This window comes from Lentzea sp. NPDC020367 (assembly GCF_044387305.1).
GTDB lineage: Bacteria > Actinomycetota > Actinomycetes > Mycobacteriales > Pseudonocardiaceae > Lentzea.
This window is the reverse complement of record NZ_JBIRVV010000001.1, coordinates 397699-513041: the sequence shown is the minus strand read 5'-3', so window position 1 is coordinate 513041 and position 115343 is coordinate 397699. Positions and strand designations below refer to the sequence as shown.

Annotated in this window: 101 protein-coding genes and 2 pseudogenes (2 of these 103 only partly in view); 55 read left to right on the top strand and 48 right to left on the bottom strand. The window is 69.8% G+C overall.

Annotated features, from left to right (window positions below; translation table 11 throughout):
- A protein-coding gene (locus ACH413_RS02250; protein WP_360029803.1) for a phospholipid carrier-dependent glycosyltransferase crosses the window boundary here: on the bottom strand, positions 1-1109 show its 5' portion. Its footprint begins 457 nt before the window's first position; 1109 of the gene's 1566 nt are visible here — the first part of the coding sequence; its start codon is at positions 1107-1109; its stop codon lies off the left edge, out of view.
- A 166-nt stretch (positions 1110-1275) separates the two neighbouring features.
- On the opposite strand from ACH413_RS02250, the gene ACH413_RS02245 reads away from it, so the two are divergent.
- Genes ACH413_RS02245 through dinB form a run of 3 tightly spaced genes read left to right on the top strand, consistent with a single transcriptional unit; the run spans position 1276 to position 4811 of the window.
- The gene (locus tag ACH413_RS02245; RefSeq protein WP_360029802.1) at positions 1276-2610 is read left to right on the top strand and encodes an MFS transporter; all 1335 of its coding nucleotides are present in this window, start codon (positions 1276-1278) and stop codon (positions 2608-2610) included.
- Positions 2611-2619: 9 nt separating this feature from the next.
- Complete coding sequence (locus tag ACH413_RS02240) at positions 2620-3585, top strand: serine hydrolase domain-containing protein (protein WP_360029801.1); 966 nt, start codon at positions 2620-2622, stop codon at positions 3583-3585.
- Positions 3586-3620: 35 nt separating this feature from the next.
- Positions 3621-4811 carry a DNA polymerase IV gene (gene dinB / locus ACH413_RS02235; protein WP_360029800.1) on the top strand — a complete coding sequence of 397 codons (1191 nt, stop codon included), beginning with the start codon at positions 3621-3623 and terminating at the stop codon, positions 4809-4811.
- Between the two features lie 58 nt (positions 4812-4869).
- Here dinB and ACH413_RS02230 read toward each other — a convergent pair whose 3' ends face one another.
- Positions 4870-5073, bottom strand: a complete 204-nt coding sequence (locus ACH413_RS02230; protein ID WP_360029799.1) for a cold-shock protein — start codon at positions 5071-5073, stop codon at positions 4870-4872.
- A gap of 10 nt (positions 5074-5083) precedes the next feature.
- Positions 5084-5311 carry a hypothetical protein gene (locus ACH413_RS02225; RefSeq protein WP_360029798.1) on the bottom strand — a complete coding sequence of 76 codons (228 nt, stop codon included), beginning with the start codon at positions 5309-5311 and terminating at the stop codon, positions 5084-5086.
- A 150-nt stretch (positions 5312-5461) separates the two neighbouring features.
- Between ACH413_RS02225 and ACH413_RS02220 the strand changes: the two genes are divergently transcribed.
- Positions 5462-5692 carry a hypothetical protein gene (locus tag ACH413_RS02220; protein WP_360029797.1) on the top strand — a complete coding sequence of 77 codons (231 nt, stop codon included), beginning with the start codon at positions 5462-5464 and terminating at the stop codon, positions 5690-5692.
- A 2-nt stretch (positions 5693-5694) separates the two neighbouring features.
- Here the strand turns inward: ACH413_RS02220 and ACH413_RS02215 are convergent, their stop codons facing one another.
- Positions 5695-9717 (bottom strand): glycoside hydrolase family 3 C-terminal domain-containing protein, encoded by a 4023-nt coding sequence (locus ACH413_RS02215; RefSeq protein WP_360029796.1) that lies wholly within the window; start codon positions 9715-9717, stop codon positions 5695-5697.
- A gap of 198 nt (positions 9718-9915) precedes the next feature.
- On the opposite strand from ACH413_RS02215, the gene ACH413_RS02210 reads away from it, so the two are divergent.
- The 3 genes from ACH413_RS02210 (at position 9916) to ACH413_RS02200 (ending at position 13198) form a co-directional block, all read left to right on the top strand.
- Entirely contained in the window at positions 9916-11574 is a 1659-nt protein-coding gene (locus ACH413_RS02210) for a discoidin domain-containing protein (protein ID WP_360029795.1), read from the top strand.
- Positions 11575-11642: 68 nt separating this feature from the next.
- Entirely contained in the window at positions 11643-12722 is a 1080-nt protein-coding gene (locus ACH413_RS02205) for a dihydrodipicolinate reductase (RefSeq protein WP_360029794.1), read from the top strand.
- On the top strand, positions 12719-13198 hold the full coding sequence (locus tag ACH413_RS02200; protein WP_319979634.1) for a carboxymuconolactone decarboxylase family protein: 480 nt from the start codon (positions 12719-12721) through the stop codon (positions 13196-13198). Before ACH413_RS02205 ends, ACH413_RS02200 begins: the two co-directional genes overlap by 4 nt.
- Positions 13199-13217: 19 nt before the next feature.
- Here ACH413_RS02200 and ACH413_RS02195 read toward each other — a convergent pair whose 3' ends face one another.
- The gene (locus ACH413_RS02195) at positions 13218-14786 is read right to left on the bottom strand and encodes a GMC oxidoreductase (RefSeq protein WP_360029793.1); all 1569 of its coding nucleotides are present in this window, start codon (positions 14784-14786) and stop codon (positions 13218-13220) included.
- Between the two features lie 268 nt (positions 14787-15054).
- On the opposite strand from ACH413_RS02195, the gene ACH413_RS02190 reads away from it, so the two are divergent.
- Both ACH413_RS02190 and ACH413_RS02185 read left to right on the top strand, forming a co-directional pair.
- Positions 15055-16986 (top strand): FAD-dependent oxidoreductase, encoded by a 1932-nt coding sequence (locus tag ACH413_RS02190; protein WP_360029792.1) that lies wholly within the window; start codon positions 15055-15057, stop codon positions 16984-16986.
- A gap of 130 nt (positions 16987-17116) precedes the next feature.
- Positions 17117-17665: a DUF1062 domain-containing protein gene (locus ACH413_RS02185; RefSeq protein WP_360029791.1), complete on the top strand. Its 549-nt coding sequence runs from the start codon at positions 17117-17119 to the stop codon at positions 17663-17665.
- Here ACH413_RS02185 and ACH413_RS02180 read toward each other — a convergent pair.
- Complete coding sequence (locus ACH413_RS02180; protein WP_360029790.1) at positions 17655-18518, bottom strand: LysR family transcriptional regulator; 864 nt, start codon at positions 18516-18518, stop codon at positions 17655-17657. The genes ACH413_RS02185 and ACH413_RS02180 overlap by 11 nt on opposite strands.
- 74 nt (positions 18519-18592) lie before the next feature.
- Between ACH413_RS02180 and ACH413_RS02175 the strand changes: the two genes are divergently transcribed.
- Both ACH413_RS02175 and ACH413_RS02170 read left to right on the top strand, forming a co-directional pair.
- A complete protein-coding gene (locus tag ACH413_RS02175; RefSeq protein ID WP_360029789.1) occupies positions 18593-19198 on the top strand; it encodes a dihydrofolate reductase family protein in 606 nt (201 codons plus the stop codon).
- Positions 19199-19294: 96 nt separating this feature from the next.
- Positions 19295-22276, top strand: coding sequence for a TIM-barrel domain-containing protein (locus tag ACH413_RS02170; RefSeq protein ID WP_360029788.1), 2982 nt, complete (start codon positions 19295-19297; stop codon positions 22274-22276).
- On the opposite strand, the gene ACH413_RS02165 is transcribed toward ACH413_RS02170, so the two are convergent.
- Entirely contained in the window at positions 22254-22955 is a 702-nt protein-coding gene (locus ACH413_RS02165) for a FadR/GntR family transcriptional regulator (RefSeq protein ID WP_360029787.1), read from the bottom strand. The genes ACH413_RS02170 and ACH413_RS02165 overlap by 23 nt on opposite strands.
- Positions 22956-23095: 140 nt before the next feature.
- On the opposite strand from ACH413_RS02165, the gene ACH413_RS02160 reads away from it, so the two are divergent.
- Genes ACH413_RS02160 through ACH413_RS02150 form a run of 3 tightly spaced genes read left to right on the top strand, consistent with a single transcriptional unit; the run spans position 23096 to position 27144 of the window.
- Positions 23096-24403: an SLC13 family permease gene (locus ACH413_RS02160; protein WP_360029786.1), complete on the top strand. Its 1308-nt coding sequence runs from the start codon at positions 23096-23098 to the stop codon at positions 24401-24403.
- Between the two features lie 4 nt (positions 24404-24407).
- The gene (locus ACH413_RS02155) at positions 24408-25814 is read left to right on the top strand and encodes an acyl-CoA synthetase (protein ID WP_360029785.1); all 1407 of its coding nucleotides are present in this window, start codon (positions 24408-24410) and stop codon (positions 25812-25814) included.
- Entirely contained in the window at positions 25798-27144 is a 1347-nt protein-coding gene (locus ACH413_RS02150; RefSeq protein ID WP_360029784.1) for a carboxyl transferase domain-containing protein, read from the top strand. Before ACH413_RS02155 ends, ACH413_RS02150 begins: the two co-directional genes overlap by 17 nt.
- On the opposite strand, the gene ACH413_RS02145 is transcribed toward ACH413_RS02150, so the two are convergent.
- The 6 genes from ACH413_RS02145 to ACH413_RS02120 are packed head-to-tail and all read right to left on the bottom strand — an operon-like array spanning position 27126 to position 30895.
- A complete protein-coding gene (locus ACH413_RS02145; RefSeq protein WP_360029783.1) occupies positions 27126-27290 on the bottom strand; it encodes a hypothetical protein in 165 nt (54 codons plus the stop codon). The genes ACH413_RS02150 and ACH413_RS02145 overlap by 19 nt on opposite strands.
- 16 nt (positions 27291-27306) lie before the next feature.
- Entirely contained in the window at positions 27307-27609 is a 303-nt protein-coding gene (locus ACH413_RS02140; RefSeq protein WP_360029782.1) for a hypothetical protein, read from the bottom strand.
- Positions 27606-28781, bottom strand: a complete 1176-nt coding sequence (locus ACH413_RS02135; protein WP_360029781.1) for a cation:proton antiporter — start codon at positions 28779-28781, stop codon at positions 27606-27608. Before ACH413_RS02135 ends, ACH413_RS02140 begins: the two co-directional genes overlap by 4 nt.
- Before the next feature lie 4 nt (positions 28782-28785).
- Positions 28786-29259 carry a TrkA C-terminal domain-containing protein gene (locus ACH413_RS02130; protein WP_360029780.1) on the bottom strand — a complete coding sequence of 158 codons (474 nt, stop codon included), beginning with the start codon at positions 29257-29259 and terminating at the stop codon, positions 28786-28788.
- Between the two features lie 8 nt (positions 29260-29267).
- The gene (locus tag ACH413_RS02125; RefSeq protein ID WP_360029779.1) at positions 29268-29915 is read right to left on the bottom strand and encodes a response regulator transcription factor; all 648 of its coding nucleotides are present in this window, start codon (positions 29913-29915) and stop codon (positions 29268-29270) included.
- Positions 29912-30895, bottom strand: coding sequence for a HAMP domain-containing sensor histidine kinase (locus ACH413_RS02120; RefSeq protein ID WP_360029778.1), 984 nt, complete (start codon positions 30893-30895; stop codon positions 29912-29914). Before ACH413_RS02120 ends, ACH413_RS02125 begins: the two co-directional genes overlap by 4 nt.
- A 527-nt stretch (positions 30896-31422) precedes the next feature.
- On the opposite strand from ACH413_RS02120, the gene ACH413_RS02115 reads away from it, so the two are divergent.
- Complete coding sequence (locus ACH413_RS02115; protein WP_360029777.1) at positions 31423-31569, top strand: hypothetical protein; 147 nt, start codon at positions 31423-31425, stop codon at positions 31567-31569.
- Here the strand turns inward: ACH413_RS02115 and ACH413_RS02110 are convergent.
- On the bottom strand, positions 31547-32200 hold the full coding sequence (locus ACH413_RS02110; protein ID WP_360029776.1) for a helix-turn-helix domain-containing protein: 654 nt from the start codon (positions 32198-32200) through the stop codon (positions 31547-31549). The two genes, ACH413_RS02115 and ACH413_RS02110, sit on opposite strands and share 23 nt — an antisense overlap.
- A gap of 121 nt (positions 32201-32321) precedes the next feature.
- On the opposite strand from ACH413_RS02110, the gene ACH413_RS02105 reads away from it, so the two are divergent.
- Positions 32322-33539, top strand: coding sequence for an MFS transporter (locus tag ACH413_RS02105; protein WP_360029775.1), 1218 nt, complete (start codon positions 32322-32324; stop codon positions 33537-33539).
- Here the strand turns inward: ACH413_RS02105 and ACH413_RS02100 are convergent.
- Positions 33526-34113, bottom strand: coding sequence for a helix-turn-helix transcriptional regulator (locus ACH413_RS02100; RefSeq protein ID WP_360029774.1), 588 nt, complete (start codon positions 34111-34113; stop codon positions 33526-33528). The two genes, ACH413_RS02105 and ACH413_RS02100, sit on opposite strands and share 14 nt — an antisense overlap.
- Before the next feature lie 67 nt (positions 34114-34180).
- Between ACH413_RS02100 and ACH413_RS02095 the strand changes: the two genes are divergently transcribed.
- Positions 34181-35134, top strand: a complete 954-nt coding sequence (locus tag ACH413_RS02095) for an alpha/beta hydrolase (protein ID WP_360029773.1) — start codon at positions 34181-34183, stop codon at positions 35132-35134.
- Here the strand turns inward: ACH413_RS02095 and ACH413_RS02090 are convergent.
- The 6 genes from ACH413_RS02090 to ACH413_RS02065 all read right to left on the bottom strand — a co-directional run bounded on the left by ACH413_RS02090 (position 35124) and on the right by ACH413_RS02065 (position 40977).
- Positions 35124-36596 (bottom strand): amidase, encoded by a 1473-nt coding sequence (locus ACH413_RS02090; RefSeq protein ID WP_360029772.1) that lies wholly within the window; start codon positions 36594-36596, stop codon positions 35124-35126. The genes ACH413_RS02095 and ACH413_RS02090 overlap by 11 nt on opposite strands.
- Positions 36597-36600: 4 nt before the next feature.
- Entirely contained in the window at positions 36601-37467 is an 867-nt protein-coding gene (locus ACH413_RS02085; RefSeq protein WP_360029771.1) for an alpha/beta hydrolase, read from the bottom strand.
- Positions 37464-38861: an amidase gene (locus tag ACH413_RS02080; protein ID WP_360029770.1), complete on the bottom strand. Its 1398-nt coding sequence runs from the start codon at positions 38859-38861 to the stop codon at positions 37464-37466. The genes ACH413_RS02085 and ACH413_RS02080 overlap by 4 nt, the downstream gene beginning before the upstream one ends.
- Positions 38858-39433, bottom strand: coding sequence for a TetR/AcrR family transcriptional regulator (locus ACH413_RS02075; protein WP_360029769.1), 576 nt, complete (start codon positions 39431-39433; stop codon positions 38858-38860). The genes ACH413_RS02080 and ACH413_RS02075 overlap by 4 nt, the downstream gene beginning before the upstream one ends.
- 67 nt (positions 39434-39500) lie before the next feature.
- Positions 39501-40427 carry a patatin-like phospholipase family protein gene (locus ACH413_RS02070; RefSeq protein ID WP_360029768.1) on the bottom strand — a complete coding sequence of 309 codons (927 nt, stop codon included), beginning with the start codon at positions 40425-40427 and terminating at the stop codon, positions 39501-39503.
- 13 nt (positions 40428-40440) lie between these two features.
- Positions 40441-40977, bottom strand: a complete 537-nt coding sequence (locus ACH413_RS02065; RefSeq protein ID WP_360029767.1) for a DUF4265 domain-containing protein — start codon at positions 40975-40977, stop codon at positions 40441-40443.
- Positions 40978-41217: 240 nt separating this feature from the next.
- Between ACH413_RS02065 and ACH413_RS02060 the strand changes: the two genes are divergently transcribed.
- The 4 genes from ACH413_RS02060 (at position 41218) to ACH413_RS02045 (ending at position 46103) form a co-directional block, all read left to right on the top strand.
- On the top strand, positions 41218-42828 hold the full coding sequence (locus ACH413_RS02060; protein ID WP_360029766.1) for an ABC-F family ATP-binding cassette domain-containing protein: 1611 nt from the start codon (positions 41218-41220) through the stop codon (positions 42826-42828).
- Entirely contained in the window at positions 42821-44392 is a 1572-nt protein-coding gene (locus ACH413_RS02055; RefSeq protein WP_360029765.1) for an ABC-F family ATP-binding cassette domain-containing protein, read from the top strand. Before ACH413_RS02060 ends, ACH413_RS02055 begins: the two co-directional genes overlap by 8 nt.
- 43 nt (positions 44393-44435) lie before the next feature.
- On the top strand, positions 44436-45023 hold the full coding sequence (locus ACH413_RS02050; protein ID WP_360029764.1) for a hypothetical protein: 588 nt from the start codon (positions 44436-44438) through the stop codon (positions 45021-45023).
- Between the two features lie 330 nt (positions 45024-45353).
- A complete protein-coding gene (locus ACH413_RS02045; RefSeq protein ID WP_360029763.1) occupies positions 45354-46103 on the top strand; it encodes a DUF899 family protein in 750 nt (249 codons plus the stop codon).
- On the opposite strand, the gene ACH413_RS02040 is transcribed toward ACH413_RS02045, so the two are convergent.
- Positions 46104-46838, bottom strand: coding sequence for a class I SAM-dependent methyltransferase (locus ACH413_RS02040; RefSeq protein ID WP_360029762.1), 735 nt, complete (start codon positions 46836-46838; stop codon positions 46104-46106).
- A 61-nt stretch (positions 46839-46899) separates the two neighbouring features.
- Between ACH413_RS02040 and ACH413_RS02035 the strand changes: the two genes are divergently transcribed.
- Together ACH413_RS02035 and ACH413_RS02030 are read left to right on the top strand one after the other, a co-directional pair.
- The gene (locus ACH413_RS02035) at positions 46900-48084 is read left to right on the top strand and encodes a GNAT family N-acetyltransferase (protein WP_360029761.1); all 1185 of its coding nucleotides are present in this window, start codon (positions 46900-46902) and stop codon (positions 48082-48084) included.
- Between the two features lie 132 nt (positions 48085-48216).
- Positions 48217-49533 carry a cytochrome P450 gene (locus ACH413_RS02030; protein WP_360029759.1) on the top strand — a complete coding sequence of 439 codons (1317 nt, stop codon included), beginning with the start codon at positions 48217-48219 and terminating at the stop codon, positions 49531-49533.
- A 39-nt stretch (positions 49534-49572) separates the two neighbouring features.
- Here the strand turns inward: ACH413_RS02030 and ACH413_RS02025 are convergent, their stop codons facing one another.
- Entirely contained in the window at positions 49573-52053 is a 2481-nt protein-coding gene (locus ACH413_RS02025; protein WP_360029758.1) for an ABC transporter permease, read from the bottom strand.
- On the bottom strand, positions 52050-52781 hold the full coding sequence (locus ACH413_RS02020; RefSeq protein ID WP_360029757.1) for an ABC transporter ATP-binding protein: 732 nt from the start codon (positions 52779-52781) through the stop codon (positions 52050-52052). Before ACH413_RS02020 ends, ACH413_RS02025 begins: the two co-directional genes overlap by 4 nt.
- Before the next feature lie 236 nt (positions 52782-53017).
- On the opposite strand from ACH413_RS02020, the gene ACH413_RS02015 reads away from it, so the two are divergent.
- The 16 genes and pseudogenes from ACH413_RS02015 to ACH413_RS01940 all read left to right on the top strand — a co-directional run bounded on the left by ACH413_RS02015 (position 53018) and on the right by ACH413_RS01940 (position 70488).
- Positions 53018-54394 (top strand): serine hydrolase domain-containing protein, encoded by a 1377-nt coding sequence (locus ACH413_RS02015; RefSeq protein WP_360029756.1) that lies wholly within the window; start codon positions 53018-53020, stop codon positions 54392-54394.
- Entirely contained in the window at positions 54391-55257 is an 867-nt protein-coding gene (locus ACH413_RS02010; RefSeq protein WP_360029755.1) for a serine hydrolase, read from the top strand. The genes ACH413_RS02015 and ACH413_RS02010 overlap by 4 nt, the downstream gene beginning before the upstream one ends.
- Complete coding sequence (locus ACH413_RS02005; protein ID WP_360029754.1) at positions 55254-56822, top strand: ABC transporter substrate-binding protein; 1569 nt, start codon at positions 55254-55256, stop codon at positions 56820-56822. The genes ACH413_RS02010 and ACH413_RS02005 overlap by 4 nt, the downstream gene beginning before the upstream one ends.
- Positions 56819-57772 carry an ABC transporter permease gene (locus ACH413_RS02000; protein WP_360029753.1) on the top strand — a complete coding sequence of 318 codons (954 nt, stop codon included), beginning with the start codon at positions 56819-56821 and terminating at the stop codon, positions 57770-57772. The genes ACH413_RS02005 and ACH413_RS02000 overlap by 4 nt, the downstream gene beginning before the upstream one ends.
- 106 nt (positions 57773-57878) lie before the next feature.
- Positions 57879-59708 (top strand): dipeptide/oligopeptide/nickel ABC transporter permease/ATP-binding protein, encoded by a 1830-nt coding sequence (locus ACH413_RS01995; RefSeq protein ID WP_360029752.1) that lies wholly within the window; start codon positions 57879-57881, stop codon positions 59706-59708.
- Positions 59705-60400, top strand: a pseudogene (locus ACH413_RS01990) (ABC transporter ATP-binding protein); the annotation flags it as partial. The gene ACH413_RS01995 and the pseudogene ACH413_RS01990, both read left to right, overlap by 4 nt.
- Positions 60401-60408: 8 nt before the next feature.
- The gene (locus ACH413_RS01985) at positions 60409-61440 is read left to right on the top strand and encodes a membrane dipeptidase (protein ID WP_360029751.1); all 1032 of its coding nucleotides are present in this window, start codon (positions 60409-60411) and stop codon (positions 61438-61440) included.
- Complete coding sequence (locus ACH413_RS01980; protein ID WP_360029750.1) at positions 61437-64658, top strand: serine hydrolase; 3222 nt, start codon at positions 61437-61439, stop codon at positions 64656-64658. Before ACH413_RS01985 ends, ACH413_RS01980 begins: the two co-directional genes overlap by 4 nt.
- Entirely contained in the window at positions 64658-65722 is a 1065-nt protein-coding gene (locus ACH413_RS01975) for a M20 family metallopeptidase (RefSeq protein ID WP_360029749.1), read from the top strand. Before ACH413_RS01980 ends, ACH413_RS01975 begins: the two co-directional genes overlap by 1 nt.
- Positions 65719-66528, top strand: a complete 810-nt coding sequence (locus tag ACH413_RS01970) for a GNAT family N-acetyltransferase (RefSeq protein ID WP_360029748.1) — start codon at positions 65719-65721, stop codon at positions 66526-66528. Before ACH413_RS01975 ends, ACH413_RS01970 begins: the two co-directional genes overlap by 4 nt.
- Positions 66525-67625 (top strand): o-succinylbenzoate synthase, encoded by a 1101-nt coding sequence (gene menC / locus ACH413_RS01965; RefSeq protein ID WP_360029747.1) that lies wholly within the window; start codon positions 66525-66527, stop codon positions 67623-67625. Before ACH413_RS01970 ends, menC begins: the two co-directional genes overlap by 4 nt.
- A 260-nt stretch (positions 67626-67885) precedes the next feature.
- A complete protein-coding gene (locus tag ACH413_RS01960; RefSeq protein WP_360029746.1) occupies positions 67886-68719 on the top strand; it encodes a hypothetical protein in 834 nt (277 codons plus the stop codon).
- 12 nt (positions 68720-68731) lie between these two features.
- Positions 68732-69055, top strand: coding sequence for a hypothetical protein (locus ACH413_RS01955; protein WP_360029745.1), 324 nt, complete (start codon positions 68732-68734; stop codon positions 69053-69055).
- Entirely contained in the window at positions 69052-69552 is a 501-nt protein-coding gene (locus tag ACH413_RS01950; RefSeq protein ID WP_360029744.1) for a hypothetical protein, read from the top strand. The genes ACH413_RS01955 and ACH413_RS01950 overlap by 4 nt, the downstream gene beginning before the upstream one ends.
- Positions 69545-70045, top strand: coding sequence for a hypothetical protein (locus tag ACH413_RS01945; protein ID WP_360029743.1), 501 nt, complete (start codon positions 69545-69547; stop codon positions 70043-70045). The genes ACH413_RS01950 and ACH413_RS01945 overlap by 8 nt, the downstream gene beginning before the upstream one ends.
- Complete coding sequence (locus ACH413_RS01940) at positions 70042-70488, top strand: hypothetical protein (RefSeq protein ID WP_360029742.1); 447 nt, start codon at positions 70042-70044, stop codon at positions 70486-70488. Before ACH413_RS01945 ends, ACH413_RS01940 begins: the two co-directional genes overlap by 4 nt.
- A gap of 59 nt (positions 70489-70547) precedes the next feature.
- Here ACH413_RS01940 and ACH413_RS01935 read toward each other — a convergent pair whose 3' ends face one another.
- Positions 70548-71483: a hypothetical protein gene (locus tag ACH413_RS01935; protein ID WP_360029741.1), complete on the bottom strand. Its 936-nt coding sequence runs from the start codon at positions 71481-71483 to the stop codon at positions 70548-70550.
- Positions 71484-71686: 203 nt separating this feature from the next.
- On the opposite strand from ACH413_RS01935, the gene ACH413_RS01930 reads away from it, so the two are divergent.
- A complete protein-coding gene (locus ACH413_RS01930; protein WP_360029740.1) occupies positions 71687-73342 on the top strand; it encodes a helix-turn-helix domain-containing protein in 1656 nt (551 codons plus the stop codon).
- Here ACH413_RS01930 and ACH413_RS01925 read toward each other — a convergent pair.
- A pseudogene (locus tag ACH413_RS01925) lies at positions 73323-74102 on the bottom strand (LysR family transcriptional regulator); the annotation flags it as partial. The gene ACH413_RS01930 and the pseudogene ACH413_RS01925 overlap by 20 nt on opposite strands.
- A gap of 69 nt (positions 74103-74171) precedes the next feature.
- On the opposite strand from ACH413_RS01925, the gene ACH413_RS01920 reads away from it, so the two are divergent.
- A complete protein-coding gene (locus ACH413_RS01920) occupies positions 74172-74762 on the top strand; it encodes a short chain dehydrogenase (protein ID WP_360029739.1) in 591 nt (196 codons plus the stop codon).
- Here the strand turns inward: ACH413_RS01920 and ACH413_RS01915 are convergent.
- Positions 74750-75331 (bottom strand): helix-turn-helix domain-containing protein, encoded by a 582-nt coding sequence (locus ACH413_RS01915; protein WP_360029738.1) that lies wholly within the window; start codon positions 75329-75331, stop codon positions 74750-74752. The two genes, ACH413_RS01920 and ACH413_RS01915, sit on opposite strands and share 13 nt — an antisense overlap.
- Positions 75332-75434: 103 nt before the next feature.
- On the opposite strand from ACH413_RS01915, the gene ACH413_RS01910 reads away from it, so the two are divergent.
- From ACH413_RS01910 to ACH413_RS01880, 7 genes are all read left to right on the top strand, one after another.
- Entirely contained in the window at positions 75435-76958 is a 1524-nt protein-coding gene (locus ACH413_RS01910; RefSeq protein WP_360030362.1) for an MDR family MFS transporter, read from the top strand.
- Positions 76959-76971: 13 nt separating this feature from the next.
- The gene (locus ACH413_RS01905; RefSeq protein WP_360029736.1) at positions 76972-77457 is read left to right on the top strand and encodes a universal stress protein; all 486 of its coding nucleotides are present in this window, start codon (positions 76972-76974) and stop codon (positions 77455-77457) included.
- A gap of 95 nt (positions 77458-77552) precedes the next feature.
- The gene (locus ACH413_RS01900; protein WP_360029735.1) at positions 77553-77984 is read left to right on the top strand and encodes a hypothetical protein; all 432 of its coding nucleotides are present in this window, start codon (positions 77553-77555) and stop codon (positions 77982-77984) included.
- 51 nt (positions 77985-78035) lie between these two features.
- A complete protein-coding gene (locus ACH413_RS01895) occupies positions 78036-80729 on the top strand; it encodes a BTAD domain-containing putative transcriptional regulator (protein WP_360029734.1) in 2694 nt (897 codons plus the stop codon).
- A gap of 208 nt (positions 80730-80937) precedes the next feature.
- Positions 80938-83067 (top strand): hypothetical protein, encoded by a 2130-nt coding sequence (locus tag ACH413_RS01890; protein ID WP_360029733.1) that lies wholly within the window; start codon positions 80938-80940, stop codon positions 83065-83067.
- Between the two features lie 24 nt (positions 83068-83091).
- A complete protein-coding gene (locus tag ACH413_RS01885; RefSeq protein ID WP_360029732.1) occupies positions 83092-85392 on the top strand; it encodes a glycoside hydrolase family 95 protein in 2301 nt (766 codons plus the stop codon).
- 40 nt (positions 85393-85432) lie between these two features.
- Positions 85433-85873, top strand: coding sequence for a hypothetical protein (locus tag ACH413_RS01880; RefSeq protein WP_360029731.1), 441 nt, complete (start codon positions 85433-85435; stop codon positions 85871-85873).
- On the opposite strand, the gene ACH413_RS01875 is transcribed toward ACH413_RS01880, so the two are convergent.
- Positions 85867-86877, bottom strand: a complete 1011-nt coding sequence (locus ACH413_RS01875; protein WP_360029730.1) for a LacI family DNA-binding transcriptional regulator — start codon at positions 86875-86877, stop codon at positions 85867-85869. The two genes, ACH413_RS01880 and ACH413_RS01875, sit on opposite strands and share 7 nt — an antisense overlap.
- A gap of 99 nt (positions 86878-86976) precedes the next feature.
- Here ACH413_RS01875 and ACH413_RS01870 point away from each other — a divergent pair, with 99 nt between their 5' ends.
- Genes ACH413_RS01870 through ACH413_RS01860 form a run of 3 tightly spaced genes read left to right on the top strand, consistent with a single transcriptional unit; the run spans position 86977 to position 90858 of the window.
- Positions 86977-88833, top strand: coding sequence for a discoidin domain-containing protein (locus ACH413_RS01870; protein WP_360029728.1), 1857 nt, complete (start codon positions 86977-86979; stop codon positions 88831-88833).
- Positions 88834-88875: 42 nt separating this feature from the next.
- A complete protein-coding gene (locus ACH413_RS01865) occupies positions 88876-90690 on the top strand; it encodes a ricin-type beta-trefoil lectin domain protein (protein ID WP_360029727.1) in 1815 nt (604 codons plus the stop codon).
- Positions 90691-90732: 42 nt separating this feature from the next.
- Positions 90733-90858: a hypothetical protein gene (locus tag ACH413_RS01860; protein WP_360029726.1), complete on the top strand. Its 126-nt coding sequence runs from the start codon at positions 90733-90735 to the stop codon at positions 90856-90858.
- Between the two features lies 1 nt (position 90859).
- Here the strand turns inward: ACH413_RS01860 and ACH413_RS01855 are convergent, their stop codons facing one another.
- The 3 genes from ACH413_RS01855 to ACH413_RS01845 all read right to left on the bottom strand — a co-directional run bounded on the left by ACH413_RS01855 (position 90860) and on the right by ACH413_RS01845 (position 93119).
- Complete coding sequence (locus ACH413_RS01855) at positions 90860-91135, bottom strand: hypothetical protein (protein ID WP_360029725.1); 276 nt, start codon at positions 91133-91135, stop codon at positions 90860-90862.
- Between the two features lie 101 nt (positions 91136-91236).
- Positions 91237-91638, bottom strand: coding sequence for a DUF6292 family protein (locus ACH413_RS01850; protein ID WP_360029724.1), 402 nt, complete (start codon positions 91636-91638; stop codon positions 91237-91239).
- A 155-nt stretch (positions 91639-91793) separates the two neighbouring features.
- Complete coding sequence (locus ACH413_RS01845) at positions 91794-93119, bottom strand: M14 family zinc carboxypeptidase (protein ID WP_360029723.1); 1326 nt, start codon at positions 93117-93119, stop codon at positions 91794-91796.
- Between the two features lie 179 nt (positions 93120-93298).
- On the opposite strand from ACH413_RS01845, the gene ACH413_RS01840 reads away from it, so the two are divergent.
- A complete protein-coding gene (locus ACH413_RS01840; protein ID WP_360029722.1) occupies positions 93299-94033 on the top strand; it encodes a fused MFS/spermidine synthase in 735 nt (244 codons plus the stop codon).
- A gap of 10 nt (positions 94034-94043) precedes the next feature.
- Here ACH413_RS01840 and ACH413_RS01835 read toward each other — a convergent pair whose 3' ends face one another.
- On the bottom strand, positions 94044-95888 hold the full coding sequence (locus ACH413_RS01835) for a protein-arginine deiminase family protein (protein ID WP_360029721.1): 1845 nt from the start codon (positions 95886-95888) through the stop codon (positions 94044-94046).
- A 146-nt stretch (positions 95889-96034) separates the two neighbouring features.
- Here ACH413_RS01835 and ACH413_RS01830 point away from each other — a divergent pair, with 146 nt between their 5' ends.
- Positions 96035-98665 (top strand): AAA family ATPase, encoded by a 2631-nt coding sequence (locus tag ACH413_RS01830; protein ID WP_360029720.1) that lies wholly within the window; start codon positions 96035-96037, stop codon positions 98663-98665.
- On the opposite strand, the gene ACH413_RS01825 is transcribed toward ACH413_RS01830, so the two are convergent.
- The 13 genes from ACH413_RS01825 to ACH413_RS01765 all read right to left on the bottom strand — a co-directional run bounded on the left by ACH413_RS01825 (position 98646) and on the right by ACH413_RS01765 (position 112308).
- Positions 98646-99026 carry a nuclear transport factor 2 family protein gene (locus tag ACH413_RS01825; protein WP_360029719.1) on the bottom strand — a complete coding sequence of 127 codons (381 nt, stop codon included), beginning with the start codon at positions 99024-99026 and terminating at the stop codon, positions 98646-98648. The two genes, ACH413_RS01830 and ACH413_RS01825, sit on opposite strands and share 20 nt — an antisense overlap.
- Positions 99026-99445 carry a Dabb family protein gene (locus ACH413_RS01820; protein ID WP_360029718.1) on the bottom strand — a complete coding sequence of 140 codons (420 nt, stop codon included), beginning with the start codon at positions 99443-99445 and terminating at the stop codon, positions 99026-99028. Before ACH413_RS01820 ends, ACH413_RS01825 begins: the two co-directional genes overlap by 1 nt.
- Positions 99445-100503, bottom strand: a complete 1059-nt coding sequence (locus ACH413_RS01815) for an MFS transporter (protein WP_396424839.1) — start codon at positions 100501-100503, stop codon at positions 99445-99447. Before ACH413_RS01815 ends, ACH413_RS01820 begins: the two co-directional genes overlap by 1 nt.
- 139 nt (positions 100504-100642) lie before the next feature.
- Positions 100643-101293, bottom strand: a complete 651-nt coding sequence (locus ACH413_RS01810) for a GntR family transcriptional regulator (protein WP_360029717.1) — start codon at positions 101291-101293, stop codon at positions 100643-100645.
- A 20-nt stretch (positions 101294-101313) separates the two neighbouring features.
- A complete protein-coding gene (locus ACH413_RS01805; protein ID WP_360029715.1) occupies positions 101314-102657 on the bottom strand; it encodes a sugar ABC transporter substrate-binding protein in 1344 nt (447 codons plus the stop codon).
- Positions 102654-103559: an acetylxylan esterase gene (locus tag ACH413_RS01800; RefSeq protein ID WP_360029714.1), complete on the bottom strand. Its 906-nt coding sequence runs from the start codon at positions 103557-103559 to the stop codon at positions 102654-102656. The genes ACH413_RS01805 and ACH413_RS01800 overlap by 4 nt, the downstream gene beginning before the upstream one ends.
- Positions 103553-105712: a glycosyl hydrolase family 95 catalytic domain-containing protein gene (locus tag ACH413_RS01795; protein WP_360029713.1), complete on the bottom strand. Its 2160-nt coding sequence runs from the start codon at positions 105710-105712 to the stop codon at positions 103553-103555. The genes ACH413_RS01800 and ACH413_RS01795 overlap by 7 nt, the downstream gene beginning before the upstream one ends.
- Complete coding sequence (locus ACH413_RS01790) at positions 105709-106590, bottom strand: carbohydrate ABC transporter permease (RefSeq protein WP_360029712.1); 882 nt, start codon at positions 106588-106590, stop codon at positions 105709-105711. Before ACH413_RS01790 ends, ACH413_RS01795 begins: the two co-directional genes overlap by 4 nt.
- Before the next feature lie 9 nt (positions 106591-106599).
- Entirely contained in the window at positions 106600-107550 is a 951-nt protein-coding gene (locus ACH413_RS01785; protein ID WP_360029711.1) for a sugar ABC transporter permease, read from the bottom strand.
- A 26-nt stretch (positions 107551-107576) separates the two neighbouring features.
- Positions 107577-109535 (bottom strand): fibronectin type III domain-containing protein, encoded by a 1959-nt coding sequence (locus ACH413_RS01780; protein ID WP_360029709.1) that lies wholly within the window; start codon positions 109533-109535, stop codon positions 107577-107579.
- A 32-nt stretch (positions 109536-109567) separates the two neighbouring features.
- Positions 109568-110656 carry a mandelate racemase/muconate lactonizing enzyme family protein gene (locus ACH413_RS01775; RefSeq protein ID WP_360029708.1) on the bottom strand — a complete coding sequence of 363 codons (1089 nt, stop codon included), beginning with the start codon at positions 110654-110656 and terminating at the stop codon, positions 109568-109570.
- A 232-nt stretch (positions 110657-110888) separates the two neighbouring features.
- A complete protein-coding gene (locus ACH413_RS01770) occupies positions 110889-111344 on the bottom strand; it encodes an SRPBCC family protein (RefSeq protein WP_360029707.1) in 456 nt (151 codons plus the stop codon).
- A gap of 34 nt (positions 111345-111378) precedes the next feature.
- Complete coding sequence (locus ACH413_RS01765) at positions 111379-112308, bottom strand: D-2-hydroxyacid dehydrogenase family protein (protein WP_360029706.1); 930 nt, start codon at positions 112306-112308, stop codon at positions 111379-111381.
- A 25-nt stretch (positions 112309-112333) separates the two neighbouring features.
- Here ACH413_RS01765 and ACH413_RS01760 point away from each other — a divergent pair, with 25 nt between their 5' ends.
- The gene (locus tag ACH413_RS01760) at positions 112334-112792 is read left to right on the top strand and encodes a DUF3291 domain-containing protein (RefSeq protein WP_360029705.1); all 459 of its coding nucleotides are present in this window, start codon (positions 112334-112336) and stop codon (positions 112790-112792) included.
- Here ACH413_RS01760 and ACH413_RS01755 read toward each other — a convergent pair.
- Positions 112749-113306 carry a TetR family transcriptional regulator C-terminal domain-containing protein gene (locus ACH413_RS01755; protein WP_360029704.1) on the bottom strand — a complete coding sequence of 186 codons (558 nt, stop codon included), beginning with the start codon at positions 113304-113306 and terminating at the stop codon, positions 112749-112751. The genes ACH413_RS01760 and ACH413_RS01755 overlap by 44 nt on opposite strands.
- Positions 113307-113362: 56 nt before the next feature.
- Here ACH413_RS01755 and ACH413_RS01750 point away from each other — a divergent pair, with 56 nt between their 5' ends.
- Positions 113363-113755, top strand: a complete 393-nt coding sequence (locus ACH413_RS01750) for a hypothetical protein (RefSeq protein WP_360029703.1) — start codon at positions 113363-113365, stop codon at positions 113753-113755.
- On the opposite strand, the gene ACH413_RS01745 is transcribed toward ACH413_RS01750, so the two are convergent.
- Together ACH413_RS01745 and ACH413_RS01740 are read right to left on the bottom strand one after the other, a co-directional pair.
- Positions 113745-114875, bottom strand: a complete 1131-nt coding sequence (locus ACH413_RS01745) for a lipase family protein (protein WP_360029702.1) — start codon at positions 114873-114875, stop codon at positions 113745-113747. The genes ACH413_RS01750 and ACH413_RS01745 overlap by 11 nt on opposite strands.
- Positions 114876-114961: 86 nt before the next feature.
- Positions 114962-115343, bottom strand: partial view of an FAD-binding oxidoreductase gene (locus tag ACH413_RS01740; RefSeq protein ID WP_360029701.1) — the end only. The gene runs 1025 nt beyond the window's last position; only the last 382 of its 1407 coding nucleotides appear in the window; the start codon falls outside the window, past its right edge — the gene reads right to left on this strand; it ends in the stop codon at positions 114962-114964.

Below are 115343 nucleotides of genomic sequence, written 5' to 3'. Positions count from 1 at the left end.
GCGTACCGGACGCCGAGGTCGCGACTGCCGGTCATGGCGACGGCCAGCAGCACGGCCGCGGGGGCGAGAACGTAGGCCGCCGCGGGGCGTTTGATCATCGCGACGGCTCCGGCCGCCCACAGGAGCAGCGCGCCCAGCGGTGTCTTCACCAGCAACGCGGCCGGCAGGTAGTACCAGTGCGAACCCTCGTAGTGCGTGCCGAACAGGTAGCCGCCCCAGACCCGGTTCTCGAAGCCGGCCTGGACGCGCATCCCGTCGAGGTAGGGCTCGGGGAACGGCAGCCAGCCGACCGGTGCGGACGGCAGGTCCGGCGGGGACTCCCAGTGCAGCAACGGATCCACGGCGAGGTAGGACACCCACACCACCGCGAGCGCGATCAGCGCCACGGCGAGCGCGGCCTTGGCACGGGCCTGCCAGAACACCAGGGCCAGCACCACCGGGACGGCGGCCAGCGTGTTCATCTTCGTCGCCAGCGCCGCACCCAGGGCCAGTGCCGCGAGCGGCAGGTAGAGCGCGGGGTGGGCGCGCGCCCGCCACACCAGCCAGACCGACGTGAGCACGAACCCCGCCGCCGGGACGTCCAGCGTGGCCAGCGATCCGTGCGCGATGAGGTCGGGCGAGAACGCGTAGAGGGCCAGCGCGACGAGCCCGCCGGATCGGTTCGTGATGTCCGAGGCGAACAGGAACACGACCAGGCCGAACAGCAGCGTGAGGACGATCATCGGGAGTCTGGCTGCCAGCAACAGCTTCGCCGGGTCGTTGCCCGACTCGTAGAGCAGGTGCCTGCCGAGTTCCGTCTGGTCGCCCTGGAAGCCCGGGTCGAGGCGTGCGTCGGCGAACGCGAGCCCGGTCGCCATGATCAGCTTGCCCAGCGGCGGGTGCTCCGGGTTGTACCGGAGGCTGTGCTCCTCCAGGTAGACGACCGCGGTGCCGAGGTAGACCGGCTCGTCGATGGTCGGCGTCTGCCGCACCGCCGTGGTGGTCATCGCGATGGCCATCTGAGCCAGAAGCACGGCCGCGGCCAGCCAGAACAGCCACCGCCGCGGTGCTGTCACCCGCACAGGCGGCAGGGGCACCTCGGCAGGGCGCTGGATCGTGGCGAGCGACAAGACCGTGCGGTCCCTTCACGTGGGTGAACAACCCGACACTCTCCGAAACGGGGCGCCCGCCGTTTAGGTTGCTCGGCCACTTCCGCTACAGATTGTTGCGAAAGACTCTGTCGGATTTCAGCTACACCTTGTAGCTTTACTGGCCCCCGGACGAGGGAGACCAGCCGTGACCACGCTCAGATCCACCCGCCCCGCGATGGCCGTTCTGGCGGCGTTGGCCGTCACGATCGGCGCCCTGGAAAGCATCCCGTTCCCCGCACTTCCGCTGCTGCAACGCGAACTCGGCCTCGACCCCGCCCAGGCCGGTCTGCTGTCCACGACGTTGATCATCACGTCGGCCATCACCATGCCGATCGTCGCGAAGATCGCCGACGACCGCGGCGGGCGCCGCACCCTGCTCGTGCTGACCTGGTGCATCGTGGCCGGGGCGGTGCTGTCGGCGTTCGCGACGTCGTTCCCGGTGATCCTGCTCGGACAGTTCCTCCAGGGCCTGGGCGGTGGCGTCCTGCCGGTGTCGTTCGTCTTGGCACGGCAGCTCTTCAAGGAGACGCCGGTCGCGGTCGGCGTGCTCACCGGCCTGTTCACCGTCGGCAGTGGACTGGGCGTGCTCGCCGCCGGGCCGCTCGCCGACGCCTTCTCGCGGCAGTGGATGTTCCTGCTGCCGGCGTTGGTCGTGGCAGCGGTGGCGATCTTCGCGCCGTTCGCGTTGCCAGGGCCCGTGCAGGTGAGGCGAACCCGGCTGGACTGGCTCGGCGGAGTGCTGCTCGCGCTGGCCCTGGCCACGCTCATGCTCGCGCTCTTCCTGGCGCCGCAAGGACTTGCGGCCGCCGCCGTGCTGCTCGTGCTGACGGCCGCGTTCGGTGCCGCGTGGGTGGTGGTCGAACGGCGTGCCGACCACCCGCTGGTCGATCTCGGTGTCCTGCGGTCGGTGTGGCGGGCGGGTCTCACGGCCGGGGCACTCGGGGCGAGCTACTCGGCGACGTACTTCCTGGTGCCGCAACTGCTCTCCGGGTTCGGCGCGACGGCCAGCGAGATCAGCCTGTACCTCTTCCCCACCGTTCTGGTCGCCGTCGTGGTCGGTCCGTTGTCCGGACTGTTCGCGCGGCGAGCGGGAACCAGGACCGCCATGGCCGCCGGACTGACGCTCACGGCCGCGGGCACGTTGTTCGTCGCCGGATGGCACGACGTGCCGTGGCAGATCGCGGTGGGAATGCTGGTGACGCTCGGGCTCGGCGTCGGAACCGCGTCCACGGCCACCTACACCGCCGCGATCTCGTCGGTCGATGAGCAGGACACCGGTGTCGCGGCGGCCACGTGCGGGATCGCGCGGGCGATCGGTGCCGCGCTGGGCGTCCAGGTCGCGGCGGCGCTGCTCACGGGAGGAGCGTCCTACCGGCTCGGCTTCGTGCTGGCCGCGGTCGTGGCGTTGGCTCCACTGGCGTTGCTGCGCGGGATCCGGTCACCGGAAAACCGTTTCGGCGCGGCGTTGACGCGGGGCTAGCCTGCGCGGATGCCGTTGGGAGACATCGACAAGATCGCCGAAGAGACCGGTTTCTCCGGCGTGGTGCAGATCGACCACGCCGGAGAGATCGAGTTCGCGAAGGCCTACGGGCTCGCGAACCGCGCCTACGGCGTGCCCAACACCGTGGACACGAGGTTCGGCATCGCCAGCGGCGGCAAGGGATTCACCGCGCTGACCGTGCTCTCCCTCATCCGCGAAGGAGCGCTCGCCCTCGACACCACCGCCCGTTCGTTGCTGGGCGACGACCTCCCGCTCATCGCCGACGACGTGACGGTCGAGCACCTGCTCACCCACACGTCCGGCATCGGCGACTACCTCGACGAGGAAGGCGACTGGCAGGTCGACGACTACGTGATGGGCGCGGCCCACCTGCTCACCACGACCGAGGCCTTCCTGCCGTTGCTCGACGGGCATCCCACGAAGTTCAAGGCCGGTGAGCGGTTCAGCTACTGCAACGGCGGCTACGCGGTGCTCGCGCTGCTGGCCGAACGGGCCGGCGGGCAGGGCTACCACGATCTCGTCCGCTCCCGTGTGCTCGGCCCGGCGGGCATGACCAGGACCGATTTCCTGCGCTCCGACGAACTCCCCGGCGACGCCGCCGTGGGCTACCTGGAGGGCTCCGACCGTTCCAACGTCTTCCACCTGCCCGTACTGGCGACCGGTGACGGCGGCATCCACACCACCGCCGGTGACATGTCGAAGTTCTGGCGCACGCTGCTGGCCGGCGAGTTCGCCGAGGAAGCGACCAGGCCGCGCCACCACGTTCCCGAGGAGTCCCTGCGCTACGGCCTCGGGTTCTGGCTGCACGAGACCAGCGACACCGTGATCCTCGCCGGGTACGACGCCGGTGAGTCCTTCAAGTCCACCCACGACCCGCACACCGGCACGACCATCACGGTCCTGTCGAACACCTCGCCTGGTGCGTGGCCCATCGCCCGTGCGCTCATGTCCTAACGACACTGTTCTGAACGGGTGACGGATGCGAACATGTGTTCGTGAGCACCCCGATCCTGCACGCCGACCTGGACGCTTTCTACGCGTCCGTCGAGCAACGGGACGATCCGAGCCTGCGCGGCCGTCCGGTGATCGTGGGCGGCGGGGTGGTGCTGGCCGCGAGCTACGAGGCCAAAGCGTTCGGCGTGCGCACGGCGATGGGCGGGGCGGCGGCGCGGAGACTGTGCCCGCACGCGATCGTCGTGCCGCCGCGGATGTCGGCCTACTCGGCCGCGAGCAAGGCGGTGTTCGAGGTGTTCCGCGACACGACACCGCTGGTCGAGGGCCTGTCGATCGACGAGGCGTTCCTCGACGTCGGCGGCCTGCACCGGATCGCGGGACCGCCCGAGGTGGTCGCCGCACGACTGCGGGCGGCCGTGCTGGAGCAGGTCGGCCTGCCGATCACGGTCGGGGTGGCGCGCACGAAGTTCCTCGCCAAGGTGGCGAGCGGGGTCGCGAAGCCGGACGGGCTGCTGGTCGTGCCCGCCGAGCACGAACTGGAGTTCCTGCACCCGCTGCCGGTCGAACGGCTGTGGGGCGTCGGCGAGGTGACGGCGGCCAAGCTGCACGGCCTGGGACTGCGCACGGTCGGCGAGGTCGCCGCCCTGGGCGAGGTGGCACTGGTCTCGATGATCGGCCGCGCGGCGGGCAGGCACCTGTTCGCGTTGGCGCACAACCACGATCCACGTCCGGTCCACACAGGACAGCGGCGCCGGTCGATCGGTTCGCAACGAGCTCTGGGCCGCCGGGAACGCACGCGTGACGACCTCGACGCCGTCCTCGCCTCGCTGATCGACGGCATCTCACGACGGCTGCGCACGGCCCACCGCGCGTGCCGGACGGTGGTGCTGCGTCTGCGGTTCGGCGACTTCACCCGTGCGACCCGGTCGCACACCCTGCGGCATCCGACGACGGAGACCGAGGTGCTGCTGGCGTCGGCGCGGGAACTGCTCGGCACCGCGATGCCGTTGATCGACAGCCGCGGCATCACGCTGCTGGGCGTGTCGCTCACGAACCTCCAGAACGACGCGCCGATGCAGATGGCGCTGCCGTTCGAGGAGCAGAAGCCGGCCGCCCTGGACGCCGCACTGGACGACGTGCGCGACCGCTTCGGGTCCCGGTCGGTGACGCGGGCGGCGCTGCTGGGAAGGGATCCGGGCATCTCGGTGCCGCTGCTGCCGGACTGACACCCGTGGAGTGAGCGGCCGGGGCCTGCTCACTCCACAGTGGACTTGCCGAGCCCGGTCAGACGAGGCGCACGGAGCGGGCCTGCGGGCCCTTCTGGCCTTCGCCGATCTCGAACTCCACGGCCTGGTTGTCGGGAATGCCGTGGTGGTCGTAGCCCTGCACCTCGGACTGGTGCACGAACAGGTCCGGCCCGCCGCCCTCAGGCGCGATGAAGCCGAAGCCCTTGCTGCCGTTGAACCACTTGACGGTTCCTAGAGTCACTGCGTACCCCTTATGCGTGAAGTGCGGTGGACGCCGGCAGGTTCGCCAGGCCGAGCATGGACAGCAGTTCACGGCAATCGCCCACGTCGAGGGAGTGTTCCGCCACTCGTTTGGCGGCCTGACGCTGGTGGAGGACCCCGGTGTTCTCGGCGTTCAGGCGCGCCTGCTCGAAGTCCTGAGCCGCGTGCCGCTTGCCGAAACGGGAAGAAGAGGGTGAGGCCTGGAAATCCGGCTGCAAGCCGGTGCTCCTGTCTCCGGCCGGAAACGCCGGACCGGACGGGGATCGGGGACCGCAGCGGCTGGTTGCCGTCGGCTGGTACCCCAACAGGCCCCACACTAGCCCAATGACCTGGGGCGAGCACCACGCGCACCGCGTAGGGTCGCCTCCATGCCCGAAGACGAAGGTGGCCCGGCGCTGGCCCCCACGCTGGCCGAATGGCTCAAAGCCCGCGAGGAGACAGCCCGCCACCTGGACGCCGGAGCCAGGCGAACGGTCGACGAGGCCTGGGTGCAGCGGCTCGCCGACCTGCTCGCGACCGAGCGGTCGTGGCAGGACCAGTACACCGAACTGGTCGCCCTCGGCAGCCTCGACGGCCGGTTCCCGCCCTCGAACCGCTGACGTCAGATCAGGTGGATCGGCACCACGTCGCCCCCTCCCACCACGAACCGCACCTGCCCGATCGCCTGCCCGCCCGTGCCGATCTGCAGTCTCAGGTCGGAGTGGTTGTTCTGCCGGCTGCGGAAAGCCGCCTCCGGCAACGGGATCACCGCCGTCTTCCACGTCTCCGTGCCGGTGTTGGTGACGGAGGCCGAGTCGCGGTAGGCGTTGTTGCCCACGCTGCCGAACGAGTCGTACTGGACGTTCCAGGTCGCGGTGCCACGATCGAAGTACGTCACGTGTGCACTGGCCTGGTAGGTGCCGCCCGGGACGATGCTGTCGTCGAGGTCGAAGTACATGAACGGTGACGCGGAGCCCGTTGTGGTGCGCCCGGTCCTGCCGCCCAGGGTGACCGGGACCGTGCGGCCGTCGTCGCCGTCCTTGATCCACGCGCCGCGCGGCGTGTCGGGGTCGCCGAGGTCCGCGCCGACGATCGCGTCGGTCGACTGACCGATGCCGACGGCGAACAGGTGCATCGCCGGGTTGTTCGGCACCTGAGTCGGCGCGATGTCCGGCAGGACCACGTACCTCACCGTCTTGGCCGGGTCGAGCGGCGCCCACGCCAGGTAGACGTGCACGCGCTGGTCCTGGCGCGTGCTGTTCGGGCCGACGTTGAGGTACGGGGTGGCGGCGGCGATCGACGTGCCGGGCAGGGCGTTGCCCGACCACCAGTCCGCGAACGAGAGCGAGTAGCTCTGCGTGCTGCCGTCGCTGTACACGATCGTGCCGGGGGCCGAGGTGCTGCCGAACGCGCTGGAGCCCAGGAACCCGAGCAGCCTGCCGGAGCCGTTGACCGGCACCACCTGGCCGCCCGCCACGACGTTGTCCGGCGCGTTGGCGGCGGGCCAGGTGAAGCCGATGCCGCCGACGTTCACCGGTCCGGCCGGGAGTCCCGCCGCGGCCAGTGCCTGGGCCGAGTAGTTCAGGCCGCTGCCGTCGAACGCGCCGGAGACCGGCTGGTTGTCGTTGCTGATGCCGGTGTTGTTGAAGGCGGCCTGGACCGAGCCGTACGGGACCTTCACCGTGCCGTCCGAGGTGAACGTGCCGAACGCGGAGGTCGCGGTGAAAGCGAGTGGGTACGAACCTGGCGCGGCGGTTCCGGTGACGTTCCAGCGCACGGTGACCGAGGAACGCGCGGGGACGCGGTCGAAGGTGGTCGGGGTCGTCGGGGTCGCGGACCAGCCGTTCGGCGTGGTGATCGTGACGGTCAGGCCGCGCACGTCCTCCGCGCCGCCGTTGGTGAAGGTCGTCGACGCGACTCCGGTCGTGCCGGAGGCCAGGATCGACGGCACGGTGCTGGTCAGCGTTCCGGTGACGAGGATCGGGGCCGAGCCGGAGACGCCGTTGACGGTCGTGGTGATCGTCGCGGCGCCGTCCTTGATCGCCCGCACCACGCCGTTCCCGTCGACCGAGGCGACGGCCGGATCGCTGCTGCGGTGGGTGATCTGGGCGCCGGCGAGGTCCACAAAGGTCTGATCGTCGTTCACCGCCTCGACCACGCGGTCCGCGGTCACGTTCGTGTCCGTTGCCAGCCAGCGGTTCCTGCCGCGCAGGTCGAAGCTCTCCCCCGGCCGGTACACCACGGCTTCCGGCTGGACGGTCACGTGCTTCACGCGCGGAGTCAGGGTTCCGCTCACCTGGACGTCCTGGCGGGCCGAGATCGTGGCGGCGTCCGTGCCCACGCGGAACTGGTAGGTGCCCGCCGGGACCGACTCGCGCTTGGCCGCGGTGTCCCACTGGGCGAGGTCGCGGACCTTGACCGGCAGCACGACGCGCTGGGTCTGGCCGGGGCCGAGCAGCCGGGTCTTCTGGAAGGCGGCCAGTCGTTGCCGCGGCACGTCACCGGTGCCGGCGCCCGGAGTGGCCGCGTAGAGCTGGGCCACGGTGGTTCCGGCGCGTGAGCCGGTGTTCGTGACGTCGAGGCTGACGTTCACGGTGTCGTTGGGAGAGGCCGAGGTCCGGTCCGCGGTCGCGTTCGAGAGGCGGAACGTGCTGTAGCTCAGGCCGTGGCCGAACGGATAGGCGGGCGTGCCGGTGAAGTACTGGTAGGTGCGGCCGAGCCCGCCCGTGCCCGCCGCGGTGAGCCGGTAGTTCTGCATCGGCGGCAGCTGCGAGTCGTCGCGGTACCAGGTGAAGTTGAGGTGCCCGTCGGGATTCTGCCTGCCGAACAACACGTTCGCGAGCGCGGTCCCCTGGCTCTGGCCGTTGTAGCCGCTGAACAGGACCGCCGGCACCTTCGACTGGTCGAACGTCACCGGGCCCATCGCCTGCAACGCCAGGACCGTGCGGGAATTGCCCAGCGCGGAGACCTGGTCGATCAGGGAGGTGTAGTTGCCGGGCATGGCGATGTTCGGCCGGTCCTTGCCCTCCCGCGCCACCTCCATGTCAGTGCCCGCGAAGACCACGACCAGGTCGGCCGCGCGGATCGCGGACCTCGTCGCCTCGCTGAGCACCGCCGGACCGGTCGCGGACGTCGAGGTGCCGGCCGCGTCGAAGAGCACCGACGCGTTCGGGAGCGCGGCCTGGATGCCCTGCACGGCGTTGACGGTGTGGGTCGGTTTGCCGCTGTACCCGCCGAGCGTGACCTTGCCCGCGAGGTCGCCGAGCACCACCACGCGCGAGGTCCGCGCCGGGTCGGCCGGCAGCACGTTGTTCTGGTTCTTCAGCAGTACCAGCGAGTTGTCGGCGACCTTCGTGGCGAGCGCCTGGTTCGCCGGGCTCTCCAGCACGGACTTGGTGATCTTCGTGTACGCGACCTGGTCCGCCGGGTCGAACTCGCCGGTCGCCATCCGCACCGTGAACACCCGGACGAGCGAGGCGTCGAGCACGCCCTCGGAGAGGATGCCGGCGTCGATCGACGCCTGGACGTTGGTGAGGGTCGCGTTGGCGCCCTCGCAGTTCAGCTGCGTGCCGGCCCGCAGGCCCCACGCCAGCGCGCCCGCCGCGGCCGGGATCTTGCGGCCGGTGGCCACGTTCGTCCACACGACCTGTGCGCCCTCGATCGCCGAACGCCAGCCCGGTGCCGCCCAGAGGTGACCGCCGGGCGGCGGCTGCCAGACGGTCGCGATGGCGTCGCAGTCGGAGACCGAGTAGCCGTCGAAGCCGTAGGTGCGGTTGGCCAGCTGGTTGACCAGGTAGCCGTGGACCGCGCCGGGCGTGCCGTTGATCGAGTTGTACGAGGTCATCAGGCCGCTGGCGTGGTCGTGCTCGATCAGGTTCTGGAACTGCTTGAGGTAGTACTGGCGCAGGTCGGCCTCGGTGGTGGCGGAGTCGCCGGAGAGCCGGTCGTTCTCGACGTTGTTGAGCGCGTAGTGCTTCAGGGTCGCGGAGACCTTGAGGTACGGGGTCATCGCGGCGCCGTCGATCGTGTTGCCCTGGTAACCGTTGACGAACGCGCCCGCCATCTTCGCGACGAGGTGCGGGTCCTCGCCGAAGCCCTCGTCGGTGCGGCCCCAGCGCGGGTCGCGGTCCATGTTCACGGTCGGCGCCCAGTAGGTCAGGTCGCCGTACTCGTTGACGTCCGGCCCGATGTTGTTCTGGGCGTTGCCGAACAACGACTTGTCGAGGAATCCCCTTGCCTCGTCGGAGATCGCGGTCGTCTCGGCGTACATCAGGCTCGGGTCCCACGACATCGCGGCGGCGAAGTTCACCGGGAAGCTCGTCGCCTTCACGTTGTCCACGGAACCCTGGCCACCGCCGCCCGCGTCGCCGCCGAGCCGGTTGACGCCGTGCTGCCCCTCGCTCCAGTACGTGTACTGCTGCACGCCCAGTCGCGGGATGGCCGGGGCGTTGTTGGTGTGCAGCTGGCGCACCTTCTCCGGCAACGTCATGCGCGCCACCAGGTCCGCCGCTCTCTCCGCGAACGTGTAGCGGGTGTCGCGGTAGATCGGTGTCGCCGCGGCGGCGACGGCCGGGCTCGACGCCGCCACGACAGTGCTGGCGAAGGTCAGCGCGACCACGGCGAGAGCAGGGAAACGACGGGACATGAGGAACCTCCGCCAGGACCGAAGGTGAGGCTGTGTAACGCTGACGGTTCTCCTGGTTACAGACCGAAGTCAATAATTTGCGTTGTTCCCGGTCCAAAATTGCACCCAACACTCGCGAAGTTCCGGTCCGTCAAATTCTTGCGTGATCCTGTTCACATCTTGCACTCTGGAGTCGAGTCGCCGACAAAGGAGTTCGCGATGTCCCTGTCACGCCGAACACTGCTCAGCACCGCGCTCGCCGCCCCCGCGCTGGGGCTCCTGCCCGCCCCCGCGCACGCGGCCAGCCCTCCCGGCGACGTCGTCGGGAAGATCACCGTCGGATACCAGGGCTGGTTCGCCTGCCGGGGAGACAGCTCCCCCCTCGACGGCTGGTGGCACTGGAACGACAACTGGAGCCAGCCGCCCGCGCCGCCCACCAGTTCGATCGTCGCGTGGCCGGACGTCCGCGACTACGCCCGCACCTACCAGACCGCGTTCGCGAACCTCGGTGACGGCCGGCCCGCCACGCTCTTCTCCAACTACGACCGGCAGACCGTCGACGTCCACTTCCAGTGGATGCGCGACAACAACATCGACACGGCGGCGTTGCAGCGCTTCAACCCGACCGGCGGCGAGGGCCCGATCCGCGACGCCGTGACCGCGCACGTCCGGCCCGCCGCGGAGGCCACCGGGCGGAAGTTCTACATCATGTACGACGTCACGAACTGGACGAACATGCAGTCGGAGATCAAGACCGACTGGCTGAACAAGATGTCCGCGTACACGTCCTCCCCCGCCTACGCGCGACAGAACGGCAAACCCGTCGTGTGCATCTGGGGTTTCGGGTTCAACGACCCCGGCCGTCCGTTCGGGCCGGAGGCCTGCCAGGACGTCGTCAACTGGTTCAAGGCGCGCGGCTGTTACGTGATCGGCGGCGTCCCGACCCACTGGCGGCTGGAGATCGAGGACTCGCGGCAGGGCTTCGCGAACGTCTACCGGAGCTTCGACATGCTCTCGCCGTGGATGGTCGGCCGGATCGGCACCCCGGCGGACACGGATCGCTTCTACACCAACGTGAACAGCCCCGACCAGGCCGAGTGCAACGCGCGCGGGATCGACTACCAGCCGTGCGTGCTGCCGGGCGATGTGGGCTCGCGCCAACGACTGCACGGCGACTTCATGTGGCGCCAGTTCTACAACATGGTCCGCCTTGGCGCACAAGGCATCTACATCTCGATGTTCGACGAGTTCAACGAGGGCAACCAGATCTGCAAGACCGCCGAGACGCTGGCCGACGTGCCCGCCGGGTCCGGGTACCTCGCTCTGGACGAGGACGGCACGCGCTGCTCGGCCGACTACTACATGAGGCTCACCGGCGACGGCGGCAGGATGCTCAAGGGCCAGATCGCGCTGACCGCCACCCGGCCCACCCAGCCGTGGCTCGGCGGGCCGCCCACCCCGGACGTGGACCTGGCCGCCGGACGCCCGACGACCCAGAGCTCGCAGACCCAGCACTACGGCAGCGGGTTCGCGGTCGACAACGACCCGCACTCCTACTGGGAGAGCGCGAACAACGCCTTCCCGCAGTGGATCCAGGTCGACCTCGGGGCCACCCAGGCGTTGCGGCGCGCCGTGCTCACGCTCCCACCGAACCCGGCCTGGGGACGGCGGACCCAGACCGTGACGATCGAAGGCAGTACCAACGGTCAGACGTTCAGCCCGCTCGCGCCGTCGGCCGGGTACGTGTTCGACCCCGCGACCGGGAACTCGGCCACTGCCACCCTGCCCGGCGCGCAGGTCCGGTACGTCCGGCTCACCTTCACCGGGAACACGGGCTGGCCTGCGGGGCAGCTGTCGGGGGTGAAGCTCCACACCTGATCACGCCCGCAGGTTCTCGCCGGATGGGCACTGTACAACTAGAACGTGTTCTAGGTAATCTGCACCACATGATCGCCACAGTGGTGTGGGGTACGGGAAACGTCGGCCGTGCCGCCATTCGCGCCGTCGATGCCCATCCGGCGCTGAAACTGACGGCCGTGGTCGTCCACAACCCCGAGAAGGTCGGCCGCGACGCGGGCGATCTCGCCGGGATGGACACCGAACTCGGGATCGCGGCAACGAACGACATCGACGCGGTGCTCGCCGCGAGTCCGCGCGCGGTGGTGTACGCGGCGTCCGGCGACATCCGTCCCGACGACGCGCTCGCCGACATCACCAAGGCGATCCGGGCGGGCGCGGTGGTCGTCACGCCGTCCCTCTACGCGCTCTACGACCCGCGCAGCGCCCCTCCGGAGCTTCGAGAACCTGTTCTCAAAGCGATCGAGGAGGGCGGCGGCTCGCTGTTCGTCTCCGGCGTCGACCCCGGCTGGGGCAACGACGTGCTGCCGTTGATGATCAGCGGTCTCGGCAGCACCGTCGACGCGGTCCGCTGCCAGGAGATCTTCGACTACTCCACCTACGACCAGCCCGACGCGGTGCGGTGGCTGATCGGGTTCGGGCAGCCGCTCGACTACCAGGCACCGATGCTGATGCCCACGGTGCCGACCATGGTGTGGGGCGGGCAGATCCGGTTGCTGGCCAGGGCTTTGGGCGTCGAGCTCGACGAGATCCGCGAGACCGTCGACCGGCGCGCGCTCGACGAGACCGTGACGACGCGGACGATGGGCGAGTTCGAGGCGGGCACGCAGGGCGCGATCCGGTTCGAGGTGCAGGGCATCGTCGGCGGCGAACCGCTGATCGTCATCGAACACGTCACGCGCATCCACAACTCGTGCGCCACGGACTGGCCGATGCCACCGTCCGGCGACGGCGCGCACAAGGTGATCATCGAGGGCCGGCCGCGCATCGAGGTGTCGGTCGAGGCCGTCGACGAGGGCGAGAACCGGTCCGCCGGCGGCAACGCCACGGCGGTCGGCCGCATCGTCAACGCCATCGACTGGCTGGCGGCCGCGGAGCCCGGCCTCTACGACGCGCTCGACGTCCCGTTGCGTCCCGTCGCGGGCAAGCTCGGAAGGAGCAAGCCGTGAACATCGACATCCCCGAGGGCAAGGACCCCATCGGGTACGTGTGGGGCGAACTGGTGCCCGGCATCGGCATCTCCGCCGCGAACCTCTCCCTCGCCGTCTACCAGCACACCACGCTGGGGCTGCGCGAGTTCGAGGCGGCGCGGCTGCGGATCGCGCAGATCAACGGCTGCATGTTCTGCCTCGACTGGCGGACCGAACGCGACGGCGTGAAGGTCGAGGACGACTTCATCGACGCGGTGACCCAGTGGCGCACCACCGACGCCTTCGACGACCGGGCGAGGCTGGCCGCGGAGTACGCCGAGCGGTACGCACTGGATCACCACGGTCTCGACGACGAGTTCTGGTCTCGGATGACCGCGCACTACAGCCAGGTGGAGATCGTGGAACTCACGATGAGCATCGGGGCCTGGCTCGTGTTCGGCAGGCTGAACCGGGTGTTCGGCCTCGACGCCATGTGCGTGCTACCGAAGTTCTGAACAGTCCACTCGCGACCGGTCAGAGATCGGTCGCGATGATCTTCTCGATGTTCCTCTCGGCCAGCGCCGTGATCGTGACGAACGGGTTCACCACGGTGCTGCCGGGAATCAACGACCCGTCGATGACGTACAGCCCCGGATAACCTTGCAGGCGACCGTAGTTGTCGGTGGCCTTGCCGAGGATCGCGCCGCCGAGCGGGTGGTACGTCAGGTGGTCGCCCCAGACCTTGTACACGCCGAAGAGGTCGGTCCGGTAGATCGTCCCCTCCTTTGAGTTGATCTTGTCGAAGATGGACTTCGCGGCGTTGATCGAGACCTCCTTCCACGCCGTCTGCCAGTTCAGGTCGACCTTGCCCGCGGAGGCGTTCCAGGTGAACTGCCCGCGGTTCGGGGTCTTCGTGATCGACAGGTAGAACGACGCGTAGGTCTCGATACCGGTCGGCAGTGGTGCCACCTCGGCGAACGCGCCGCCGGCCGCCCAGTTGTCGATGCCCAGCGTCGGGATGGACGACTGCAGCGCGCCGGTCGCGTCCCACATGTGGTTCGCGCGGCCGCACATCACGTTGCCGTTGTCGCCCCAGCCCTTGCCGACCTCGCCGTTCAGGTTCGGCAACGCGCCCGTGGCCTTCAGCTTGACCAGGAGCTTGCTCGTTCCGACGCTGCCCGCCGCGAAGAACACCTTCGCCGCCGTGATCTCCTTGACGGCGATCGGGTCGCCGTTGGTGTTGAGCTGCTCGATGGTGACCTTGTAGCCGCCCGTCGCGGGCATGACGTTGACGACCCGGTGCAGCGGCGAGATGGTGACCCGGCCGGTCGCCCTGACCTTGGTGAGATAGGTCTTCTGCAACGACTTCTTGCCGTAGTTGTTGCCGAACAGGATCTCGCCGGCCAGCGCCGACTTCGGCACGGTGCCGGCCGCCTCCTGTTCCATGTAGTTCCAGTCGTACACGGTGGGCACGAAGACGTACGGGAAGTTCGACCGCTGAGCGTGCTTCCGGCCGACCCGCGCGTACTGGTAGGCCTCGGTCGAGTCGAACCAGGCCGCCCTGATCAGGTTGACGCCGAGTTCCGCGTTGGCGCGCGGGTAGTAGGTGTTGTACATCTCGTCGGCGTTCACCGTCGGCAGGACGTCGCCGAAGTTCTCGCGCTTGGGCGTCACGGCCATGCCGCCGTTGACGAGCGAACCGCCACCGACGCCGCGTCCCTGGTAGACGGTGATGCCGGCGAACTCCTCGGCGTCGAGGATGCCCGTGTAGCGCGGGATCGTCTTGTCGATGGGGATGCCCAGGAAGTGGCTCAGCGGCTGTTTCGTCTTGGTGCGCAGCCAGAAGGACCGCTGATCCGGGGTCGTCGTGTTGGCGAAGATCTTCCCGTCGGCGCCGGGGGTGTCCCACGCCATGCCCATCTCGACCATGTGGACGTCGACACCGGCCTGGGCGAGACGCAGGGCCGCCACGCTTCCGCCGTAGCCCGTGCCGATCACCAGCGCGGGTATGACGGCCGCGTCGGCGATCGAGGCCGCCGCCTGGGCCACCGGAGCGACGCCTCCGAGGGCGACAGCTCCAAGAATAGAACCTGTTCCAGCCATGAACGAACGTCGTGAAGGACCCTTGAAACCGTTGTCACACGTCATTGTGTGGGTCATGTGATCTTCCTCACTGTGGGCGCATGAGAACAAGTTATACCGGCGGTTGTAGATCAAGTCACTACCTGGTAGTCCCGGTTCGCCCAGGTGCGCGGCGCAGGTGAGCGTCTTGACGACGAGATCCGGGTGTCCCGCGGACAACCCGTACGGCCCAGTACGACCACACGATCCGGGAATGTCCGGCCACGCATGGCCGCCCGACAATCGAGCGATGCCCTCGGTATCTGATGGTGGTGAGGACGCGAGAGCGAGCGTCCTGGTGGTCGGCGCGGGAGTGTCCGGCCTGGCAGCGGCGCGCGCGTTGCACGAACTCGGCCATCCGGTGACCGTGCTGGAGGCGCGGGACCGGGTCGGCGGCCGGATCTGGACCGACGAGCACGGGGTCGACCTGGGCGCGCACTGGATCCACGGCACGGACGGCAACCCGATCACCGAACTGGTCGAGGACCTGGGGATCCCGTACAGCTACGTGGGCGGGGACAGCGCCTACACCGGCGGGTTCGACAGCCTCGACCTGTTCGGGGCTGACCGGCGGGCGGTGAACCACCGCTACAAGAGCCGCACCCTCGAACTGGCCGACGAGGTGCTGCACGAACTCGAACGCCGTGCCGCGGTGGCACGCAAGGGAGATCATCCGGACGTCCCGCTGGGCGAGGCGATGCGGCAGATCCTCGCCGAGCGCCGGCTGTCCCCCGAGGACGAACAGGCCGTGCGGTACCACCTGAACGTCATCCTGCGCGAGGACGCGGCGGAAGATCCCGACAAGCTCTCGTTGAAGCACTGGGAAGACGGCTACCTCGTCTACGGCTACGGCGACAGCACGTTGCACCAGGGCTACCAGTCCGTTGTGGACGCTCTGGCCGACGGGCTCGACGTCCGGCTGGGACACGTGGTCACGCACGTCGAGGAAGGGCAGGTGTTCACGGACCAGGGCATGTTCGCGGCGGACAAGGTGCTCGTGACGTTGCCGCTCGGCGTGCTGAAGGCCGGCGCCGTGGAGTTCTGGCCACCGCTGCCCGAGGCCAAGCGGTCCGCGATCGCCCGGCTCGGCTTCGGCACGCTGAACAAGATCGCGCTGCACTACTCCGCACCGTTCTGGCCCACGGATCAGTACGTCTTCGGCTATCTGTGCCGGGACACGGACCGCTACCCCACCGTCGTCATCAGCATGTGGAAGTCGCACGGCAAAGCGATCCTGGTGATGCTGCTCGGCGCCTCGCTCGGCCGCGAGATGGAGACCTGGTCCGCGGAGGACGTCTCGGCGTACGCGACCGAGGTCGTCCAGGACCTCTTCGGCACGGACGCCCCCGCTCCTGACTCCGTCTCGCGCACCACGTGGTCGTCAGATCCGTACGCGCTGGGTTCGTACACCTGCATCGGTGTCGGCTCGTCGTCCAAGGACATCGCGACCCTCGCGGAACCGGTCGGCAACAGACTGTTCTTCGCCGGTGAGGGCACGAATCCCTACCACTGGGGCTGTGTGCACAGCGCCTACGAGTCCGGCCGCCGCGAGGCCGCGCGGATCAGCGGCGACTCGACCCTCTACACCCCGCCCAGCGCCGGGAAGTCGCGCGCCCAGTCGCGCAACACCGACCGGATGCTGCGGTTCGTGCGGATGCGGATGAACCACATCACGTCGTCCGAACTCACCGAACGGGTGGCGTGCCTGCGGGAGAGCGTCGATCCCCACGGGGTGCGGTTGTTCGACGCGCTCGCGGACTCCGAACTGGAGACGCTCGCGTCGATGTTCGACGAGATCCCCTACACCGCAGGCGATGTGCTCTTCCACGAGGACGACGAGGCGCACGGGGTGTTCCTGGTCGCGGCCGGGCGGATCGAGATCGACTTCGGCGGCATCTACGAACGCGCGGTGCTCGGCCGTGGCGCGCTGCTCGGCCACTACGACATGTTCTTCAACGCCCGCACCACCTCGGTGACGGCGCTGACCGACGACGTCGTGGTGTTCTACCTGGACCACTACCGCTATCAGAGCTTCCTGTACGCCTTCCCCGACGTGATGATGCTGATGCTCTCGGACCTCGTGACGAGGTGGGAGCAGTTGGAGAGCGTGCTCGGCGCCGCGACCCTGCCGAAATTGAATGGAGCGGCACCGGCCAGGGACGCTACCTTCCTGCCTGACTGAATCTTCGAGGCTGGGACGTGCCGTTGTACACCGTGTGAGACCTCCCCAAGCACTTGGTTTTCGTTGCGCGACGCGTTCTTGAGCGCCGCGCTCCTCTTGCTGCGGTCTTCTCACCGATCGGTGTACTGCTGTGCTCATCACCTGGGCCGTCGTGCCCACCCGTCTTCCCCTGGTCCGCCGTCGTTGTCACGTGTGCGCGGCCGATCGCTTCCGGGCGAGCGGCAAGTTCCGCGTCAACGCCAACCACAAGGTCCTCGACGCCTGGCTCCTCGTCCTCTGCACGGGCTGCGGGGACACGGCCAAACTCACGATCTTCGAGCGGGCGCACGTCCGTTCGGTCCGGCCCGCGTTGCTGGACCGGCTGCACTGCAACGACCTCACCCTCGTGCCCGAACTGCTGCAGGATCCCGTTCTGCAGCACCGCAACCGCGTCTCCCTCGACTGGGAGGGCGCGTGGCGGCTCGACACCGGCGGGTCCGATCACCTGGAACAGGAGGTGATCGACGTGGCGGTGCGGTTCGGGGCGCGGATTCCACTCAGGCCGGTGCGGCTGATCGCCGACGCCTGCGGTCTGTCGCGGGCCGAGGTCGAGCGGCTGATCGTCGAGGGGAAGGTGGTGTCGGCGATCCGGTTGACCGGCAAGGTCTCCGGCGACTTCACCTTCACGCTCAAACGCTGACAGTTCCCGTCAGCGCGGCCAGTACGGCGGCCACGCCCGGAGGATCGGGCGGGTCGCCGTACGTGGCGGCGTGGATCTGGCGGTGGAAGCCCTTCAGCTCGGTGGCGTGCACGTCCGGCCGTCGGTGAGCCTGCAAACCCAGGCCCGGCAGGATCGCGACGCCCGCGCCCGCCGCGACGAGGGCCTGCACGACCACCATGTCGTCGCTGTGCGAGGAGACGCGGGGCGTGAAGCCCTCGCTGCGGCACACCGTCTCCAGCTCCTCCTGGCACGCGTCGCAGCCGCCGATCCACGCGGACTGCCGGTGGTTCGCCAGGCTGTCGTCCGGCTGCCGGCTGATCAGGTGGATCGGGTCGTCACCGAGGTGCACGAACCGGAAGCCCTCCTCGACCGGGGTGTCCGGGTGCCGGAAGACGAGGGCGATCTCGATCTCGCCGTGCCGCAGCATCCGCAACGCCTCGACCGGATGCCGTTCGACCAGGCTGAGCTCCAGCCCCGGATGCTTCTCGGCCAGGGCCGCGGCCACCTTCGGGACGATCGTCGCGGCGACGGAGGCGTTGGCGGCCAGCCTGACCCGTCCCGACTGCAGACCGACCTGCGCGGCCAGTTCGGTGGTAGCGGCGTCGACGCGGCCCATGATCTCGGCCGCGCGGGCCGCCAGCAGTTGTCCTTCGGGTGTCAGGCGGATGCCGCGGCCGACGCGTTGCACGAGCTTCACGCCCGTCTCCGCCTCCAGCCTCGCGAGGTGATGGCTCACCGACGGCTGGGAGTAGTGCAGCTGCTTGGCCGCCTCGGTCACCGAGCCGTGCCGGGCCACCGCCGCCAGCACCTTGAGGTGCACCAGGCTGAGCATTCATCAAGGCTATCAATGAGAGCCCGGCGTTTTTGGCATTGGACGTCATGGATCGGCCGGGCCAGGCTGGGTGCATGACCAAGGTGACCTGCGATCTCTCGATCTCCCTCGACGGCTACGCGGCGGGGCTCGGCCAGACCGAGGACCGGCCGTTCGGGGACGACGGCGGCGACGGCTGGGGCAGCGAGCTCCACGCGTGGATGGAGGACCCCGCCGAGCAGCGGTGGCAGCTGGACCGTCTCGCCGAGACGAAGGCATTCATCATGGGGCGCAACATGTTCGGCCCGGTCCGCGGCTCGTGGGACCGCCCGTGGAACGGCTGGTGGGGCGACAACCCTCCCTATCACGGGCCGGTCTTCGTGCTCACCCACCACGCGCGCGAGCCGCAGCCGATGGAGGGCGGCACGACGTTCCACTTCGTGACCGAGGGCATCGCGGCGGCGTTCAAACTCGCCCGCGAGACGGCCGGGAACGGCAACATCTCCATCCACGGCGGCGCGTCCACGATCAACCAGTACCTGACCGCGGGCCTGATCGACGAGCTGCGGCTGCGGATCGTGCCGATCACGCTCGGCGCCGGCACGCGGTTGTTCGACGGCGTTCCCGGACTGAACCTGGAGCAGGTCGACTCCCGCGCGGGTACGGCGTTCACGCATGTGACGTATCGGGTCGTGCGCTGATTGGCGTCTTGATCGCTCCACAACGTCACGCCAAGGTGAGGAAGGTTCAGCTACCTGAACACCTCGGAAGCCGACGGCGTCAGACGAGGAGCACGAATGCGGAAACGCAAGATCGTCGCTTTGCTAGCCCTGCTGCCTCTGGCCCTGCCCACGCCCGCGACCGCCCAGCCGAACGGCACGGTCGTCTCCGGGCAGGCCAGGTTCCAGATCCTCTCCCCCACCCTCATCCGGTCCGAGTTCGCCGGGAACGGCACCTTTGAGAACCAGGCCACTTACAACGTTGTAAACCGCACGATCCCGCGCACGGCCTACACGTCACGCGTGCAGGACGGGTGGCTGACCATCACCACCGCGGCTCTGACCCTGCGCTACCGCGTGGACTCCGGGCCGTTCCGCGCGGACAACGTGGAGATCAAGACGGCCGGCACGACCGCGTCCCCGTGGCGGCGGGTGGTCTGTGCGACCGGGCAGCTGTGCGAGGCCGAGGACGCGCAGCGCGAGGGCCTGCTGGTGGCGGCGGATCACGCCGGGAGCACCGGCGCCGGCTTCGCCGCCGGGTTCTCGTACACCAACAACGGGATCACGGCGACGGTGCGCGCTTCGGCCGCGGGCCGGCACCGGGTCGTCGTGAAGTACGCGAACGGTCAGGGCGGCGACGGCAAGCACGAGAACCGCACGCTCCGGCTCGGCGTGGATGGGCAGGCTCCTCGCCAGATCACGCTGCCGGCGACCGCGAACTGGGACACCTGGCAGCAGGTATCCACGGACGTCGACCTGTCGGCGGGCGAGCACCGCGTCTCGCTGACGCGGGGCGCGGCCGATTCGGGCAACGTCAACGTCGACAGCCTCGCTCTGCTCACTCCTGATCAGGCCTATCCGAGCGTCAGGGCCGTCGACGACTGCCGGTTCGGCACGAGCTGTGAAGCCGAGAACGGCGTGCTGAGCGGCGCGGCCAAGATCGCGGTCGAGCACGCCGGGTTCGCCGGCACGGGGTTCGTCGCCGAACTGGTCGGCGGCACGCGGCTGAGCCAGCGCGTCTCCAGCGTGCCGGCGGCGGGCACGTATCCGGTGACCCTGCGCTATGCCAACGGTGTCGGTGGCGACGGCAAGCACGAACCGCGGACCGTGCTGCTCAACGGGCAGGCGATCACGCTGCCCACGACGGCGAACTGGGCGACGTGGGGCACGGCGACGGCGCAGGTTTCGTTGCCCGCGGGCACTTCCGACCTCGCGGTCACGTGCCCGGCCACCGGCTGCCACGTCAACCTGGACACCCTCGGGATCAACACGTCGACGCAGCACCTCGCGCTGGGCGGGTACCGGCGTTCGCTCGACGGCTACAACGGCGACAACGGCGCCCCGCAGCTCACTCCGGGCCTGATGTACCGCGACGGCTGGTACCTGCTGGACGACACGACTTCCGCTCTGCGCAACGGAACCTCACGAGCGGACCGGGGCGCGCTGCCGTACCAGGACGGGTACGTGTTCGGGTACGGCCAGGACTACAAGGCGGCGCTCGGTGACCTCGCGACGCTGACCGGCGGCCCGAAGCTGTTGCCGAGCTGGGCCTACGGCGTCTGGTACTCGGAGTACATCGACCGGACGGCCGCGGACTTCCGCGACCGGATCCTGCCCGCGTTCCGGCAGCACGGTGTGCCGCTGGACGTCCTGGTGGTGGACACCGACTTCAAGGCCGGCAACACCTGGAACGGCTGGCAGATGGACCGGGCCAAGTTCCCCGACCCGCAGGGGTTCCTGGACTGGGCGCACTCCGAAGGCCTGCACAGCACGTTGAACATCCACCCGAGCATCCAGGGCAGCGACCCGGACTTCGCGCGCGCCCAGGCGACCGCGAAGGGCAAGCTGGCCAAGGGTTCCTGCGCGGACTGCTACCTGTTCGACTGGGCCGATCCCGACCAGCTGCGCGCCTACCTGGACCTGCACAAGTCCATGCCCACCGACTTCTGGTGGCTCGACTGGTGCTGCGACGGCTCGGGTTCGTCGTTGCGCGGCGTCACGCCGGACACGTGGATCAACGAGCAGTACTCGAAGATCGGCTCGTTCGCGTTCTCGCGCGGCTTCGGGTCGTTGCAGGCCGGTGGCTACAGCGGGTCCGGTCCGTTGCCGACCGGGCCGTGGGCGGAGAAGCGCACGACGTTGCACTTCACCGGTGACACGTCGTCCACGTGGGGCACGTTGAAGGGGACGATCGGCTACACCTCGGCCGAGGGCGTGGCTACCGGGATGTCCAACATCAGCCACGACATCGGTGGTCACAACGACACCACCGGCCTGCGCGGCTCGGAGCAGTACCTGGACAACGGCCAGCTCCGCTACACCACGAAGATGCCGGACGACATGTACGCGCGATGGGTGCAGCTGGGCGCGTTCCAGCCGATCACGCGGCTGCACAGCAACCACAGCGACCGGTTGCCGTGGCAGTACGGCCAGGCCGCGCAGGCGTCGGCGACGAAGTTCCTGAACCTGCGGGAACGACTGGTGCCGTACATCTACTCGGTGGCCGAGCAGGCGTCGCGAACCGGTGTGCCGCTGGTGCGTCCGGCCTGGCTGGAGTACCCGGGCAGCCCGGAGGCGTACTCCACGGTGGACAGCCAGTTCCTGCTCGGGCCGGATCTGCTGGTCGCCCCGATCACCACGCCCGGTTCCGTCGGTGAGACGCGGGTCTGGTTCCCGCCCGGCCAGTGGACCGACTACTTCACCGGGAAGGTCTACCAGGGCAACACCTGGGCGACGGTGAGCGCGGGCCTGGACACCATGCCGGTGTTCCTGCGCGCGGGCGGAATGCTGGTCGAGCGCAGCAACGACGTCGCCAACGACGCCAAGAACACGGCCTCCGCGCTGACCGTGCACGTCACGGCCGGGGCGAAGGGCGAGTTCACGCTGTACGAGGACGGCGGGCGCACGCGGATCATCCAGCGCGGCGACACGATCGTCGTGTTGTCCGGCAAGGTGTCCAAACGGGACTGGAAGTTCGTCGTGCACAAGGCGGACGGGACCAGCCACGTGGTGCAGGCGCGCAACTCGCCCGCGGTGGTCAGTCTTCGGGCACCCAGGTGAGCAGTCTGACCTTCGCGACGGTGCGCACGTGCTTGCGCATCGCCGCGGCGGCCTTCTTCGCGTCCCCCGCGGCGATGGCCTCGTAGATCGCGGTGTGCTGCGCCAGTGACCGGGACGGGCGCCCCGGCTGGCGCAGCGACTCGGTGCGGCTCTCGGTGATCTGCTCGGCGATGGTCTTCATGAACTCGGCGAGCAGCGAGCTGTGCGCGGCGGCGGTGACGGCGGCGTGGAAGCGGCGATCCCCTTCCACGCCGTTGTCGCCGGCGGCGATCTCGTCGCGCATGTAGTCCAGCGCCGCGCTGATCGTCTCCAGCTCCGCGTCGGTGCGGCGTTCGGCGGCGAGTTCGGCGAGCTTGGTCTCCAGGGCCTCGCGGGCCTCCAGCACCTCGGGGAGGCGCTTGCGGCGTTCGACGAGCTGCTCGACCGGTTCGACGTCGAGGGTGTCGCGCACCAGGTACGTGCCGCCGCCGTGCCGTGCCTCGACCAGGCCCTGGACCTCCAGGACCACGATCGCCTGCTTGACCGACGCGCGGCTCACACCGAGGCTCGCCGCGAGGTCGCGTTCGGCGGGCAGCCTGTCCCCCGCGCTCAGCCCGGCCTCGACCACGTGCGCGCGCAGGCGTTCGAGCACCTGCTCGTACAGGCGGGACTTGACCATGGGCCGCAGTGCCTCGGACATCATCCCAGGATAACCGGTCAAGTGGCTCAGCCACTAGGCCACCTCTTGACAGCTGCTGGACAGTGGGCGGAAAGTGGCTGAACCACTTGGCCACTGAGCCAGGCCATCCACCCGGACAGCCCCAACGACGGGAGCCCTGCATGTCCGCCGAACTGATCTCGATACTCGTGCTGGTCGTGGTGTTCGTCATCGCCACGACCAGGTCGATCAACATGGGTGCGCTCGCCTTCGCCGCGGCCTTCGGGGTCGGCACGCTGGTGGCGGACATGAAGACCGACGACATCTTCAAAGGCTTCCCCGGCTCGTTGTTCGTCGTGCTGGTCGGGGTGACGTTCCTGTTCGCCATCGCCCGCGCCAACGGCACCACGGACTGGCTGGTGCACATGGCGATCCGCCTGGTCGGCGGGCGGATCGCGTTGATGCCGTGGGTGATGTTCGCGATCACCGGCGTGCTGACGGCGATCGGCGCGGTGAGCCCGGCCGCGGTCGCCATCGTGGCGCCGATCGCGATGGGGTTCGCCGCCAAGTACAAGATCAGCCCGCTGCTGATGGGCGTGATGGTCGTGCACGGCGCGCAGGCCGGCGGCTTCTCCCCCATCAGCATCTACGGCACGATCGTCAACGGCATCGTGGCCAAGGAGGGCCTGCCGGGCAACGAGATCGTGCTGTTCCTGGCCAGCCTCGTGGTGAACCTGCTGATCGCCGTCGTGGTGTTCGTGGTGCTGGGCGGCATGAAACTGGCACGGCAGCCGCTGGACGCGCCCGCATTGGCCCGCACCGGCGGTGGCGACGACAGCCTCGGTGGCGGAGTCGGCGACGGCAACGAGGACGAGGCGGACGAGCGCGTCACCCTGACCGCGCCCCGCATCGCCACCCTGCTCGGACTGGCCGCGCTCGTCGTGGCGGCGCTGGTGTTCGACCTCGACGTCGGCCTCGCCGCGATCACGGTCGCCGTGCTGCTCAGCGTGGTGTGGCCGGAGACGTCCAAGGAGGCGATCACCCAGATCACGTGGCCGACCGTGCTGCTGATCTGCGGCATCCTCACCTACGTCGCCGTCCTGCAGACCATGGGCACGATCAAGTGGGCGGGCGACTCCGTCGCGGGTGTCGGCGCTCCCCTGCTCGCGGCCCTGCTGATCTGCTACATCGGTGCGATCGTGTCCGCGTTCGCGTCGTCGGTCGGCATCATGGGCGCGCTGATCCCGCTGGCCGTGCCGTTCCTGTTGCAGGGCGAGGTCAGCGCGATCGGCCTGATCGCGGCGCTGGCGGTGTCGGCGACCGTGGTCGACGTGAGTCCGTTCTCCACCAACGGCGCCCTGGTTCTGGCCGGCGCGCAGGACGTCGACCGCGACAAGTTCTTCAAGCAGCTGATGGTCTACGGCGGGATCATGGTCGCGGCAGCGCCGCCGCTGGTCTGGCTCGCCCTCGTCGTCCCGGGAATCTGGTGAGTCGATGTTCGCCCTGAAGTCAGACCGCGTCGCCCTCCGCTTCGGCGACCGCACCCTCACCCACGCCGAACTGGCCGCCTGCGCCGGACCGTTGGCACAGCAGCTGTCCGGCCTGCCTCGGGTGGCCGTGTGGGCGACGCCCTCGATGGAGACGTGTGTCGCGGTGGTCGCGGCCCTGCTCGCCGGGGTGCCCGCCGTGCCGCTCAACCCGAAGGTCGGCGAACGCGAACTCGCCCACATCGTGGCCGACAGCGCGCCCGCCCTGGTGCTGGCGGCTCCCGGCACGGGGCTTCCCGCCGGGCTGGACTCGGTGCCGCGCCGCGACGTCACGCTCGACGGCGGCTCGTTCGAGCCGTTCGCCGAGCCCGGCGACGAGGCTCCGGCGTTGATCGTCTACACCTCGGGCACCACCGGCTCACCCAAGGGCGTCGTGCTGCCGCGCCGGGCCATCGTGTCCACTTTGGACGCGGTGGCGGAGGCCTGGGAGTGGACTTCTGCCGACGTGCTGGTGCACGCCCTGCCGTTGTTCCACGTGCACGGGCTGATCCTCGGCGTGCTCGGCCCGTTGCGACGCGGTGGCACGCTGCACCACCTCGGCAAGTTCTCCACCGACGGCGTGGTGGCGGCGTTGGACGGCGACGGCACGATGATGTTCGGCGTTCCGACGATGTACCACCGCATCGCGGAAGAGGTCGGCGGTGATCTGTTGCTCGCCAACGCGTTGAGCGGCGCGCGGTTGCTGGTGTCGGGTTCGGCGGCGTTGCCCGTGCGCGACCACGAGCGGATCGCCGCCGCGACCGGGCAACGGGTGGTCGAGCGGTACGGCATGACCGAGACACTGATGAACACCAGCGTGCGTGCGGACGGCGACCGCAGGCCGGGTGCCGTCGGGGTGCCGTTGCCGGGCGTCGAGGTGCGGCTGGTCGACGACGCCGGACTGACGCTGGACGACGTCGGTGCGATCGGCGAGATCCAGGTGCGCGGCCCGAACCTGTTCACCGAGTACCTGAACCGCCCCGACGCGACCGCCGAGGCGTTCGCGGACGGCTGGTTCCGCACCGGCGACGTGGGCACGCGCGACGAGGACGGCTACTTCCGCATCGTCGGGCGCAAGGCCACGGACATCATCAAGAGCGGCGGCTACAAGATCGGCGCGGGCGAGATCGAGAACGCCCTGCTGGAACACCCCGGCGTGAAGGAGGTCGCGGTGACGGGCGAGCCCGACGACGACCTGGGCGAGCGGATCGTCGCCTGGGTCGTGCCCGCCGGGGCCGAGCCCTCCCCCGGCGATCTCGCCGACCACGTGGCGCGCCTGCTCACGCCGCACAAACGGCCTCGGGTGGTGCGGTTCGTGGAGTCGTTGCCGCGCAACGACATGGGCAAGGTGATGAAACGTGCTCTGCGGACGTGAACGCGCCCGGGACGTGATCGGCCGGGTGGCGTCGTCGTTCGCCGAACTGCCGGACGACCTGGGTCTGTCCGAAGTGGATGGACCCCTGGGCTGGCCCGGCTACGGGAATCAGCTCTCGCGAGCGGCCGCCTCCACCGGTGAGCGCGAGTCCGTCGTCTGCGGGGTCGCCGAGATCGGTGGCGTCACGGCCGTGGTGGTGGCGTTCGAGTTCGGCTTCCTCGGCGGCTCGCTGGGCACCCGCACCGGTGCCCGCATCGAGCAGGCCTTCACGCACGCCCGTGAGCGCCGTCTTCCGGTCGTGTCGCTGGTCGCGACCGGGGGCAGCCGCATGCAGGAGGGCACGCTCGCGTTGCTGCAGCTGTCCCGGATCGCCCGGCAGATCACGCTGACCCGCGAGGCCGGGCTGCCGCACGTCGCCGTCCTGCGCGATCCCACGACCGGCGGCGGCTGGGCCACGCTCGGGGCGGGCGCGGACGTCGTGCTGGGGCTGCGGGGCGCGCAGGTCGGGTTCGCCGGGTCGCGGGTGCGGCCGCCGGGGTACTCGGTGACGCAGCAGTTCGCGGCCGGGCTGGTCGACCAGCTCATGCCGGCCGAGGAGTTGCCCGGCCGGCTGGAACGCTGGCTGCGGCTGCTCACCATGTCCGGAGGCGGGCCTGCTCCCGTGCCCCCGGCGCTGGGCCAGGAAACGTTGCCGAAGACCGGCTGGGACGCGGTGGTGCGCGCTCGCACAATGGGACGTCCGCGTGCCAAGCAGTACCTCGCGGCCTACTTCGACTGGCACGAGCCCATCAACGGTGATCGCAGCGGTGGCGTGGATCCCGGGGTGTTGTGCGGGTTCGGGCATCGTGACGGCGAGACGATCGCGTACGCGGCGCAGTGCGGCACGGCGACACGGCCGTCCGGGTTCCGCACGGCCGCGCGGCTGGTGCGGCTGGCGGACCGGCTCGGCATCCCGGTGCTGACGCTCGTGGACACCCCCGGCGCGGCCAACGACGCCGGCGCAGAGAAGGCCGGGGTGGGGGCCGCGATCGCCGACATGTTCACCGCGGTCGCGGCGGCGCGGGTGCCGGTGACGACGCTGGTGATCGGCGAGGGCGGGTCCGGTGGCGCGCTGGCGTTCGCCGCGCCGGACCGGATGTGGGTGACACCGGACAGCTACTTCGCGGTGATCTCACCCGAGCTGGCCACCGCGATCCTGAAGCGGGACCCGGCGCAGGCCCGGCAGACGGCGGACCAGTTGCGGTTGCGGCCGCAGGACCTGGTCGAGCTGGGCGTGGCGCAGGGGATCGCCCAGCTCGACCAGACCACTGATCAGGCCACGGCCAGATAGAGGAACGCCAGAAGCGAACTCGGGACGCAGATCGTCACGAGTCCGACCACGCCGTAGAACGGCTCCTTCTTCTGCACCATCGCGCCCATCGCACCTACACCGACGAGCACGGACGCGACCAGCAACACCAACACGACATAAGACATGCGAGATCCTCAGGAGTCAGGGGTACGGAGAGCCGAGAGCAGCCGCAGAAGGCGGTGCCCGGCTCGACCGCTGACCCGAGGTCGTCGCCTCGACGCTCACCCCGCGCGCGACGACCACCCGTGCCCGGACCTGGGGCGGATGTGGTTCGGTCGCTGCCCCGAGCAGTGCCCAGCAGGCGTCGGGGGACGCCGTCGTCAGCACCTGGACGGCCGAGACCGGAGCGTTCAGCCCCGATCCCGGCTGGTCGGAGGAGACTTCGCGCGTGCTCGTGCCGACGAACGCCAGCAGCAGGGCCAGCAGGAGGGCCGGCCACCTCACTGAGCCGCTGCCCGCCTGCGGAGGAAGAACTCGCCGACCGGTTCCACGAACCGCGCCGCGATCGGGCCGATGATCGCCATCAGCAGCACGTACGCGGTGGCGAGCGCGGCTAACTGGTCGCTCACGTGGCCGGACGCGACGGCCAGTCCGGCGATGACGATCGAGAACTCGCCGCGTGCCACCAGTGCGGCACCGGTGCGGGCGCGACCCATCGGCCCGATGCCCTGCCTTCGTGCCGCCCACCAGCCGGTCGCGACCTTCGTCAGGGTGGTGATCACCGCCAGCAGCACCGCCATGCCGAGCACCGGCGGGATCGTGCGCGGGTCGGTGTTGAGGCCGAACACCACGAAGAACATCGCGGCGAACAGGTCGCGCAGCGGTTCCAGCAGGCGGGTGGCGTTCTCGGCGGTGGAGCCGGAGATCGCGATGCCGAGCAGGAACGCGCCGACCGCGGCGGACACCTGCAGTTCCGACGCGATGCCGGCGACGAGCAGCGCGGAGCCGAGGAGCTTGAGCAGGAACACCTCGTGGTCCGGACTGTCCACAATGGCCGAGATGACACGGCCGTACTTCAACGCCACCACCAGGACCACGGTGATCGCGAGCAACGAGATGCCGACGGACGTGAGCCCGCCGACGAAGCTGACGCCCGCGAGCACGGCGGTGAGCACCGGCAGGTAGACGGCCATCGCCAGGTCCTCGAACACCAGCACCGACAGGATCACCGGCGTCTCGCGGTTGCCGAGCCGGCCGAGATCGCCGAGGACCTTGGCGATGATGCCGGACGACGAGATGTAGGTGACGCCCGCCATCGCCAGCGCCCCGACCGGACCCCAGCCGAGCATCAGCGCGACGATCGCGCCGGGGGCGGCGTTGAGCACGATGTCGAGCAGGCCCGCCATCCACGACTTCTTCAAGCCGGTGGTCAGTTCGGACGCCGAGTACTCCAGGCCCAGCAACAACAGCAGCAGCACCACGCCGATCTCGCTGGCGAGGTGCGTGAACTCCTCGATGCCGTGCAACGGGATCAGCCCACCGGACCCGAACGCGAGACCGCCGACGAGGTAGAGCGGGATCGGCGAGATGCCGAATCTCCAGGCGAGGCGGCCGAGCAGGCCCAGTCCGAAGAAGACCGCACCCAGTTGGATCAGGGCGATCGTGGTGTCGTGCACTGGTTCAGCCGCCCGTCAGGATGTCCGCGGCGGTGTCGAGACCGTCCGCGGTGCCGACGACGACCGCGAGATCGCCGTTCTCGAACAGGAAGTCGGGGCCCGGCGACGGATGCGCGTTGCCGGACCGCACGACGGCCACGATCGACGCGCCGGTGCGGGTGCGCAGCGCGGTGTCGCCGAGCGTGCGGGACGAGAACGCGGTGACCGGCAGCTGGCGGGTGGTGATCCCGGTGATGTCGGCGTGCTGCCTGGCCAGTTTCGAGACGAGCTGCGGCGCCCCGAGCAGACCGGCGAGCGTGCCCGCCTCCTCTGGCGTGAGCGGGATCGACGCCGCGGTCGTGTCCGGGTCGTCCTGTTTGGACATGATGAGCTCGAACTTGCCGTCGCGGTAGGAGATCACGCCGATCCGGCGGCCGGAGCGGATGGAGAAGTCCTGCCTGACCCCTATGCCGGGCAGGGGCGTCACTTCGACGTTCACTCGAGTTCCTAGGGTTCGATGAGCCCGGCGCGGATCGCGTACCGGGTGAGTTCGAGGCGGTCCCTGAGCCCGAGTTTCTGCAGCAGGTTGGCCCGGTGCCGCTCGACGGTCTTGACGCTGATCACGAGCATGTCCGCGATCTCCTTGGAGGAGTGGCCCTCCGCGACCAGCTTGAGGATCTCCTCCTCGCGATCGGTGATCGCCTTGGCCGGGAAGCCGCCGCCCTCCTTGGCGCGGTCCAGGTAGTTGCGGATCAGCGAGTTCACCGCGCCGGGGTAGAGGAACGGCTCGCCGCGCATCGCGGAACGGCACGCCTCGACCAGGTCGCGGTCGGCGACGGACTTGAGCACGTACCCCGACGCGCCCGCCTTGAGCGCCTCGAAGAAGTACTGCTCGTTGTCGTACATGGTGAGGATCAGAATCCGCAGGTCCGGGAGGATTCTCGACAGTTCGCGCGCGGCCTGCAGCCCGGTCAGCCGCGGCATGGCGATGTCGAGGATCGCCAGGTCCGGCCGCTCGTTCTTCGCTTTGCTGATCGCCTCGGCACCGTCACCGGCCTCGCCGACGACCTCGAGGTCCGGTTCGTTGTCCAGGATCAGCCGGACGCCGCGCCGGACGAGCGCGTGGTCGTCCGCGAGCAGGATGCGCACGGTCATTCGCTCTCCCCCTTCGCCTTGACGACCAGCCTGACCTCGGTGCCCTGCTTCGCCGGACCGACCGTGAGCTCGGCGCCGACCAGCAGCGCGCGTTCCCGCATGCCCCGGATTCCGGCTCCTTCCTGACTGCTGCCGATCCCCCGGCCGTCGTCGCGCAGGCGCAGCTCCACTTCGGACGGACGGGCGGTGAGGCTCAGCTCGATCTCCTGGGCGTTCGCGTGCCGGACGGTGTTGGTGAGGCCTTCCTGCGCGACGCGGTAGACGACCAGTTCGGTCTCGGCGTCCAGCACGGGCAGGTTCTTGTCGAACGACCGCCGGATCGTGAGTCCCGCCGGGTCGCCGACCTCCCGCGTCAGGGCCTTGAGCGCGCTGACCAGCCCAAGCTCCTCCAGCACCCCGGGGCGCAACCTTCTCGCAATTCGGCGGATCTCGTCGAGCGTGCTGCGGGTCGTCTCCTGCACCTGCAGCAACTCCTCGCGGGTCTCCCGCGGCGACTGGTCCGCGACCCGCTTGAGGTTCAGCAGCACCGCCGTCAACGACTGCCCGACCTCGTCGTGCAGTTCCTGCGCCACCCGGCGGCGTTCGGACTCCTGCGCGGACAGGGCGATCGCCGAGCTGTACCCGCGCTCGGCCTCCAGCCGGTCGATCATGGTGTTGAAGGTGGTGATCAGCTCGGCGATCTCGCCGTGCCCCGTCGCCTGCAGCCGCGGCCCGGGCTTGAGCAGGTCGATCGTGGTCATCGCGCGGGTGAGCCGCCCCAGCGGCGCCAGTCCCACCCGGATCAGCACGGCGTTCGCGATAAGCATCACGACCAGCCCGGCCGCCAGCACCACCACCTCGCGCAACGGCGCCGGCGTCGACACCGTGGCGGGCCCGAACACCAGCAGGGCGGCCGCCATCACCAGGACCAGGGCGTTGAGCAGGAAGATCCGCCCGAACAACGACACGCGCGCCGCCTCTCCGTGATCACTCCCCGCCACGCCTGCGAGGCTGACTGGCGAGGGCGCCACGTGTCCATCCGTGGCAACACCCATGTTCGCGGGGCGGCAGCAGGTGCGCCGGTCGGCGAGGTGGGGGCGGGGCGGAGGTGGGGATGGTCACGCCGGGCGAAGTGACGCGGGCCGCACGCAGCGGGTGCGGGCGTGCGCGGGAGCGTGGGGTGGCCGGGTGGTGCGGGCGGAGGGCGGGCGACGCAGGCAAACGCGGAAGGCGATGGCAGGGCGGAGGCGAAGGGCGGAGGCGAAGGGCGTGGCTGAGTGGTGCGGGCGGAACGCGAGAGCGCAGGCGGAACGCGAGAGCGCAGGCGGAACGCGAGAGCGCAGGCGGAACGCGAGAGCGCAGGCGGCACTCCGCGACCGTCACCTGGAGCGGGTAGCGACACCCACGCCCAGCGCCCACCACCGCCCTGGGCCACCGCCAGGTTGAGTGCCGTGACGGATCGCCAGCCCCCAGGTCACTGACGCATCGTGGAACCCGACGCCCTCAACCCCCAGCTGGGAGGCGCCCGATGACCACTCGCCAGAAGACCTGGCCGCTGCACCTCGTCGCACTCGCGCTGATCGCCGCGGGCCTGCTGATGCCACACGCGCTGCCAGTCGCCGCCGGACTGCTCCTGACGGGCTCGGTCGCGCTCAGGCCGCCAGCGGAACCGTGAACACCCGCAGGAACGTGTCGAGCAGCTTGCGGTCGCCCCGCAGCTCCACCAGACCGTCCCGCATCACCGCGATGATCACCCGGTAGGCCGCGAGCTGGTCGTCCGCGAGTTGGGGGACCATGACCAGATCGGGCTCGACCGGGGCCGGGCCGAGGCCGGTCACCAGTTCACCGTCGGTGATGACCGCGTGCACCACGGCGCCCCGGACGTGGATCTCCCAGGACGCGGTCAGGCCGGCCGCCTTCGCGGGCTGGAACGCGGTGCGCAGGCTCAGCACCGCGCCTTCGGGCGTGACGACGTCGCCCGGCTGCGGGTCGCCGAGCTGGGTCGCGCCCCAGCGGGCCAGGGACAGCAGCGCCGGTTCCAGCGACCTTCCAACCTCGGTGAGCGCGTAGACGACGCCGCGCGCAGGTGCCGGGGCGACCTGACGCTCCACGATGCCCGCCTGTTCCAGCTCCTTGAGCCGGGTGGCCAGCACGTTCGTCGGGATGCCCGCCAGGCCGGTCTGCAGCTCCGAGTAGCGACGCGGCCGGACGATCAGGTTGCGCACGATCAGCAGCGCCCACCGCTCGCCCACCAGCTCCAGCGCGCGGGCGAGGCCGCAGTACTGGCCGAAATCACGTCGCTTCACGCACTCACCGTAGCAAGCTTGCATCAGAGTAGCCAACTGCGTGATTCAAAGCTCACTTGCAAAAAGCAAGCGACCGCGTTTACTGTCGTCCGCACTACTCCCCGAACCTGAAGGAAGTGCGATGACCGCACTGCTCGATCGCACAGACACGGCCACGCGCCGGCCCTACCTGTCACGCGGCGCAGGCTTCGCGGGCATCTCGGCCGCGATGGTCGCGATCCTGGTGGCGGCTGGTGCGCCGACCCCGTTGCTGCCGGTCTACCAGCACCAATGGGGGTTCGCGCCGTGGGTGCTCACCCTCGCGTTCGGCGTTTACGCGTTCTCGCTGCTCGTCGCGATCCTGGTGATCGGGTCGCTGTCGGACCACATCGGACGGCGGCCGCTCATGATCGCCGCGCTGGGCATCGACCTGGTCGCGATGCTGATGTTCCTGGTCGCACCGAGCATCGGCTGGGTGATCGCCGCACGGGTCGTGCAGGGTGTCGCGACCGGAGCCGCTTCCAGTGCGCTCAGCGCGGCTGTCGTCGAACTCGCGCCTGAGCGGTTCAAGAAGCTGGGCGCGCAGATGACCAGCATGGCGCCGCTCGGCGGGCTCGCGATCGGCGCGCTCTTCGCGGGTGTGCTGGCCGAGTTCTCCTCGAACGCGGCCTTCGACGTGTGGTTCGTGCTCGCCGTGGTGATGGCGGCCGGAACGATCTTCGCGGTGTTCACGCCCGAGACCGCGACGCGCAAGCCCGGCGCGATCGCCTCGCTCAACCCCCGCATCTCCCTGCCCGTGCAGGTGCGCAGGCTCTACTGGACCTCGGTGCCGGGCATCGTCGGCGGGTTCATGACGATGACGGCGTTCATGGGGCTCGTGCCCGCGCTGCTGGTCGCGGTGTTCGCCGTGAAGAGCCCGATCATCGGTTCGCTGCTGGCCTTCGTCGCGCTCGGAGCGTCCACTGTGGCCTCCGCGTTCAGCAGCGGGGTGAAGGCTCCCCGGCTGCGGCTCGGCGGCACGATCGCGATGGTGGCCGGTGCCGTCCTGTTCGTCGGCAGCATCGGAGCCGTCTCGCTGCCCCTGCTCTGGGCGGCCGCGATCGTGGGTGGGGCCGGGATCGGCGCCTCGTTCGCCGGGACGACCCGCGGGCTCGTGCCCGAGGTCGCGCCGCACGAGCGGGCCGGGCTGTTCACCGCGATCTTCTTCGTCGGCTACCTCGCGATGGGCAGCTCGGCGATCGTCGCGGGACTGCTCATCGGTGTCGTCGGCGCGGCGCCCATGGCGGTCGGCTACGGGGTCGTCGTCGCGATCGTGGCGCTGGTCAGCGTGGTCGCGATGGTGCGCCTCAACCGGACGTGATCTTGTCCGCGTGGACGTGCGTGCGCACCCCCTGGGGGTCGAACAGGATCAGCAGTTCGACCGCGCCGCCGTCCGCGCTTCCCAGCCAGTGCGGCTTCGAGGTGTCGAACTCGGCGGCCTCACCGGGCGGCAACGTCAGGTCGAGGTCGTCGAGCACCAGCCGCAACCGTCCGTTCAGGACGTAGAGCCACTCGAACCCGTCGTGCGTCTGCACAGTCGGGTCGAGTGGTTTCGGCACCGCGGGGATGAGCATCTTGAACGACTGCACCCCGCCCGGCCGTCGCGACAACGGCACGAACGTCATGCCGTACTTGTTGATCGGCTTGAGGTGGATGCGCGGGTCACCGGTGCGCGGGGCGCCGACGAGGTCGTCCAGCGGCACGTCGTAGACGCGCGAGAGCGGTAGCAGCAGTTCCAGGGTCGCCCGGCGCTGCCCGCTCTCCAGCCGCGACAGGGTGCTCTCCGAGATGCCGGTGGTCGTCGCGAGGTCGGCGAGCGTGATGCCGCGGTGCCGGCGCAGCGTCCGCAGCCGCGCGCCCACACCGTCGAGAACGTCTTCGGTTTCGCGGTTCACGACCGCCATCTTGCCATCACGGCAAGTTTTCGTGCCAGATCCAGCAACCTCGACCCAAGCTGGGCGCATGAAACGGCTCTTCCTCGCACTTCTGCTCCTGATCACGGCCTGTTCCACGCCGCCGGAAACCCAGCCCCACGCTCAAATCACTCAGAACGACCCGGTGTTCCAGAAGACGTTCCGGCACGAGTTCGCCGACGTCGACGGCCTCAAGATCCACTACGTCAAGGGCGGCAGCGGCACCCCGGTCGTGCTGATCCACGGCTGGCCCCAGACCTGGTACGGCTGGTGGCCGATCATGCCCGCGCTCGCCGAACGCCACACCGTCTACGCGCTCGACCTGCCCGGTCTCGGGGACAGCACCGGCACGCCGAAGGGTTACGACAAGGCGACGCTCGCGCGGTACGTCCACGCGCTGACCAGCGAGCTCGGTCTCAAGAACGCCTCCGTCGTCGGCCACGACCTCGGCGCCGCCGTCGCGTTCCAGTACGCCAGCCAGTTCCCCGAGGACACCGCCCGTCTCGGCTACCTCGACCTGCCGCTGCCGGGCCCGGCGATCGACGCCCGCACCTACCGGAACCTGAGCTGGCACATCGCGTTCCACTCGCAGCGCCAGGTCCCCGAGGCGGTCGTCCAGAACGACGTCCGCGACTACCTCGCGCTCTTCTACCCGCAGGTCGCGTACCAGGGCAGCGCCTTCGGTGGCACGTCGACGAAATCCCCGTTCGCGGACAACGAGATCGACGAGTACGCGCGGACCTACGGCAAGAGCCTGTCGAACGGCTTCGAGCTGTACCGCGCACTGGACCAAGACGTCCGCGACACCGAAGCCGCCCGGCCGGCCCAGGCCCCGACCCTGGTGATGGCCGCGGAGGGCCAGGCCAAGGCGATCGCGGGCACGGCGGCCCCGCGGATGACGAACATCGTGCGAGCGCTGGACGTTCCGCACGCCGGCCACTGGCTGGTCGAGGAGAACCCCGAGTTCGTCACCGCGGAACTGCTGCGGTTCCTCAGTTCATGACCGGAACGCGATCAGCCCACGGCAGCGCCTCTTCCAGCTGTGCCGCGAGCTTGATCAGCACCGACTCCCCCGCGAGCGGCGCCACGAACTGGACGCCCAGCGGCAGCCCGTCCGCCGTCCAGTGCAGCGGCAACGACAGCGCGGGCCTGCCGGTGATGTTCGCGAGCTGCGTGTAGGGCACCCAGCCGAGGTTGTCTTTGATCATGTCCTCGACGATCGGAGTGTGCTTCAGGAACCGGGCCGTGCCGGTCTTGAGCAGCACGTCGGTGGCCCGCTGCAACGACGCCGGCAGGTCGAACTGGCCGATCTTGGGCGGCGGAGTGGCCAGAGTCGGCGTCAGCAGGAGGTCGTAGGACTCGAAGTACGTGCTCAGGCGGCGGGTGTGCTCGTGCCGCCGCTGCACCGCGTCCACGTAGTCGACGCTGCTCGTGGCCCGTCCCAGCGCGGCCATGAGCAGCGTGTCGCGTTCGAACGCGCTGTCGGGCGCACCGGTCAGGCGTTTCGCGTCGGCGACCTTCCAGGCGAGGTTCACGAACCACGTCAGCAGGAAGTCCTTCGCGAGCGCGGCGTCGTCGAACGGCGCCTGCGGCAGTTCCTCGACGTGGTGACCGAGTTCGGTGAGCACCTGGACGGCCGACGCGACGGCCGCGACCGCCTCGGGGTGCGGGTCGGGATTGATCGCCGACGGCACCCGGACGCCGATCCGCAGCTTCCCCGGCGCCTGGCCGACGAAGGAGGCGAACGACTCCGCGGGCAGCGCGGGCGAGTAGGGCCCGGCGGGCTCACCGCCGCAGATGACGTCGAGCATCGCGGCCGTGTCGCGGACCGTGCGCGAGACGACGCCCTGCACCGCCGCGCCGTGCATCATCTCGGCGGTCTCCGGGCCGAACGGCGTGAGCCCGCGTCCCGGCTTCAGCCCGACGAGCCCGCAGCACGCCGCCGGGATCCGGGTCGAGCCGCCGCCGTCGTTCGCGCCCGCGCACGGCACGATCCCGGCGGCGACCGCGGCGGCCGAGCCACCCGACGACCCACCGGGAGTCCGTTCCAGATCCCACGGGTTGCGCGCGGGACCCCAGACGGTCGACTCGCTGATCGCCTTCGCGCCGAACTCCGGCAGGTTGGTCTTGCCGAAGATCACCAGGCCGGCGTCGATCCAGCGCTGGACGACGGTCGAGTGCGCGGCGACCCTGTGCGCCGTCAGCGAGCGCGACCCGTTCGAGGTCGGCATGCCCGCGTAGTCCTGGCCGAGGTCCTTGATCAGGAACGGCACCCCGGCGAACGGGCCGGTGAGGTCGTCGGAGGGTTCGGCGGGGACGTCCCGCACGATCGCGTTGAGCCGCGGGTTCACCGCAGTGGCGCGTTCCCGTGCCACCGCGAGGAGTTCGGTCGCGGAGACCTGCTTGTCCGCGACGAGCCGGGCCAGCCCGGTCGCGTCGTACTTCCGGTACTCGTCGAAGTCCACGCGCTCAAGGTAGCTGTTCGGCCACGCCGAAGATGGTCTCCCGCACGATCGCGGGGGTCTCCTGCGGGATGAGGTGCCCCGCCTCCTCGACGACGATCATCTTGCCGCGCGGGGCGGCGTCCATCAGATCGGCCGCGTGCTGGTTGAACACCGGGCGCCACTTCGCCATCCCGCGCTCGACCAGTCCCGCCTGCAGGCAGACCGTCGGGACGTCCGGCGTGCCCGTCGCCTGCACCCGGCGCATCACCGGCAGCGCGGACACGATCTGGGCCGCCTCCCTGCTGCCCGCCTTCATCGCCCGCGCGGTCGCGTAGTCGCGCGTCATGACCTCCACGTCGGCCGCGGAGATCTCCGGCGAGACGCCGTTGCGGAACGTCTGCCGCTTGATCAGCCCCTTGCCGCCCAGGCGCGCCACGACCGCCATCAGGCTGAAGAACCTCGCCGCGACCTTGGCGTTGCGGGTGGACATGACCTCGGCGAGGGTCGCGTCCACGAACACCATGCCGGCCACGCGTCGCGGGTACCGGTCGGCGAACACGCGGATGATCGGGCCGCCCCAGCTGTGTCCGACGAGCACCACCGGCTCGGTCTCGCCGAGCGCGTCGAGCAACGCGGTCAGGTCGTCCACGATCCGGTCGAGCGTGCGGTCGTGCGGGTCGGCGTCACTGCCGCCGTAGCCCGCGCGGTCGTAGGAAAGCGTGCGGTAGCGGGCACTCACCTCGCGCTGGGTGTGGATCCACGACGAACCGGGCGCGCTCATGCCCGCCTCGAAGACGATCAACGGCCCCGGGCCCTCCCCCGCCGTGACGGCGCGGATCGCCCGGCCGTCCGGCAGGGTCACGATCTTCTCCGGCATCGCGGGGCCTTTCACTCGTGCCAGCTCGGCGGGTGGAGTTCGTCCCACAGCGCCGCGCTTTCCAGCTGTGCGGCGAGGGCGAGCAGTTCGGAGTCACGGCGGTTGCGGCCCACGAGGTGCACGCCGTGCGGCAGTCCGCCGGCGTCCACGTGCGACGGGAGCGAGATCGCCGGCACTCCGGCGAGGTTGGCCCAGGGCGTGTGGCAGGACCACTTCAGCATCAGGTCGGCCTCGTCGCCGGCGTAGTAGCCGATCGGGACCGGCGGGCCGTTCGTCGTGGGCGTCAGCACGACGTCGTAGTCGTCCACCGCGGCCAGGAACGTGCTGGCATAGCGGGCGAGCAGCGCCTGCGCCATGACGACGTCGTTGGCGGACAACGTGTCGTTGATGGCGAGCAGGTGACGGGCGTACGGCCGCAACAGATGGGTTCGGTTCAGCGGCACCATCATCTGGGCGACGGTGCCCACCTGGTAGGCGAACCAGGCCAGGATCGCGCGCCCCACGGGTTCGTCCCAGCGGGCGGGCAGCGGGATCTCGCGGACGTCGTGGCCGAGTTCCTCGAGCACGCTCGCCGTGCGCCGCACCGCGAGTTCCGCCTGCGGATCGGCGTCCTCGCCCGTGCCGGTGTCCGTCCACATCGCGATTCTGAGGCGGCGCCGGAGCTTCAGCGCCGAGGCGAAGCTGCCCTCGTTGCGCCATCCGTAGAGGTCGCCAGGTGCCGGCGAGGCCATCACGTCCAGCAGCAGTGCCGCGTCCTCGACGGTGCGCGCCATCGGTCCCTCGGTGCTGGCGAGGAGGAACGAGGCGGCGGGCGCCGGGCTCACCAGGCCGCGGCTGGGCTTGAACCCGACCAGGTGGCAGGTCGCCGCGGGCGTGCGGATCGAACCGGCGCCGTCGCTGGCGTGCGCGACGGGAAGCAGTCCCGCCGCGACGGCCGTGGCCGCGCCGCCGCTGGAGCCACTCGAGTACCGCGTTGGCGCGTAAGGGGTCACGGCCGGGCTCGGCGTGACGTCGTTCTCGGTGTAGCAGCTCGCGCCGAACTCCGACGTGTTCGTCTTGCCCAGCACGACCGCGCCCGCCTGCCGCAGCAGTCCGACCGTCCAGGAGTCCTGCTGCGGCACGAACTCGGCCAGCGCCGCCGATCCGAACGTCGTGCGGAGGCCGGCCGTCGCCGCGAGATCCTTGATGCCCAAGGGCAGTCCGAGCAGCGCTGCCTGCTCTCCCCTCGCCAGCCGATCATCCGCGCGTGCGGCGTCGTCGAGCGCACTCTCGTTGACCGTCACGAACGCGCCGAGTCCGGCGTGCCGCTCGATGCGCTCCAGGTAGTGCGCGGTCAGTTCGCGCGAGCTGATCTCCTTGGCGTGCAGCGCTTTCAGCTGCTGCGCGGCGGTGAGCTCGTGCGGGCTCATGGCTTCACCGGGGTTCCGGTGAGCAGGCGGTGCACCGACCACGTCACCACGTCGAGCTCCTCGGACGTCATCGGCTCTCCGCCGAACATCCGCCGGTGCATCAGCGGGCCTTCGAGCAGGTTGCCGACGAACGGCAGTTCCGGCACCTCGGCGATCTCACCGCGCCGCACCGCCCGTGCGATGGCGTCGACCAGCGGCTGCGACCGGCGCCCGACCAGCGCGCGGAACGTCCGCTCGGCCTCGGCGTCCCCGCGCAGGTCGGCCAGGAAGCCGACCAGGCCGTCGTTCCACGGCTCGTTCCAGGCCCCGGCCAGGTCGTCCGCGAACGCCCTGAGGTCACCGTGCAGCGTGCCGGTGTCGGGGTCCGGCACCGGGGGCAGGTAGGCGTCGAGCACGTCCGCCACCAGCCGCACCTTGCTGCGCCAGCGCCGGTAGACATCGGTCCTGTGCGCCCCGGACTGCGCCGCGACCTGCGTCAGCGTCAGCGCGTCGTAGCCGTTCGAGGTCAGCAGCGACCACGCCGTCGCCAGCAACCGCTGTTCGAGATCGGGATCCCGCGGACGCCCTGCCACCGGCAGCCCTCCAATTCGCAACAAGTTGTAGCGATACCGTAGGCCGCCCGGTGCACGTCCACAAGGGTCAGCCCACGACGCACCCGGCGAACTCGGCCATCGCCGCCGCCACACCGACGTCGAGGGCGTCCTGCATGACGCGCGGACGCCGTTCGGTCCGCCCGATGGCCGCACTCCCGAGCGGCGGCCGGATCTGCAGGCAGGCGGGATGGGACGCGAGCAGTTCCTCGTCCTCGGCCCTGATCTCCTCACGGCGCAACCAGGAGGGCACGACACCCGGCGCGTGTCGGGCGAACCAGCGTGACAACACGAAGCGTTCACCACGGGAGGGCGGCGTCCCCAGGAACTCGTCCTCCCGGCGCGTGCGCAGAGCGACGACGTGCGTGGCCCCCTGCGCGAGCGCGCTGCGAATCGGCACCGTCTCGCTCAGGCCCGCGTCGACGTACGGGCGGCCGTCGATCATCACCGGGTCGCCGGCGAGGAACGGCATCGCGGCCGACGCCCGCAGCGCGGTCTGCAGGCTCAGCGTGTCCCGGACGTGCTCGTGCAGGTCGGCGGCCGCGCCGGTGAGGCCGTCCGTGGCCATCGGGTGGAACTCGACGGGGTTGTCGAGGATCTCCTGGAAGCCCATCCGGTGGACCTGCGTGTAGATCGTGTGGACGAGGTGATGGGTGTCCACCACCGGCCTGCGGCTGAACGCGCGCCGCAGGTTGATGGTCGTGCGCATGACGGCCGGGTCCCACCAGGCGTGTTTGCTCTGATCCGCCCGGCCGCAGAGCAACCAGGCCGCGTTCAGCGACCCCGCCGAACTGCCGTAGACGGCGTCGAACGCCGGCAGGATCCCCAGCCGTTCGATCGCGACGGTCATCCCGCTGGAGTAGACACCGCGCGAGCTCCCGCCCTCGATCAGCAGCACCAGGCGCGCGTCGTCGTTCCGTTGTCCTGGAACGCTTTGCTGCCGCGTGCGTTCGCGCAGCAACTCGAGAACCGTCACGACTGCTCCACCTTCAGACGAGGGGCCAGGGCCAGGGGCTGACGGGCGGCTCGAACGGAAGGGTCTCCGACCACTCCCAGAACGCGAGGCCCCGGTCCACGTAGCCGCCGATGAACTCGATCACCGCCGCGATCTCGGAGTCCGACGTGCCCGCGGGCACGTCGATGGCCACGTTGCCCCATCCGTTCCATTCGTACAGGAGCCCCAGCGCGGACGCCCTGCGGTCCACCTCGGCCCGGAACGTCTCGGCCGGCGCGTCGTCCTCCATCGACGGCACGAGCAGCGCGCGCAGGGTGCGGTTGCCCTTCCTGCTGACGACGCGCTCCACGAACATCTCGCTGTTGAGCGCGACCTCGTCGCCGAGTGAGAAGCCGTACGCACAAAACGGGATGCACCGAACCTCGAACGCGTTGGGGCTGCTCTGTGCCAGTACCAGATGTTCGAAGAACCCCGGCATGCCGAACGGCGCCAGATCCACCAGCGCCGTGCCGTTCTTCTCGGAGTGACGTACTGGACTCCTGTGCCCGATGCTGATCGGTTCTGCCGTCACCTGAGCCACACTCCGTTCCCCAGAAGTCGAACAAATGTTGCCAGAACGCGAAGCGCTGCTACCGTGGAGTAGGAGATCAACCGCCCTCGATGAGGAGCTCGACGTGCTGGTGGGTGAAGACGACATCTCAGGGTGAGCCCTGGATGTGACAGGCCATCGACACCCGATGGCCGTTCAGTCGTCCCCTTTTCCACACGCGCGGCCGTTCCGCGCGCGGCACAGTCCTGAGGTCTCACACCCATGTCCGACGCATTCATCGTCGTGTCGTCCCTGTCCTTCTCCTGGCCGGACGACACCCCCGTGTTCGACGGCCTGTCCGTCTCGGTGCCCGGCGGGCGCACCGGTCTCGTCGCCCCCAACGGTGCCGGGAAGTCGACGCTGCTCAAGCTCATCGCGGGCACTTTGACGCCATCCGAGGGAAGCGTGTCCGTCGAGGGCGTGCTCGGCTACCTCCCGCAGGACCTGCCGCTCACCGCCGGGCTGACCGTGGCCGAGGTGCTCGGTGTCGCGGACGTGCTGCGCGCCATCGCGGCCGTCGAGTCCGGTGACGTCGGCGAGGAGCACTTCACCACCATCGGCACCGACTGGGACCTGGAGGAACGCACCCGCGCCCAGCTCGACCGGCTCGGGCTCGGGGACCTGGCACTCGACCGGGTGCTGGGCACGTTGAGCGGTGGGCAGGTCATCTCGCTCGGGCTCGCGGCGCAGTTGCTCAGGCAGCCGGACGTGCTGCTGCTCGACGAACCCACCAACAACCTCGACCTGGACGCCCGGCACCGGCTCTACGACGTGCTGGACGACTGGCGCGGGTGTCTGCTCGTGGTGAGCCACGACCGGGCGTTGCTCGACCGGATGGACCGGATCGCCGAGCTCGACGGCGGCGAGGTCCGGTTCTACGGCGGCAACTTCAGCGCCTACGAGGAGGCGGTCACCGCCGAGCGCGAGGTGGCCGAGAAGAACATCCGCAGCGCCGAGCAGGAGGTCAAGCGCGAGAAGCGGGAGATGCAGCAGGCCCGTGAACGTGCCGCGCGCCGTGCGTCCAACGCTCAGCGCAACCTCGGCAACGCGGGACTGCCGAGGATCTTCGCGGGCAACATGAAGCGCAACGCGGAGGTGTCGGCGGCCAAGGCCGATGGCACGCACGCGGCCCGTCTCGGTGCCGCCCGCTCCAAGCTCGACCAGGCCGAACGGGCGTTGAAGGACGAGCAGAAGATCAGCCTGGAGCTGCCGCAGACCGCGGTGCCGGCCGGGCGCACGCTCTTCCTCGGCTCGGACCTCCGGGTGCGGGACCTGTTCTCCGGCCTGGACTTCGCGATCCGGGGGCCTGAGCGGATCGCTTTGGCCGCACCGAACGGCGCCGGCAAGTCGACGCTGCTGCGGGTGGTCCACGGTTCGCTCGAGCCGGACAGCGGTGAGGTGAAACGGGCCGACGGCCGGGTCGCGTACCTGTCGCAGCGGCTGGACCTGCTCGACGACTCCCGCACGGTGGCGGAGAACCTGGCCGCGTTCGCCCCCGCCATGCCGCCGGCGGAACGCATGAACCTGTTGGCGCGCTTCCTGTTCCGCGGCACCCGCGCGCATCTGCCGGTCGGGGTGCTGTCCGGCGGCGAACGGCTGCGGGCGACTCTGGCGTGCGTCCTGTTCGCCGAACCGGCGCCGCAGCTGCTGTTGCTCGACGAGCCGACGAACAACCTCGACCTGGTCAGCGCCGGGCAGCTGGAGAGCGCGCTGAACGCGTACCGCGGCGCGTTCGTCGTCGTCAGCCACGACGAGCGGTTCCTGAGCGAGGTGAAGATCGACCGCTGGCTGCGCCTCGACGGCGGCAAGCTGACGGAGGCCGCACATGGCTGAGGCACTGGTCGCCACGGAGTTGGTGCGCGGGTTCGGTGGCAGGCGGGTGCTCGACGGGGTGTCGCTGACCGCGGCACCCGGCCGGCGCATCGGGCTGATCGGCGAGAACGGCGCGGGCAAGTCGACGTTGCTGCGGCTGCTCGCGGGCGTCGACCAGCCCGACGGCGGTGTCGTGCACCGGCCACCGGACCTGGGTCTCCTGCACCAGGAGATGCCGTTCCCGGACTCGGCCGCGGTGGCCGAGGTCCTGGACGACGCGCTGGCCGAGGCCCGCGAGGACCTGGCCGAACTGGAACGACTGGGCGCGCTGCTCGGCAGCGAGGACGTCGAGGCGGAGTACGCGGAACGGCTGGAACTGGCGCAGCGGCACGAAGCCTGGGACGCGGACCGGCGGGCCGACATCGTCCTCACCGGACTCGGACTCGGTGACGTGGGCCGGGAGCGGACGCTCGGATCGTTGTCCGGTGGGCAGCGGCGGCGCCTCGACCTGGCCGCGCTGGTCATCCGGCGGCCGACCGCGTTGCTGCTGGACGAGCCCACGAACCACCTCGACGACGACGCGGCGGCGTTCCTGGAGGAGCAACTGCGAGCGCTGCCCGGCATCGTGGTGCTCGCGAGCCACGACAGGGCGTTCCTCGACGCGGTGTGCACGGACCTGATCGACCTCGACCCCGCGGTGGACGGCCCCGTCCGGTTCGGCGGCACCTACACCGAGTACCTGCACCAGAAACGCGCCGACCGCGACCGCTGGGAACGTCGTTACGCCGAGGAACAGGAGGAAATGGCGGCGGTGCGCGACTCGCTCGGCCTGATCGCCGGCCGCGTCGCACCGAACCGGGCCATGCGCGACAGCGACAAGATGGGCTACGGCGTGCGGGCGAACCGCGTGCAGAGCCAGATCTCCCGCCGCGTCCGCAACGCCACCCGCCGCCTCGAGGACCTGGAACGCGACGCCGTGCCCGCTCCCCCGCGCCCGCTGCGGTTCGAGCCCGACGCCGTGGCGTCACCGGCGGAGGAACTGGTGTCACTGCGCGAGATCCGGGTGCCCGGACGGCTCACGCTCGACTTCCTGGACGTGCGCGACGGCGACCGGCTGCTCGTGACCGGCCGCAACGGCGCGGGCAAGTCGACGCTGCTTCTCGTGCTGGCCGGGAAGCTGGACGTCCAGGGCGTGCGGCGACATCCGGATGTTCGCGTCGGGCTGCTCGACCAGGACACGGCGTTCGCGAACCCGCGCCTCACCGCACGCGGCACCTACGGCCGTGCGCTCGGCGCCGAGCGGGTCGAGCAGGTGCCGCTGGAATCGTTGGGGCTGCTGCACGAGTGGGATCTCGGCAAGGCCGTCGGCACGTTGTCGGTGGGCCAGCAACGCCGCCTCGCACTCGCGCTGCTCGTCGCGAACCCGCCGCACCTGCTGCTGCTCGACGAGCCGACCAACCACCTGTCGCCGACCTTGTGCGACGAGCTGGAGGACGCGCTGGGGCCGGGTCCGGGCGCGATCGTGCTCGCGAGCCACGACCGCTGGCTGCGCAACCGGTGGCAGGGAGCCGAAATCGGGCTGTGAAACTCGGTGGACGACCCCCGGATGATGTTTCCGGGGGTTTCCGATGGTGGTGTTCGAGTGCGTGGCGTGCGGTGCCGCGCTGACCGTTCCGCTGACGCAGGTCGACGGGCCTGACCACGAGGTGGTTCATCAGTGGGGCAACGGCATCCGGTACATGCCGAGCCTGGTGCCCACCGGCACCTACGCCGGACGGGACCGGATCGTCATCGCGCCCGGTGACGTGCGCGGTGTGTCGTGGATCGAGGACAGGCTCGTCGGCTACTGCTGCGGGATCGACGGCCACGCTGGTCCCAACCTCGCCTGCGCGTGCGGGCGGGCGGTCGCGACGCGGGTCGACGACTGCTCGCTGTGGCAGGTGGTGCGATTCGAACCTGACGCCGTGCGGCCCGCGGGCGATCCGGAGCCGGTGCGCGAGTGGGAGTCGTTCGACTGGGACACCACGCCGTTGACCGACGCGGACGAGTGGTGGCAGGCACGTGCGGAGATCTCGGCGGCGGTGGCGGTCGTCCGGGTGCTGAAGGCCGCCGAAGGTGCGCCCGTGACCGTTCCGGACGGACCGCTCGCGGACACGTTCCGGCGTGAACTCGACGCACAGCGGCCGTCAGGAACGCCTGCCCTGACCTGGGACTGACCGGACCGGGTACCACCGCGGAGGCGGACGTCCTGCTCGTCCCCCGGCATCCGCAGACGGGCGATGCCTGGCCCGCGGACGGAACGGTCGTTCCGATCTCCGCTGAGCTGTGGGTCTGGCTCGCCCGCACCGACGAGCAGCCGGTGCGCCCCAGAACCGGTGGTCAGTGGGCGCCGTTCCTCAGCGACGATCCGCTGCCCCGGCGGCCGAGGACCGTCGAGCCGTGTCTCTGGGCCGTCCGCAGATGGCTTCCCTGAGCCATGTCGAGAGGGCGGGATCAGCTTCGACGTGGTTGTGGAAGGACACCGCACAACCCACGGAGGACTGATCATGACCGGACGCCCGCCCGTCACCGACCTCGCCACCTGGCAGAAGGCCCGCGACGAGCTCCTGCTCCGCGAGAAGGCCCACACCCGCGAGGGCGACGCGATCGCGGCCGAACGCCGGAGGCTGCCGATGGTGGAGTTCGACGGCACCGTCGAGGTGGTCGGCGCCGACGGACCCGTGCCGTTCGTGGAGCTGTTCCAAGGCCGCGAGGAGCTCGTGGTCTACAAGCACATGTGGTGGGACGGCGCGCCGCACCAGGGGCAGTGCGAGGGCTGCACCCACATTCCGTGGCACTTCGACGACGCCGCCTACCTCAACGCGCGCGGGGTCTCGTTCGCGATGCTGACCACGGGCGCGTGGGACGAGGTGGCCGCGTTCGTGGAGTTCATGGGCTACCGGCAGCCGTGGTACTCGGTGCGCGGTGTGGACGAACCCGTCGGCGGCGAGATGGGCTACCTGACCAGCTATCTGCGCGATGGCGACCGCGCGTTCCTCACGTACTCCACGACGGGGCGCGGCACCGAGCGGGTCAACGGGTCGCTGGGGTTGCTCGACATGACCGCGCACGGGCGCGGCGAGGCCTGGGAGCAGCACCCGGAGGGCTGGCCGGAGGCACGGCAGGCCGGCTGGTTCTGGCGCACGGACGCGGACGGGAACTCCAGCTGGGGCGAGGACAGCAGGCCCGTTCCGCAGTGGACCCGGCCGGGCGCGACGCCGGTGACGACCCTGGGGCGGCAGGGTCACTGCCACTGATCAGCGCGGTTTGACCGCGGTGGCGAGGAGGCGGCGCCTTCTGTCGAAGTTCGACAGGATGTGCCGCGCCTCCTCCTGCATCGACACCATCGCGGGGTCGGGTGCCTCGACGGTGAGAGCTTCCTCCCACATCCGTCTCTCGGTCACCCTCCACTCCGGCCTGTCCTCCACCTCCACGTCGGCGAACCCTGCCTCGGGAAGCTGCACGGCCAGGTCCAGCTCGCGGGTCCGCCGCGTGACCCGCTCGTCGCCGGGATCGACCGCCTGCCAGCAGGTGACGACCAGCCGTCCTCCTGGCCGCAGCACGCGCAGGCACTCCCGCAGCGCGTCCGGCTTGGACTCCGCGAACTGCAGGGCGTCGACGATCAGCACCGCGTCGACCGAGGACGACCACAACCCGGTGGCGGTCAGCGTTCCCACCCGGAAGTCGCCGCCGCCGCTGCGCTCTCTGGCCTGCTCGATCGCCACGGCCGAGAAGTCCACGCCGACCAGGCGGCACCCGGTGCGCCGCGCGATCTCCAGCCCGTACCCGCCCCGGCCGCACGCCAGGTCCAGCAGCACCTGGCCGGTCCCCAGACCGAGGGCGGTCACGACCTCGTCGAGGCCTGCCCCGCTCAGCACGCTCGTCGACTCCAGGCCCGGTGGGAGGGCGAGCGTCCGCCGCACCAGTTCGTCGGCCAGTGGCGACGCGGCACGGTCGGCGTACCAGCGGTCGAAGTCCTCAGCGCTCGTCACCACACCGACACTGCCAGAAAAGTCGTTTGTGCTCACCGGCTTTCCACCGGTCCACTGTGGCGTGCAGATCCGTTCCACGACAGCCGAGGACCTCGACGTCTTCCTCGGGACCGTCCACACCGCGTTCGGGCGCTTCCCCGAGACCCCGGGCCCGGACGGTGGTGGCCTCTGGTGGTCGGCGCTCGAGATCGACCGGACCCTGCTGGCCGAGTCGGAGGGCAAGGCCGTCGGAACGGCCACCGCGTACTCGTTCGAGCTGACGCTGCCCGGCGACGTCGTCGTGCCCGTCGCCGGGATCACCGCGGTCGGCGTGCTCCCCACGCACCGCCGCCAGGGCGTTCTCACCGAGATGATGCGGCACCAGCTGCACGGGCTGCGCGAACGCGGCGAGTTCCTGTCCGTGCTGCTGGCGAGCGAGGGCGAGATCTACGGCAGGTTCGGCTACGGCCCGGCGACCTACACGCGCCGCATGACGATCCAGCGCGGCCAGAGCGCGTTCAGGACCTGGGTGCGCACGGGCTCGATCGAGGTCCTCCCGCGATCCGAAGCCACCGGCGTCATGGAACAGGTCTACGACCACTACCGCCGCACCCAGCCCGGCGCGCTGGGAAGGCCACACCGCTGGTGGGCGCTGGGCGCGGGCATGCCGCCGATGACACGGGCGCCGCGCTACGTCGCCGTCCACCGCGATGGCGACCGGCCGGACGGGTACGCCACCTACGCGCTCGACAACGGCACGCTGACGGTCGACGAGATCATCACCGCCGACGACGCCGTGTTCGCGGCGTTGGCCCGGTTCGCGCTCGACCACGACCTGGTCACCGAGGTGGTGTTCAAGCACGTTCCCACCGACCACCCGCTGCGCTGGATGCTCGCGGACTTCAACGCGGGCCAGGTGAGCGGCGAGATGGACTGGCTCTGGGTGCGGCTGCTGGACGTGCCGCGGGCGCTGACCGCGCGTGGCTGGCTCACCGACGGCGAGATCGTGCTCGACGTCGACGACCCGTTCCTCCAGGAACACCACCGCTATCTGCTGACCGTCGAGGACGGGAAGGCCGAATGCGTGGAGACCACCCGCGATCCGGACCTGGAACTGGACGTGCGCGACCTGGGTTCGCTCTATCTGGGCGGGACAACGCCGAGCACGCTCGTTCGCGCGGGGCACGTCCAAGCGCACGGATCCACCGCAAAGGCTGACGCTCTGTTCCGTTCCGAACGCACTCCGCACTGTCTGCACTGGTTCTGATCGACATCTGGACAAAAGTATGACGGCGCGTTAGGCCCAGGTATGACGCGTGCCCGTGGCAGCGTCGTTATTGTCCGTTCCGATGGACATCATCAACCCGTAACCCCCTTTCCGCCGAAGGGCAGCCGCGTCATGTGGGAAGTTCTGCAGTCAGCGACCGACGTCCGGTCGCGCGTGACCGAGTGGATGGGGAAGCGGTTCCTCGCACACCTCAGCAAGACCGGGTTCGACCTCGAGTCGTCCTGGTTCGTGCCCTCGCGCGTGCTCGCCCCGCTGCGGCGCAACGGGGTGGACCCGGTGCCGGAGCTGGCGCGGATGCAGGCCCACGGACCGATCACGCGGCTGCCGCTGCCGGTCACGGTGTGGCTGGTGACGGGCTACGAGGCGTCCAAGCAGGTGCTGGTGGACTCCGAGGCGTTCAGCAACGACTTCGGCCACCTGCGGGAACTGGGGCTCTTCTCGGACGAGGCGCCGGGCGGGCTCGGGTTCAGCGACCCGCCGGAGCACACGCGGCTGCGCAAGGTGCTGACGCCGGAGTTCACCATGCGGCGGCTCTCCCGGCTCGTGCCGCGGATCGAGCAGATCGTCGCGGACCAGCTCGACCTGATGTCCATGAAGGACGGTGCCGTCGACCTCGTCGAGCACTTCGCGATGACGGTGCCCGCGCTCACGATCTGCGAGCTGCTGGGCGTGCCCGCGAGTGAGCGCGAGGAGTTCCAGCGGCGCAGCGTCTCGCGGTTCGACCTCGGCGGCGCGGCCACGACGTCGCTGTCGGCGGTGTCCGAGTCGATCGTGTACTTCCGGGAGCTGGTGCGCGCCCAGCGCCTGGCCCCGACCGACGGGCTGCTCGGCGAGCTCGTCCGCAAGCACGGCGACGACCTGGGCGACGACGAGCTGGCGGGGCTCGCGGACGGGCTGCTCACCGGCGGGTTCGAGACGACCGCGAGCATGATCTCGCTCGGCGCGCTCGCGATGATGCGCGACCCCGCACTCCGCGAGAAGGCCCTCGGCGACGACAAGACGGTGAACGGGCTGGTCGACGAGCTGCTGCGGCACCTCAGCGTCGTGTCGGTGGCGTTCCTGCGGATCGCCCGCCACGACATCGAGATCGCCGGGACGAAGATCAAGGCCGGCGACATCGTGGCGTGCTCGCTGTCGCAGGCCAACCGCGACCCGAGCGTCTACGCCACCCCGGACGTGATCATGGCGGACCGTCCGGCGAGCCAGCACCTCGCGTTCGGCTACGGCGCGCACCGCTGCATCGGCGCCGAGCTCGCGAAGATGGAACTGCGGATCGCCTACCCGGCGCTCGTCCGCCGGTTCCCGGAGATGCGCCTCGCGGCCGACCCCGGCGCGCTGTCGTTCCGCAAGCTCTCGATCGTCTACGGGCTGCACTCGCTGCCGATCCACCTCGGCGCGCAGCCCAGCCCGATCCAGCAGGTCCTGTGAAAAACGGGGGAAGGCCACCTCAGTGGCCTTCCCCCGTTCTCACTCGCGGGTTCCGATGGCGTCGATGGGTTTGGCGCGCAACGACATCCGCGTCGACACGCCGATCGACACCACGCCGAGCAGCACCGCCCCGGCGAGCGCCCCCAGGTACACCGTGATCGAGCCGGCGGGCAGCGGGCTCCCGGTCAGGCTGATCGCGAGGACGCCCAGCGGCACCGCCGCGACCAGCGATCCCAGCACCGCGGCCAGTCCGACGGTCAGCAACGCCTCGGCGCGCATCATCCGCACGATCTGCCGGCGTCCGGTGCCGACCAGGCGCAGCAGGGCGAACTCGCGGCGCCGCGCGGCCGTGGACATGACCAGCGTGTTCGACACGGAGATCGCGACGTAACCGAGGATCACGCCGACCGCGACGAGGTTGAGCAGGAACTGGGTCCGTTCCTGGCTGCGGTCCTGCGCCGCCACGCGTTCGGTCACCTGCAGGCCCGGATAGCGGCTGGTCAGCGCGTTGAGTGCGGAGGGGTCGGCCGTCTTCACGAGCACGGCGCTGTCCAGGCCGGACCTGGTGTGGGCGCGGGCGTCGGCGGCGGAGAGCACGTAGTCGCCGAACGCGAGGTCGTGCTCGTAGGTCGCGACGACCTTCAACTTCGCCTGCTGGCCGTCGGCGAACCAGAACTCGACGTCGTCGCCGACCTCCTTGTTCTCCCAGGAGGCGTGCGCGGCGCCCAGCGCCACCGTGCCGGGCCGGAGGTCGTCGACGCTGCCGGACACGACGCCGAGGTCGACCAGGCCGCTCGCCGTGGAGTCGAGCCCGTTGGCGGGCCGGCTCTGCACGTCGACGCTGTCGCCGGTCTTGCTGGCCGTGATCACCTGCGTGCGCACCAGCGACGTGGCCGTGCCGCCCTCGATCTGCTTCACGACCTCGGCGGGCACGCCGGTCACCCCGGTGATCACGTGGTCGGCGGTGATCGAGCGCTCGGTCTGCTGCTGCACGGCGGCGGTGAACGTCGTCTGGCTGTAGAAGTTCACCACCGCGAACCCGACGGCCAGCATCAGCGGCGTCACGGCCGCCGCGAGCCTGCGCGAGTTCTTCAGCACGTTCGCCGACGCCAGGTACCCGCTCACCCCGGACCTGGCCAGCACCGGCGCGATCACCCGCACCGCTCCGCCCACGACCCGCGGCCCGGTCAGCGTCAGGCCGATGATCAGCACGAGCGCGGCCATGACGGACATCGCCGCGCCGATCTGCCCGCCGATGAACAGCGGCACAGCGGTCGCGCCGAGCCCGAGCGCGACCAGGACCCAGCCGATGGCCAGCCGGACCTTGCCGACGTCCCGCTTCTGCACGGCGGCCTCGCCCAGCGCCTCGACCGGGTTGATCGACGACGGCCTGCGCGACGCGCTCCACGCGGCGAGCCGCGCCGCGCCGACGCCGATCAGCAGTGCCGCGACCAGCGGAATCGGGCTGATCGAGAGCGCGAAGTCGTCCGGCACCACGCCGATCTTCGCGAACGCGGCCCGCAGGCCCAGGCTCACGCCGATCCCGGCCAGGCTGCCGATCACGCCCGCGATCACCGAGACGACGGTGGTCTCGACACCGATCAGCCTGCGGATCTGCCGTGGCGTCGCGCCGACGGCCCGCAGCAGCGCGAACTCGCGGCGGCGTTGCTCGACGGTCAGCGCGAGGGTGCTGGCCACCACGAAGATCGCCACCAGCACCGCGTAGCCGCCGAACGAGCCGGCCAGGATCGCGAGGATCGACTTGGTCTGGCTGACGTCGTCGAACTCGGCGGCACTGCGGTCGGCGCCGGACGACACCGTGACGTGGTCGCCGGCGAGAGCGTTCTCGACCTGCTGGGCGTCGGCGCCCAGCACACCGATGGCGCTCACCCGGTCCGGACTCCCGGCCAGCTCGGTCGCCCTGGCCTCGTCGAAGAAGACCGATGCCTGGCGTGCTCCTCCGGCCTCGGCGACACCGGCGACCCGATAGGTCACCGGGACCGAGCGGGTCATCACCCGCACCTCGCCGCCCACGCCGACCCCTGCCTCGGCCGCCAGACCCGAGTCCAGGACGACCTCGCCGGGCTTCGGCGGGTTCCCCTCCTTCAAGTTGAACGGCGCCAGCACCGCGGAGCCCCAGTTGTGGCCGAAGGTCGGCTTGCTCGCGAGCGGCTGCCCGTCCCCGCCCACCACCACGGCGGGGAAGGTCTGCTCGGGAACGGCCTTCGCACCCGGCACCGCGGCGATCTTGGCGACCAGCGAGGCGGCGATGGACGGCTGTTCGGCGGTGTGCTCGAACGCCAGGACGTCGCCACCGGGAGGCCGCACGGTCCGGTCACCGGTCACGACCACGTCGGTGGCCGCGTAGCGCTGGGTCGGCACGCCGCCGCGGAAGCCGGACTCCATCAGGATCCCGCAGGCCGCGACGAGCGCGGTACCGCACAGGATCGCGACGAACGCCCCGATGAACCCGCTGGTGCGGGCCTTGACGGTCTGCCAGGCGAGACTCAGCACGGTCACCACTCCCCGAGGTGCGTCATGCGCTCCGCGACCTTCTCGGGCGTCGGCCCGGTCAGCTCGCCGGCCAGCCGTCCGTCCGCCAGGAACAGCACGCTGTGCGCCGCCGAAGCGGCCACCGGGTCGTGCGTGACCATCAGCACCGTCTGCCCCATCTCGTCCACAATGGACCGGAGCAGGGTCAGCACCTGGTGCGCGGTCCGGGAGTCCAGCGCGCCGGTCGGTTCGTCGGCCAGCACCACCTCGGGCCGGGCGACCAGTGCGCGGGCGATCGCGACGCGTTGCTGCTGGCCGCCGGACAGCTCGGACGGCAGCCGGTCCAGCCGCCCGTCCAGGCCGACCCTGCCGACGACCTCGTTCAGCCAGCCCCGGTCCGCCGCGCGGCCCGCCAGGCGCAGCGGGAGGGTGATGTTCTGCTCGACGGTCAGCGACGGCAGCAGGTTGTAGGCCTGGAAGACGAACCCGATCCGGTCCCGCCGCACCTTCGTCAGCGCGGCCTCCTTCAGGCCGCCGAGGTCCGTGTCGCCGAGCAGCACGCGGCCGGACGTCGGCCGGTCCATGCCCGACGCGCAGTGCAGGAAGGTGCTCTTGCCCGAGCCGGACGGTCCCATCACGGCGGTGAACGTGCCCCGCCGGATGCCGACGGTCACCTCGTCCAGCGCGGTGACGGCGCCGCCTCCGGAGCCGTACACCTTCCGCACCGCCTGCAACGACAGCGCGTCTGCCCTCATCACGTTTCTCCTTGGCTCGCAACGTTCTTCTGCCCAAGAACGTAATTTCGCGAGCCTCGCGGAACGATCACGCAGGCTGCCCGGCCTCAGGTGGAGCAGGCTCTACCTCCAGGTGGGTTCGTCCGCGCGAACGAACCGGGAAGGTCAGATTCGTCGGCCGCGACGAGGTGACCGCGTGGCCGCGAAACCTAGCGTTGCCGGTGACCGGAGTCACGTCGACGTGGGATGGGGCGCGGATGTCCAAGCTCAACGAGATCAACGAGTGGCTGCAGGAGAACCTGCCGCGACTGGCCGCCGAGCACGACGTGCCGGGGGCCGCGGTGGCCGTCACCGTCGGCGACGACGTGGCCGAGGCCGCGGCGGGCGTGCTCAACAAGAACACCGGCGTCGAGACGACGACCGACTCGCTGTTCCAGATCGGGTCGATCACCAAGGTCTGGACGGCGACGCTCGCGCTGCAGCTCGTCGACGAGGACCTGCTGGACCTCGACGCGCCGGTGCGCGACTACCTGCCCGAGTTCCGCATCGCCGACGAGGAGGCCGCCGCGCGGATCACGGTGCGGCAGCTGCTGAACCACACCTCGGGCTTCGAGGGCGACCTCTTCACCGACACCGGCCGCGGTGACGACTGCGTGGAGAAGTACGTCGCCACGTTGCACGACACGCCCCAGCTCTTCGCACCCGGCGAGATGTTCAGCTACAACAACGCCGGCTACTGCGTGCTCGGCCGCATCGTGGAGGTCATGCGCGGCAAGCCGTACGACGACTGCCTGCGCGAGCACCTGTTCGCCCCGCTCGGCCTGACCCACGCCGCCGCGGACGCCTACGAGGCGATCATGCACCGCGCCGCCGTCGGGCACCTCACGCCCGACGAGGAGGCCGGGCCGCAGGTGGCGCCGGTCTGGTCCCTGGTGCGGTCGAACGCCCCGGCCGGTTCCGTGCTCGCCATGAGCGCCGCCGACCTGCTGAAGTTCGCGCGGATGCACATGAACTCCGGCGCCTCCGTGCTGTCGCCCGCCGGAGTCGAGGCCATGCAACAGGTTCAGGTGCAGGTGCCCGACCTCGCGTTGATGGGCGACGCCTGGGGCCTGGGCTGGGAGCTGTTCCACTACCCAGAAGCGACGGTCATCGGCCACGACGGCGGCACGATCGGGCAGAACGCCTTCCTGCGCCTGGTTCCCGAGCACGGCGTCGCGGTCGCGTTGCTGACCAACGGCGGCAAGACCATCGACCTCTACCAGGCGATCTTCCGGCACGTGCTGCGCGAGCTCACCGGCGTCGAACTGCCGGCGATGCCCGAACCCGCCGCGGACCCCTCGCGCGTCGACGGCGACCGGTTCACCGGCGTGTACGTGTCGGCGGTCGGCGAGCGCGTGGTCACCCAGGACGAGGACGGCCGGATCTGGATGGAGGTCATCCCGAAGGGGATCATGGCCGAGCTGAGCCCGGAGTCCGCGGGCAAGACCGAGCTGGTGCCGTGGCGCGACGACACACTCGTTGCGGCGGAACCGGTTCATGGCATCCACATGCCGCACGCGTTCGTCGGCGACGACGGCAACGGGCGCGCGTTGTTCCTGCACACCGGCCGTGCGGACCGCCGGGTGGCGCCGTGACCTTCGCCGAAGTGTTCGCGAGCGCGGGCGTGGAGGGGTTCGTCCACGCCCGCGAGATCGGGGTGGACGGCCCTGAGGCCGGTCACGGCGCGGACGACCAGGTGGTGCTGGCGTCGGTGTTCAAGATCCCGGTCGCCGTCGCCTACGCGGCCGAGGTGGCGGCGGGACGGCTCGACGAGACCGAACGGACGCGCGTCACGTCCCGCTACCGCATCGGCGGCATCGGCACCGCGGGGTGTGCCGACGACGTCGAGATGAGCTGGCGCGACCTGGCGTTGTTCATGATGACCATGAGCGACAACGCCGCGACGGACGTCGTGTTCCACCGCGTCGGCCAGGCGGCGGTCGACGCGGTGCTGGTCAAGGCCGGTCTGGAGCGCACTCGGATCCTGGGGTGCTGCGAGGACCTCTTCGCCTCCGTGGCGGCGGACCTGGGCACGGACGACGTCGAGGAGGTGCTCGCGGGTCCGACCTGGGAGCGCGTCTCGAAGCTGTCCATCGTGGATCCCGAACGCACCACTTCCTCGACACCGAGGGAGATCACGACGTTGCTCGACGCCATCTGGACCGACCGCGTCGCGGAACCCGAGGCGTGTCACCGGGTTCGCACGATCATGGCGCAGCAGATCTGGCCGCACCGGCTCTCGTCGGGTTTCCCCGCCGACGTCCAGGTCGCCGCCAAGACCGGCACGCTGCCCAGCGTCCGCAACGAGGCGGGCGTCGTCACCTACCCGGACGGCCGCAGCTACGCCGTCGCGGTGTTCACCCGCTCTCAGTCGCTCGACCTGCGCGACCCCGCCGCCGACGCGGTGATCGGCCGCGCCGGACGACTCGCCGTCGACCAGCTCCGGAGGACGTCATGAAGCGCGCGATAGCCCTGCTCGGAGTCGTCGTCCTCGCCGGGTGCGGGACGTCGGCCACGCCCGGAGGCCAGGACTTGGCCGAGGGCAAGACCTTCACGATGTCGGTCGCCGCGGATCCGGGTTCGCTCGATCCCGCGCTGACGGTCCTGTCGGTGGCACGCCAGGTCGGCCGGTTCCTCTACGGCAGGCTGATCGAGCGCACATCGAACGGTGACATCGTCTCCGGCCTCGCCGAGAAGTGGGACGCCACCACCACCACGGCGACTTTCACGCTGCGCCAAGGCATCACGTGCGCCGACGGGGCACCGCTGACCGCCGCCGACGTCGCCGCGAACATCACGTTCGTCGGCGACCCGAAGAACAAGTCGGCGCTCGCCGGGCTCCAGGTCGTTCCCGGCACCACGGCGACGGCGGACGAGGCGACCCGCACCGTCACCGTCACCAGCGGCGCACCGGACGCGTTCCTGCTGACCAACGTCGGCACGCTGCCGATCGTGTGCGCCAAGGGCATGAGCGACCGCACGCTGCTGGCCAAGGGCGAGCAGGGCACCGGCATGTTCACGGTCTCCGAGATCGTGCCGAACGACCACTACACCCTGGTGCGGCGCAAGGACTTCGCGTGGGGACCCGGCGACTGGCAGAAGGACCAGCAGGGCCTGCCGGACAAGGTCGTGATCAGGGTGATCGCGAACGAGACGACCGCTGTGAACCTGCTGCTGTCCGGCCAGCTCAGCGCCGCGACCGTCGCGGGCCCCGACCAGGAACGCCTGCTCGGGCAGAAGCTCGAGCACGTCGACACCGCCACCCCGCTGGGGACGCTGTCGTTCAACCAGGTGGAGGGGCATCCCGGCAAGGACCTGGCCGTGCGCAAGGCACTTCTGCAGGCGCTCGACCTCGCCCAGGTCGGCAAGGTGCTGACCACCGGCAAGGGCAGGCCGTCCAAGGGTTTCGTGACCGTCGAGCCCCGTCCGTGCACCGGCGACAACGTGACGCCGAACCTGCCCGCGTTCGACAAGGCGGCCGCCTCCAGTGCTCTTGACGCCGCGGGATGGCGGGCGGGAGCGGACGGCACGCGGTCGAAGGACGGCAAACCGTTGACGATCAAGCTGCTCCAGCCGACCGTCCTCGGCCCGACGCTGACCGCGACCGCCGAACTGATCCAGCAGGCGTGGCAGGGCGTCGGCGTGAAGGTGGAGATCCAGCCCGTCGACGCCGCGGGAATCAACCAGACGTTGTTCGGCACCGGCGCGTGGGACGCGGCGATGGTGCCGCTGACGTTGTCGCTGCCGAGCCAGCTGGTGTCGTTCGCGTCCGGCCCGGTGCCGCCGGAGGGCGTGAACTTCGCCCACGTCACCAACGCCGAGTTCGCCGAGGAGTCGCAGAAGGCCGCGTCCCTCGCCGGCACCGCGGGCTGCGAGCACTGGGACAAGGCCGAGGCCGCCCTGGTCCGCGACGCCGGCATGGTGCCGTACTTCGACGCCGTCGTGCCCACGTTCGTGAAGGGCGCGAAGTTCACGATCAGCGACAGCATCGACCCGACCTCGATCCGGATGCTGGCCTCATGACCGCTGCCGGCTGGGCACCGTTCGCGCGGCGGCGGGCCCTGCGCTTCCTGACCTCGCTGTGGGTGCTGGTGACGGCGGCGTTCCTGATGATCCACCTGATCCCCGGCGACCCGGTCCGCGAGTCACTGGGCCTGGCCGCGCCACCGGACCTCGTTGCCTCCCGCCGTGCCGCGCTGGGTCTCGACGACCCGTTGCCCGTGCAGTACTGGCACTACCTGTCCGGGCTGTTCCAGGGCGAGTTCGGCACCTCGCTGATCAGCGGCACGCCGGTCGCGAACCTCATCGGCGACCGCCTGCCCGCGACCGTGCAGCTGGCGGTGCTCGCGTTCCTGGTCGTGGTCGTCGTGGCGGTGCCGGTCGGCGTCGTCATGGCGATCCTGACCAGGGGTGGCCGCCGGCGTGGCGGCGAGCTGGCGTTCACGTCGTCCAGCGTGGTGCTCGCGGCGATCCCGGAGTTCCTGCTCGCGGTGGCGCTCGTGAGTCTCTTCGCCGTGCAGCTGGGCCTCTTCCCGGTGGCGGGCAACGACGCCGCCGGGTCGTGGGTGCTGCCGGTGCTCGCGCTGGCCATCGGCCCGGCCGCGGTGCTCGCCAGGATCGTGCGGGTGGAGCTGCTCTCCGTGCTGGGCAACGACTTCGTGCGCACCGCCCGGGCCAAGCGGCTGCCGTCACGCCTGGTGTACGTGCGGCACGCGCTGCCCAACGCCGTCACCGCGACCCTGACCCTGGGCGGCATGATGCTCGCCGCCCTGGTCGCGGGGACCGTGCTGGTGGAGAACGTGTTCGCGTGGCCGGGACTGGGTTCGACCATCGTCGGTTCGATCCAGCAGAAGGACTACCCGGCGGTGCAGGGAATCGTGCTGGTGTACGGGGCAGGGGTGCTGCTGGTGAACCTGGTCGTCGACGTGGCGCTGGCGCTGCTCGATCCGCGTTCGACGATCAGGGAGGCGTGATGCGCCCGCTCGCCCAGCCGCTCGCGAACAAGCGGCCCGCACGGCCAATCAGCCCGCGTGCCGTCAACGCTGCCCGTCCAACGCCACCGACCGCCGGGGAGGCGACGTGCGCCGCCTGACCGTCCTCCGCTCCCCCGTGGGCGCGGCCTCCGCCGTCCTGCTCGCGGTCCTGCTCGCCCTGGCGATCTTCGCGCCGCTCCTGTGGGGCGACCGCGCCGGAGCCATCGACACCGACTCCATCCAGCAGGGCCCGTCCGCCGAGCACCTCCTCGGCACCGACCAGCTCGGCCGCGACATCTTCTACCGCGTGCTGGTGGCGACCAGGCTCACCATCGGGCTGGCCCTGCTCGCGACGCTGATCGGCGTGGTCACCGGCCTGGTCCTCGGCTCGGCGCCCTCGGTGCTGCCGCGGTGGGCGGCCAGGATCGTCACGTCGGCGGTCAACATCGCCGTCGCGTTCCCCGGGCTGTTGCTGGCGCTGTTCTTCGCCGTCATCTTCGGCACCGGCACGGTCGGCGCGGTGCTCGCCATCGCGTTCGCGATCGCGCCGTCGTTCGCCCGGCTCACCCAGACGCTGACGGCCTCGGTGAGCGGACGCGACTTCATCAAGGCCGCGCGGGTGTGCGGGGTGGGCCGGTTCCGCCTGCTGACCCGGCACGTCCTGCCCAACATCGCGGAGCCGCTCGTCATCAACGCCACCCTCGTGGCGGGCTCGGCGCTGACCGCGTTCGCCGGGCTGTCGTTCCTCGGCATCGGCGTGCAGGCGCCCTCCTACGACTGGGGGCGGCTGCTCGGCGAGGGTCTCAGCCGCATCTACGTCTCCCCCGCGCCCGCACTGGGGCCCGCGATCGCCGTGGTGCTCGCCGGTCTGGCGTTCAACCTGTTCGGCGAGGCAGCGGCGGCGGGTCACCGGCAGCGGCAACCGCGGGGCACCGCGGTCCGCGCGCCGCAGTCCACCGGCGGCACCAACGAAAGCGGGCTGCTGACCGTGCGGAACCTGCACGTCACCTTCCCCGGCGGCATCTCGCCGGTGCGGGGCGTGTCGTTCACCGTCCACAACGGAGAGATGATCGGCGTGGTCGGCGAGTCCGGCTCCGGCAAGAGCCTCACGGCGCTGGCCGTGTCGCGGCTCGTCGAACATCCCGGCACGGTCACCGCGGACACGTTGCGGTTCAACGGAAAGCCCCTCGACCAGACCCCGGACCGCGAGCTGGGTACGCGGCTGGCGATGGTGTTCCAGGACCCGATGACGTCGTTCAACCCGACCAGGCGCATCGGCGGGCAGGTCGCCGAGGTGTCCGAGGTGCACCAGGGCCTGAGCCGCAAAGCCGCGCTGCGCAAGGCGATCGGCCGCCTCGAAGCGGTGCGGATCCCGGAGCCGGAACGGCGGGCGAAGCAGTACCCGCACGAGTTCTCCGGCGGCATGCGGCAGCGGGCCATGATCGCGATGGGACTGATGGGCGAACCCCAGCTGGTGATCGCCGACGAACCCACCACCGCGCTCGACGTCACGGTGCAGCGCGAGGTCCTCAAGCTGCTCGCCAGGATCCGCGAGGAGCGCGGTGCCGCGGTGCTGCTGATCAGCCACGACATCACCGTCGTGGCGCAGACCTGCGACCGCGTGCTCGTGATGTACGCGGGCCGGATCGTCGAGGAGCTGCCGACGGACGAACTGTTCACGGCGGCACGGCACCCGTACACGACGGCGCTGCTCAAGGCGGTGCCCGACCTCGACACGGACCGGGACGCGCCGCTCGCGGTCATCCCCGGCAGGCCACCGGAGCCCGGCGAGATCGGCCAGGGGTGCCCGTTCGCACCGCGCTGCCCGCTCGCCGACGACCAGTGCCGTACCGAGGAACCCGAGCTCGAACCGTTCGGCGACGGGCACCGGGTCGCGTGCTGGAAGTCCGAGACCGAACTGGCAGGTGCGCGATGACCGACCTCGTCTTCAGCAACGTCACCGTCCGCTTCGGCCACCACACGGCGGTCGACGACGTCAGCCTCACCGTGCCGTCGGGCCAGGTCCTGGGCCTCGTCGGCGAGTCGGGTTCCGGCAAGTCCACCCTGGCCTCCACCGCGGTCCGCCTGATCAAGCCCACCGAGGGCGCGGTGCACGCGGACGGCAAGGTCCAGATGGTCTTCCAGGACCCGTACTCGTCGCTCGACCCGAGGATGAGCATCGGCAACACGATCGCCGAGGCCATGCCCCGCGGCACCGACCGCAAGGCCGAGGTCGCGAGGCTGCTCGAACTGGTGAACCTCGACCCCGGCCGGGCGGGCTCGCTGCCGGCGAGGCTCTCCGGCGGGCAACGGCAGCGCGTCGCGCTCGCCAGGGCGTTGGCGGGCAAACCGAAGGTGATCATCGCCGACGAGATCACGTCCGCGCTGGACGTGTCCGTGCAGGGCGCCGTCCTCAACCTCGTCCGCGAACTGCAACGACAGTTCGGCCTGACCATGCTGTTCATCTCGCACAACCTCGCCGTCGTGCGGTACGTGAGCGACCGCGTCGCGGTGATGAAAACGGGCAAGATCGTGGAGGAGGGGCCGGCCGCGCAGGTGCTCGCCGACCCCCAGCACGAGTACACGCGCGAGCTGCTCGCGGCCGCGCCCAGGCGTGACACGAGGCTGGAGGCTTCATGATCGACGATCTGCACGGGCGCAGCGTCGTCGCGGACACCCACAACGACCTCCTGGACGCGCTCGTCCACCGCCCGGTCGAGCGGTGGGTACCGCACTTCCGCGAGCGGTGGCTGCCGCAACTGCAGGCGGGCGGGGTGAACCTGCAGGTCCTGCCGGTGTTCATCGACGACGTGTTCCGGCCGGAAGGCGCGCTGCGGCAGACGTTGCGGATGATCGAGGTCGCCCACCGGATCGCCGAGGCGAGCCCGGAGACCAGGCTCTGCGTCACCGGCACCGAGATCGACGAGGCCCTGGCCGACGACCGCATCGCGCTCGTGCTCGCGCTGGAGAGCGCGCCGGGCGTCGGCGAGGACGTCGAACTGCTGGAGACGCTGCACCGGCTGGGCGTGCGGATCGCGTCCCTCGCGCACTTCGGCCGCACCGCGCTGGCCGACGGCAGCGGTGAGGACGCCACCGGCAGCAGGCTGACCAGGGCGGGCGTCGCCGCGCACGCCGAGATGGAACGCCTCGGCATGATCTTCGACGTCAGCCACCTGAGCGCGGCGGGCGTCGACCACGTGCTGGAGCTCTCGACCCGTCCGGTGATGGCGACGCACTCGTCGGCACGGGCGTTGCGCGACCACCACCGCAACCTGACCGACGCCCAGCTCAAGGGCATCGCGGACAACGGCGGCGTGGTGTGCGTGAACTTCTTCGCGCCGTTCCTGCACGAGTCCGACTTCACGATCGGCCGCCTGGTCGACCACATCGAGCACATCGCGGGCGTCATGGGCGTCCGGCACGTCGGCCTCGGCCCGGACTTCGTCAAGGAGGTCCTGGAGGACACCACGCCGCCGTGCTGCGAGGCCCAGTTCATCGAGGGCGTCCCGACCGACCGCTTCCTGCCCGGCCTGGAAGGGCCTGCGGGACTGCCACTGGTGACCGAGGCTCTGCAGAAGAGGGGATGGCCCGAGGACGACATCGTCCGCGTCCTGGGCCAGAACGTGCTCGACCTGTTCCGTTCCGAACTGAGGGGATCCGCATCATGACCACCGTCGAGGACCTGTACGGCTACGCGCTGCCGGAGCAGCCGGCGATCTCGCCCGACGGAACCGAGATCGTCTACGTCCTGCGCACCACCGACCGCGAGAACGACCGCGACGACCGCGCGCTCTGGAAGGTGTCGAACGGCAAGACGAAGCAGCTCACCAGGGGTAAGTCCGACACGGCACCGGCCTGGTCGCCCGACGGCAGGATCGCGTTCCTGCGCGCCCAGGACGGCCCGGCCCAGATCTGGCTGCTCGACGGCGAACCCGAGAAGCTGACGACCCTCCCCCTCGGCGCCGGCGCGCCGGTGTGGAGCGCGGACGGCACGAAGCTCGCGTTCTCCGCGCCCGTCGACATCGCGGACGTCTCCGCGCCGATCGTCACGAGCCGTCTCTTCCACAAGGCCGACGGATCCGGCTACCTGCGCAGCCTCCGCGCCCACCTGCACGTGCTCGACCTGGAGACCCGCGAGGTGCGGCAGCTGACCAGCGGCGACTGGCACGCCGGCGCGCCCTCGTGGTCCCCGGACGGCACGAAGCTCGCCTTCACGGCCTCGCGCGACGAGGACGCCGACCTGACGTTCCGCTCGGCGGTGCACGTGGTCGAGGTCGATGGCGCCACCGAACCGCGGCTCGTCGGCTCGGCCGACGGGCAGGCCGGAACGGTCACCTGGACCGAGGCGGGTCTGCTCGTCATCGGGCGCACCACCACGGACACCGGCCACCTCGACCTCCTGCACCTGTCACTGGACGGCGAGGTGCGCAACCTGTCCGCCTCGCTGGACCGCAACCTCATGCCCGGCATGGCGGGCTATCCCGGCGGTCTGCCGGTGCAGCACGGGAACACGGTGCTGTTCTGCGCCCGTGACCGCGGCTGCACCCAGCTCTACGCCGTCGACCTGGAGGACGGGGACGCGCCGCGCCTGGTCCTGGGCGGGGATTCCCGAGTCGTGGCAGGGCTTTCCGTCGCCGGTGACGTCGCCGCGATCGTCCTGGGCACGCCGACCTCGTTCGGCGAGATCGCCACCGTCGACCTGACGACGGGCGAGGCCACCGTCCACACCGGACACACCGAGATCACGCCGTTCGTCCGCGAGGAACGCGAGTTCACGATCTCGGACGGCACGGTCGTGCACGGCTGGCTGGTCCGTGACCCCGAAACCACCGGCCCCGCGCCGTTGCTGCTCGACATCCACGGCGGCCCGCACAACGCGTGGAACGGCGCGGCGGACCCGGTCCACCTCTACCACCAGGTGCTGGCGCAGCAGGGCTGGGCGGTGCTGCTGCTCAACCCGCGCGGCAGCGACGGCTACGGCGAGGCCTTCTACCGGGCCGCGCTCGGCGCGTGGGGCAAGGCGGACGCCAAGGACTTCCTGGAGCCGCTCGACGAGCTGGTCGCCGAGGGACTCGCGGACCCGGCGAAGCTCGCCGTCACCGGCTACAGCTACGGCGGCTACATGACCTGCTACTTGACCAGCCGCGACAGCAGGTTCGCCGCGGCCGTGGCGGGCGGCGTGGTCAGCGACCTGACCAGCATGGGCGGCACGTCCGACGCCGGTCACTACGTCACCGAGCTCGAACTGGGCGGCCAGGGCGGGCACCTCGCGGAACTGTCCCCGCTGACGAAGGTCGGTGACGTCCGCACGCCCACCCTGATCTACCACGGCGCCGCCGACGACAGGTGCCCCGTCGGCCAGGCCGAGCAGTGGTTCACCGCGCTGCGCCAGAACGGCGTGCCCACCGAGCTGGTGCTCTACCCGGACGAGTCGCACCTGTTCATCCTCAACGGCAAGCCGTCGCACCGCGCGGACTTCAACCACCGCGTGACCGACTGGGTGCGCGAGCACGCGGAGAACCGCAAGCCGCTCGACGCGAAGCACTGGCAGCGCAGGCTTTCCGCACTCGCGAAGAAGCACGACCTGCCGGGCGCGGCCCTCGGCATCCTCTACAAGGGCGACACGATCCAGGCGCACCACGGCGTGCTGAACCTGTCGACCGGCGTCGAGGTCACCGAGGACACGATCTTCCAGATCGGGTCGATGGGCAAGGTGTGGACGACGACGGTCGTCATGCAGCTCGTCGACGAGGGACTGCTCGACCTCGACGCGCCGATCGTGGACGTGCTGCCGGAGCTGAAGCTCTCCGACCCGGTGGTCGAGCAGAAGGTGACCATGCGGCACCTCCTCACGCACACCAGCGGCATCGACGGCGACAACTTCACCGACACCGGCCGCGGTGACGACTGCCTGGAGCGCTACACCGAACTGCTCGCCGACGCCGCGCAGAACCACCCGCTCGGCGCGACCTTCTCCTACAGCAACGCGGGATTCGTCCTGGCCGGCCGGGTGATCGAGAAGCTCACCGGCAAGACGTGGGACGTGGCGATGCGCGAGCGGCTCTACGTCCCGCTCGGCCTGACCCGCGCGGGCACGCTGCCGGAGGAGGCGCTGCTGCACCGAGCCGCGGTCGGCCACGTCACCAAGGACGAGAAGCTCGAGCCGGCGCCGGTGTGGATGCTGCCGCGCTCGCTCGGCCCGGCCGGAACGATCTTCGCGTGCGCGGAGGACGTGCTGAAGTTCGCGCGCATGCACCTCAACGGCGGCGTGGCGGAGGACGGCACGCGGGTGCTGTCGGAGGAGTCCGCGGCCGTGATGACCGAGAAGCAGACCGACGTGCCGGACAAGGAGGCGCTGGGCGACTCGTGGGGCGTCGGCTGGATCCGGTTCGGCTGGGACGGGCAACGCCTGGTCGGCCACGACGGCAACACCATCGGCCAGTCCGCGTTCCTGCGCATCCTGCCGGAGCACGACCTCGCGGTCACGTTGCTGACCAACGGCGACACGGCCCGTGAGGTGTATCTGGAGCTGTACAAGGAGATCTTCGCCGAACTGGCGGGCGTCGACATGCCGATGCCGCGCAAGCCGGACGCCGAACCGCCCACTGTGGACACCGCGCCGTACCTCGGCAGGTACGAGCGGGCCTCGATGAGGCTCGACATCGTCGAGGGCGAGCACGGGCTGCAGCTGGACGTGACGCCGACCGGTCCGCTGGCCGGCATGTTCCCGAAGCCGCCCGCGATCGATCTCATCCCGGCCGGCGACGGACGTTTCCTCTACCTGTGGCCGGACTCGAAGAGCTGGTCCTCGCTGGTCTTCTACACGCTGCCCACCGGGGAGCAGTACGTCCACATGGGTGTCCGCGCCACGCCGAAGGTCTCCTGATGAACCTGATCGACGACATCGAGCGGCTCGTGTCCTGCGAGTCGCCGTCCACCGACCTGGCCGCGGTCGCCCGCAGCGCCGAGGTCACCGCCCAGCTGGGTGCCGCACTGCTCGGCGCGCAGCCGGAACAGATCGTGCTCGACGGCCGCACACATCTGCGGTGGCGGCTGGGATCGGGACCGCGCAAGGTGTTGCTGCTCGGCCACCACGACACCGTGTGGCCGATCGGCACGCTGGAGAGGATTCCGTTCAGCGTGCAGGGCGGCGTGCTGCGCGGGCCGGGCTGCTTCGACATGAAGACCGGCGTCGCGATGATCTTCAACGCCGTCGCGGCGCTCGGTTCTCCCGACGGCGTCACGGTTCTCATCACCGGCGACGAGGAGATCGGCTCGCCGACGTCGCGCGGACTGATCGAGACCGAGGCCGTCGAGCACACCGCTGTCCTGGTCTGCGAGGGCTCTGCGGACGGCGGTGCTTTGAAGACCGAACGCAAGGGCACCTCGATGTACGAGGTGACGTTGCACGGGCGCGCCTCGCACGCCGGGCTCGAACCCGAACGCGGCGTGAACGCGACGATCGAGGCCGCGCACCAGATCCTCAAGGTCTCACTGCTGGCGGACCCCGCCGCCGGGACCACCGTCGTGCCGACCGTGCTCTCCTCCGGCACGACGACGAACACCGTTCCCGCGCAAGGGAAGTTCATGGTGGACGTCCGGGTGCGGAACCTCGCCGAGCAGCAACGGGTCGACGAGGACATGAAGGCGTTGCAGCCGGTGCTGGACGGCGCGAAGGTCGAGGTGACCGGCGGCCCGAACCGCCCGCCGCTGGAGCTGTCCGCGTCGTCCGCGTTGTTCGAGGTGGCCTCCGGGCTCCTGCCAGGGATCACCCAGGCGGCGGTCGGCGGCGCGTCGGACGGCAACTTCACCGCGGGCGTGGGAATTCCGACGCTCGACGGCCTCGGTGCCGTCGGCGGTGGCGCGCACGCGGAGAGCGAGCACGTGCTGGTGTCGGAGCTCGTTCCGCGCACCCAGCTGCTCGCGGCGCTGGTGAAGGAGCTGACATGACCCTGGTGAAGCAGAACGTGGTGGTCCGCCAGCTCACGGACTACGCGGAACTCCTGGCCACGCAACGGTTGTACGAGTCGATCTGGCGGCCGACCGCCGCCGGCGGCACTCCCCCGGTCACCGCCGAACTGCTGCGGGCGATGACGAAGGCGGGCAGCTACGTCGCGGGCGCGTTCGACGGCGACGCCCTGGTGGGTGCCTGCATCGGGTTCTGCTCGCCGCCCGCCGCCGGTGCGCTGCACAGCCACATCGCCGGGGTGGCGGCGGGCATGCGCGGCCGCAACGTCGGCTACGCGCTCAAGCTCGACCAGCGGACGTGGGCGCTCGAACGCGGCCTGACCGAGGTCAGCTGGACGTTCGACCCGCTGGTGCGCCGCAACGCGTACTTCAACCTGGGCAAGCTCGGCGCCGACGCGACCGAGTACCTGCCCGACTTCTACGGCCACATGCACGACGACATCAACGGCGGCGGCGAGACCGACCGGCTGCTGATCAGCTGGCGCATCTCCTCCCCCGCCGCCGTGGCCGCGTGCGAGGGCAGACCGCGGACCGTCAGCGCGACGGGCGTGGTCGGGCTCGGGATCTCCGAGGACGGGCGGCCGGTGCCGGGAGTGTGTTCCGGCAGCACGGTCCTGGTCGCCGTGCCGCCGGACATCGAGTCTCTCCGGACTACAAACCCGGCCGTGGCCGACGAGTGGCGGCACGCCGTGCGGGAGGTGCTCGGCGGTCTGCTCGCGAGCGGTGCGCGGATAACCGGGTTCGACAGGTCCGGCTGGTACGTCGTCGAGAAGGGCAGTGAGTCGTGAAGCTGACCGGGGTGGAGATCCGCTGGGTCGAGATGCCGCTGAAGTCGCCGTTCCGCACCTCGTTCGGCACGCAGACCGTGCGGCAGTTGCTGCTGCTGCGTGCCGTCACGGACGAGGGCGAGGGCTGGGGCGAGTGCGGCGCGCTGGTCGATCCGGTGTACTCGCCGGAGTACGTGGAGGGCTGCGCGGACGTGCTGCGGCGGTTCTTCATCCCGGCGCTGACCGGACCGGTCGACGGCATCTCCGTCGCGCCCCGGCTGGCTCGCTTCCACGGTCATCGGATGGCCAAGGCGGCGTTGGAGATGGCCGTCCTGGACGCCGAACTGCGCGCGCGTGGGGTGTCGTTCGGCCGTGAGCTGGGCGCTGTCCGCGATCGCGTGCCGTGCGGGGTGTCGGTCGGGATCATGAACTCGATCCCCGAACTGCTCGACGCCGTCGGCGGCTACCTGGACGAGGGCTACGAGCGGATCAAGCTGAAGATCGAGCCGGGCTGGGACGTCGAACCCGTGCGGGCCGTGCGCGAACGGTTCGGTGACGACGTGTTGTTGCAGGTCGACGCGAACACCGCGTACACGCTGGGCGATGCCCGCCACCTCGCGAAGCTCGACCCGTTCGACCTGCTGCTGATCGAGCAACCGCTGGCCGAGGAGGAACTGCTCGCCCACGCCGAGCTCGCCAAGGTGGTGCGGACGCCGATCTGCCTGGACGAGTCGATCACCTCGGCGTCGTCGGCGGCCGACGCGATCAGGCTCGGCGCGTGCCAGATCGTCAACATCAAGCCCGGCCGGGTCGGTGGCTATCTGGAGGCGCGGCGCATCCACGACGTTTGCGCCGCGAACAACATCGGGGTGTGGGTCGGCGGGATGCTCGAGACCGGCATCGGCAGGGCCGCGAACGTGGCGCTGGCGGCGTTGCCGGGCTGCACGCTGCCGGGCGACACTTCGGCGTCCGGCCGCTACTACCAGCTGGACGTCACGGAGCCGTTCGTGCTGCAGGACGGCCACCTGCCCGTTCCGACCGGGCCGGGGCTGGGTGTGACGCCGTTGCCCGACGTGCTGGACGCGGTGACGGTGAAGACGGAGTGGATTCCTCTTTAGCATCAACGCCGCACTGACCTGCCGAGCTACCACTCCGCAGGTCGGTGCGGCTTCGTTCGCAGCGCGGTGGGGATCGCCGCGGCAGTTCCGGTCATCTTGCGCACTACTGCATTTCGAATCCCACGTCCCCTATTCGGATTAATCAACTACGGATATATCTACTCTCCGTATCAACTGGTCCCGTTTGACGGACAGCATTCCGCCCTTCGAGTCATCACCTCGTGATCATGTTGCTACTCTCCGAAACAGGGAGGTATTCCATGACAGAGGGCGACAGGGCGGACGGAAGCCAGAACTACGAGGCCCGGCTCGCTGAGCAGCACCATCGGCTGGCGTTGGCGAGAGCGGGGTACATGCCGCCGGCACCGGAGCCGTACGAGCTCGAGGACTCGGTCGCCACGGCGCCGGGCGTGAGTGTTGTGGTGCGGGACCGCCGGATCATCTGGCTCGACATCCACCCGGATCTGCTCACGCAGCCGCCCGGTGCCGTGTCGAAGCCGATGAGAGAGGCCATCAACACCGCCTTGGAGCAGTCGTTGATCGACACTCCCGGCGCCGGTGATCCAGGCCCCGACCTCGCCGCGCTGGGTCAGCAGCTCGCGGACTTCACCCGGCAGGGTGGCGAGGCGTTGCGCCGGATTCAGGGCCTGCTCGAGGCGTCGATGGCGAAGACCGGTATCAGCGGTGACAGCACGCCCCAGTACGTCGGCCACCTGTTCCAGGACGCGATGGACGTGGTGACTTCCACCCAGTCGGCGCTGTCGGCGGATCCGGCGCCGATGGTCGTCGGTGAGGGCCATGACGACGACAACGAGGTCAACGCCGCCGTTACCAGCGGCCAGGTCGATGCCTTGTCGCTGACGGTCGTCGCGTTGCAGTACCCGCCCGCGCAACTGACGCAGGCGGTGATCCAGGCGGTCAACACCGCGATCGACGAGTGGGAACGCCTGTCCGCCGCGGCGGACAGACCCGCGCTGGACGTCGCCGCGTTGCAGGCGGTCAGTGAACAAGCAGAAAAGGTCCGCGAGCAGAGCATGCAGCACCTGCGCGCCTACACGACCAACCTCACCTCGATCATGCGCACCGTCGACTAGGGAGTGACAACGATGTCCGGGATGGAAGTGTCCGCCGAGATGATCGGCGGATCCGCGAAGGAGATCCTGGGGACCGGCGACTCCCTGACGAGTGACGTCGCCGCGTTCCGCAGCCAGGTCGAAGGTCTGACCGGCGCGTTCGGCGGCGACGAGCTCGGCTCGGCGCTGGGCACGATCTACCAGATCGTCTCCGAGGCCGCGTTCGAGTCGTTCGAGGACAACGCCGACGGTCTCGCGGAGATCGGCCAGAACCTCCAGGGCATGGCCGACGACTACTCGGCCGTGGAGAGCGCCAACCAGGGCACGTTCCAGCAGCTGTTGGAGGAACAGGCATGACGACCGGCATGATGCTGCCCCCGGAACTGTCCGGGCTGCTCAACACCCTGGGCTTCAACTGGCCGGAGAGCGACGAGGGCAAGCTCTTCGACCTCGGCGGTCTCTGGTCGGACTTCGCCGACCGGCTCGGCCCCGCCGCGGCCGCCGCCGAGGAGCACGCCCAGCAGGTGCTGAGCGCGAACAGGGGCGCGGCCATCGACGGCTTCAAGGCGTTCTGGACCGACGAGGAGGCACCGAAGAAGAACCTCGAGGACGGCGCCACCGCCTCGTCGCTGATCGGTGCCGGCCTCTACGTCTGCGCGGGTGTCGTGGTCGCGCTCAAGATCGCCGTCGTCGTGCAGCTGGTCATGCTCGCCGTCCAGATCGCCCAGGCCATCGCCACCGCGGTCCCGACGTTCGGCGCCTCGCTGCTGGAGATCCCCATCTTCAAGGAGATCACCTCGATCCTCCTCGACCAGGCGATCGATCTCGCCATCAGCCAGGTGCTCAATGCCTAAGGTCAAGAAGCCCAAGGCGAACAGGACCATCACCAACGCCGGGGTCTTCAACCCCATCGGCACGAAGCTGCGCACGGCGAAGCGCCCGGCCGGCAACAACGTTCAGGCGCTCGACGTCGACTCGTACGCCAACCTCAAGAAGCGCGAGAAGGTCGGCGACAACCTGGAGCACGACCACATCCCGTCGTCGGCGGCGCTCAAGCGTGCCGAGGAGAAGCGGCTCGGCCGCAAACTGACCAAGCAAGAGGCCGACGCCCTGCACAACAAGGCGAACGCGATCGAGGTCCCGAAAGACGTCCACGCCAAGAGCGACACCTTTCGCGGCAAGAACACGAAGAAGCAGATCGAGGACGACGCGGCGGACCTCAGCAAGGCCGCGAACAGGGACTACGCTACGACCCGCAAGAACCTCCTCGCTCACGGCTACTCGGCCAAGGACGTCGACGCGGCCTTGGACAAGATCAAAGCCGAGAACCGAAAGAAGGGCATATGACCACGGTCTCCGGTGAGATCACCGTGCTGCTCGACGTCCTGGGCCACCGCCAGGGTGACAGCCGCATCCTCGACGCGATCGTCCTGGTCGGCCCCCAGATGGAGGTCAGCGAGTACGACTTCGACGGCGAGAAGTCCACGTACTTCGTCTTCAAGGAGGCCGGTACGGAACTGCTCTTCGAGGACGACGTCCTGGCCTCGGTGATGGTGCGGACCCAGCCGGATTCCGAGGACGAGACCTACGGCGAGTACCCGCGTCCCGGCGAGCTGGTGCGGGGGCTCTCCGCCACCGCCACTCGCGACGAGGTCACGGCGTTCCTGGGCAGCCCGGAACGCAGCGGTCCGAGCTTCGACCGGTACGAGGTCAACAACCGCTACCTGCACTTCGAGTTCGGCGCGAACGGCCGGGTCGCCCGGATCTCCGCACTGCTCGAACCGGTCTAGACAGCAGTTCCGGTGCACGAACACGGGGCCCGTCACCGCGATGGTGGCGGGCCCCGCGTCTATCGCACGCTGATCGGGTACTCGACGTAGGCGATGCGGCGGGAGTCCGGGGACCAGCTGTTGACGTTGATCGTTCCCTGCCCTCCCCGCAGAGCGACGAGGGTTCGTGGAGCCGACCGCGGCAACGTCAGCAGCCGAAGCTCGACGGGCAGGTCGGCCGGGTGTCCGACGGTTCCGGCCGGATAGCTCAGGTACGCGACGTGGGCGCCGTCGGGCGACGGATGCGGGAACCAGTTGACCCGCTCGTCACCGGTCAGCTGTTCGACCGTCCCGGACACCTCGTCCCGCCGGAACAACTGGGCGTGGCCTTCGCTCGTCGACCGGAACTCGGAGTTGAAGTACAACGCCGTCCCGTCAGGCGAGAACTCCGGTCCGTCGGCGGGCGAGTAGCCGTCACCGACCCGCACCTCGGCTCCCGTGCCGAGATCGAGAGTCCACACGGCACGACGCCCCCACTCGTCGCCGTCCGCCATCTCCACCCCGACGTAGGTGAGGCGGCGGCCATCCGGCGAGATGCCGTGCAGGAAGTGCCGGAAACACCGCTCCGGCTCCTTGTCGACCGTCACGCGCACGGCCTCACCACCGTTCCACGGCACCCGGTGGAGATGACCGTCCACAGCGGACACGATGTGCCACAGGCCGTCCGGTGTGACGACATGATCGTTGTTGACCGGTGGCAGCCCGGTCACTGGCACCACCGTCGGCGTGCGGTCCCCCTGCAGATCGACCCGCAGCAGCACCCCGTCCCCGTTGACCACCAGATGCCGGCCGGCCGGATGGAACTGCGGGGCTTCGATCAGCCGTTCGGTGCTGCTCAGAACGAGCTCGGACTCCCCCGTGGCGACGTCGAGCACCCAGAGGTCGGCTCGCTGCCCGGGAAGGAGCTCACGCCACGCGGGGAGATCCGCCCAGCCCTCTTGTTCCGTTGAGGTCACGCCTTCAACCTTCCGCTCGTCAAGCAATTGTGCAGCCGTGACCGCCCGCGCGTCTCTCGCGCTGCTCCCGATTTGCGCGAACGCTTCGACACCCGGAGCCACTGAAGGGCACCTGACCAGCCTGAACACGCTGGTGCGCCAGTAGACTTCACTCGTTGAACCCTCACTGGATTCCGCTGTAGACGGTTGGCAGGGTGGTGGACATGAGTCCGCGAACAGGCCTCGCCCGCGTGCTGGACGACCTCGGCACCACGCTGATCGACCTCGTGCGTGGTGATCCGAGCCGTGCCACCGACGTGGGCGGGGTGGTGATCCACGACCCCGACGACGACCAGGCGCTGCCGCCGTCCGCGTTGGTGCTGGGTGTCGGCGTCCGGGACCCGGCGGAGATCCTCGGGATGCTGGACGGGGCCGCGGCGCTCGTCGTGCGGGGGCCGGTCGTGGTCACGGACGAGATCGCCCAGGCCGTCGACCGGTCCGGTGTCGTCCTGCTCGGCCTGGCGCCGGGCGCGTCGTGGACGCAGCTCGCCGCGATGCTGCGGTCGCTGCTGGCCGAGGGTGAGGTCGACCCGTCCGAGACGCTCGGCGGCGTGCCGGCCGGGGACCTGTTCGCCCTGGCCAACGCGGTGGCGTCGCTGATCAGCGCCCCGGTGACGATCGAGGACCGCAGTTCGCGGGTGCTCGCGTTCTCGGGGCGGCAGGACGAGGCGGATCCGTCGCGCGTCGAGACGATCCTGGGCAGGAAGGTCCCGGTGCGCTACACGCGGATGCTGGAGGAGCGCGGGGTGTTCCAGCGGCTCTACCGCAGCGATCAGGCCGTCTACATCGAGGGGCTGCTCGCCGACGACGGGTCGCTGTGCCTGCCCCGCCTCGCCGTGGCGGTGCGCGCGGGCGACGAGTTCCTCGGCTCGATCTGGGCCGCCGTGCGCGGGCCGCTGTCCCCGGACAGGTCCGCCGCGTTCGGCGACGCGGCCAAGCTCGTGGCGCTGCACATGATGCGCCAGCGCGCGGGCGCCGACGTCGAACGCCGGTTGCGCGCGGACCTGGTCTCGACCGCCGTCGAGGGTGGTCAGGGGGCGGCGGAGGCGGTGCGGCGGCTCGGGCTGGCCGACCAGGCTTGCGTGGTGCTGGCGTTGGCATTGGCCCACTCGCACGGTGACGACCCGGCCGCGCACGCCCGGCTGCTGGCCGAACGCCAGCAGGTCGCCGACGCGCTCGCGATGCACCTGACAGCGGTGCACCCGCGCGCCGCCGCCGCGTTGATCGGCGACGTCGCCTACGCGATCCTGCCCGCCGAGTCCGAGGACCGGGCGCTGCGGATCGCCACGGACTTCCGCAACCGCATCGGGCACCACGTGCTGGTGGGCGTCGGCGAGGTGTCCGACGGCCTCACGCTGTCGCGGTCGCGGGCCGGTGCCGATCTCGTGCTGCGGGTGTTGCGGGCCGGGCGGGCCGCACTCGGGGTGGCGCGAGTGTCCGATGTGCACAGTGAGGGGTTGTTGCTGGAGCTGTCGGACCTGATCGCCGAACGCGGGGACACGCTGACCGGTCCCGTCGCGCGGTTGATCGCCTACGACCGCAAGCACAGCGGCAACCTCGTGGAGACGCTCGGCGCTTGGCTCGACGCCTTCGGGGACGTCGTGGCCGCCTCGGCCGCCGTTTTCGTGCACCCCAACACGTTCCGCTATCGGCTGCGACGGTTGTCGGAGGTCGGGGAGATCGACCTCAGCGATCCGGACGCGCGATTCGCGGCGATGCTGCAGCTGCGGCTGTGGCGGCCAGACGGCGCCGCGCCAGTGCGACGAACGCCTCGGTCGACGGATGCGCCGCGGGTGCCGGCCACGCCAGGCGGACGGTGATCGGCTCGGCGTCGGCCAGCGGCAGGTAGGTGACGCCGGGGTGCGGGTTGTGGTGGCTGCTGCCGGCCGCCGTGACGCCGACCGTCGCGCCGGTCGCGATCGACGTCAGCCACTCGACGACGCCGGGCACGTCGACGGTGCGCGGGCGCGCCCCGGACGGCCAGAGCTCGGCCCCGGTCGTCGCCGCCGTCTCGCACACCGCCACGCACTCGCCCGCCAGATCGGCGAGCAGCAGGGCGTCGCGGGCCGCCAGCGGGTGATCGTCCGCGACGGCCGCCACGCGGGGTTCGTCGAGCAACGCCACGTGGTCGATGTCCGCGCCGGCCGGTTCGGTGCGCAGGACGGCCACGTCCGCCTCGCCGCGCCGCAGCGCCGCCTCCGGGTCGTCGGAGCGGCGGATGTGCACGAGCACGTCCGGGTGTTCGGCGCGCCACTCCCGCAGGAACGGGATGGTGTACTCGCCGAGCGCGGCCCAGGCGAAGGTGAGCCGGAGCGGCTGGGGCCTCACGGCCTCGGCCAGTGCCGTGTCCAGCGAGGTGAGGATGCGGTGGCTGTGCTCCCACAGCCGTTGGCCCGGTTCGGTCAGCGCGACGTGACGGGTCGTGCGTTCCACCAGGCGCACGCCCAGACGCCGTTCCAACTGCTCCAGCGTGCGCGAGAGAGCGGGCTGCGTGACGTGCAACGCCTGCGCGGCCGCGGTGATCGAACGGTGGTCGCCGATCGCGGCGAGCGCTCGCAGGTGACGCAGCTCGACATTCATAACCACCGATCATAAGTGCTGCACGAACGGCATTTCACTCGTGCTCGAAGCAGCCATAGCGTCGAGGGCATGAGGATTTTGCTCGTAGGAGCCACCGGCAAGCTGGGCACCGCGGTGCACGAGGTGCTGACCGAACGCAAGCACGACGTCGTGACCGTCTCCCGCACCGGAGGCGACCTGCAGTACGACGTGACCGACCCGGCCCAGGTGGCCGATCTCTACCAGACCGTGGGGCAGGTGGACGCCGTCGCGTCGGCCGCCGGGCACGTGCCGTTCAAGCCGTTCGGCGAGCTGACGATCGAGGACTACCAGGCCGGACTGACCGGCAAGGTCCTCTCCCAGGTCGCGCTGGTCCGCGAAGGCCTGGCGCACGTCACCGAGTCGTTCACGCTGATCACCGGCGTGCTGGCGCGCGAACCGATCGTCACCGGGGCGGCGGCCTCGCTGGTCAACGGCGCGGTGGAGGCGTTCGTGCGGGCCGCGGCCATCGAGATCGCGCCGCAGCGCGTCAACGCCGTCAGCCCGACCGTCTTCACCGAGGCGCTCGACGCGTACGGCGACTACTTCCCCGGCATGAAGCCCGTGCCGCTGGCCGACGTGGCGCAGGCGTACGTCCGCTCGATCGAGGGACGGCAGACCGGGCAGGTCTACGTGCTCTGAACCTGCACGCGACTGAGCAGACGGTCCACGAGATCGGGCAGTCGCTGCTCGCCCGCACCCTCGAGCCACAGCGCGATGCCGGTGCGGATCGTGGCGAGGAACGTCGCCGCCATCAGCCGGGCGATCTCCTCGTCCGGTTCGCGCAGCACCAGAACGGCGGTCAGGTCGCGTTCGAGCGCGACCTGGTCGCCTGCCTGGCGTGCGATCAGTGACGGATGCCGGCGCAGCAGTCGCAGCTGGGCCATCCACTCGACGTCCGGGAGCGGCCGGTCGCGGTAGAGCTCCGCGGTCGACGCGCGCAGGGCCTGCCAGGCCCCCTCGTCCCCGGGCCGGGCCCCGACCAGCGAGACCAGCGCCCTGAACCGCTCGCGGTCGGAGTCGAGAACGGCCTCTTCCTTGCTGGCGAAGTAGTTGGAGAACGTCCTGCGCGAGACCCCCGCCGCGTCCGCGATGTCCTCGACCGTCACCCCGTCGAGGCCGTGCTCCATCGCCAGCCGCAACGCCGCCCCGGCCAGCGACCGTCTGGTCTCCGCCTTCTTGAGCTCGCGCCGAGTGGTGAGGGTCTCCATGGCGTTCAGCGTAGCGGGTGTAAGTTGCTCATTGCGCAAATTTGCACGACGCGCAAGAATTAGGGTGACGAAGGGGCGGGATGTGAAGATCGAGACTCAGGCGATGGGGCACCGGCAGGTGCTGGAGTCGCTGTCCGGACTGCTGCTCGCGCTGTTCGTGGCCATGGTCAGCTCCACGGTGGTGTCCACCGCGCTGCCGCGGATCATCGGCTCGCTGAACGGCACGCAGACGAGTTACACCTGGGTGGTCACGGCCACCCTGCTCACGGCGACGGCCACTACCCCGCTCTGGGGCAGGCTCGCCGACCTGTTCAACAAGAAGACGCTGGTCCAGGCCGCGATCGTGATCTTCGTGGTCGGCTCGCTGCTCGCCGGCTTCGCGCAGGACACCGGGCAGCTCATCGCCGCCCGCGCGTTCCAGGGCCTCGGCGTCGGCGGCCTGCAGGCACTGGTGCAGGTCGTGATCGCCGCGATCATCCCGCCGCGCGAACGCGGCCGCTACAACGGTTACCTCGGCGCGGTCATGGCCGTCGCCACGGTCGGCGGCCCGCTGCTGGGCGGCCTGATCGTCGACGTGTCGTGGCTCGGCTGGCGCTGGTGCTTCTGGGTCGCCGTGCCGATCGCCGCGCTGGCGTTCGTCGTGCTGCAGGCGACGCTGAAGCTGGAGACCGTGCGGCGCGAGAACGTGAAGATCGACTACCTGGGCGCGACGCTGATCGCCGCGGGCGTGAGCGTGCTGCTGATCTGGGTGTCGTTCGTCGGCAACTCGTTCGACTGGATCTCGTGGCAGACCGGGGCCATGGTCGGCGCCGGGCTCGTGCTCCTCGGGGCCGCCATCGCGGTGGAGCTGCGCGTGAAGGAACCCGTTGTGCCACTGCACATCGTGGTCCAGCGAACGCCCGCCCTGGCGATCATCGCGAGCCTCTCGGTGGGCATGGCGATGTTCGGCGGCGCGGTGTTCCTCGGCCAGTACTTCCAGATCGGCCGCGGCTACTCGCCCACCGAGGCGGGCCTGCTGACCATTCCGCTGATGGCGGGCGTGCTGGTGTCGTCCACGATCTCCGGCCGCATGATCAGCCGCACCGGCAGGATCAAGCCGTACATCGTGTCGGGCACGATCATCCTGGTGCTGGGCTTCCTCGGCCTGGGCTTCGTCGACCACGCCACCGCGCTGTGGATCGTCGGCGTCGCGATGGCCGTCGTGGGCATCGGCGTCGGCATGACGATGCAGAACCTCGTGCTGGCGGTGCAGAACAGCGTCCCGCTGAGCGAACTGGGCGCCGCGAGCGCGTCCGTCACGTTCTTCCGCTCGCTGGGCGGCACCATCGGCGTCTCGGTGCTCGGCGCCGTCCTCGCCAACCGCGTCACGGCCGACCTCTCCGCCGCACTGCACGTGCCGGCGGGCCAGTCGACCGGCAGCACCAGCGCGTTGAACCTCTCCGCCCTGCCGCCCGAGGTCCAGACGATCGTGCACACCGTCTACGGCGACGCGACGGCGCACATCTTCCTGATCTCCGCCGCGGTCGGCGTGGTCGGCATCATCGCGGCACTGCTGCTCAAGCCGATCACGTTGCGCACGACGATCGATCTCGAGAAGAAGGAAGCAGACTCAGCGGTCGCGCGATAACCGAGGGGGAACCATGAGCGCCGGCCTGAACAACGCCTTCGAGTCCACAGTGGACTCCTTCGGACCCGCTCCCCTGCCGTCGTCCAGGACCATCCTGGTGGGAATCGACGGCTCCGACACCGCGATGCGCGCGACGGCGTCCGCGTTCGGCCTGGCCCGCCGCCAGGGAGCACGACTGGTCGTCACGTTCGTGGCGTGCCACTCGTCCCTGGCGGCACTGAGCCCCGCCGTCGCCTCCGTCTTCGAGCACGAGGCGACGGCGCGCCTGCACGCCGAGCTGAGCGACCAGGTCCGGTCGTTCGCCGAGGAGCTCGACGTGCCGGTGACGTTCGTCAAGGCGTTCGGCGACCCGTGCACGGTGCTGCGCGACTCGGCGGACCAGTGCCAGGCCGACATGGTGATCGTCGGGGCGTCGCAGCAGGCGGGGCACCGGTTCGCGGGGTCGGTGGCGACGCGGCTGATCAAGCTGGGGCACTGGCCGGTGCTCGTGGTGCCCTGACCTGGGCATTGCAGATCTCCTGCAAGAATCCCGCATGGTCGTGACGCGACTCTTCGAGCTGTAGTTCTGAACCACAGCTCAAGGAGTCGCACGACATGCTCAAGACCAGACTGGCCGCCGGGGTCACCGCTCTCGCCGCCGTCGCGGGCGTGGTGTTCGGCGCGGCACCCGCCGCGTCGGCCACCGACTACCCCTACGCCGACATCGAGATGAGCCATCTCAAGTTCGGCGCGACCTACGTGACCGGCAAGGTCACCTTCTACAACCAGTCGGCGAGCGTCATCGGCACCGGGCACTTCGTCGGCTGCCGCACGCTCTACGCCTGGACCATCGACAAGCAGCCGGGTGACACGGAGAAGGTGCTCGACGTCGGGAGCACCAGCCCGCAGTGCGACAAGGACCACCCCATCAACATCCCGCTGGACGCGAAGATCACCGGTGGTGCCGACCGCGTGCTGCTGGAGCTGCGCGACGGCGCGGGCAAGCCGTTTCCCTCCAGGGTGTTCATGAGGTACGACCTGCGCTGAGGCAGGGGGTCACGCTGATCAGTACTCTCCGTGAGGGGGAGGCTGATCAGCGTGTTGTGCTTGCTGGGCGAGGTGTCGGCGGGAGAGACCGACCTGGGCCCGCCCAAGCAGCGGTGCCTGCTGGCCGCGCTGGCGGTGGACGCCGGACAGGTGGTCCCGGTGGACCGCCTGCTCGACCGGGTCTGGGGAGACGACGTGCCCAGGCGTGGCCGGGAGACGTTGCACAGCCACGTCTCCCGGCTGCGGCAGGTGCTGGCGGGCGGCGAGGTCGCCATCGCGCACCGGGCGGGCGGGTACGTGCTGACCGGGCCGGTCGACCTGCACCGGTCCCGGGAGCTCGCCGCCGCCGGACGGACGGAGTCCCCCGCCGGGGCGGTCCGGCTGCTCACCGAGGCACTGGCGCTGTGGCGCGGTGAGCCGTTGGCGGGCCTGTCCGGCGGCTGGGCCGAGGAGGAACGAGACCGGCTGGACCGGGAACGGCTGGCGCTGACGCACGACCTCGTGGACGCCCGGCTGGGGCTGGGGCACGGCGCCCAGCTGGTGGCGGAGCTGGCGGCGCGGGCCGCCGAGCATCCACTGGACGAACAGGTGGCGGGCCAGTACCTGCGGGCGCTGCACCAGGCGGGGCGCACGGCGGACGCGCTGGACCACTACCGGCGGGTGCGGGCGTCACTGGTGGCCGAACTCGGCGCGGATCCCGGTGCCGCGCTTCAGGAACTGCACGCCCGGCTGCTCGCCGGAGCGCCCGGGACCCCCAGGGCCGTACCGCGTCAGCTGCCGGCCGCGCCGACGCCGTTCGTGGGACGACGCGAGGAACTGGACCGGCTCGACGCGGCGGTGGCCGGGTCGAACGGCACGGTGGTGATCTCGGCGATCGCGGGTGCGGGCGGCATCGGCAAGACTTGGCTCGCCCTGCACTGGGCGCACGAACGGGCGGCGTCCTTTCCGGACGGACAGCTGTTCGTCGACCTGCTCGGCTTCACCCCGGACAACGCGCCGCTCGACCCGGCCGCGGTGCTGCGCGGGTTCCTCGACGCGCTGGGCGTCGCGGCGGAACAGATCCCGGCCGAGCCGCACGCGCGGGAGGCGTTGTTCCGCAGCCTGGTCGCGGACCGCAGGATGCTGGTGCTGCTGGACAACGCGGCCACCGCCGAGCAGGCCGTGCCGCTGCTGCCCGGCGGCCACACGTGCACGGTGCTGGTCACGAGCCGCCGGGTGCTGAGCACGTTGATCGCCCGGCACGGCGCACGCCACCTGGACCTGACGGTGCTCGGGGACGCCGACGCCAGAACCCTGCTGGAGCTCCGCCTCGGCGCGTCCCGCCTGGCCGCCGAACCGGACGCGGTGAGCAGCCTGCTGGACTGGTGCCGTGGTTTCCCGCTCGCACTGGGGTTGCTGGCCGGCCGGGCGCTCACGAACCCCGGCCTGTCGCTGACCCTGCTGGCCGCGGAGCTGCGCGAGTCCGGTTTGGACGCGTTGGACGACGACGATCCCCTGGCCAGCCTGCCCGCGGTGCTCGCCACCTCGCACCGGGCGCTGACCCCCGAGCAGCAACGGGTGTTCGGCCTGCTCGCCCTCGCGCCCGGCCCGGACATCAGCCTGCCGGCGGCGGCCGGCCTCACGGGACTGAGCGCGGCCGCCACCACACGCGTGCTGCGTGAACTCCAGACGGCCTCGTTGCTCTTCCAGGACGCACGCGGCCGATACGCCATGCACGACCTGATTCGCGGTTATGCGGTCACGACAGCGATCCCGGACGCGACGGCGTCGCAGCGGTTGACGGACTACTACCTGCACACCCTGTGCGCCGCGACCCTCGCGTTCAACCCCTACCAGTCGATGGTCGCCCTGGGGCCGCTGTCCGAAGGCGTGCGGCCCGGCTCGTTCGCCGACTCCGCCGCCGCGCTCCGCTGGCTGGACGCGGAGTACGCCTGCCTGAGCGCGCTCCTGCGCCAGGCCGTGCAGGAGGAACGTCACGAGCTCGTCTGGCAGCTGGTCTGGACCGTGCACCTCTACGTCCACCGGCGAGGTCATCACCAGGAGGACCTGGACATCTGGCGGATGGGGATCGAGGCCACCCGGCACCTGCCGCAGGTCGAGGACCGGGTCCGCGCCCACCGCTTCCTCGGCCGTGCCCACGTCCGCGTCGGCAAGCTCGACGAGGCGGCACGGGACCTGGAGCACGCCATCGCCCTCACCTTGGAGCACGGCCTGATCCGGCAGCAGGCGTACGCGCTCGTCGACCTGGCCTGGGTGTGGGAACGCCGCGGCGACGACCACCAGGCGTTGCACCACGCGCGGCAGGCCGTGACCGTCGCGCGCGAAGGTGACGACGAGCAGCTGGTCGCCAGTGCGCTGAACCTGGTGGGATGGCACGCGGCCCGCGTCGGCGAGTACGACGTCGCCCGCTCCCACTGCGAGGAAGCGCTCCAGGTGCACGTCGCCCACGACTACCGCACCGGCATCGCGACCACGCTCGACAGCCTCGGGTACGTCGACCACCTCACCGGGCGGCACCGCGAGGCGATCGTCAGGCACCGTCAGTCGATCACCATGCTGAGGGAGCTCGGCTTCGCCGCCGAAGTGCTCGCCGAGGTCCTCGAACACCTCGGACGGCCGCACGCGGCGCTCGGCGAGCAGGAGCAGGCACGCGTGGCGTGGTCCGAGGCCAGGCAGCTGTACCTCCAGGCGGACCGGAGCGCGGACGCCGAGCGGATGCGCGAGCTGATCGAACACCTCGGATGACATCGCGGTAGGCCGTCCCGTTCACATCGCCTCTACCTGCACATTGAGCACTCGATCTTTGTGTCAACAACTTGTCTCGTTGTCATAGGTCGGAGCACTGTACGGTACGTCCGGGCGCAGGGATTTCTAAACTTAATTTAGTATTTATTCTTGACGCGATCGGATGGCCGAAGCATGCTTTGGCCACTCGACGACGAGAGGTACGGGTATGCCGAGAACCCTGCTGTCCGTGGCCACCATCGCTTTGGCGCTGCTGGCGCCCACGGCGGTTGCCGCCGCCGCACCGTCCGCCCCGGTCGAACACGCGGGTGTCGACCAAGGCGCGCCCACCTACTACGACTCGGGCATCGCACGCACTCCGTACATGGGGTGGAACTCCTACTTCGCCGTGGGCGCGGCGTCGGAGGAGAAGGTGCTCGGGGTGGCTGACCACCTCGTCAGCAGCGGCCTCGCGAAGGCCGGCTACACCATCGTGTGGATCGACGGCGGGTGGAACGCGAGCCCGCCGCGCGACGGCAAGGGCGCGCTCGTGCCCGACCCCGCGCGGTTCCCGTCCGGGTTCACCAAGCTGGTGGACACGTTGCACGCCAAGGGTTTGAAGGCGGGCATCTACACCGACGCGGGTGCCTGGGACGGCAAGAACTGCGCCGCCGGCAGTGGTGGCGGGTACTACGAGGCGGACGCGAAGCAGTTCGCCGGGTGGAAGTTCGACGCCATCAAGATCGACTTCCTGTGCGGCATCGCGCAGAACATGGACCCGGCCGTCGCCTTCACGCAGTTCTCCGCCGCGGTGCAGAAGGCCGGGCGGAAGATGATCCTCAACCTCTGCAACCCGGTCACCGACGAGTGGGGCGTGCCGCACCGCTGGGACCAGACCGCGTACGTGGCCTACACGTACGGACCGCGCGTCGGCGACTCGTGGCGCACCAGCACGGACGTCGCGTTCGGCACGCCGTACGAGGGCATCTGGCGCGACGTGCTGCGCAACATGGACCGCAACCTCTACCGGCCCGGTGCACAGGGTCCCGGTCACTACAACGACCCGGACTACCTGATCCCGATGCGCAAGACGGAGCAGGGCACGTACGAGCTCAACGAGGAGGAGTCGGCCTCGCAGCTCGTCATGTGGTCGGTGATGGCCTCGCCGCTGATCATCGGCTCGGACCCGCGCACGCTGCCGCCGTCGATGATCGAGACGCTGAAGAACCCCGAGATCATCGCGGTCGACCAGGACCCGCTGGCCATCCAGGGCGTGCGCGTCGCCGGTTCGAACAACGTCGACGTCTACAGCAAGGTGTTGTCCGGCAAGGGAGAGCGGGCCGTCGCGGTGCTCAACCGCAACGACCAGCCCACCGAGTTCACGATCACCCTCGCCGACACCGGCCTCAAGGGCAGCGTCTCCGTCCGCGACCTGCGCGCCCGCGCCGACCGCGGCACGGCGACCGGCACCCACACCGTCACGGTTCCCGCGCACGGCACGGCGTTCCTCAAGCTGCGCGGCGAGACGGCCGTTCCCGGCACCGACGTCGGTGGCGAGACCTCGGCCAGCCCGGCGCTGATCCGCTGGGACGACAAGACCATGGCGACGTTCGCGCGCGACAAGTCCGGACGCCTCACGCAGCGCTCGATGGTCAACGGCGAGTGGCGCAACTGGGTCGTGCTCGGCGGCCCGAAGAACGGTCAGGTCCTCGGCCAGCCCTCGGCGTTCGCGAGCCCGAACGGCCGGATCGACCTCTTCGTCCGCGGCACGGACAACGTGGCCTACCAACGGACCTTCGCGAACAACAAGTGGGGCAACTGGACCTCGCTCGGCGGCACGCTGACCGACTCCGTGTCGGTGGCGTTCACCGGACCGGACAGCTGGAGCCTGTTCGGCCGCGGCGCCGACGGCCGGGTGTGGACGCGCGACAAGGCGAACAGCACCTGGACCTCGGTCGGTTCGCCCGGCAACCAGCAGATCTACGGCAGGCCCTCTGCCGCGACGGTCGCGTCCGGCACGTTCGTCACGGTCCGGCTGCAGGACGACTCCGCCTGGTACCGCAGGCGCACCGCGAACGGCTGGTCCGCGTGGACCTCGCTGGGCGGCGTGATCAGCGGCAGCCCGACGGCGGTCGCCAACGGTGACCGCGTCAACGTCTTCGTCCGCGGCAGCGACTACACGCTGTGGCAGCAGGACCTCGTCGATGGCGCGGGCACCTGGTGGACCAAGCGCGACCAGTTCGTGAGCAACGCGCTGACCGGCGCGGTGGGCGGAGCACCCGGTGCGAACGGATCGACCTGGGTCGCCGTGCGTGGACCGGACGACGCCGTGCACGTGTCCAGCCTCGACGCCCGCTGATCAGCCCTCCCAACGGAGTCAACGATGACCTCACGTCGCAACTTCCTGAAGGCCGCCGGTGCGCTGGGGCTGGGTGCCATGGTCCTGCCGACCTTCTCCGCCCACGCCGAGCCCTACCGACCGAGTGGCAACCCGCTCACCCCCAACCCGACGACCCTCTGGTACCCCGCTCCCGCCGACGAGGCGAAGATCATCGAGCAGGGCCTGCCGATCGGCAACGGCCGCCTCGGCGCGCTCGTCGGCGGTGGCGTCGAGAAGGACTTCCTGTACCTGACCGACGTCACGCTGTGGACCGGCGAGCTCAACGACACCCTCGAAGGCGACGGCCAGCTGCCGTACGACTCGCACTTCGGCACGTTCTCGATGCTGGCCAAGCTCTACGTCAACGTTCCGGGCCACGCGGGTGCCACGAACTACCGCCGCGAACTCGACCTGAGCAACGGCCTCGTCACCACCAGGTACACCTCCGGCGGCAAGCAGTACCGGCGGGAGATCTACTCCAGCCACCCGGACGACGTGGTGATCGTCCGGCTCGTCGGCCCGAACCAGACCGGCACCGTCACCCTGGTCGGCGCACATGGCGAACCCGCTGTGGGCGACGCTCCGCACACCGCGGCCGTCTTCACCGGCTCGTTCCCGAACAAGCTGGCGTACAGCGGTGTCGTGACGGCGTTCAGTCCTGATGGAACGGTCAAAGTGGACGGTGCGAACCTTTCGTTCACGGGCTGCTCCGACCTGGTGATCGTGTTCTCCGGCGGCACGAACTACGTCCCGGACGCCTCGACCGGCTTCATGGACCCGCTGGTCGAGCCCGCCAAGCTCGCGCTGCAGAAGGCTGCGGTGCGCGCCAAGGCCGACGCCCTGCTGCGCACGCACGTCGCGGACTACCGCAAGAAGTACGACCGGCAGAAGGTCGACCTCGGCCGTTCCACCGACGCCCAGCGCGCGATGGACACGTGGACCCGTTTGCAGGCAAGGGCTGCGAACCCCGCGCCCGACCCGGAGCTGGAGGCGAGCTACCTCCAGTTCGGCCGCTACCTCGCCATCACGGGCTCGCGCGACAACCTGCCGATCAACCTGCAGGGCCTGTGGCTGTCGAACAACAACCCCGACTGGTACAGCGACTACCACACCGACATCAACATCCAGATGAACTACTGGCTCGCGGACCGGGCCGCGCTGTCGGACACGTTCGACGCGCTCGCGAACTACTGCGTGGCGCAGCTTCCGGCGTGGACGAACACCACGCAGTCGGTGTACCAGGACGAGCGCAACCGGTTCCGCAACAGCAACAACCGCGTGGCCGGGTGGGCGGTCGCCTTCTCCACCAACATCTACGGCGGCAGCGGCTGGTGGTGGCACCCCGGCGGCAACGCGTGGCTGTGCATGTCGTTGTTCGAGCACTACGAGTACACGCTCGACCGCGACTACCTGGCCAAGATCTACCCGTTGCTCAAGGGCGCCTGCGAGTTCTGGGAAGCACGCCTGGTCGAGACGCCGCAGGGCCTGGTGGACGACCACGACTGGTCGCCGGAGCACGGCCCGCAGGACACCCGCGGCAACACCTACAACCAGGAACTGGTGCACCACCTGTTCGGCAAGTACCGCGTCGCGACCGACGTGCTGCGCCGCGACCAGGCTTACGGCCGCAGGATGTCCGGCCTGCGGGACCGGCTGTACCTGCCGGTGGTCAGCCCGAAGACCGGCATGCTGCAGGAGTGGATGTCGCCGGACGACCTCGGCGAGACCACGCACCGGCACCTGTCGCCGCTCGTCGGTTTCTTCCCCGGTGACCGCATCAACCGCGACGACTCCCCCGCCGCGCTGATCGAGGGCGTGAAGCAGCACCTGATCACCCGCGGCATGGAGAGCTTCGGCTGGGGCCTGGCGTGGCGGGCGGCGTGCTGGGCGCGGCTGAAGGACGCGACCAGGGCGTACGAGCTGGTGCAGAAGGTGATCCGGCCGTCTATCAACTATGCGAACGGCACGGCGCCGAACTTCTTCGACATGTACAGCTTCGGCGACCGGTCGATCTTCCAGATCGACGCGAACCTCGGCGCTCCGGCCGCCATGCTGGAGATGCTGCTGTACGCCCGGCCGGGCGTGATCGAACTGCTGCCCGCGCTGCCGCCGGCGTGGAAGACCGGCTCGGTCACCGGAATCGGTGCCCGCGGCGGCTTCTCCGTCGACCTGGCGTGGAAGGACGGCAAGGTCACCAGCGCGACGGTCCGCAGCGTCGGCGGGACCGAGACCGAGGTCCGCTTCGGCAGGTGGAAGAAGAAGATCAACCTGCGCAAGGGCCAGTCGGTCACGCTGCGCCCGTGAAACGACCGGGTCGTGGTCACCAGTTGCCTAAGATCGGCTGGTGACCGCGAACCCCGCCGAAGTCAGCCTGACGAGCCCGCGTTCCGCGACGGCACAGCGCCTGGTCTCCGGACTCGCGTTGGTCGCGGTGGTCGCGGGTGGTGTGGCGGTCGCCTTCTCCGGTGAGCCGTGGTGGGCGATCGTGTTGTGGGAGTTCGCCCTGCTCGTGACCGCGGTCATCTGCGCGGCGATCTGGGCCTCGGCGGGCGAGTCCGCCAAGGAGACCGCGGCGTTGCGCGCGAAGGGGATCACGGTGGTCGCCGAGGTGCTCGACAGCACCGCCCACGACGACGGCGAGTCCGTCTCGCACGCGCTGACGCTGTGGATTCCGGCTTCAGGTGGCGGTTTCGAGGTGCGCCACCACTGCGACCACTACGACGGCGAGCAGCACCTCCAGGTCCTCGTCGACCCCGCCGTGCGCACCTGGGGTGTCGTTCACTGAAGCGGCGCGGTGGAGTCCCGCACCACCAGCGTCGTCGCCAGCTCTATGTGCAGCGCCTCGGGTCGATGCCCGTCCAGCACCCGCATCAGCTGCGTGACGGCGATGCTTCCCATCTCCTGCAACGGTTGCCGCACGGTCGTCAGCCGCGGGTTCGTGGCCTCGGCCAGGTCGATGTCGTCGAACCCGGCCACCGACAGGTCTTCCGGCACGCGCAGGCCCCGTTCGCGTGCGGCGTGCAGCGTGCCGACGGCGACCTTGTCGTTGAAGCACACGATCGCGGACGGGCGGGGCTCCAGGTCCAGCAGTTCCGCCGCCGCACGCGCACCGTGCGCGACAGTGGGTTCGACGTGGCGCAGGCGATCCGGCGTGAGCAGCACCCCCGCCTTGGCCAGGGACGCGCGGTGGCCGGCCAGGCGCGCGTCGCCTGCCAGCCACTCCTCCGGGCCGGCGATGACGGCGATGTCGCGGTGCCCCAGCTCGATCAGGTGGTCGGCCACGGCACGCGCGCCCGCGAAGTGGGCGGCGGACACGGAGGCGATGTCGGGCAGGGGCAGGACGCGCGGGTCGACCACGACGAACGGGTAGCCCGCGCGGGACAACGCGACCAGCTCGTCACCCTCCTCCGGCGGCAGGATGAGGATCGCGGCGTCGATGTCGGCCTGGCCGGGCAGGCCGCGCAGCGCGTCGGAACCCTGGCCCGACTCACCCGCGTCCAGCAGCATGCGCAGGCCGTGCAGCTTCAGCGTGTCCGCGATCGACGAGACGATCAGGCCGAAGTAGTCCGTCAGGACGTACGGGCAGCGGACGTAGACCGTGCGCGTTCTCGACGCCACGACGTCCTGCTTGCGCCGTTCGACGGCCTGCAGGACCAGGTCACGGGTGCGCTGGGCGACGTTCACGTGATCGTTGAGCACGCGGGAGACGGTCGCGATCGAGACACCGGTCTCCGCCGCGATGTCCCGCAGGCTCGCGCGTTGTTTCACGTTCTCGATCTTGCGTTCCACCTGGTCAATGTACCGGAAATCCTCTAGACCATTGACCCTCGACACGGCCGGGTGTTTCATCCTGGAAGCTGATGTTTCACAGTGATGAATGGGTGTTACATGAGACGTACCGCGATCGTCGCCCTGGTGATCGGCCTGACCGCCGTGCCGACAGCAGAAGCCTCCAGCGCACCCCAGGTGCGGGTGTGGGTGACCACGCCGGACCGCGCGGAGCTGATGCACGAACGGCCGCGCGTCACGTTCGGCGCCAGCGAGTCGGCGCACCCGACGATCGTGGTCGACCCCGACCGCCGCTACCAGGAGGTCGACGGCTTCGGCGCCTCGATCACGGACTCCTCGGCCGAGGTGCTCGCGGGCCTCTCCCCTGCCGTCCGCGCCGACACCCTGCGCAAGCTGTTCGATCCGCGAGACGGCATCGGCGTCAGCTTCCTGCGCCAGCCCGTGGGCTCGTCCGACTTCACGGCGGCCGCGGAGCACTACACCTACGACGACGTACCGGCCGGCCAGACCGACTTCCCGCTCAGGAACTTCAGCGTCCGGCACGACGAGGCGAAGATCCTTCCGTTGCTGCGCGAGGCGAAGCGCCTCAACCCGCGCCTGAAGGTCATGGCCACGCCGTGGAGCCCGCCGGCGTGGATGAAGGACAACGACTCGCTCGTCGGCGGCAAGCTCAAGGACGACCCGAAGGTCTACGACGCCTACGCGCGGTACCTCGTGAAGTTCGTGCAGGCGTATGCGAGGGCCGGGGTGCCGGTCGACTTCCTGTCCGTGCAGAACGAGCCGCAGAACCGCAAGCCGGACGCCTACCCCGGCACGGACATGCCCGTCGCGGCGCAGATCAAGGTGATCGAGGCGCTCGGCCCGAAGCTCAGGCTCGCCAGCCCGCGCACCAAGATCCTGGGCTACGACCACAACTGGGCCACGCACCCGAACGACGGCACGGCGGAAGCCGACTACCCGTACCAGATCCTGAACAGCAAGGCCGCGAAATGGCTCGCCGGCACCGCGTACCACTGCTACTACGGTGACCCGAGCGCGCAGACCGCGTTGCGCAACGCCTTCCCGGACAAGGGGATCTGGTTCACCGAGTGCTCCGGTTCCAAGGGCGCCACCGACCCGCCCGCCAAGGTCTTCAGCGACACCCTGCGCTGGCACGCCCGCAACGTCGTCCTCGGCACCACCCGCAACTGGGCCCGCAGCGCGGTCAACTGGAACATCGCGCTGGACAGCACCGGCGGCCCGCACAACGGCGGCTGCGGCACGTGCACCGGCCTCGTCACCGTGCAGCCGGACGGCTCCGTGGTCACCGACGCCGAGTACTACACCATCGGCCACCTCTCGAAGTTCGTGAAGCCCGGTGCGCGCCGCATCGCGAGCACGTCGTTCGGCACGACCGGCTGGAACGGCCAGATCATGGACGCCGCGTTCCGCAACCCCGACGGTTCCACGGCTCTGGTGGTGCACAACGAGAACGACGAGCCGCGTTCGTTCGCGGTCAACGTCGGCGACCGCACCTTCGAGTACACCCTGCCCGGCGGTGCGCTGGCGACGTTCACCTGGACCAGCCAGCACAAGAGCAAGCTGGACCTCGTGCCGCTGACCGGCGCCACCGCGTCTCCTGACGGCGCGCTCGCGATCGACGACGACGCGTCGACCCGCTGGTCCAACGGCGGTCCTCAGACTCCCGGCCAGTACCTCCAGGTGGATCTGGGGCGCCGCAAGGACTTCCGCCGCGTCGCGGTCGACTCCGGCGGCAACCTCGGTGACTACGCCCGCAACTGGGAGCTCTCGGTCAGCGACAACGGCACGTCCTGGCGCGCCATCGCGTCGGGCGAGGGCGTCGGCCAGCTGACGAACATCGACGTCCGTCGCACGAGCGCGCGGTACGTCCGCATCACGTCCACCGGTGCCGCCGGCAACTGGTGGAGCATCGCCGATTTCCGTTTGCACAACTGAACATCAGCTGACGGGCGCCCAAACCCCTGCAAGGAGCGCTGAATGTCAAAGACGACAAAACGCTGGCGCGGCATAGCGATCGCGGCGGCGGTGGTCACGGCGGGAAGCACCCTGGTCTCCCCCTCCGCCACCGCGGCGACCAACGCGAGCGTGTGGCTGACCACCGGTGACAAGGTGAACGCCCTGACCAAACAGGCGGACGTGACGTTCGGCTCGGGTGGCACCGGGTCGACGATCACCGTGAACCCGAACTCCACCTACCAGTCGATGGTGGGCTTCGGCGCGTCGTTCACGGACGCCGCGGCGTGGAACATCTTCAACTCGCCGCGCCGCAACGAGATCATGAACAACCTGTTCAACAAGACCAGCGGCATCGGCATGAGCTTCATCCGCCAGCCGATCGGCGCGTCCGACTTCTCGCGGAACTTCTACACCTACAACGACGGCGCGGCGGACCCGACGCTCTCGCGGTTCTCCACCGCGCACGACAACGCCTACATCCTGCCGCTCCTGCAGCAGGCCAAGCAGCTCAACCCGCAGGTCGCCGTGATGGCGACGCCGTGGAGCGCGCCGGCGTGGATGAAGAACAACAACAGCCTCATCCAGGGCCAGCTCAACGACAGCCGGATCGGCGTGTACGCGGACTACCTGGTCAAGTTCGCGCAGGCGTACAAGGCCGCGGGCATCCCGATCGACTACCTGAGCGTGCAGAACGAGCCGAACTTCGAACCGCCGGGCTACCCCGGCATGAGGATGTCGGCGCAGCAGCAGGTCAACGTCATCAACACGCTGGTGCCGAAGCTGCGCGCGGCCGGTGAGCAGGCGCGACTGCTGGGCTACGACCACAACTGGGACGACACGAACTACCCGCAGACCGTGAACAACGGCGCGGGCAACAACGTGATCGGCTCCGCGTGGCACTGCTACGGCGGCAACCCGAGCGGGCAGTCCACCGTGAAGAACAACCAGCCCGGCAAGGACATCTTCTTCACCGAGTGCTCGGGCACGAAGTCCGCGAACGACGCGGCGACGTTCCGCGACACGTTGCGCTGGCAGGGCATCAACCTCGCGATCGGCGCCACGCGCAACCACGCGCGGTCCGTCGCGATCTGGAACATGGCGCTGGACCAGAACAACGGCCCGGTGATCGGCAGCTGCACCAACTGCACCGGTGTCGTCTCGACCATCGGTTCCAACGTCACGTACAACGCCGAGTACTACGTCCTCGGTCACCTGTCGAAGTTCGTGCAGCCCGGCGCGGTCCGCATCGACTCGACCGGCTTCGGCGAGGGCGGCGTGCAGAACGTCGCGTTCCGCAACCCGAACGGTCAGATCGTCCTTGTCGCGCTGAACTCGGGCGGCCAGCAGAACTTCCGCGTCTCCTACAACGGCCAGACGTTCGGCTACAACCTGCCGGCCGGCGCGATGGCGACGTTCACGTGGCCCGGCACGCTCGACCCCGGCCAGCCCGGCGGCCGCACCGGCGCCATCACGGGCCTGGGCGGCAAGTGCCTCGACGTCACCGACGGCTCGACCACGAACGGCAACCTCCCGCAGCTGTGGTCCTGCTTCGGCGGCCCGAACCAGACGTGGACGCTGGGCACCGACGGCACGGTGCGGGGCCTGGGCAAGTGCCTCGACGTGACCGGCAACGGCACGGCGGACGGCGCCGCGGTCCAGTTGTGGGACTGCTTCGCCGGACCGAACCAGCGGTGGACGGCCTCCAACGGCACGCTGGTGAATGTCGGCAGCGGTAAGTGCCTCGACGTCATAGGCAACAGCACGGCCGACGGCGCGAAGCTGCAGATCTGGTCCTGCACAGGTGGGGCGAACCAGCGGTGGACCGTACCCGCTTAGGTGAGAACGCTTGAGGTCATGCCGCACGGGTAACCGGGCGGCATGACCGATGCGTTGAATCCCGAAGCACCCCACTCCCCCGGTACCCCCAGCCTCGACGACCTCGACGTCGAGGAGCCCGAGGCGCCTCCGGAGGAGCCCTTCGACCCCGCCGCACCGCCGGACTGAGTCAGGCGCGAGCCGGTACCGCGGCGCGTGCGCCGGGAAGGAACCCGCGCGCCGCCGTCAGGAGCGTGCGAGCCTCCATCAGCTCGCCGTACTCGAGGTGTTCGTCGGCGACGGCGACGTGCGCCAGAGCCTGGCGCGGCGCGTCCGGGGCGTCCATCACGGCCTTCGCCAGGGATTTGCGCGCCCGTTCGGCCTGGTCGGAGAGGTTCGCTCCCCCAGTGGCACGGAGGAGGACGAGAGCGTCGCAGATCGCTCGGTCCAGTGAGCTGGAATGCACGTGATCGCCGCCTTTGGACAGCCGGGGACAAGGCGCGCCGACTGCTTGACGCGGCACCGGGTACCCGCGCCTGGCCCACGGCAAACCACCGGACGGCGAATCTACGAAAGAACGATGCCCCGCTGCTCCGGCACGAAGGCGGCGAAGTCGCGGTTGGTCTGCTCCCGGTGCAGCAGCCCGTTGACCCAGCGGACCACGTCGGCGGGTGCCGGCCGCGGGTCGCCACTGAGCCGCGCGACGTCCACGAGGTCCCCGAGACGGTCCTCCACGGCGACCGACCAGCCGCTCAGTTCGTTCCAGACCAGGGCGACGTAATGGCGGGGGAAGTCCGGTAGACGCCCGTCCAGCGCCACGTAGGCACCGGTCAGCGGCTCCGCGTCGATGCACGAGCTGTCGCCGCGCAGTCCGAGGCCGGTGACGATCTCGCTGATGTAGCTCCGCACCTCGCGGGCCACCGCATCGTCGAAGTCGATGTCGAAGTCGATCTCGGACTCCATGGTCATGTCGCGCGGATACCCCTGCGGGGTGTCGGCGAAACCGGCCGGACGAGGCCAGTCCGCATGGCGTGCACCACAGTCCCCGGGGTCGAGTCTGATCATCACCGGTTTCCGGGGTCTCGATCGGCCTCGCCTCGGAGACCCCGGAAACGGTCGGACGATCAGCCGCCGTAAGGGTTCGCGGCCTTCTTCGTCGCGTAGGTCAGCATCGGCTCGACCTTCGCCCAGTGCCCGTCCTGACAGGAGTACTCGGGCAGGAACCCGGTGCACGAGCCCTCCCAGTTGCCGATCTCCCACGTGTAGTGGGGAACGCCGAGCTCGCCGTACACCCAGTCGTCGATCGAGCCGCCCGCGGTGTAGAGCAGTTCACCTGGCTGGCCGTACTGCCAGTCGGGACCCGCGAGCCCGGCCATGTCCTTGGCCATCGCGCGCAGCGGCCCGTCGTTCGGCGACGGCGTGGTGGTGTAGCCCCACGGCAGCAGCACGACGTTGAGCGCGGCGTGCATGGTGATGACCATGCCGCGCGTCTTCGGGTCCGCCGGGTCGTTCACGCCGGGACCGCGCGTGTCCGGGTAGAGCGCGCGGAAGAACTTCTCCAGTGCCTTCGTCTCGACCTCGGAGTCGGGGCTCGGGCCGCGGTAGACCTGGTGGCACGGGTCGGACGACGTGCCGTTGTCACCCCACTGGGCGTTGAAGTTCCGGTTGACGTCGATGCCGATCTGCGCGTACGGGTCCTCTGTCGTCGGGCATTCCCTCGGACCGTTGGTGTAGTTGCCGTTCTTGCGCTGCAGCTTCGGCGAGTCGCCGCCGGACTGGACGATCTGCACGCCGTCCGGGTTCGCGATCGGCACGACCCAGACCTCGGTGGTGTCGAGCAGCGACGTGACCTCGGCGTCCTTGCCGTAGCCCTGGGTCAGGTGGTCGATCCAGCGCCACGCCATGTCGCCGGTCGTGATCTCGCGGGCGTGGATCTGCGCCGACACGAACATCCGCGGCTTCTTGACGTTCGGCGTCAGCCTGCAGTCACCGAGGTTCTTCCTGGTGATGCAGATGGCCCTGAGGTCGTGGCCGCCGGCGCCCTGGGTCTTGCGCCACGAGTCGCCGTAGTCGACGACGGTCGCGAGGCCCGCGTACCGGAACGCCACCTGGTCGAGGTGGGCGTAGTGCGCCTTGATCGTGCGATAGCCGCTGTAGTAGGTCTCGTTGACGCCGTAGCCCTGCGTCTTCTGGCTGCTGGACGGCGGTGCCATCACGGACTCGACCTTGCCGGTGAACCCGGCCGCGGTCAGCCTGGTGTGGGTGTCCTTCGACCCCAGCACGAACAGGTCTTCGCCGTCACGCTGCTCGAGCACGTCGAAACCCCGTGCGAGCAGGTCCTGCGCCTTCTGCCCGAGCGGGGCCGGCACGCGGTAGACGTACGTCGGGCCCTCCTGCACGGCCACCGGCTGCGGTGGCGCGGCGGTCGAGGTGCCGACCAGGAAAGCCACGCTGGCAGCACCTGCCAACGCGAGACTCAGCCTTCGCTGCTTCATCGTGTGAAAACCCCCTGTGAAGCCATAAGTGGTGCCGATCGCGAACAAGGCGATCCGCACGTCCACAGGAGAACGCTTCCACAGGCACTCTTGTTCGCCCAACATTTCACCGTCTCAACAGCGATCATGGCCGGATGCGATTCGAGACCGTGGAACGGCGTCGCGTGCGGTTCGGCGTGGCCGAGGTGGAACGGGACCGCGATCGGCACGAAGCCTGGCTGATCAGCGTGGACGGCACCCCGCAGTCCTACGTGGACCTGCTGGACCCCGCCAGCCTGCCGTTCGACGCGATGCGCAGGGTCGCGGACGTGATCGACGCGCTGCCTCCGGGGCCGGTGAACGCGCTGCACATCGGCGGTGCCGCCGGCAGCCTGCCGCGCTACGTGCACCACGTCCGCCGGGGCTCCGACCAGCTGGTCGTGGACGTCGACGGGGATCTGGTCGACCTGGTCAACGCCCATCTGCCGCTGCCGTCCGGGATCTCCGTGCGGGTCGAGAACGGCCTCGACACCATCCGTTGCGCGCGGGATCTCGACCTGATCGTCGTGGACGCGTTCGACGGCCGTTCCATGCCGGAGGAGTTCGCGAGCGCGGAGTACCACCGGCACGTCTCCGAGGCGTTGACCGGCGATCGCACGTACGTCGTGAACGTGCTCGACCAGCCTGGTCTGTCCACTACGACCAGGCTTGTCGACGCCATCACCGCCCAGTTCGGCGTTCCGCTGGTGATCGCCGACCTGGGCGTGCTGGCGGGAACGGGCTCCGGCAACGTCGTCCTCGTGTCGACGAAGGCGGCGCTGCCGGTCGCGGAACTCGAAGCGAGGGCTCGCGAAGCCCGTCTCCCCGCCTCCGTCTCAATTGGACTGTGATCTCAGTCGGTCAGCGCCACCAGTCCACCTTGGTCGGCTCGCGGAACGCGTTGGTCCCGCAGTGCACCTCGCCGCCTCCCCAGTGCAGGAAGTCCCAGTCCTCGACCCACTTCACCTCGACGGGCGTGCCCGCGAGCGCCTGCTCGGCCCTGCTCCTGAACAGGTCGACGCCGTCAGCCCTCGGCCCGTGCGGGTCGGGTGCGCCGAAGACGCCGCCGCCCAGTGAGATGCCGTTCGGGATGCCCGCCGTGTGCGCGACGAACACCGTGCTCGGTGCCTGACCGGACCGCATCCGATCGCGCAGGTCGTCCGCCTGGGCGCGCGTGATCCGCCCGGTGAGCTCGTCGACCTCCTGCCAGCCGAACTCCTGGAACAGCACAGGGACCCGGACGAGGTCGCGCTCGGCGAGTCCGGTCTCCCTGGTCAGCACCGCGAGCTGGGTGTCGACGTGCCGGGCGGCGGCCTCGTTCTGCGCCACGAACTTCGGGTCCGCGAGCGCCTGGTCGATCGTCGGCTTCTCCTTCTCACTGGTGCCGTCGAACAGCACCGCCGCGCCGTGACCGTCCTTTGTGGCCTGACGCAGCACGTCGAGCGCCAGCCTCGGGTCGGCGACCATCAGCGTCCAGCCGCGGGAGTTGCGGGCCGGGATCACGTGCACCGTCTCGTCGGAGTGGCCTACCGCGAGCCATCCCGTGTCGATGACGACCGGTTCCGCGTACTGCGAGCCGATCAGCGTCGCGAACGACGGGTCGGGCATGCGCTCGGCGGTGCTGCCGTACAACGGCCTGCCGAGCTCGTGGCCGCGATAGGGCGGCAGGCTCTCGTAGTTGCCGGTGGAGTTGAGGCTGTCGTCGACGGCAGGGCCGCGCTTGTCGGTGTACTGCTGCACGACCCCGACGTCCGGACCCCGCAACGCGCTGAACGCGACGCGTCCACCGGGTCGCAGAGCGGGCGGGTACGGCTTGCCCTCCAGCTCCATGGCGGGCCGGTAGTTGGCGCTGCGCAACAACACGCGTATGACCTGCGGTTTTCCGCCCGGTCCCGGCATGCTGGCCGTGGTGGGTTCGAAGACGTCCTGGAACCACCGGTCGTCGCTGGGGATCGCGGCCAGCGCGTCCTCCGGCAGGTCCGCCGCCTTCATCGCGGCGCGCAGACCGGCGACGAACTCGTCGTAGCCCGCGCTGTACTCCGGGCTGATCGGCTTCGAGGTGACGACCCTGCTCGGTGCCTTCAGGTCGTTCTGCAGGATCAGCGGCGCCACGCGCAGCTGCACCGAGTCCGTGCCGCCGGCCTTCAGCGTGACGGTGACCGTGCCGTCCCAGACAGCCTTGTCCCTGATGACGTCCCGGCCCTCCAGTCCCAGCTTGGCGCCCTTGCGCAGCTCAGCGGCGGTGAGCGTGCCGCTCTCGCCCAGGGACGTCCAGGTGCCGTCGCGTTCGACCCAGAGGCGGGCGTACCTGCCCTCCCCCACGCCGAGCGACACCGTGCCGTCTCTGCCGACGTTGCGCGGCATCGTCCGCAGCGGCGCGAAGTCCTGGGCGTCCTGCGGGCCGTTGAGCACGTCGTCCTGGGCGTCGTTGCAGGCCGCGAGCCGTTCGTCGACCGCGATGGCACGGTCCTTGAGATCCTCCTCGGTGACCTTGCAGCGACGGCCGTCGTCGTCCAGGTTCGGCAGGAAGATCGCGCCCCTGGCCGAGGTCCACTTCCCCTTGCCCGCCCGGTCCGCCCAGTCGACCGTGCCAGTTCTGTTGGTGTCGGCCAGGATCGTCGCTCCGGGAGCCGCCGTGGCCGGCATCCCCGTGAAGATCACACTCGCCAGCGCGACCACACCGGTGGTCGCCACAACGCGTTTCATCACAAGTTCCCCCTCGTGATCATGTGCACCCCACGCTAGGGAACTTCCCAATACGGACGCATCCGACCACAGGCGACTACGCCTCCGTCTCAGGTTGTGGGCCGAACGGGTGACGAGTGCCCTCGGCTCTCGCATACGGTTCGTTCATGGACGCGCTCACCTCGACTTCGCTCCTGGGACGGGACGACGAGATCCGTTGCCTGTCCGGGATGCTCACCGCTGCCCGGGACGGGCGCGGTGGCGCTTTGGTCCTGCGCGGCGAGGCGGGACTCGGGAAGAGCGCGTTGCTCGGCCACATGCGGGAGTCGGCCGCCGGGTTCCGCGTGCTGGAGGCGTCCGGGTCGGAGTTCGAGACCGAGCTGCCGTTCGCGGCGCTGCACCAGTTGTGCCTGCCGTTGATGGACTCGCTGTCCGGGCATCACCGCGAGGCGCTCGAGGTCGCGTTCGGACTGGCGAGCGGGAAGCCCGACGTGCTGCGGATCGGCATGGCCACGCTGGACCTGCTCGCGGGCGGCGAGCCGGTGCTGTGCCTGCTGGACGACGCCCACTGGCTGGATGAGGCGTCCGCGCAGGTCCTCGCGTTCCTCGGGCGGCGGCTGGCCTCCGAACCGGTGGTGCTCGTGCTCGCGGCACGACGGCCGTGGGCGCGGTCGCGGCTGGACGAGCTGCCCGGCCTGGAACTGCGGGGCCTGGCCGACGCCGAGGCCCGCGCGTTGCTGACGTCCGGTCCGGTCGCGGTCGTGGACGACAAGGTGCGGGAGCGACTCCTCGCCGAAGCGCGCGGGAACCCGTTGGCCCTGCTGGAGCTGCCCAAGGCCGGTGGGTTCGCGCTGCCGGACGTGGCGTCGGTGCCGAGCATGATCGAACGCAGCTTTCAGGAACGGGCCGCGCGCCTGCCCGCCGACGCCCAGCTGTTGCTGACCGTGGCGGGTGCCGATCCGACCGGTGAGCCGGGACTGCTGTGGGCCGCTGCCGCCGAGCTGGGCATCGACGTGGCATCCGCCGGGGTGGAGGCCGAGGCGTCCGGGCTGGTCAGCATCTCCACGCGGGTGCGGTTCTGCCACCCGCTCGCCCGGTCGGCCATCTACCTCGCCGCCGCGCCCTCCCAGCGCCAGGCTGTTCACCTCGCGCTGGCTGCCGTCACCGATCCGGTGAGCGATCCCGACCGGCGGGTGTGGCACCGCGCGCAGGCCGGGACCGGGCCCGACGACTCGCTCGCGGCCGAGCTGGAACGCTCCGCCGACCGCGCCCGCGCTCGCGGCGGAGTGGCTGCCGCGGCGGCGTTTCTGGAGCGTGCGGCGGCGTTGTCCGTGGAGCCGGGGTCGCGGGCGGAACGCACGGTGGCCGCGGCGCAGGCGAAGCTCGACGCTGGTGCGGTCGACGTCGCGGCCGAGCTGCTCACGACCTTCTCGACCGATGACGCGCGGGCGGACCTGCTGCGCGGCCGGATCGCGTTCGTGCGCAACAAGGAGAACGACGGGCCGTCGTTCGTGCTGAACGCCGCTCGCCGGATGACCGGGGCCGATGCGCGCGACGGCGTGCTGGACGCGCTGGAGATCGCGCTCGCCTTCGGCCGCCCCAGTGGCGTGATGGACGCCGTGGTGCGCGAGGCTCGCGGGCTTGAGCGCGGCTCGGATGCGTTGGAGGCGTTGGTACTTCTCGCCGACGAAGGCCACCGGACCGCCGTTCCCCTGCTGCGCCGGGTGTTCTCCGGCGACGATCTGGTGTGGACGCGGCATCCCGCGCTGGCGACGATGCTCGCCGGTGAGCTGTGGGACACCGAGGTGCACTCGGCGGTGACCGGGTGGCTGCTGAAGACCGGGCAGCAGACCGGGTCGCCGTTCGTGCTGCGGCTCGGGCTCGCCCAGCAGGCCGTCGGCGCGGTGATCACCGGCGAGTTCGGCAAGGCGGTGTCCGCCATCGCGGAGGAGGAGGCCGTCGCCGATGCCGTCGGCATGCCTCCGTTGCGCTATGCGCGGTTGCACCTGGCCGCGTATCGCGGGCAGAAGCCGGAGGTGCTGGCCGAGATCGAGCACTCGCTGCGGGAAGCCGAGCGGCGGGCCGGGTGCCTGATCGCGAACACGCACTGGGCGTCCGCCGTGCTGCACAACGGTCTTGGTGACTACCCGGTGGCGTTGGCCGCTGCTCGTGAGGCGGTCGCGCCGGGCGATCTCTACCTCGCCGGGATGGCGTTGCCCGAACTGATCGAGGCGGCGGTGCGCTGCGGTGAGTCCTCGCTCGCGTCGGAAGCGTTGGAGGATCTGGTTTCTCGGACTTCGCCATGCGAAACCGCGTGGGCGCAGGGCATCGCGGCCTACTCGCGGGCCCTCGTCACGGGTGAGGAGGAGTCGTACGTCGCGGCGGTGCAGCAGCTGGAGTCCAGCGCGGCCCGTCCTCAGCTCGCGCGGGCCCACCTGGTGTACGGCGAGTGGTTGCGCCGCGCCGGCCGCCGTGTCGACGCCCGAACGCAGCTGCGCGCCGCGCACTATCTGTTGTCCTCCATCGGAATGGAGGCCTTCGCCGCCCGCGCCGCGCTGGAGCTGAAGGCCACCGGCGAGGTCGCCCGCAGCCGTTCCGCCCAGGCCACCGACGAGCTGACCATGCAGGAGACGCACATCGCCCGGCTGGTGGCGACCGGGGCGACGTCCAAGGAGGTCGCCGCCCGGCTGTTCCTGAGCCCCCGCACGGTCGATGCCCACCTGCGGAACATCTTCCGCAAGGTGGGCATCAACTCACGCCGTCAGCTGGGGGACGTGTTCAGCTCAGCCTCGGCATGATCCCGAGCTGCTGAGCGGCCCAGAGGCCGTCCGCGTTGAGCCAGTACTCGGCGATCCTGCCGTCCTCGACGCGGAGGACGTCCGTGCCGTGGAACGACACCGCGCCGGCCTCGGCGAGCCAGCGCACGACGTGGAACGGCTCCTGCGAGATCGGCCCCACCTCGACGGTGAACTTGAGGCCGGGCATGTTCTGGTGGGAGCCGCGCACCCACTCGACGAGCCCCTGCCGTCCACTGTGGTCTTCCGACGGTCCGCCGGTCAGCGGCGCCACGTGCCAGACGAAGTCCTCGTGGACGATCTTCCCAGCGAGGTCGAGGTCGCCGTTCCAGAAGTCGAGCCAGTCCTGCACCAGGTCGCTCATCACTTGTCTCCGTGCTGGCCGGGGGCAGCGCTGCCCGTGTACTCGCCGAGGTCGGACACGAGCTGCGTGAGCTCGGGGTCGCTGTCGTACCGCTTCTGGTGCAAGGCCGCGATCTTCGCGCCCATCTCGGGGTCCTCGTCGTCGGTGATGTCGAACGAGGCGAACTTGTCCACCAGAGGCAGCCCGACCCGGTCGGTGTTGCGGTGCGCCGGGTGGATCAGGTACTCCCAGTAGCCCTCGAGGTCCTCGATGACGAACGTCGCGCCCCACTCGTACTCGCCGCCGAAATCTCGGCCGACCACGAAGGACTTGACGGACGGGATCACGCGGCCCTGGTTGCGCAGGCTCTCCAGCGCCTCCTCGATCTGCTCGGGCGAGGCGTCCTTGCGCAGGGTGAAGCGGTTGCCGTGGTAGATCATCAGTTCTTCTCCTTCGGTGCCAGGGCGAGGACCGCCCCTGCGATGGTGGTGACGACCCCGGTCCAGGTGAACGCGGCCGCGATGCCCGTGGCCTGGACGAGGGGTGCGATGACGAGCGGTGACAGGAACTGGCCCAGGAAGATCCCCGCGACGAGCCCGCTCAGCACCCGGCCGCGTTGTTCCGGCCGGGCGAGGTTCGCGAGGCCCGTGTTGAGGTTCGGCACGACCAGGCCGACGCCGAACCCGCCGATCAGCAGGCCCGCGGTGACCAGCGCGACCCCGTTCGCGTAGCCGATGACCAGCCACCCGACTCCGAGCAGCACGACGCTGATGGCGGTGATCTTCGTGGTCTTGAGCTTCGGGAACACGAGTGCTCCCACGACGCTGGTGAGCGTGCTGCCCGCGATCACGAACCCGATGACCGCGGGGCTCGCGTTCATGCCTCGCAGCAGGAACGGCAGCTGCGTCGGGGCCATGAAGAACACGAGGGTCGCGATGAGGGCCAGCAGGTAGATCCCGATGGCTTTGCGCGGGAACGCCTGGCCACCGACGGTCGGGGGTGGCTCGGGCCGTTCGCCGGTCAGACCCGTCGCCGCGGCCAGGGCTATCAGCGCGGCGACGCTGTAGAGCCAGAACGGCAACCGCCAGTCGACGCCCGCCAGCAGGCCCGCCAGCGGCAGGAACACGACTCCGCCCAGGCTGGCCGCGGCCTGCTGGAAGCCCAGGAACCGGCCGCGTTCAGGACCTTCGAACCAGTCCGTGATGAGGGCGCTGACCGCGGTCATGACGCCGCCGACCGCGAGGCCCAGCAGCGTTCTGGTGCCCAGCAGGACGGGCAGGCTGGTCACGAAGTACCCCGCCGTGCCGGCTGCGGCGTAGAGGGCGAGGCTGGCCGTGAGCAGCGGCTTGCGGCCCGTCCGGTCGGCGACCAGGCCCGCCAGCGGCGCGCTCACCGCGATGGCCAGCGAGGTGATGGTGAGGGCGAGCCTGACCAGGACGCCGTCGCCGTACACCTCGCCCATCGCGGGCAGGCTCGGGGCGATGATCGCCGCGGCCATGATCGTGAGTGTGGCGGAGGCCAGGACCACCGCCCGGGCCGTTCGCGTTGGCGCAGTTCGTGTTGTCACGCCACAAGACTCGCCCCGGAGCGGGGTCGTTCGCGTCGGTAGGCGTTACGTAGATCGCGTAGGTGACTGCCTACATCCGGTCGAGCAGCCGGGCCCGTGCGACCTCCAGGTGCGCGGTCATCGCCGCGCTGGCCCCGGTCTCGTCCCGGGCGACCAGCGCGTCCACGATCGCCCGGTGCTCGGTGATCGTCTGCACCCCGAACGGCTGCTGGAAGTTCAGCCGGAACAGGTGCAGGTGGCAGTGCGTCTTGGCGAACGACTGCAGGACGGCCTCGTTGCCCGCGATCCGCAGGATCAGCTCGTGCAACCGCTGGTCGTGCGCCGTGAGGTTCTTGTAGTCGTCGTAGGCGTCATCGGCGGGAGCCGACGGACAGGTCGCCAGCTCCTCCTCGATGAGGTCGTCGAACTCGGCCGTCATGCGGCCCGCCGCCAGAGCCGCGGACGGCGGCTCCAGCAGCAGACGCAGGGCGTACAGGTCGTCGACCTGCTTGCGGTTCAGCAGGTCCGTCACGCTGTAGCCGCGCAACGGGAGCCTGCTGACCAGTTCTTCGGATTCGAGGCGTGCCAGGGCTTCCCGGACGGGCGTTGGGGACACGTCGAGCTGACGCGCGAGTTCGTCTATGTTCACGCGGGCGCCGGGCGCGATGCCGTCGCTCATGATCAGGGCACGGATCTGCTCGTAGACGTCATCCGCGAGCACGCGCCTGGTCGGTATCCGCAACACCACTCCTGAGACTCCCGTCAGTTCTTGGCCAGTATCTCCTGCGAGACGCGTTCCATCTCGGCGAACACGTCGTCGGAGCGCTGGCCTGCGAAGTACGCCTCGAAGAGGGGCTGTTCGGCGGACTGGACCGCCGAGCCGTTGGCGTACGCGCTGGACGGGTAGAGGACGCCGTCCTTCACGTACTGGTTGAAGACGGTGAGGTCGACGCCCTGCGTCTTCATGGAGGTCACGGTGTTGTCCATGGCGGCGGGGATCGACGGGAAGAACGTGCCGGTGGCGCCCGCCTTGGTCTGACACTCCTCGCTGCCCATGTAGCTGACCCACTTCCAGGTCAGGTCGGGGTTCTTGGTGCCGGCCCAGACGTTGTTGCCGTTCGAGTTGGACAGCACCGAACGCTTGCCGTCCGGCCCCAGCACGGTCGGCGCGATGCCGACCTTCACGCCGGGGATCTTGCCGAACGACGGCGCCGACCACGAGCCGCCCATGGTCATCGCGACCTTGCCGGAGCCGATCAGGTCGACGTCGGAGATCGTGGACTGGCTGCCGGTGGTGAACGTGCCGAGCTTCGGCGAGAAGCCGCGCTCGGTCAGCGACAGGACCCACTTCATCGTCTTGGTGAAGCGCGGGTCGGTGTAGTTGAACTTGGTGGGCCACTGGTCCTTGTCGCCCAGCCGCCAGCCGAGGGTGTTGACGAACGGCGCCCAGCTGGTCTCGCCGATGAAGCTGCGGCCCGCCATCGCGCCGATGCCGTAGGTGGCGATCTGCGTCTTGTCGAAGCCCGCCTCGTCGCCGTGCTTGCCGTTCTTGTCGATCGTCAGCCGGGCGACGACCTTGTCGAACGTGCCGCCGTCGTCCGGGTTCCAGGACAGCTTCTGCACGTCGGCCTCCGCCACGCCGGCCTTGGCCAGCATGTCGGCGTTGTAGTAGAGGCCGGAGGCGGCCCAGTCGAGCGGCAGCCCGTACTGCTTGCCGTCGGTGAACTTCCACGTGTCGACGCCGACCGAGAACTTCTTCAGGTCCACGGAGGACTTCGCGATCAGGTCGTCCAGCGGCATCAGCTGGTGCTGCGAGGCGTAGGCCTGCAGGAACTGCACCGAGTTCTGGAACGCGTCCGGCGCGGTGCCCGCCACGAAGCCCGCGGTGAGCTTGGTGAAGTAGTCGTCCACGTTGTAGCGGGTGATCTTCACGTCGGTACCGGGGTTGGCGGCCTCGAACGCCTTCTCGCACTCGCCGTAGGCGACTGCCTGCTTGTCGTCCCAGGTCCACCAGTTCACGGAGTTGCCGGAGCCCGTGTCGGAACTCCCGCACCCCGCGACCACCAGGGCTGTTGCTGCTACCAGGGCAGCGGCGGCGATTTTCATGGCTTCTCCAAGAGACGGGTTCGGAAGGCGTCGAGTGCGATGTCGAGGTCGTCGGAGCCGCCCGCCTCGTGGGCGCTGTGCTCCCAGACAGCTATCTCCCTGGGTCCGGCGTAGGCGTGGTAGGCGCCGAACACGGTGGACGGCGGGACGATGTCGTCCATCAGGCCGACCGAGAACCACGCGGGGGCGGTGGCCCTGGCGGCGAACCCCACACCGTCGAAATAGGACAGTGCGGGGAAGACGTCGGAACGCCGGTTGTCGGCGAGGTAGTGGGTGAGCTCGGTGTAGGGCGGGCGGCCGCAGACGTTCAGCGCCCTGCGGAAGTCGCAGAGGAACGGCGCCTGCGTGTGGACGGCGGCCAGGTCGGGCACGAGACCGGCGACGGCCAGTGCGATTCCGCCGCCTTGGCTGTTGCCGATCACGGCGACGTCCGCGGAACCCAACGCGCGCACGGCATCGACCGCGCGCACCGCGTCCGTGAAGACTCGTCGGTAGAAGTAGGTCGAGCGGTCGGCGATGCCGCGGGTCAGGAACCCTCCACCGCCGCGCTGGTCCCGCACCTCGACCTGCAGGTGCGCGAACCCGGCGCTGGCCCAGGTCAGGTTCTCGACCGCACTGCCCCGGTTGCCGCCGTAGCCGTGGTACTGCACCACAGCGGGAAGCCCGGACTGCCCCTTCGGCGTGCGCAGCCACGCGTGGATCCGGTCGCCACCGAACCCGGAGAACGACACGTCGTAGACGTCGAGCGTCTTGAGCGGCGTGTCCACGCGCACGGCCTGAACGTCCAGATCGATCGACCGGGCCTCGGCCAGCGTCGAGTCCCAGAACGAGTCGAAGTCGTCCGGCCGCACATAGGAGCTGCGGTACTCCCACAACTCGTCCAATCCGAGATCGGTCAGCACGAAATCCTCCCGCGCACTTCGACGACGTCGCTCACGACGACCTCGGTGACCTCGCCACCGATGCTCACCGGCACGAATTCCGACGCGTCACCGGACACTCGCCGCACCCGCACCAGCACTTCGCCGTCCTGCCAGGTGACGTCGACGGAAAGCCCGCCACGGCACCGAAGTCCGCGAGCCGAGCCGCGAGACCACCCGGAGGGCAGCGCGGGCAGGACATCGATCACGCCGGTGTGGCTCTGCACCACGACTTCCGCGAGTCCCGCGGTGAAGCCGTAGTTGCCGTCGATCTGGAACGGCGGGTGCGTGCTGAACAGGTTCGGCAGCAGGCCGCCCCACTCGGAGCCGTCGACCGGTGCGTCGCGGTGCCGGTCGCCGGTGAAGGGCTGCGAGGCCTCGGACAGCAGCGAGCGCACGGTCTCGCCGTCGCCCAGCCGGGCTCGCAGCGCCATCTTCCAGGCCCAGGACCAGCCCATCGCGCCGTTGCCGCGCTGGTCCAGCACCTCGACGGCGGCGTCGCCCAACTGCGTGCCGGCGACGATCTGGCCGAGCGGGTAGACCGACACCATGTGCGACATGTGCCGATGCGTCGGGTCCTCCTCGGGCAGGTCGTGGGCCCACTCCCCCAGCCGGCCGTCGTCCAGCACCGGCACCGGCCGAAGCCGGGGCAGCGCCGCCGAGATCTCCGCGACCAGCGGATCGGCGCGGCCAGACGCCAGCGCGAGCGCCAAAGTCCGTTCGAAGACGGCGCGGACCAGCACCACGTCCATCGTCACGGACCAGGTCAGCGCCTGCGGCTTTCCGTCGACGAGGAACCAGTTCTCCGGCGACGTCGACGGGCACGTGTCGAGGTGGCCGTCGGGTCCTTCGACCAGCCAGTCGAGGAGGAACTCTGCACAGCCGCGCAGCAGCGGCCACGCACGCTCCAAAGTGGACCAGGTGCGGGCGAAGTCGTAGTGGTCCCAGGCGTGCTGGACCAGCCACGCGCCGCCCATCTGCCAGATCGCCCACGACACCGCGCCGTGGCCCATGCCGACCGGCAGCGCCCAGCCCCACGCGTCGGTGTTGTGGTGCGCGACCCAGCCGCGCGCCCCGTACAGGTCGCGCGCCACCTCGCCGCCGGTCACCGCGAGCTTCTCCAGCAGTTCCAGCAACGGGTCGTGGCACTCGGCGAGCCCGGTGACCTCGGCGGCCCAGTAGTTCATCTGGGTGTTGATGTTGATCGTGTAGTTCGAGGACCAGGCAGGGCGCAGGTCGGCGTTCCAGATGCCCTGGAGGTTCGCGGGCGGCGCGCCCGGCCGTGACGACGAGACCAGCAGATACCGGCCGTACGCGAACAGCACGGACGCGACGAGCTGTTCGTCCTTGCCGGACAACAGCTCCGGCACGTCGACGACCTCGGGCAGGTCGCCGAACCGCACCTCGCACGCGTCCATCAGCGTCATGTGGTTGCCGTGGCGCCGGCCGGTCCACCGCGACTCGGTCGTCGTGGAGCTGGTGAGCGTGAGCAGCCAGCGCTCGCCCTCGCTCACCTTGACCGTCACCGTGCCCTGTTCCCCCGCCCCGTAGACGGGAGCCTCGACCTGCGGTTCGTGCCGGGGTGCTGAGTCGACGGGGATATCGACGACGAGGTTGAGCCCGTCTCGCGACACCTCGCGCAACGGCGTCGAGATCTCGACGTCGCTGGGCACCGCTCCGATGATCTCCACGCACAGCGCGGTTTCCGACGTCCACACACGCCGGACGACGTCCGAGCCGCCGATGGTCAGCCGCTCGGTGACCACGCCCGTGCTCAGATCCAGCGTGCGGCCGTGCGACTCGCCTTCGGGCAGCGTGATCCACAGGTCCACGTACGGCAGGAACGTCTGGCTGTACGGACCTTCGAACGACATCAACAGCTCGGTGGCCCGTTCCAGATCGCCGCCGAAGATCGCCTCACGCACCTGCGCGAGCCGTTCCGGACCGGCTCCGGAAGCCAGTACGTCCGCCAGGGCGAGAGAAGGCCCGTCGGCGGTGCCCGACCACACGGTCGCGTCGTTGACCTGCACGCGGGACCGCCCGGCCCCGCCGAACACCATCGCCCCGAGGCGGCCGTTGCCCACGGGCAACGCCTCGGTCCATTCCGTCGCAGCCGACGGCCAGTGCAGTCTCACTTGATCCCCGTGAAGCCGATGGAGTTGACCAGCCGCCGCCCGAAGACCACGAACAGCAGCAACATCGGCAGCGCCGCGACCAGCGTCGCCGCCATCAGGCCTGCCCAGTCCAGCGACGCCTGCGGTGAGGACTGCTTGAACACCGCGAGCGCGAGGGTGAGCGGACGGACCGACTCGTCGTTGGTGACGAGCAACGGCCAGAAGTAGTCGTTCCAGGTGGTGATGAACGTCAGCAGCGTCAGGGTCGCCATCGGCGCGACGCTCATCGGCAGCACTATCCGGAAGCACACGCGCAACGGCCCGGCGCCGTCGATGATCGCGGCCTCCTCGACCTCGTTCGAGAGCCCGAGCATGAACTGCCGCAGGAAGAAGATGTTGAACGCGGAGAAGAACGCGCCGGGCAGGATCATGCCGCCGAAGCTGTTGAGCAGCCCCAGATCCTTCATCAGCACGAAGTTCGGCAGCAGCGTGAACACCGACGGCACCATCAGCGCCGTCAGCAGGACGCCGAAGACGAGATCCCGGCCCTTCCAGTGCAGCCGGGCGAACGCGTACGCGGCCAGTGCCGAGAACACGACCGTGAAGAGCGTCAGCAGTCCCGCGTACACAATGGAGTTCCACAACGCGAGCGCCAGGTCGATGCTGGCCCCCGAACCACCTTCCGCGGCCGCTTCGGCGGGGGAGGCCAGCCCGAGAGCGCGTTTGAACGGGCCCCAGGTGAAGTCCACCGGCAGCAACGACGACGGGTCCGTCGACATCGCGAAGTTGTTGGACAGCGCGGTCCGCACGATCCAGTAGAAGGGGAAGATCGTGACCAGCAGGACGACGACCAGGTAGCCCCAGGCGACGCCCCTGCCGAGCTTCATCGAGAGGTTCACCGGGCCTCCTCAGTTGGTGTCGGACTCGCCGGCACGGGCCATCCGCATCTGCGTGAAGGTCACCGCGACGAGCATGAGGAACAGGGCGAGCGACATGGTCGCGGCATAGCCGAAGTCGAACTGGCCGAAAGCCTTGTCGTAGATGTACATCTGCAGCACCAGCGACGCGTCCGCCGGACCGCCCTTGGTGCTGACCTGGACGATGTCGAAGACCTGGGTCGAGCCGATCACGTTGAGGATCACGACCATCACCAGGATCGGCCGCAGCAGCGGCAACGTCAGCGAGCGGAACATCTGCCACTCCGACGCGCCGTCGATCCGGCCGGCCTCGTAGATCGTCGCGGGGATCGTCTGCAGACCCGCGAAGATGAGAACGGCGTTGTAGCCCATGGTCTTCCAGACGTTGAGCGCGGCCAGCGTCGGCACCGCCCAGGTGTCCGACCCGAAGAACATGACCGGCTCGCCGGTGACCCAGGTGATCAGCTGGTTCACGATGCCGAGCTGCGGGTCGAGCATCCACGTCCACACCAGCGCCGTGACGACGCCGGAGATGAGGAACGGCAGGATCATCAACCCGCGGACCGTCGTGTTGACCCCCAGGCGGTGCAACACGACGGCGGTGATCAGCGAGACGCCGACGCCCAGCACCACCGACAGCACGACGAAGTACGCCGTGACACCGAGCGAGTGCCAGAACCTGTTGTCGTTGACGAGTTCCTGGATGTTCTCGAGCCCTGTCCACACCGGTGGGCTGAGGATGTGGAACTCGGTGAAGCTCAGGTAGACGCCGCGCAGCATCGGGTAGGCGAAGAACACGCCGAACCCGAGCAGCGCCGGCGCGACGAGCAGCCACGCGACCCACGTGTCGTTGCGGCGGGAAGCGGGGCCTTTGCGCCTGCGTGTGGGCGGAGGCGCCGTGGTGGCAAGGCCACGCACGACCTGGGCGCTTGTGTCCTGCACGGTTGTCACCACGGCACCTCCTGGTCTCAGATGCGGATGCTGTCGACGTCGAACACGGAGTCGTCCGGGTTGCCGATCCGGATGGTGTTGTTGCCCTTCAACAGGTAGACGGGCACGGTGACCTTCTGCGGCGTGTTCCAGTCGTCGTCGTTCGAGCCGGCGACGGGCAGCTTGAAGCTGGTGCCGTTCACCGTGACGATGCCGGTCCTGCTGGCGTCAGCGGAGATGTAGGCCAGTTCGACGAGGTACGTGCCCTCGCGCGGGGCGACGACCGTCGGCATGGTGATGTTGCCGCTGCCGCCGATGTAGCCGACCTTGCTGCCACCCGAGCACGCGCAGCCGTAGACGGTCGCGCCGCCACCGGGGCTGCCCTTCTCCGCCTCGTACGTCACGCTTTCCTGCGGCGTCACGAAGTTCACGGCCTCGGAACGGGCGCCGTTCTGCACGACGGTGAACTCGTAGGCCGTCGCCGGGGTGAGACCGGTGACGGTCGCCTTGGTGTCCGTGGTCGTGGCGATCTTCTTGTTGCCCGCGTAGACGTCGTAACGGACGCCGGACTTTCCGTACCACTTCAGCGACACGCTGTTCGGGGTGGCTGCGGTGCCCTGCACGACACCGGGCGCGACCGAGCCGCGCGGGGTGATCGTGAACAGCTTCGAGCCGTGCACCGGCAGGTCTTCCGTGATGGAACCGGACTTCTGGCCGACGTCCTTCCTGGCCCACACGTCGCGGACCTTCGCGTTGCCCTGGATGCCGAGCTGACCGAGGTCGGCCGTCACCTGCGCGGGCCTGGAGCCGAGGTTGAACAGCGCCACGGTGTAGCTGCCGTCGCGGTTGCGGGCGTACCAGATCTGCTGGTCGGACGACTGGTCCACGGGCCTGGCCGGGACGCCGGCCTGGTTGATCGCGATGACCTCGTTGTTGGTCAGCAGCTTGTAGCCGTAGTCGTCGATCTTCGTGAGGTCGTCGCCGATGTAGAGCGGCGACGACGAGATCGACCACAGCGTCATGTAGCTCTGCCGCTCGGCCTCGGTGAGGCCGTCCATCTGGCCGTTGCCGACGGCGAGGCTGTCGAGGTTGTTCCAGTGGCCGGGGCCGGCGTCGTCGATCCACTGCACGACGTCGCTCCACCGCTGCTTCACCGACTGGTTCCAGGTGACGAGGGTGTCGCAGTAACACTCGACGTCGGTGTCGACGCGCCAGCCGTTGGTGTTGGCCTTCCACACGTCGGCGTGGCGGTGGCTCAGCGCCCACGAGATGAGGAACTCGATCGGGCGGCCGGTGCTCTTGAGGGCTGAGTTCCACGCCTTCACGTCGGTCGTGTTGTCATAGCGCTCACCGCCGCGGAAGCTGCCGGGACCGACGCCGTCGAGCTTCAGGAAGTCGACGCCCCAGCCCGCGAGCACCTGTGCGATCGAGTCGATGTACTTCTGCGAGCACGGGTTCGCGAAGTCCATCTTGTAGGCCATGTCCCACCCGTTGGTCTTGCGCAGGTCCGGGTAGACGATGTCCTTGGTGGTGCAGCCGGGCGCGTTGTAGATCGGCGTCTTGCCGTCGTTGTAGGCCTTCAGGTCCAGGCCGACCGCGAGGTAGGAGCCGAACTTCATGCCCTTGCCGTGGATGTAGTCGCCGAGCCACTTGAAGCCGCGCGGGAACTTCTTCGCGTCCACCACCGGCCGCCCGTACTCGTCGAACGAGCCGAGCCAGCCCGCGTCGACGTTCACGTGGTCGTAGCCGGCCTTCTTGAACTTGGCCGCCAGCACATCTGCCTGGGCCAGCACGTTCTTCTCGTTGAGCCAGCTGGCGGGACCGTCCGGGTTCACGCCGGGGTAGTTGGTCGCCTGCAACGTCCAGCTGCTCCAGCCCATGTACGGCTTCTCGGCTTTGGCCGCGGTCTGCTGTTGGACCTGGGGTGCTTGGGCCTGGGCTGCGGGGACCGCGACCAACGACGCGAGCAGGCCGGCAACGACACCTAACGCTCTCAAGACCACTCCTTTGTGATTTTCCGGCGGTGACTTCAGGCGACTCGAAGGTCATCCATCGCGTCGCGGTCCCAGTCGATTCCGAGACCTGGCGTGTCAGGGGCGAGCGCGTGTCCGTTGCGGACGGTCATCTCGCTCTTCGTGATCCCGCGCAGCTGCGGGATGTGCTCGACGAACTTCCCGTTGGGCAACGCGGCCGCGAGGCTGACGTGCAGCTCCATCAGGAAGTGCGGGCAGACGTCGGCGTTGAACGCCTCCGCGAGGTGCGCGACCTTGAGGAACGGCGTGATGCCACCGATCCGTGCCGCGTCCACCTGGATGATCGAGGCGGCACCGCGTTCGAGGTACTCGCGGAACTGCGCCACGGAGTACAGCGACTCCCCCACCGCGATCGGGATGCTGGTGGCCTTCGCCAGGCGTTCGTGGCCGCTCACGTCGTCCGCCGGCAACGGTTCTTCGAGCCAGGTCAGGTTGACGTTCCGGAACGCGTCGGCTCTGCGGATCGCCTCGGCGCCGGTCATCGACTGGTTTGCGTCGACCATGATCGCGAACCGCTCGCCGACCGCCGCCCGCACGGCCTCGAGACGTTCGACGTCCTCGGTCAGGTCCGGCTTGCCGACCTTCATCTTGATGCCCTGCCAGCCCTGCGCGGCCGTCTCCTTGGCGCCCGCGACGAGTTCCTCAGTGCTCAGGTGCAGCCAGCCGCCCTCGGTGTCGTACAGCGGCACCTCCTGGCGGAACCCGCCTGCCATGCGCCACAACGGTTCTTGGGCTCGCAGGCACCGCAGGTCCCACAGCGCGGTGTCCACGGCGGCCAGCGCCAGCGAGGTGATCGCCCCGACCGTGGTGGACCGCGTGTAAGCGAACAGGTCGTGCCAGACGTGCTCGATCCGGCGAGCGTCGACGCCTTCGAGCCGAGGCAGCAGGTGGTCCTTCAGGAGTGCGAGGACCGAGCTGCCGCCCGTGCCGATCGTGTAGGCGTACCCGAGCCCGGTGAGCCCGTCGTCGGTCTCGACCTCGACGAAGACGGTCTCCTGCTTGATGAACTGCTGGACCGCGTCGGTGCGCAGAGTCTCCACCGGAACGTCGACCTGGAACGCCTCGGCTCGTCGGACCTTTGCCACGCCAACTCCTCGGATCTCTGATCCTATAGGATATTTGACGGGGATTGAACGCTGGCGTTACGAGCATGTCAACCGTCGTTTGGTCACGGTCTCACGCAGGTGAGAGCGTTTTCAACGGGTTCGGGCAGCCGGATCTAGTTCCGGTCCTCCGATGTTTGCAGCTCACAGCCGCACCACACCGGTCACCAGGGATGTGTCGGCGTGTTTAAAAGTGAGTGATTCTGTCTGGTTGTCAGACCAACTCGACAGCGCGCTTCAGCCGCTCCAGCGTCGCCTCGATGTTGCGCTGGTTCGTCACAGCGCGGTCCTTCACCCCGGTCGCGAGCTGCGTGATCGGCACGTACCAGCCGGGCCGGCGATCCCACGTGGACTCGGTGACCCGGCAGCCTTCCGGCGTCGCCTCGATGTCGTACTGCCAGCGCGACACGGCCATGCCGAGCGACTTCACCTCGAACGCGAACCGGGTCGGCGAGCAGTCGGTCACCGTCGAGGTCGTCGGCCACCTTCGCCAGCCGCGCTTGTTGAGGCCGCGGAACCGCGCGCCGACCCGAGGCCCGGCCGCGTTCAGCCACTTGCCGCCCGCGTACTCCTCGGCGCACCCGCTGAGCCCGCGAAGGTCGCTGACCAGGTCGAACACTCGCTGCGGCGAGGCGGCGACATCGATGTGCGCGGAGGCGTCCGGCGTCATGCCGCTGAACTTACTACCGGTAGGTAACCGGCCGCTAGAGCGTCCGGATCGGTTCACCCGCGAGGAAGGCGTGGATGTCCTCCACGGCCTCGGTGAAGTAGGTGCGGTAGTTCCCCTCGGTGACGTACCCGACGTGCGGCGTCGCGAGGACGTTCGGCAGCCCCCGCAGTTCGTCGGTCAGCGGCAGCGGCTCGACCTCGAACACGTCGAGGCCCGCGCCGGCGATCCGCTTCTCCCGCAACGCGTCCAGCAACGCCCCGGCGTCGACGATCGGCGCGCGGGAGGTGTTGATCAGGAACGCCGACGGCTTCAGACACGCCAGCGCGTCCGCGTCGACCAGCCCGCGGGTGCGGTCGCTCAGCACCAGGTGGATGGACGCGAAGTCGCTCTGCGCCAACAGGTCGTTCAGGCCACCAGCGAGCCGGACGCCCTCGGGCTCGACGCGATCAGAAGTCAGGTTGGGGCTCCACGCCACGACGTCCATGCCGAACGCCTTTCCGACGCGCGCGACGGCCTTGCCCAGGTGACCGAAGCCGAGCAGGCCCAAGGTGCGCCCGGACAGGTCGGCGCCGACGGTGCTCTGCCACGGGCCGCCGGCGTGGAAGGCCGCGTTCTCGACGACCAGGTTGCGGGCGAGGCCGAGGATCAACGCCCAGGTCAGCTCGGTCGGCGGGGTCTTGGCGCTGCCGGTGCCGCAGACCGTCACACCGCGCGAACGAGCGGCCTCCAGGTCGATCGACGCGTTGCGCATGCCGCTGGTGATCAACAGCTTCAGGCGAGGCAGCCGGGCGAACAGGGCCGCGTCGAACGGGGTCCGCTCACGCATGATCACCACGCACTCGGCCTCGGCCAGCTCGGCGGCCGGGTCGGGCAGGTGGTCGCGCAGTACCGTCACGTCGAGGCCGGACCAGTCCGCGTTCGCCAGCGCCACGCCCTGGTAGTCGTCGAGCACCACACACCGCATGGGCTGATCATGTCAGAGTAGGCGGATGGGAGCCTTCCACCTGGCACAGGCCAACATCTCGACCGGGCGGTGGGCATTCGACCACTGGAGGATGCGCGGGTTCGTGAGCCGGGTCCAGGCGATCAACGACCTGGCGCAGCAGGCTCCCGGGTTCGTGTGGCGGCCGACTTCCGAGCGGATGATGGACGACCTGAGCCGGTTGGGACGCGATCCGATGCTGGAGGCCTACAACCTCAGCGTGTGGGAGTCGGTCGAAGCTTTGTGGGCGTACGCGTTCAGCGGCGTGCACCTCGAAGCGCTCAAGCGCAGCAAGCAGTGGTTCGAACCGGAGAGCGCGCTCGACGTGATGTGGTGGATTCCCGCCGGTCATCGGCCCACGACAGAAGAAGGCCTCGCGAAGCTCGCCCTGGTGAAGCAGAACGGGCCGACGCCGGAGGGCTTCACGTTCCGGAAGCGGTTCCCGCCAGCGCACCCCGGACGATGATCTCGACCAGTGGCCGGGGATCGATCGCCTCGCCCCGCGCGAACTGCTGCAGGAACAGGCCCTGCACACACGCCCCGAGCGTGTCCGAGGCCGCCAGCGGGTCGCGCGCGCCGAGACCGGCGAGGGCCGGCACCAGCATCGACGCCATCGTGGCCCGGCCTCGCAGCAACGCCTGCCGCACCTGGGGATTGGTCGCGGCCTCCACCCACAGCACCATGCGGGCGGTGACCGTGACGGCGTTCGGGCCCGTCATGAACTCGTAGAGCCGGCACAACTCGTCGACCAGTTCCTCGGGTGACGCCGGCGTGAGCGTCGCCTCGATCTGCGGAACCTCCTTGCGCACCATCCAGTCCACGACGCCGTCGAGCAGCGCGGCACGGCTGCGGAAGTAGTTGGACGTGGAGCCCTTCGGCAGGTCGGCGCGGTCGTCCACGCGGGCGTGGGTGAGGCCTCGCAGGCCTTCGGTGCCCAGGAGCTCGACGGCGGCGGCGAGAGCGCGGTCCCGGTTCGGCATCACCACGACACTATAAACGTAGTGACCGGACACTACGAACGTAGTACCGTCGATCCATGACCGCGACCATCGCCCTGATCGCCTGGATCGCCAACACCGCGATCGGCTTCGCACTGCTGCTGCGCCTGCTCCGAGCACGAAGACGGATACCGGCCCTCGCCCACTACCACCTCGCCACCTCGTTGATCGGGCTCGGCATCTGGATCGCCTTCGTGGCAACGGGTTCGGCACTGCTGGCGTGGGCCGGGTTCGCCGTGCTGACGCTGCACCTCACCCTCGGGGACACCCTGATGGTGAAGGGCTGGCGCAGGAGCAACCCCGACGCGCGGGGCATCGTCTACTTCCGGGCGACGATGTCCCTGCTGAAGAGGCCGCTCCCGCTGGCGCACGCCTGGCTCTCGCCACTGGCCTGGTTCCCGGCCTTCGCCGCCGCGGTGATCAGCAGTTAGGACGCGTGGACTTCCCGGCGAAACGGTCACCCAGCCACAGCAGTGCGTTCGAACCCCACGCGCTGACGGCGGTGACGTGCCCGAGCAACGGCAGCGGCGTCCACTGCACGTCGGCGCCCAGCGAGCACCACTGCGAGCGCAGCTTCTGCCCGACGGCGAACGGGATCAGCTCGTCCAGCGTGCCGTGGTAGAGGTACACGGGCGCGGCCGGCTTGACCGAGCCGAGCGCGTTCTCCTTCAACCGCTTCTGCCACAACGGGTTCTGGATGACGTCCGGCGTCGTCGTCAGCGAGTTGAGGCGCGTGAACGGTGCCACCAAAGCGATCTCGGCGACGCACGACTCGCGGATCCTGTCGATGACCTGCTTGCCGCGCGCGTTGAGCAACGACGTCAACGGCAGTTCGGGGTAGGCCGCGGCGTATCCCGCGGCCGCCGCGAACACCAGTCCCGAACCGGCGTTGCCGTCGTTGAACTTCGCGACCGCGTTGAGGTCGGCCGGCACTCCGCCGGCAGCGACACCCACGACGTTCAGCGAAGGCGCATAAGACTTCCACTGCTCGGCGGCGGCCGACGCGGCCTGACCACCCTGCGAGTACCCGAAAACGCCGACCGGCGCGTCCGCGGACAGTCCGGGGACGCCACTCGCGGCACGGGCCACGTCGAGCAGCGCCCGTCCCTCCGAACGCGACACCGCGTAGGTGTGATCCCCTGGCGTGCCAAGGCCTTCGTAGTCGGTCACCGCGACGGCCCAGCCGTTGAACATCGCCTGCGCGAGGAACGCGATCTCGACCTCGGTGCCGTTCTGCAACTGCCTCGACGGCGCGCACTGGTCGCCCATGCCCTGCGTGCCCATCGCGTACGCCACGATCGGCCGCGGGCCGTTGTTCCACGGCAGCGGCGACACGAGCACCATGCCGGACACGACGGTGCCCTCGCCCGTCGCGGACGTCGAGCGGTACCGGATGTCGTAGGCCTTGACCGGCGCGGGCAGGAGTCTCAACGGCTCCGGGTGCCACGCCACCTCCCGGCTGCTGACCAGCTCCCCCGGTGCGGCCGCGGAAGCAGGCGTGACCAGCGTGAATAAGAGAAGGACGGCGGCGAGCACGGCACGGAGCTGCATCGTTGGACCCCTTTGTGGTAACCGGCGTTACCGCAATGTAGGGCCGAACGCCGCAACAGGACAATAGTCCGTTCGGCTTCATGGATTCACACGAGGCCCTGAGCGAACGAGAAAACGCGGTCGGGGTCGTACTTCCGCGCCACCTCGCGAAGCCGGGTCAACGATGAGCCGTAGTACGCGTTCGCCCAGTCCGGCATCTGCGGATCGAGGTAGTTGACGTACCCGCCGGCGCCGAACATCTTGCCGAGCTCATCGCGCGCCACACCCATGGCACGCCGCGCGTTCGCCTCCCCTGCGGCCAAGGTCAGCTCGACCTGGATGCTCGCCAGAGCATTCCGGTGCGGGAAGGCGGAAGCCGGGCCACGGCCGACCGCGCCGCCCAGGGCGTCGATCATGTTGTACGAGTTCGGGGTGTTCTTGAAGATGTCGGCGAGCTTCTGCGGGTCGGCGATCGGCTTCGTCAGCATC

Excerpts from the sequence above, each read along its gene's own strand:
- ACH413_RS01765 (WP_360029706.1), bottom strand. The coding sequence starts at position 112,308 with ATGCGGTGTGTGGTGCTCGACGACTACCAGGGCGTGGCGCTGGCGAAC.
- ACH413_RS01760 (WP_360029705.1), top strand. The coding sequence starts at position 112,334 with ATGGGAGCCTTCCACCTGGCACAGGCCAACATCTCGACCGGGCGGTGG.
- ACH413_RS02105 (WP_360029775.1), top strand. The coding sequence starts at position 32,322 with ATGACCGCACTGCTCGATCGCACAGACACGGCCACGCGCCGGCCCTAC.
- ACH413_RS01915 (WP_360029738.1), bottom strand. The coding sequence starts at position 75,331 with ATGGAGACCCTCACCACTCGGCGCGAGCTCAAGAAGGCGGAGACCAGA.
- ACH413_RS01830 (WP_360029720.1), top strand. The coding sequence starts at position 96,035 with ATGGACGCGCTCACCTCGACTTCGCTCCTGGGACGGGACGACGAGATC.
- ACH413_RS02160 (WP_360029786.1), top strand. The coding sequence starts at position 23,096 with ATGTCCGCCGAACTGATCTCGATACTCGTGCTGGTCGTGGTGTTCGTC.
- ACH413_RS01770 (WP_360029707.1), bottom strand. The coding sequence starts at position 111,344 with ATGACGCCGGACGCCTCCGCGCACATCGATGTCGCCGCCTCGCCGCAG.
- ACH413_RS01940 (WP_360029742.1), top strand. The coding sequence starts at position 70,042 with ATGACCACGGTCTCCGGTGAGATCACCGTGCTGCTCGACGTCCTGGGC.
- ACH413_RS02205 (WP_360029794.1), top strand. The coding sequence starts at position 11,643 with ATGATCGCCACAGTGGTGTGGGGTACGGGAAACGTCGGCCGTGCCGCC.
- ACH413_RS01860 (WP_360029726.1), top strand. The coding sequence starts at position 90,733 with ATGACCGATGCGTTGAATCCCGAAGCACCCCACTCCCCCGGTACCCCC.
- ACH413_RS02080 (WP_360029770.1), bottom strand. The coding sequence starts at position 38,861 with ATGAGCCCGCACGAGCTCACCGCCGCGCAGCAGCTGAAAGCGCTGCAC.
- ACH413_RS01905 (WP_360029736.1), top strand. The coding sequence starts at position 76,972 with ATGAGCGCCGGCCTGAACAACGCCTTCGAGTCCACAGTGGACTCCTTC.
- ACH413_RS02190 (WP_360029792.1), top strand. The coding sequence starts at position 15,055 with ATGCCCTCGGTATCTGATGGTGGTGAGGACGCGAGAGCGAGCGTCCTG.
- ACH413_RS01825 (WP_360029719.1), bottom strand. The coding sequence starts at position 99,026 with ATGAGCGACCTGGTGCAGGACTGGCTCGACTTCTGGAACGGCGACCTC.
- ACH413_RS02240 (WP_360029801.1), top strand. The coding sequence starts at position 2,620 with ATGCCGTTGGGAGACATCGACAAGATCGCCGAAGAGACCGGTTTCTCC.
- ACH413_RS01945 (WP_360029743.1), top strand. The coding sequence starts at position 69,545 with ATGCCTAAGGTCAAGAAGCCCAAGGCGAACAGGACCATCACCAACGCC.
- ACH413_RS01975 (WP_360029749.1), top strand. The coding sequence starts at position 64,658 with ATGAACCTGATCGACGACATCGAGCGGCTCGTGTCCTGCGAGTCGCCG.
- ACH413_RS02020 (WP_360029757.1), bottom strand. The coding sequence starts at position 52,781 with ATGAGGGCAGACGCGCTGTCGTTGCAGGCGGTGCGGAAGGTGTACGGC.
- ACH413_RS01910 (WP_360030362.1), top strand. The coding sequence starts at position 75,435 with ATGGGGCACCGGCAGGTGCTGGAGTCGCTGTCCGGACTGCTGCTCGCG.
- ACH413_RS01755 (WP_360029704.1), bottom strand. The coding sequence starts at position 113,306 with ATGCCGAACCGGGACCGCGCTCTCGCCGCCGCCGTCGAGCTCCTGGGC.
- ACH413_RS01745 (WP_360029702.1), bottom strand. The coding sequence starts at position 114,875 with ATGCAGCTCCGTGCCGTGCTCGCCGCCGTCCTTCTCTTATTCACGCTG.
- ACH413_RS01835 (WP_360029721.1), bottom strand. The coding sequence starts at position 95,888 with ATGAAACGCGTTGTGGCGACCACCGGTGTGGTCGCGCTGGCGAGTGTG.
- ACH413_RS02195 (WP_360029793.1), bottom strand. The coding sequence starts at position 14,786 with ATGGCTGGAACAGGTTCTATTCTTGGAGCTGTCGCCCTCGGAGGCGTC.
- ACH413_RS01980 (WP_360029750.1), top strand. The coding sequence starts at position 61,437 with ATGACCACCGTCGAGGACCTGTACGGCTACGCGCTGCCGGAGCAGCCG.
- ACH413_RS01865 (WP_360029727.1), top strand. The coding sequence starts at position 88,876 with ATGTCAAAGACGACAAAACGCTGGCGCGGCATAGCGATCGCGGCGGCG.
- ACH413_RS01950 (WP_360029744.1), top strand. The coding sequence starts at position 69,052 with ATGACGACCGGCATGATGCTGCCCCCGGAACTGTCCGGGCTGCTCAAC.
- ACH413_RS02165 (WP_360029787.1), bottom strand. The coding sequence starts at position 22,955 with ATGTCCGAGGCACTGCGGCCCATGGTCAAGTCCCGCCTGTACGAGCAG.
- ACH413_RS01850 (WP_360029724.1), bottom strand. The coding sequence starts at position 91,638 with ATGACCATGGAGTCCGAGATCGACTTCGACATCGACTTCGACGATGCG.
- ACH413_RS02155 (WP_360029785.1), top strand. The coding sequence starts at position 24,408 with ATGTTCGCCCTGAAGTCAGACCGCGTCGCCCTCCGCTTCGGCGACCGC.
- ACH413_RS02220 (WP_360029797.1), top strand. The coding sequence starts at position 5,462 with ATGCCCGAAGACGAAGGTGGCCCGGCGCTGGCCCCCACGCTGGCCGAA.
- ACH413_RS02060 (WP_360029766.1), top strand. The coding sequence starts at position 41,218 with ATGTCCGACGCATTCATCGTCGTGTCGTCCCTGTCCTTCTCCTGGCCG.
- ACH413_RS01885 (WP_360029732.1), top strand. The coding sequence starts at position 83,092 with ATGACCTCACGTCGCAACTTCCTGAAGGCCGCCGGTGCGCTGGGGCTG.
- ACH413_RS02215 (WP_360029796.1), bottom strand. The coding sequence starts at position 9,717 with ATGTCCCGTCGTTTCCCTGCTCTCGCCGTGGTCGCGCTGACCTTCGCC.
- ACH413_RS01750 (WP_360029703.1), top strand. The coding sequence starts at position 113,363 with ATGACCGCGACCATCGCCCTGATCGCCTGGATCGCCAACACCGCGATC.
- ACH413_RS02115 (WP_360029777.1), top strand. The coding sequence starts at position 31,423 with ATGACCACTCGCCAGAAGACCTGGCCGCTGCACCTCGTCGCACTCGCG.
- ACH413_RS01900 (WP_360029735.1), top strand. The coding sequence starts at position 77,553 with ATGCTCAAGACCAGACTGGCCGCCGGGGTCACCGCTCTCGCCGCCGTC.
- ACH413_RS01960 (WP_360029746.1), top strand. The coding sequence starts at position 67,886 with ATGACAGAGGGCGACAGGGCGGACGGAAGCCAGAACTACGAGGCCCGG.
- ACH413_RS02015 (WP_360029756.1), top strand. The coding sequence starts at position 53,018 with ATGTCCAAGCTCAACGAGATCAACGAGTGGCTGCAGGAGAACCTGCCG.
- ACH413_RS02180 (WP_360029790.1), bottom strand. The coding sequence starts at position 18,518 with ATGCTCAGCCTGGTGCACCTCAAGGTGCTGGCGGCGGTGGCCCGGCAC.
- ACH413_RS02175 (WP_360029789.1), top strand. The coding sequence starts at position 18,593 with ATGACCAAGGTGACCTGCGATCTCTCGATCTCCCTCGACGGCTACGCG.
- ACH413_RS01985 (WP_360029751.1), top strand. The coding sequence starts at position 60,409 with ATGATCGACGATCTGCACGGGCGCAGCGTCGTCGCGGACACCCACAAC.
- ACH413_RS02005 (WP_360029754.1), top strand. The coding sequence starts at position 55,254 with ATGAAGCGCGCGATAGCCCTGCTCGGAGTCGTCGTCCTCGCCGGGTGC.
- ACH413_RS02210 (WP_360029795.1), top strand. The coding sequence starts at position 9,916 with ATGTCCCTGTCACGCCGAACACTGCTCAGCACCGCGCTCGCCGCCCCC.
- ACH413_RS02145 (WP_360029783.1), bottom strand. The coding sequence starts at position 27,290 with ATGTCTTATGTCGTGTTGGTGTTGCTGGTCGCGTCCGTGCTCGTCGGT.
- ACH413_RS01970 (WP_360029748.1), top strand. The coding sequence starts at position 65,719 with ATGACCCTGGTGAAGCAGAACGTGGTGGTCCGCCAGCTCACGGACTAC.
- ACH413_RS01955 (WP_360029745.1), top strand. The coding sequence starts at position 68,732 with ATGTCCGGGATGGAAGTGTCCGCCGAGATGATCGGCGGATCCGCGAAG.
- ACH413_RS02095 (WP_360029773.1), top strand. The coding sequence starts at position 34,181 with ATGAAACGGCTCTTCCTCGCACTTCTGCTCCTGATCACGGCCTGTTCC.
- ACH413_RS02055 (WP_360029765.1), top strand. The coding sequence starts at position 42,821 with ATGGCTGAGGCACTGGTCGCCACGGAGTTGGTGCGCGGGTTCGGTGGC.
- ACH413_RS01805 (WP_360029715.1), bottom strand. The coding sequence starts at position 102,657 with ATGAAAATCGCCGCCGCTGCCCTGGTAGCAGCAACAGCCCTGGTGGTC.
- ACH413_RS02045 (WP_360029763.1), top strand. The coding sequence starts at position 45,354 with ATGACCGGACGCCCGCCCGTCACCGACCTCGCCACCTGGCAGAAGGCC.
- ACH413_RS02125 (WP_360029779.1), bottom strand. The coding sequence starts at position 29,915 with ATGACCGTGCGCATCCTGCTCGCGGACGACCACGCGCTCGTCCGGCGC.
- ACH413_RS02170 (WP_360029788.1), top strand. The coding sequence starts at position 19,295 with ATGCGGAAACGCAAGATCGTCGCTTTGCTAGCCCTGCTGCCTCTGGCC.
- ACH413_RS01820 (WP_360029718.1), bottom strand. The coding sequence starts at position 99,445 with ATGATCTACCACGGCAACCGCTTCACCCTGCGCAAGGACGCCTCGCCC.
- ACH413_RS01890 (WP_360029733.1), top strand. The coding sequence starts at position 80,938 with ATGCCGAGAACCCTGCTGTCCGTGGCCACCATCGCTTTGGCGCTGCTG.
- ACH413_RS01930 (WP_360029740.1), top strand. The coding sequence starts at position 71,687 with ATGAGTCCGCGAACAGGCCTCGCCCGCGTGCTGGACGACCTCGGCACC.
- ACH413_RS01840 (WP_360029722.1), top strand. The coding sequence starts at position 93,299 with ATGCGATTCGAGACCGTGGAACGGCGTCGCGTGCGGTTCGGCGTGGCC.
- ACH413_RS01870 (WP_360029728.1), top strand. The coding sequence starts at position 86,977 with ATGAGACGTACCGCGATCGTCGCCCTGGTGATCGGCCTGACCGCCGTG.
- ACH413_RS02030 (WP_360029759.1), top strand. The coding sequence starts at position 48,217 with ATGTGGGAAGTTCTGCAGTCAGCGACCGACGTCCGGTCGCGCGTGACC.
- ACH413_RS01815 (WP_396424839.1), bottom strand. The coding sequence starts at position 100,503 with ATGGCCGCGGCGATCATCGCCCCGAGCCTGCCCGCGATGGGCGAGGTG.
- ACH413_RS02000 (WP_360029753.1), top strand. The coding sequence starts at position 56,819 with ATGACCGCTGCCGGCTGGGCACCGTTCGCGCGGCGGCGGGCCCTGCGC.
- ACH413_RS01920 (WP_360029739.1), top strand. The coding sequence starts at position 74,172 with ATGAGGATTTTGCTCGTAGGAGCCACCGGCAAGCTGGGCACCGCGGTG.
- ACH413_RS02050 (WP_360029764.1), top strand. The coding sequence starts at position 44,436 with ATGGTGGTGTTCGAGTGCGTGGCGTGCGGTGCCGCGCTGACCGTTCCG.